At 39.5% G+C, this 115,343-nt stretch carries 106 protein-coding genes, 1 tRNA gene and 1 riboswitch (1 of these 108 running past the window's edge); of the genes, 65 read left to right on the plus strand and 42 right to left on the minus strand.

The features are described 5' to 3' along the window. Positions 1-93 precede the first annotated feature (93 nt). The 7 genes from DD649_RS09470 to DD649_RS09500 all read right to left on the minus strand — a co-directional run bounded on the left by DD649_RS09470 (position 94) and on the right by DD649_RS09500 (position 5,910). Positions 94-744, minus strand: coding sequence for a DUF4310 family protein (locus DD649_RS09470; protein ID WP_294106581.1), 651 nt, complete (start codon positions 742-744; stop codon positions 94-96). A 2-nt stretch (positions 745-746) separates the two neighbouring features. Then, positions 747-1,538 carry a DUF4311 domain-containing protein gene (locus DD649_RS09475; RefSeq protein WP_294106583.1) on the minus strand — a complete coding sequence of 264 codons (792 nt, stop codon included), beginning with the start codon at positions 1,536-1,538 and terminating at the stop codon, positions 747-749. Between the two features lie 26 nt (positions 1,539-1,564). Beyond that, a complete protein-coding gene (locus DD649_RS09480) occupies positions 1,565-1,861 on the minus strand; it encodes a DUF4312 family protein (RefSeq protein ID WP_294106586.1) in 297 nt (98 codons plus the stop codon). Next, positions 1,861-2,226: an SFCGS family glycine-rich protein gene (locus DD649_RS09485; RefSeq protein WP_294106588.1), complete on the minus strand. Its 366-nt coding sequence runs from the start codon at positions 2,224-2,226 to the stop codon at positions 1,861-1,863. The genes DD649_RS09480 and DD649_RS09485 overlap by 1 nt, the downstream gene beginning before the upstream one ends. Before the next feature lie 18 nt (positions 2,227-2,244). Continuing rightward, on the minus strand, positions 2,245-2,583 hold the full coding sequence (locus DD649_RS09490; protein WP_294106590.1) for a transcriptional antiterminator: 339 nt from the start codon (positions 2,581-2,583) through the stop codon (positions 2,245-2,247). Positions 2,584-3,067: 484 nt separating this feature from the next. Next, entirely contained in the window at positions 3,068-5,005 is a 1,938-nt protein-coding gene (locus tag DD649_RS09495; protein ID WP_294106591.1) for a PRD domain-containing protein, read from the minus strand. Between the two features lie 203 nt (positions 5,006-5,208). Then, positions 5,209-5,910, minus strand: a complete 702-nt coding sequence (locus DD649_RS09500) for a pirin family protein (RefSeq protein ID WP_294106593.1) — start codon at positions 5,908-5,910, stop codon at positions 5,209-5,211. A gap of 122 nt (positions 5,911-6,032) precedes the next feature. Here DD649_RS09500 and DD649_RS09505 point away from each other — a divergent pair, with 122 nt between their 5' ends. The 7 genes from DD649_RS09505 (at position 6,033) to DD649_RS09535 (ending at position 17,528) form a co-directional block, all read left to right on the plus strand. Beyond that, positions 6,033-6,923, plus strand: a complete 891-nt coding sequence (locus DD649_RS09505) for a LysR family transcriptional regulator (protein ID WP_294106595.1) — start codon at positions 6,033-6,035, stop codon at positions 6,921-6,923. A gap of 205 nt (positions 6,924-7,128) precedes the next feature. Further along, positions 7,129-8,124, plus strand: a complete 996-nt coding sequence (locus DD649_RS09510; RefSeq protein WP_294106597.1) for a substrate-binding domain-containing protein — start codon at positions 7,129-7,131, stop codon at positions 8,122-8,124. Positions 8,125-8,240: 116 nt separating this feature from the next. Then, positions 8,241-10,364: an alpha-galactosidase gene (locus DD649_RS09515; RefSeq protein ID WP_294106599.1), complete on the plus strand. Its 2,124-nt coding sequence runs from the start codon at positions 8,241-8,243 to the stop codon at positions 10,362-10,364. A gap of 43 nt (positions 10,365-10,407) precedes the next feature. After that, entirely contained in the window at positions 10,408-11,673 is a 1,266-nt protein-coding gene (locus DD649_RS09520; RefSeq protein ID WP_294106601.1) for an MFS transporter, read from the plus strand. Between the two features lie 230 nt (positions 11,674-11,903). Further along, on the plus strand, positions 11,904-12,986 hold the full coding sequence (locus DD649_RS09525; RefSeq protein WP_294106603.1) for a LacI family DNA-binding transcriptional regulator: 1,083 nt from the start codon (positions 11,904-11,906) through the stop codon (positions 12,984-12,986). 169 nt (positions 12,987-13,155) lie between these two features. Continuing rightward, the gene (locus tag DD649_RS09530; protein ID WP_336430305.1) at positions 13,156-16,254 is read left to right on the plus strand and encodes a beta-galactosidase; all 3,099 of its coding nucleotides are present in this window, start codon (positions 13,156-13,158) and stop codon (positions 16,252-16,254) included. Positions 16,255-16,283: 29 nt separating this feature from the next. Further along, the gene (locus DD649_RS09535) at positions 16,284-17,528 is read left to right on the plus strand and encodes an MFS transporter (RefSeq protein ID WP_294106606.1); all 1,245 of its coding nucleotides are present in this window, start codon (positions 16,284-16,286) and stop codon (positions 17,526-17,528) included. A 95-nt stretch (positions 17,529-17,623) separates the two neighbouring features. On the opposite strand, the gene DD649_RS09540 is transcribed toward DD649_RS09535, so the two are convergent. The 5 genes from DD649_RS09540 to DD649_RS09560 all read right to left on the minus strand — a co-directional run bounded on the left by DD649_RS09540 (position 17,624) and on the right by DD649_RS09560 (position 20,207). Next, entirely contained in the window at positions 17,624-18,019 is a 396-nt protein-coding gene (locus DD649_RS09540) for a DoxX family protein (RefSeq protein ID WP_294106610.1), read from the minus strand. A gap of 242 nt (positions 18,020-18,261) precedes the next feature. After that, complete coding sequence (locus DD649_RS09545) at positions 18,262-18,561, minus strand: YqjK-like family protein (protein ID WP_294106612.1); 300 nt, start codon at positions 18,559-18,561, stop codon at positions 18,262-18,264. Then, entirely contained in the window at positions 18,548-18,964 is a 417-nt protein-coding gene (locus tag DD649_RS09550; RefSeq protein ID WP_294106614.1) for a phage holin family protein, read from the minus strand. Before DD649_RS09550 ends, DD649_RS09545 begins: the two co-directional genes overlap by 14 nt. 12 nt (positions 18,965-18,976) lie before the next feature. Next, positions 18,977-19,282 carry a YqjD family protein gene (locus tag DD649_RS09555; protein WP_294106616.1) on the minus strand — a complete coding sequence of 102 codons (306 nt, stop codon included), beginning with the start codon at positions 19,280-19,282 and terminating at the stop codon, positions 18,977-18,979. 256 nt (positions 19,283-19,538) lie between these two features. Then, entirely contained in the window at positions 19,539-20,207 is a 669-nt protein-coding gene (locus DD649_RS09560) for a DedA family protein (protein WP_294106619.1), read from the minus strand. 616 nt (positions 20,208-20,823) lie between these two features. Between DD649_RS09560 and DD649_RS09565 the strand changes: the two genes are divergently transcribed. Continuing rightward, positions 20,824-21,783, plus strand: a complete 960-nt coding sequence (locus DD649_RS09565; RefSeq protein WP_294106621.1) for a TerC family protein — start codon at positions 20,824-20,826, stop codon at positions 21,781-21,783. 465 nt (positions 21,784-22,248) lie between these two features. Beyond that, complete coding sequence (gene sstT, locus DD649_RS09570; RefSeq protein ID WP_294106623.1) at positions 22,249-23,502, plus strand: serine/threonine transporter SstT; 1,254 nt, start codon at positions 22,249-22,251, stop codon at positions 23,500-23,502. A 114-nt stretch (positions 23,503-23,616) separates the two neighbouring features. On the opposite strand, the gene DD649_RS09575 is transcribed toward sstT, so the two are convergent. The 3 genes from DD649_RS09575 to DD649_RS09585 form a co-directional block, all read right to left on the minus strand. Further along, the gene (locus DD649_RS09575; protein ID WP_294106625.1) at positions 23,617-24,066 is read right to left on the minus strand and encodes a GNAT family N-acetyltransferase; all 450 of its coding nucleotides are present in this window, start codon (positions 24,064-24,066) and stop codon (positions 23,617-23,619) included. A 65-nt stretch (positions 24,067-24,131) separates the two neighbouring features. Further along, entirely contained in the window at positions 24,132-24,845 is a 714-nt protein-coding gene (locus tag DD649_RS09580) for a GNAT family N-acetyltransferase (RefSeq protein WP_294106627.1), read from the minus strand. Next, entirely contained in the window at positions 24,838-25,920 is a 1,083-nt protein-coding gene (locus DD649_RS09585) for a serine hydrolase domain-containing protein (protein ID WP_294106629.1), read from the minus strand. The genes DD649_RS09580 and DD649_RS09585 overlap by 8 nt, the downstream gene beginning before the upstream one ends. A gap of 1,421 nt (positions 25,921-27,341) precedes the next feature. On the opposite strand from DD649_RS09585, the gene DD649_RS09590 reads away from it, so the two are divergent. The 9 genes from DD649_RS09590 (at position 27,342) to DD649_RS09630 (ending at position 36,686) form a co-directional block, all read left to right on the plus strand. Further along, a complete protein-coding gene (locus DD649_RS09590; protein ID WP_294106631.1) occupies positions 27,342-27,695 on the plus strand; it encodes a helix-turn-helix transcriptional regulator in 354 nt (117 codons plus the stop codon). Between the two features lie 372 nt (positions 27,696-28,067). Further along, a complete protein-coding gene (locus DD649_RS09595; protein WP_294106632.1) occupies positions 28,068-28,787 on the plus strand; it encodes a molecular chaperone in 720 nt (239 codons plus the stop codon). 67 nt (positions 28,788-28,854) lie between these two features. After that, positions 28,855-31,425 carry a fimbria/pilus outer membrane usher protein gene (locus tag DD649_RS09600; RefSeq protein WP_294106634.1) on the plus strand — a complete coding sequence of 857 codons (2,571 nt, stop codon included), beginning with the start codon at positions 28,855-28,857 and terminating at the stop codon, positions 31,423-31,425. Beyond that, positions 31,416-32,591 (plus strand): hypothetical protein, encoded by a 1,176-nt coding sequence (locus DD649_RS09605; RefSeq protein ID WP_294106636.1) that lies wholly within the window; start codon positions 31,416-31,418, stop codon positions 32,589-32,591. The genes DD649_RS09600 and DD649_RS09605 overlap by 10 nt, the downstream gene beginning before the upstream one ends. Before the next feature lie 10 nt (positions 32,592-32,601). After that, positions 32,602-33,492: a hypothetical protein gene (locus DD649_RS09610; protein ID WP_294106638.1), complete on the plus strand. Its 891-nt coding sequence runs from the start codon at positions 32,602-32,604 to the stop codon at positions 33,490-33,492. A gap of 86 nt (positions 33,493-33,578) precedes the next feature. Beyond that, positions 33,579-34,328, plus strand: coding sequence for a hypothetical protein (locus DD649_RS09615; RefSeq protein WP_294106640.1), 750 nt, complete (start codon positions 33,579-33,581; stop codon positions 34,326-34,328). A 76-nt stretch (positions 34,329-34,404) separates the two neighbouring features. Next, a complete protein-coding gene (locus tag DD649_RS09620) occupies positions 34,405-34,797 on the plus strand; it encodes a hypothetical protein (protein ID WP_294106642.1) in 393 nt (130 codons plus the stop codon). Positions 34,798-34,820: 23 nt separating this feature from the next. Continuing rightward, a complete protein-coding gene (locus tag DD649_RS09625; protein WP_294106644.1) occupies positions 34,821-35,771 on the plus strand; it encodes a hypothetical protein in 951 nt (316 codons plus the stop codon). A 195-nt stretch (positions 35,772-35,966) separates the two neighbouring features. Then, positions 35,967-36,686: a hypothetical protein gene (locus DD649_RS09630; RefSeq protein WP_294106645.1), complete on the plus strand. Its 720-nt coding sequence runs from the start codon at positions 35,967-35,969 to the stop codon at positions 36,684-36,686. A gap of 260 nt (positions 36,687-36,946) precedes the next feature. Here DD649_RS09630 and DD649_RS09635 read toward each other — a convergent pair whose 3' ends face one another. Beyond that, positions 36,947-38,968, minus strand: a complete 2,022-nt coding sequence (locus tag DD649_RS09635) for an NADPH-dependent 2,4-dienoyl-CoA reductase (RefSeq protein WP_294106646.1) — start codon at positions 38,966-38,968, stop codon at positions 36,947-36,949. Positions 38,969-39,215: 247 nt separating this feature from the next. On the opposite strand from DD649_RS09635, the gene DD649_RS09640 reads away from it, so the two are divergent. Then, on the plus strand, positions 39,216-39,812 hold the full coding sequence (locus tag DD649_RS09640) for a GNAT family protein (protein ID WP_294106648.1): 597 nt from the start codon (positions 39,216-39,218) through the stop codon (positions 39,810-39,812). A gap of 60 nt (positions 39,813-39,872) precedes the next feature. Here the strand turns inward: DD649_RS09640 and DD649_RS09645 are convergent, their stop codons facing one another. Next, positions 39,873-40,943 (minus strand): dihydrodipicolinate reductase, encoded by a 1,071-nt coding sequence (locus tag DD649_RS09645; RefSeq protein WP_294106650.1) that lies wholly within the window; start codon positions 40,941-40,943, stop codon positions 39,873-39,875. A 493-nt stretch (positions 40,944-41,436) separates the two neighbouring features. Here DD649_RS09645 and DD649_RS09650 point away from each other — a divergent pair. From DD649_RS09650 to DD649_RS09660, 3 genes are all read left to right on the plus strand, one after another. Then, a tRNA-Ile gene (locus DD649_RS09650) sits at positions 41,437-41,513 on the plus strand. 602 nt (positions 41,514-42,115) lie between these two features. Further along, a complete protein-coding gene (locus DD649_RS09655; protein ID WP_294106652.1) occupies positions 42,116-42,925 on the plus strand; it encodes a winged helix-turn-helix domain-containing protein in 810 nt (269 codons plus the stop codon). Next, positions 42,912-43,385, plus strand: a complete 474-nt coding sequence (locus DD649_RS09660) for a hypothetical protein (RefSeq protein ID WP_336430336.1) — start codon at positions 42,912-42,914, stop codon at positions 43,383-43,385. Before DD649_RS09655 ends, DD649_RS09660 begins: the two co-directional genes overlap by 14 nt. Positions 43,386-43,719: 334 nt before the next feature. On the opposite strand, the gene DD649_RS09665 is transcribed toward DD649_RS09660, so the two are convergent. From DD649_RS09665 to DD649_RS09705, 9 genes are all read right to left on the minus strand, one after another. Then, a complete protein-coding gene (locus tag DD649_RS09665) occupies positions 43,720-44,826 on the minus strand; it encodes an adhesin (RefSeq protein ID WP_294106656.1) in 1,107 nt (368 codons plus the stop codon). An 11-nt stretch (positions 44,827-44,837) separates the two neighbouring features. After that, positions 44,838-45,374, minus strand: coding sequence for a fimbrial protein (locus DD649_RS09670; protein WP_336430340.1), 537 nt, complete (start codon positions 45,372-45,374; stop codon positions 44,838-44,840). After that, on the minus strand, positions 45,371-45,904 hold the full coding sequence (locus tag DD649_RS09675; RefSeq protein WP_336430343.1) for a fimbrial protein: 534 nt from the start codon (positions 45,902-45,904) through the stop codon (positions 45,371-45,373). Before DD649_RS09675 ends, DD649_RS09670 begins: the two co-directional genes overlap by 4 nt. Then, positions 45,897-46,316: a fimbrial protein gene (locus tag DD649_RS09680; protein ID WP_294106658.1), complete on the minus strand. Its 420-nt coding sequence runs from the start codon at positions 46,314-46,316 to the stop codon at positions 45,897-45,899. The genes DD649_RS09675 and DD649_RS09680 overlap by 8 nt, the downstream gene beginning before the upstream one ends. A 36-nt stretch (positions 46,317-46,352) precedes the next feature. Then, positions 46,353-47,090 carry a fimbria/pilus periplasmic chaperone gene (locus tag DD649_RS09685; protein WP_294106660.1) on the minus strand — a complete coding sequence of 246 codons (738 nt, stop codon included), beginning with the start codon at positions 47,088-47,090 and terminating at the stop codon, positions 46,353-46,355. A 77-nt stretch (positions 47,091-47,167) separates the two neighbouring features. After that, on the minus strand, positions 47,168-49,678 hold the full coding sequence (locus DD649_RS09690; RefSeq protein WP_294106662.1) for a fimbria/pilus outer membrane usher protein: 2,511 nt from the start codon (positions 49,676-49,678) through the stop codon (positions 47,168-47,170). A gap of 74 nt (positions 49,679-49,752) precedes the next feature. Then, positions 49,753-50,283 (minus strand): fimbrial protein, encoded by a 531-nt coding sequence (locus tag DD649_RS09695; RefSeq protein WP_294106960.1) that lies wholly within the window; start codon positions 50,281-50,283, stop codon positions 49,753-49,755. A gap of 112 nt (positions 50,284-50,395) precedes the next feature. Further along, a complete protein-coding gene (locus DD649_RS09700) occupies positions 50,396-50,947 on the minus strand; it encodes a fimbrial protein (protein ID WP_294106664.1) in 552 nt (183 codons plus the stop codon). Between the two features lie 157 nt (positions 50,948-51,104). After that, complete coding sequence (locus tag DD649_RS09705) at positions 51,105-51,431, minus strand: helix-turn-helix transcriptional regulator (RefSeq protein ID WP_294106666.1); 327 nt, start codon at positions 51,429-51,431, stop codon at positions 51,105-51,107. 1,035 nt (positions 51,432-52,466) lie between these two features. On the opposite strand from DD649_RS09705, the gene DD649_RS09710 reads away from it, so the two are divergent. The 6 genes from DD649_RS09710 to DD649_RS09735 all read left to right on the plus strand — a co-directional run bounded on the left by DD649_RS09710 (position 52,467) and on the right by DD649_RS09735 (position 59,438). Beyond that, positions 52,467-52,691, plus strand: a complete 225-nt coding sequence (locus tag DD649_RS09710; RefSeq protein ID WP_294106668.1) for an acylphosphatase — start codon at positions 52,467-52,469, stop codon at positions 52,689-52,691. 1,287 nt (positions 52,692-53,978) lie between these two features. Continuing rightward, positions 53,979-54,530, plus strand: coding sequence for a fimbrial protein (locus DD649_RS09715; RefSeq protein ID WP_294106670.1), 552 nt, complete (start codon positions 53,979-53,981; stop codon positions 54,528-54,530). A 57-nt stretch (positions 54,531-54,587) separates the two neighbouring features. Beyond that, a complete protein-coding gene (locus DD649_RS09720) occupies positions 54,588-55,277 on the plus strand; it encodes a molecular chaperone (protein ID WP_294106671.1) in 690 nt (229 codons plus the stop codon). A gap of 33 nt (positions 55,278-55,310) precedes the next feature. Further along, on the plus strand, positions 55,311-57,821 hold the full coding sequence (locus DD649_RS09725; RefSeq protein ID WP_294106673.1) for a fimbria/pilus outer membrane usher protein: 2,511 nt from the start codon (positions 55,311-55,313) through the stop codon (positions 57,819-57,821). A 67-nt stretch (positions 57,822-57,888) separates the two neighbouring features. Continuing rightward, entirely contained in the window at positions 57,889-58,875 is a 987-nt protein-coding gene (locus tag DD649_RS09730) for a fimbrial protein (RefSeq protein WP_336430357.1), read from the plus strand. Between the two features lie 17 nt (positions 58,876-58,892). Continuing rightward, the gene (locus tag DD649_RS09735) at positions 58,893-59,438 is read left to right on the plus strand and encodes a fimbrial protein (RefSeq protein WP_336430359.1); all 546 of its coding nucleotides are present in this window, start codon (positions 58,893-58,895) and stop codon (positions 59,436-59,438) included. Between the two features lie 144 nt (positions 59,439-59,582). Here DD649_RS09735 and DD649_RS09740 read toward each other — a convergent pair whose 3' ends face one another. Together DD649_RS09740 and DD649_RS09745 are read right to left on the minus strand one after the other, a co-directional pair. Further along, positions 59,583-59,852 carry a substrate-binding domain-containing protein gene (locus DD649_RS09740; protein WP_294106679.1) on the minus strand — a complete coding sequence of 90 codons (270 nt, stop codon included), beginning with the start codon at positions 59,850-59,852 and terminating at the stop codon, positions 59,583-59,585. A 53-nt stretch (positions 59,853-59,905) separates the two neighbouring features. Further along, positions 59,906-60,067 (minus strand): hypothetical protein, encoded by a 162-nt coding sequence (locus DD649_RS09745; RefSeq protein WP_294106680.1) that lies wholly within the window; start codon positions 60,065-60,067, stop codon positions 59,906-59,908. Between the two features lie 214 nt (positions 60,068-60,281). Here DD649_RS09745 and hypF point away from each other — a divergent pair, with 214 nt between their 5' ends. From hypF to DD649_RS09865, 24 genes are all read left to right on the plus strand, one after another. After that, positions 60,282-62,561, plus strand: coding sequence for a carbamoyltransferase HypF (hypF, locus tag DD649_RS09750; protein WP_294106682.1), 2,280 nt, complete (start codon positions 60,282-60,284; stop codon positions 62,559-62,561). A 488-nt stretch (positions 62,562-63,049) separates the two neighbouring features. Next, a complete protein-coding gene (gene hybO, locus DD649_RS09755; RefSeq protein WP_294106684.1) occupies positions 63,050-64,168 on the plus strand; it encodes a hydrogenase 2 small subunit in 1,119 nt (372 codons plus the stop codon). Between the two features lie 2 nt (positions 64,169-64,170). After that, complete coding sequence (hybA, locus tag DD649_RS09760; RefSeq protein ID WP_294106686.1) at positions 64,171-65,160, plus strand: hydrogenase 2 operon protein HybA; 990 nt, start codon at positions 64,171-64,173, stop codon at positions 65,158-65,160. Further along, complete coding sequence (gene hybB / locus DD649_RS09765) at positions 65,144-66,331, plus strand: Ni/Fe-hydrogenase cytochrome b subunit (RefSeq protein ID WP_336430366.1); 1,188 nt, start codon at positions 65,144-65,146, stop codon at positions 66,329-66,331. The genes hybA and hybB overlap by 17 nt, the downstream gene beginning before the upstream one ends. Continuing rightward, positions 66,328-68,031: a hydrogenase 2 large subunit gene (hybC, locus tag DD649_RS09770; protein ID WP_294106689.1), complete on the plus strand. Its 1,704-nt coding sequence runs from the start codon at positions 66,328-66,330 to the stop codon at positions 68,029-68,031. Before hybB ends, hybC begins: the two co-directional genes overlap by 4 nt. Then, a complete protein-coding gene (locus DD649_RS09775) occupies positions 68,031-68,525 on the plus strand; it encodes a HyaD/HybD family hydrogenase maturation endopeptidase (protein WP_336430369.1) in 495 nt (164 codons plus the stop codon). The genes hybC and DD649_RS09775 overlap by 1 nt, the downstream gene beginning before the upstream one ends. Next, positions 68,518-69,024 carry a hydrogenase-2 assembly chaperone gene (gene hybE, locus DD649_RS09780; protein WP_336430372.1) on the plus strand — a complete coding sequence of 169 codons (507 nt, stop codon included), beginning with the start codon at positions 68,518-68,520 and terminating at the stop codon, positions 69,022-69,024. Before DD649_RS09775 ends, hybE begins: the two co-directional genes overlap by 8 nt. Then, positions 69,017-69,358: a hydrogenase maturation nickel metallochaperone HypA gene (gene hypA / locus DD649_RS09785; protein WP_294106693.1), complete on the plus strand. Its 342-nt coding sequence runs from the start codon at positions 69,017-69,019 to the stop codon at positions 69,356-69,358. Before hybE ends, hypA begins: the two co-directional genes overlap by 8 nt. 126 nt (positions 69,359-69,484) lie before the next feature. Then, complete coding sequence (gene hypB / locus DD649_RS09790) at positions 69,485-70,567, plus strand: hydrogenase nickel incorporation protein HypB (protein ID WP_294106695.1); 1,083 nt, start codon at positions 69,485-69,487, stop codon at positions 70,565-70,567. Next, positions 70,558-70,854, plus strand: coding sequence for a hydrogenase maturation factor HybG (gene hybG, locus DD649_RS09795; RefSeq protein WP_336430538.1), 297 nt, complete (start codon positions 70,558-70,560; stop codon positions 70,852-70,854). Before hypB ends, hybG begins: the two co-directional genes overlap by 10 nt. Continuing rightward, positions 70,838-71,953 (plus strand): hydrogenase formation protein HypD, encoded by a 1,116-nt coding sequence (gene hypD / locus DD649_RS09800; RefSeq protein ID WP_294106697.1) that lies wholly within the window; start codon positions 70,838-70,840, stop codon positions 71,951-71,953. Before hybG ends, hypD begins: the two co-directional genes overlap by 17 nt. Positions 71,954-71,964: 11 nt before the next feature. Continuing rightward, positions 71,965-72,990 (plus strand): hydrogenase expression/formation protein HypE, encoded by a 1,026-nt coding sequence (gene hypE, locus DD649_RS09805; RefSeq protein WP_294106962.1) that lies wholly within the window; start codon positions 71,965-71,967, stop codon positions 72,988-72,990. A gap of 39 nt (positions 72,991-73,029) precedes the next feature. Beyond that, complete coding sequence (locus DD649_RS09810; RefSeq protein ID WP_294106699.1) at positions 73,030-74,616, plus strand: ABC transporter substrate-binding protein; 1,587 nt, start codon at positions 73,030-73,032, stop codon at positions 74,614-74,616. After that, complete coding sequence (locus tag DD649_RS09815) at positions 74,616-75,584, plus strand: ABC transporter permease (protein ID WP_336430376.1); 969 nt, start codon at positions 74,616-74,618, stop codon at positions 75,582-75,584. The genes DD649_RS09810 and DD649_RS09815 overlap by 1 nt, the downstream gene beginning before the upstream one ends. Next, positions 75,581-76,393, plus strand: a complete 813-nt coding sequence (locus DD649_RS09820) for an ABC transporter permease (RefSeq protein WP_336430380.1) — start codon at positions 75,581-75,583, stop codon at positions 76,391-76,393. Before DD649_RS09815 ends, DD649_RS09820 begins: the two co-directional genes overlap by 4 nt. Further along, complete coding sequence (locus tag DD649_RS09825; RefSeq protein ID WP_294106701.1) at positions 76,387-77,163, plus strand: ATP-binding cassette domain-containing protein; 777 nt, start codon at positions 76,387-76,389, stop codon at positions 77,161-77,163. Before DD649_RS09820 ends, DD649_RS09825 begins: the two co-directional genes overlap by 7 nt. A 14-nt stretch (positions 77,164-77,177) precedes the next feature. Beyond that, the gene (locus tag DD649_RS09830; protein ID WP_294106963.1) at positions 77,178-77,768 is read left to right on the plus strand and encodes an ATP-binding cassette domain-containing protein; all 591 of its coding nucleotides are present in this window, start codon (positions 77,178-77,180) and stop codon (positions 77,766-77,768) included. Positions 77,769-77,974: 206 nt separating this feature from the next. Further along, positions 77,975-78,196 (plus strand): HEAT repeat domain-containing protein, encoded by a 222-nt coding sequence (locus DD649_RS09835; RefSeq protein ID WP_294106703.1) that lies wholly within the window; start codon positions 77,975-77,977, stop codon positions 78,194-78,196. Positions 78,197-78,378: 182 nt separating this feature from the next. Continuing rightward, on the plus strand, positions 78,379-78,678 hold the full coding sequence (locus tag DD649_RS09840) for an HdeA/HdeB family chaperone (protein WP_294106705.1): 300 nt from the start codon (positions 78,379-78,381) through the stop codon (positions 78,676-78,678). Positions 78,679-79,220: 542 nt separating this feature from the next. Beyond that, positions 79,221-79,880, plus strand: a complete 660-nt coding sequence (locus DD649_RS09845) for a helix-turn-helix transcriptional regulator (RefSeq protein WP_294106707.1) — start codon at positions 79,221-79,223, stop codon at positions 79,878-79,880. Positions 79,881-79,891: 11 nt separating this feature from the next. After that, complete coding sequence (locus DD649_RS09850) at positions 79,892-80,959, plus strand: alanine racemase (protein ID WP_294106709.1); 1,068 nt, start codon at positions 79,892-79,894, stop codon at positions 80,957-80,959. Between the two features lie 15 nt (positions 80,960-80,974). Next, positions 80,975-82,135 (plus strand): M20 family metallopeptidase, encoded by a 1,161-nt coding sequence (locus tag DD649_RS09855; RefSeq protein ID WP_294106711.1) that lies wholly within the window; start codon positions 80,975-80,977, stop codon positions 82,133-82,135. A gap of 9 nt (positions 82,136-82,144) precedes the next feature. Continuing rightward, on the plus strand, positions 82,145-82,609 hold the full coding sequence (locus tag DD649_RS09860) for a RidA family protein (RefSeq protein ID WP_294106712.1): 465 nt from the start codon (positions 82,145-82,147) through the stop codon (positions 82,607-82,609). A gap of 84 nt (positions 82,610-82,693) precedes the next feature. Continuing rightward, positions 82,694-83,989 (plus strand): MFS transporter, encoded by a 1,296-nt coding sequence (locus tag DD649_RS09865; RefSeq protein WP_294106714.1) that lies wholly within the window; start codon positions 82,694-82,696, stop codon positions 83,987-83,989. Between the two features lie 50 nt (positions 83,990-84,039). Here DD649_RS09865 and DD649_RS09870 read toward each other — a convergent pair whose 3' ends face one another. Next, positions 84,040-84,936 carry a LysR family transcriptional regulator gene (locus DD649_RS09870; RefSeq protein WP_294106716.1) on the minus strand — a complete coding sequence of 299 codons (897 nt, stop codon included), beginning with the start codon at positions 84,934-84,936 and terminating at the stop codon, positions 84,040-84,042. Positions 84,937-85,033: 97 nt separating this feature from the next. On the opposite strand from DD649_RS09870, the gene DD649_RS09875 reads away from it, so the two are divergent. The 3 genes from DD649_RS09875 to DD649_RS09885 all read left to right on the plus strand — a co-directional run bounded on the left by DD649_RS09875 (position 85,034) and on the right by DD649_RS09885 (position 88,379). After that, complete coding sequence (locus DD649_RS09875) at positions 85,034-86,371, plus strand: MFS transporter (RefSeq protein WP_336430408.1); 1,338 nt, start codon at positions 85,034-85,036, stop codon at positions 86,369-86,371. Next, positions 86,368-86,766 carry a hypothetical protein gene (locus tag DD649_RS09880; protein ID WP_336430413.1) on the plus strand — a complete coding sequence of 133 codons (399 nt, stop codon included), beginning with the start codon at positions 86,368-86,370 and terminating at the stop codon, positions 86,764-86,766. The genes DD649_RS09875 and DD649_RS09880 overlap by 4 nt, the downstream gene beginning before the upstream one ends. A 152-nt stretch (positions 86,767-86,918) precedes the next feature. Continuing rightward, the gene (locus tag DD649_RS09885) at positions 86,919-88,379 is read left to right on the plus strand and encodes an MFS transporter (protein WP_294106721.1); all 1,461 of its coding nucleotides are present in this window, start codon (positions 86,919-86,921) and stop codon (positions 88,377-88,379) included. Between the two features lie 88 nt (positions 88,380-88,467). Here DD649_RS09885 and rpoD read toward each other — a convergent pair whose 3' ends face one another. From rpoD to rpsU, 4 genes are all read right to left on the minus strand, one after another. Beyond that, positions 88,468-90,315: an RNA polymerase sigma factor RpoD gene (gene rpoD, locus DD649_RS09890; RefSeq protein ID WP_294106723.1), complete on the minus strand. Its 1,848-nt coding sequence runs from the start codon at positions 90,313-90,315 to the stop codon at positions 88,468-88,470. Further along, the gene (locus tag DD649_RS09895; protein WP_294106725.1) at positions 90,266-90,433 is read right to left on the minus strand and encodes a hypothetical protein; all 168 of its coding nucleotides are present in this window, start codon (positions 90,431-90,433) and stop codon (positions 90,266-90,268) included. The genes rpoD and DD649_RS09895 overlap by 50 nt, the downstream gene beginning before the upstream one ends. 64 nt (positions 90,434-90,497) lie before the next feature. Further along, positions 90,498-92,243 (minus strand): DNA primase, encoded by a 1,746-nt coding sequence (gene dnaG, locus DD649_RS09900; protein ID WP_294106727.1) that lies wholly within the window; start codon positions 92,241-92,243, stop codon positions 90,498-90,500. Positions 92,244-92,365: 122 nt separating this feature from the next. Further along, positions 92,366-92,581 carry a 30S ribosomal protein S21 gene (gene rpsU / locus DD649_RS09905; RefSeq protein WP_001144069.1) on the minus strand — a complete coding sequence of 72 codons (216 nt, stop codon included), beginning with the start codon at positions 92,579-92,581 and terminating at the stop codon, positions 92,366-92,368. Positions 92,582-92,911: 330 nt separating this feature from the next. Here rpsU and tsaD point away from each other — a divergent pair, with 330 nt between their 5' ends. After that, the gene (gene tsaD / locus DD649_RS09910; RefSeq protein ID WP_294106741.1) at positions 92,912-93,931 is read left to right on the plus strand and encodes a tRNA (adenosine(37)-N6)-threonylcarbamoyltransferase complex transferase subunit TsaD; all 1,020 of its coding nucleotides are present in this window, start codon (positions 92,912-92,914) and stop codon (positions 93,929-93,931) included. Positions 93,932-94,014: 83 nt separating this feature from the next. On the opposite strand, the gene DD649_RS09915 is transcribed toward tsaD, so the two are convergent. Continuing rightward, complete coding sequence (locus DD649_RS09915; protein WP_294106743.1) at positions 94,015-95,547, minus strand: PAS domain-containing methyl-accepting chemotaxis protein; 1,533 nt, start codon at positions 95,545-95,547, stop codon at positions 94,015-94,017. Positions 95,548-95,962: 415 nt separating this feature from the next. Beyond that, positions 95,963-96,619 (minus strand): glycerol-3-phosphate 1-O-acyltransferase PlsY, encoded by a 657-nt coding sequence (gene plsY, locus DD649_RS09920; protein WP_294106745.1) that lies wholly within the window; start codon positions 96,617-96,619, stop codon positions 95,963-95,965. 107 nt (positions 96,620-96,726) lie between these two features. Here plsY and folB point away from each other — a divergent pair, with 107 nt between their 5' ends. Next, complete coding sequence (folB, locus tag DD649_RS09925; protein ID WP_294106748.1) at positions 96,727-97,086, plus strand: bifunctional dihydroneopterin aldolase/7,8-dihydroneopterin epimerase; 360 nt, start codon at positions 96,727-96,729, stop codon at positions 97,084-97,086. A gap of 40 nt (positions 97,087-97,126) precedes the next feature. On the opposite strand, the gene DD649_RS09930 is transcribed toward folB, so the two are convergent. Beyond that, entirely contained in the window at positions 97,127-98,371 is a 1,245-nt protein-coding gene (locus DD649_RS09930) for a multifunctional CCA addition/repair protein (protein ID WP_294106752.1), read from the minus strand. A 4-nt stretch (positions 98,372-98,375) separates the two neighbouring features. Continuing rightward, entirely contained in the window at positions 98,376-98,993 is a 618-nt protein-coding gene (locus DD649_RS09935) for a TIGR04211 family SH3 domain-containing protein (RefSeq protein WP_294106754.1), read from the minus strand. A gap of 272 nt (positions 98,994-99,265) precedes the next feature. On the opposite strand from DD649_RS09935, the gene DD649_RS09940 reads away from it, so the two are divergent. The 3 genes from DD649_RS09940 to hldE all read left to right on the plus strand — a co-directional run bounded on the left by DD649_RS09940 (position 99,266) and on the right by hldE (position 104,629). Then, positions 99,266-100,228 (plus strand): CYTH domain-containing protein, encoded by a 963-nt coding sequence (locus tag DD649_RS09940; protein ID WP_294106756.1) that lies wholly within the window; start codon positions 99,266-99,268, stop codon positions 100,226-100,228. 12 nt (positions 100,229-100,240) lie between these two features. Then, a complete protein-coding gene (glnE, locus tag DD649_RS09945; RefSeq protein WP_336430445.1) occupies positions 100,241-103,093 on the plus strand; it encodes a bifunctional [glutamate--ammonia ligase]-adenylyl-L-tyrosine phosphorylase/[glutamate--ammonia-ligase] adenylyltransferase in 2,853 nt (950 codons plus the stop codon). A 108-nt stretch (positions 103,094-103,201) separates the two neighbouring features. Continuing rightward, the gene (gene hldE / locus DD649_RS09950) at positions 103,202-104,629 is read left to right on the plus strand and encodes a bifunctional D-glycero-beta-D-manno-heptose-7-phosphate kinase/D-glycero-beta-D-manno-heptose 1-phosphate adenylyltransferase HldE (protein WP_294106760.1); all 1,428 of its coding nucleotides are present in this window, start codon (positions 103,202-103,204) and stop codon (positions 104,627-104,629) included. A 189-nt stretch (positions 104,630-104,818) separates the two neighbouring features. Here hldE and DD649_RS09955 read toward each other — a convergent pair whose 3' ends face one another. Both DD649_RS09955 and DD649_RS09960 read right to left on the minus strand, forming a co-directional pair. Next, entirely contained in the window at positions 104,819-106,222 is a 1,404-nt protein-coding gene (locus DD649_RS09955) for a cytochrome-c peroxidase (RefSeq protein ID WP_294106762.1), read from the minus strand. 478 nt (positions 106,223-106,700) lie between these two features. Next, a complete protein-coding gene (locus DD649_RS09960) occupies positions 106,701-106,970 on the minus strand; it encodes an accessory factor UbiK family protein (RefSeq protein WP_294106764.1) in 270 nt (89 codons plus the stop codon). Between the two features lie 227 nt (positions 106,971-107,197). Further along, a riboswitch (FMN riboswitch) is annotated at positions 107,198-107,348 on the plus strand. 156 nt (positions 107,349-107,504) lie between these two features. On the opposite strand from DD649_RS09960, the gene ribB reads away from it, so the two are divergent. Next, on the plus strand, positions 107,505-108,158 hold the full coding sequence (gene ribB, locus DD649_RS09965; protein ID WP_294106766.1) for a 3,4-dihydroxy-2-butanone-4-phosphate synthase: 654 nt from the start codon (positions 107,505-107,507) through the stop codon (positions 108,156-108,158). Between the two features lie 165 nt (positions 108,159-108,323). Further along, on the plus strand, positions 108,324-109,127 hold the full coding sequence (ygiD, locus tag DD649_RS09970; protein ID WP_294106768.1) for a 4,5-DOPA dioxygenase extradiol: 804 nt from the start codon (positions 108,324-108,326) through the stop codon (positions 109,125-109,127). A gap of 437 nt (positions 109,128-109,564) precedes the next feature. Here ygiD and DD649_RS09975 read toward each other — a convergent pair whose 3' ends face one another. The 3 genes from DD649_RS09975 to tolC all read right to left on the minus strand — a co-directional run bounded on the left by DD649_RS09975 (position 109,565) and on the right by tolC (position 113,222). Next, a complete protein-coding gene (locus DD649_RS09975) occupies positions 109,565-110,725 on the minus strand; it encodes a glutathionylspermidine synthase family protein (RefSeq protein WP_294106770.1) in 1,161 nt (386 codons plus the stop codon). 6 nt (positions 110,726-110,731) lie between these two features. Beyond that, on the minus strand, positions 110,732-111,433 hold the full coding sequence (locus DD649_RS09980; RefSeq protein WP_336430461.1) for a DUF1190 family protein: 702 nt from the start codon (positions 111,431-111,433) through the stop codon (positions 110,732-110,734). Between the two features lie 403 nt (positions 111,434-111,836). Continuing rightward, entirely contained in the window at positions 111,837-113,222 is a 1,386-nt protein-coding gene (gene tolC / locus DD649_RS09985; RefSeq protein ID WP_294106774.1) for an outer membrane channel protein TolC, read from the minus strand. Positions 113,223-113,552: 330 nt separating this feature from the next. On the opposite strand from tolC, the gene nudF reads away from it, so the two are divergent. From nudF to yqiA, 3 genes are all read left to right on the plus strand, one after another. Beyond that, positions 113,553-114,191: an ADP-ribose diphosphatase gene (nudF, locus tag DD649_RS09990; protein WP_294106776.1), complete on the plus strand. Its 639-nt coding sequence runs from the start codon at positions 113,553-113,555 to the stop codon at positions 114,189-114,191. Between the two features lie 251 nt (positions 114,192-114,442). After that, positions 114,443-115,282 carry a 3',5'-cyclic-AMP phosphodiesterase gene (gene cpdA, locus DD649_RS09995; RefSeq protein WP_294106777.1) on the plus strand — a complete coding sequence of 280 codons (840 nt, stop codon included), beginning with the start codon at positions 114,443-114,445 and terminating at the stop codon, positions 115,280-115,282. A gap of 7 nt (positions 115,283-115,289) precedes the next feature. After that, positions 115,290-115,343: the beginning of an esterase YqiA gene (gene yqiA / locus DD649_RS10000; RefSeq protein ID WP_294106779.1), read on the plus strand. Its footprint extends 528 nt past the window's final position; the window shows 54 of its 582 coding nt (coding positions 1-54); its start codon is at positions 115,290-115,292; the stop codon falls past the right edge of the window.

Raw genomic sequence — 115,343 nt, forward strand, 5'->3', positions numbered from 1 at the left:
CACTTTGAATTATTTAGAGTCTGTTCTAAGTAACGTAAGCCGTTTTCTCGAATCACATGCATTGCACATGATTCGAGAATGTTTGAGTGCTACTTAGGCAACGAGTGGGAAGAAATATCCAAACAACATCGCACCTAAAATTGCACCACCAGCAACGGGTTTTTGCCATATATAGAAAATTAATGCGCCAATCAAAGAGCCAATACCGATTGGGATAGATGCCGCCATTGCTGCAAGGATAATTAAAGGACCTAAGAAACGTCCTGATGTATTACCCGCTCCCATCATGACATCAGCACCAAAAGTTGAGTTGGCTTGAGCAATGGTAAATTTACGTGCAAATACAATTATTAAGCCTATTAAGACACCAAGCACTAAACCTGTAATTAAAGCGAGCCAAAAGTTAGTGACTAAAATATCCCAACCTGCTGCAAGGAATAGTGCTGGAACGCCGAGGCCAATACCGGTTTGTAGCGCACCGCCAATATCTAAGATACCGACAAGCGACCCTTCGATAATTCGAGCGAAAAGAAAGCTCGCACCAAACGCGGCCACTGCACCGTAAACACCCGTATCGAGTCCTGCACGTAACATGGCAACGAATGCCACTTCGTTAAATGCGCCGAACCCGTAGACTACATACATGTGTGTACCCGCAAAGATCCCGGAAGATAACAACCCAACAAAAATAGGGAAGGACCATTCTGCGTACCAAAAATCTTGTCTATTAATTTCAGTTGTCATGATTATTTCCCGCTCAGCAGTCCGTGGATGTATTCAAGCCACACAGGTTTATCTAAATTAAATGATGTGATCATCTTCAGGTCGAATTCACGGAAGAATCCACTGAGAACGAATAGCAGTACAACGGCTATCATCATGGTACGAGTGATACGATTCCAGCCATTATCATCAACACCTTTACCGATTAGGATACCTAAGACTAAACCTGGGATTGCGTTACCCATGATGAGTTGTGCACAACCACCGAAAAGTGTTGCCCAGAAACCAGAGCGACGACCGGCATCCATGGCTGCTAACCAGAAGATAACTGGCATGACAGTATTTACGAGCAAGTTAGCTGCTGGGACTAAAACATTAATTGCTGTTGTTTGCAGTGCGGCAGGTACCGCAGATGCGGTTGTATTTAAGAACGCGACGACAAATGCACCGATAATACCGCAGGCAATTGCCATTTTTTTCGGATTATGTAGTGTTTCTGCTACGTTACGATTTTTAGTAAGTAGTGCAGCCGCACCCCAGTTAGGAATGATACGGTGGTCAACATCTTGTGTGAACGCACCTGCTGCAACAGATGATGCCCATGCGTTAAAGAAAAACCCTAAGCCGAAAGAGAAGTGTGACGCAGGGTCACCTTCACAGGCGTTTAATTCGCCTAATGTACGGAATGCCCCCATCCCTTGTATGGTTGGTGCGTGGAACATACGCGCCGCGCCTGCGCCTAAACCAAAGCCGCAGAGGCCACCGATAATGAGGGACATGCCCAATATTTCTAAAAAAGATGCAGTTTCACTCATGGAATTAACTCCAGACCTGATTGCTATTATTGTTCTGTAAATGGTATTTCGTTGACAGAAAGTAAGGTAACATCCAGCGAAACGTCGAGCACAACACGAAAATGTTCGCGTTTACGTGGCAAAAAGATAAAAAGAAATTTTTCTGTCCGCGATTTCGAGTGAGCACTAATCACTTCAACATCCTTCGGTTCAATCCGTAGAATGATATCAGTGCTATTTTTTAGTACGGTTTTTTGAATTGAATTTAAGGCGTCAGCTATTGCTTTTTGTTTGCTGTCGCCTTGCCCTGTGACCCGTACAACCGTTTCGATAGATTTTTTCATTAAACGTTGCCGTATTTTTTATTAAATGCTTTTACAAGACGCTCGCCTAACTCTTCTTTATCCATAAAACCGAAACCGAGTACATTGCAACCATCTGCAATGGCGGTTTCACCTTCTTCAATAGAGCGCATTCCATAACGTGCTTTATAACCATATTTAGTTTGAGCTGTAATTGCGCCTGCACCGCCGCTACCACAAAAAGAAATACCAAGGTCAGCTTGCTCTGCATTCATGACATCACCGAGTTTCATATCAGCGGCAACACCGGGAACAACAATGGCTTTTCCGCCAGCAGTTTCTACGCCAACCGCGACTTTTTGTCCTTTGCCTAAACGATCTCCAATAACAATAACAATTTGTTTCATAATCATATTCCCTAAAAATTAATCATTAGAACGGATAACTTCGAAGTGAACAGAGAGCAAATATGCCTCTTCTGGTGCCAGCCCTGGCAGCGTGTTGACAACCTTTTTAGCTAACTCAATAGAATATTTAGATATTTCATCAAATAGACTGATATCGACTTCCGGTAAAGCTTCTTTGGTTTTTGCTCTATCCACCATGGCGCGAAGATGAGACTCCAACATTTGTTGTTGCACATCCGTGGTATAGCACTCTTCCTGATTGAGCCAGTCAGTAATCACTGCCAGCAGTTTTTGTGTCACCTCATCGACATTGAGGTTATCTTCTAACATTTTGAAAACGACAACTGATCCACTCATAACTATTTAAAATCCAAAGTAATGTTGCTAGTTGAACTACTCTGTTCCTTGATGACTAATACCTTAATCGGTTCTGCTGTGTTTTTGCAGGTAGTAAATTTCCACTTTGAAGTGGAAATAAGTTGGAAGTGTATATAAGTGGAATATGTCTATTTTATGGTCAAATTGGAAATTAAATGGAAAAATTATCTTTTTATGAATAATTAAAAAAAGATATCTTATTTATATAACAGTAATAAGTTATTTAAATTCAAATTGTTACGTTTTTCAAAATATCGTTGGAAAGTGGAGGAATTAATTTCACATAAAGTGGAAATGATAAATGGGAAGTGGCTGTTTTTTAGTAGTAGTCGTTTCCACTTGAGTGGTTTTAGCGTTAAACGGTGAAGATTAGGCTAAAAACTAAATGATGGAGTTGTGGTTACGATCACGTAAAAGACGGCAACTGCTCGATTTCCATTTGGAAGTGGAAGTTGCCGATAAATTAGAGGATACGCGCCAAACTATCTTTGGCAATTACTTGAAATTCATTGAAATTTTTGACTGTAACTAAGCGGCGAGTGGTTTTTTCTTTGACGAAGGTGACGAATAAATCATAAATTGCCATGGCTTCTTCATAGTCAGATTTACTGATAGCAAGTAGAAAAATGACATAAGCATTTTCTTTAGTTTCTTTGTTCCATTCAATGCCTTTGGGTACCACAATCGTCACAACTACGGTTTTATTCGCGAGCAGCCCTAAAGAGTGGGGAAGCGCAATGCCTTCACCTAGCAATGTAGAGACAATGGACTCACGTTCTTGTAATGAAGGATAAAAATCGGCGGTCACATAGCCATCTTGTTGTAATTTCTGGCAAACAGTTTGAAATAAGGTTTCTTGGTTGATCTTTTCATTGATTACCATGAAATAACGTTCATCAAAGAAATGTTCGATAATATAGGGACGAGTTTGATCAACCATTGCCAAGCGACCAACTTGTTCTAATTGATAAGGGGTCGGGAAAGGTGCGATCTTGATGACGGGTTTATTTTTTTCAGAAATACGAACGGTAGTAATAACAAAATCTTCTTCAATTTCGCTAAGAGATTCATATTCTTGCAGTGTAAGGCTGCGACTAAATTTTAGTTGCGGAAATTCACGTATAATTTTTGATTCCACGACACGAAATGTCGAATTACCTGAATCAGTGACAACTAAAACTTCTGTTTGGCGAATAGAACCTGCACCATAATTTCGCTCAAGACTCACACCAATATGTACTGCTAAATATCCCAGTTCATCTTCACTAATTGGATGTGGCAACAATTTTTTACTGGCACTGGTGAGGGCGCTGAGGGTCACATCATAGGCAAAGGGATAATATTGTTTTATATCAGATAACAGTGGATTAGGTGTCGAAATATGATACTGCAATCGCGTGATTAGTGCGGCTAAATGTGTATTCAGATCTTTTTTTAGTTTTTCATCATTGCGTAAGTCGTAGTTATACAGGTCATTAATGTAACTTAAAATATATTCAGATAACTCACTGTGGCTACCATTTTTTAGTAACGCGGTATCATGGTGACTAATGCGTTGGGCAATGATTTGATCGTGCAAATAACTGAGCTCAGGGCTAGAAAGATCGCTACCTAAAAAATAGATTAATCCCTTAGATATTTCATCACAGGATTTGCGGATCACATCCTCACTTTCATTATTTTTGACGATCGTGGTTAGCTCATGACCACGAGTAATGCGCAAAATAGTCACTGCACAATTGAAAACAAGGTAAAGATGCCCTTCGTTGCTCAGACGAATATCAAATCGATTCATACTGTTATGCAGCACTTTATCAATGTAGGTTAAATCCAGATTGTCTAAGCACTCAGGGTAAAAAGTCGATAAATCATGATTGATTTGTTGAGCGAATCGTCGCAAAAGTGTTTCTGTTATGCAGGCTCGAATTGCCCATTCACTGCCATTGAGCCGAATTCCTTGATGCGGAATACTTTCTAAGATGATTTGGTATCTTTGCAAGTGCTCTCTAACGGCACCCATATCTTGTTGCAGTGTTCCGCGGCTGATGAACCATTCTTCGGCAATATCATCGAGTTTAACGGGAAGCGATAACATCAAAAGTTTTAACAATAGTGCGTCAATACGCTCTTTGCTGGTGCGAGGAATACCATTTTCTTCTTCATTTTGTTTGGTAAAACTCTCAAACAGCGTCTCGTCATCAATCTTCAAACGATAACCATGACCACGCTCATAAACAATATGCGCACTGTAGCTTTGAATTAATTCATTGATTTCATTTATATCTGAGCGGATGGTTCGTGTTGATACCGAAAAATGCTTTGCCAGCTCATCTTGAGGCACAACCTCATTGAGGATCCGAGCAAAAATTTGATTGTGTCGTTGTTGAGTGAATAGAGCCACGAAAATACCTTTTAATTCCAATAAAAATTGATCCTCAAAGATCAACAGCCTCTAGGACTCTACCACAAGCTTATCAATATATAGGGTATGTAAATGCTTAAATTTGCGAATTTGTTCGCAAATTTAAGGGATTTCATGATTAAAATTGTATTTAATGGATTAAGGCTTTGTACATCTTTCATAAACTAAGCTGATTTTTTTTATTATTCACCAATATCAATCAATAAGCCGCGAAATGCTTTTTTGGCGCTAATCACTAATTTGGTATCTTGTTGAATAAAAACACCATCATTACAATTCATGCTAATGTCGCTTCCATCATGCGAGTGAATGTTTGCATCACCATGAATAGACTGCAAATAGGCATTTTTACCTCTGAGAACGACCGTAGTTGCGTCAGCTGAGTCTATGCAGATTTGGCTGATCCAAACTTGTTGACGTAATTGAATGCTGTCATTTTCGCCATCAGGGGAAGCGATTAATTGATTCTTTTTGTCTGTCAGCGCAATCTTTTGGTGTGGGCGGTATTCTTGTTGTGGGCAAGCATTTAGCCACAGTTGTAAGCGTGTTAGTGGTGTTTGTGGGCAGACATTTTCTTCCGTATAACTTAGATCTGGTCGTGGTGAAAGTCGGACGCATTCACCTTCATCAGCACGAATGACATTACCTAAGTTATCTCGATATTCAGCATGGCCTTGAAGTATGATATTTAAAATATCAACATGTGGATAAGTTCGGGCTTGAAATGAGTTATGTGGCGCGATAATTTCTTGATTAAGCACTCGAAGTGTTTTGAAGCCCATAAAATCAGGATCAAAATAGTGCCCAAAAGAGAAGGCGTAGCGAGCTTGTAGCCAACCATAGTCTGCTTTTCCGCAATGATTAACGGGTCTTAGTGTCATCATAATGGTTAACCCTCATTCAAATAAATACACCGATAGTATCCTGATATCATAAATAGCTGGACGTTGAATTGTTAGCCAGTTAATCTGTTTCCCTTATTCAAATTTCCTGAAAGAGATACATCATGAGCAAAGAGAGAGCATTAACGCTTGAATCATTAAGGGTGATGGATGCAATCGATCGTCGTGGAAGCTTTGCAGCCGCCGCAGAAGAGTTAGGTCGAGTCCCTTCTGCGTTAAGCTATACCATGCAAAAGTTAGAAGAAGAACTTGATGTGATTTTATTCGATCGTTCAGGACATAGAACCAAATTTACCAATGTTGGCAGAATGTTGTTGGACAGAGGTAGGATATTATTGGAAGCTGCTGATAAACTCACTTCAGATGCCGAAGCTTTAGCAAAGGGGTGGGAAACGCATCTCACGATTGTTTGTGAAGCATTAGTACCTGCTTATTCATTATTTCCATTGGTTGAAAAATTGGCAGCAAAATCAGAGACTCAACTCTCTTTGATTACTGAGGTACTTGCTGGTGCTTGGGAGCGTCTTGAAAACGGTAAGGCGGATATTGTTATCGCGCCAGATATGCATTTTCGTACCTCATCAGAAATTAATTCTAAATCGCTCTACAGCATTCAACATATTTATGTGGCTAGCCCATCCCATCCGATTCATCAAGAAGCAGAGCCGTTATCCGATGCGACGCGTGTTAAATATCGCGGTATTGCAATGGCAGATACTGCCCGTGAACGTCCGGTGATCACCGTACAATTGCTGGATAAGCAACAAAGGCTGACGGTTTCATCGATTGAAGATAAGCGTGCCGCGCTACTTGCTGGGCTTGGGGTGGCAACCATGCCATATCCAATGGTTGAACAGGATATTCGTGAAGGTCGTTTAAGAGTTGTGGGGGCAGAATATACCCACGAAACGAATATTATTATGGCGTGGCGACGCGATAATATGGGTGAGGCTAAATCTTGGTGCCTGCGCGAGATCCCGAAGTTATTTAGGTAACTTATTGATATTTATTATTATAATAATTTATTCACTGTGGTTAATTTTTTCTCTTAAAATTGATATTTTTAACTCACTTGAGCTATCACTTCAAAATAATTCAAGTTGTTGTTGCTAAGTTATGAATTTAGAGGCCGCCTAGCGGCTGTGGTGTGAAACAAGAGAAAGCTGACTACCAACATCCTTGTTAAAGTTCGGAAAATATATGTCATTGAAAGCCATTGCTAAAGAACTTGGGATTTCGGTAACAACCGTCAGCCGTGCATTAAACGGTTATGACGACGTATCGCAGGAGACACGACTTCGCGTGGAGGCGGAAGCAAAACGTAGAGATTACCGCCCCAATACATTTGCCCGTCGTTTGAAAATGGGAAAGATAGACGCTGTTGGCTTGGTTTTTCCAGTCAATGTCGCGCCTTTGGCGAGTAATGTGTTTCTCGATATGGTTGGGGAGCTTAGTCACGAATTGGCGCGGTATGAAATTGATTTATTGTTGATCGCGGATGATGAAGATGCGGACAATCATGGCTATATACGGATGGTACAAAGTCGTCGGGTTGATGCGTTAATTGTCGCACACACGTTGGATGACGATCCTCGTTTGAAGCAATTACTCTGCTCTGGTTTTCCTTTTTTGGCACTTGGTCGTAGTCAATTATCACAGCCTTATGCTTGGTTTGATTTTGATAACTATGCGGGCACCTATGAGGCTACCCGCTATTTAATTCATGAAGGGCATCAACGTATTGCGCTATTGGGGGAAAATAACCACCAAGCATTTATCACGCAGCGACGTAATGGTTATTTGGATGCTTTGCAGGAAGCCGGTCTGTCTGATAGCTTGTTGCGCCGCGTGCCACCAACTCGACGAGGTGGTTTTCAGGCGACACTGGAATTGTTACGCTTACCTGAACCTCCCACCGCTATTCTCACTGATTGCAACATTCATGGTGATGGTGCAGCGATGGCGCTTAGCCAACTTGGCCGTTTGACGGGAGAAAATGCTGTCTCGCTGGTGGTTTATGATGGATTACCACAAGACAGTATCATCGAGATACCCGTGGCATCAGTGATCCAATCTACCCGCCAGGGTGTTGGCTACCAGATTGCTGATATGGTACGGCGACTCATTGCTGGGGATGATTTAACATCTTTGCAGGTACTCTGGCAGCCTGAATTCTCACCAATCAAAACGGGTTAATGACCTTTTTCTAATCATGATAGTTTTTTAAGCAGATCACAGATCCGAAACGTTTTGGTTGTTATCCGAAACGTTTCGGATCAATAGTAAGGCATTCCCTATTATGGAGATGTCTTATGTCTGATTTTATTTTACGCTTACAAAGTGCAGTGACCGATGTGGTGATCAAAACCCATCCATTTGCAGAAATCATTTATTGGGGACCTCATCTAAGTCACTTTTCCCCGCAAGATGCGGCTTGCTTAACTCGTCCGGTTGCTAATGGTCGTCTGGATGTTGATTCTCCCGTCACCCTGATGGCTGAATTGGGGCATGGTTTGTTTGGTGCGCCAGGAATTGAAGGTCATCGTCAGGGATTGGATGCTTCACCGATATTTACGACAATTAAGGTGGAGCAGAATGAACAAAATTTAACCATTTTTAGTGAGGATAAACACGCGGGCTTACGCTTGTGTAGTGAAATTCAACTCGATAGCAGTGGGGTACTGAATGTTCGCCATGGCTTAACTAATTTACGTGAACAGCCTTGGCAGGTAGATCGCTTTGCCGTGACGTTACCTGTCGCCGAGCGAGCGCGAGAAGTCATGGCTTTTCATGGCCGTTGGATCCGTGAATTTCAGCCTCATCGCCTGATCCTTGAACACGATAGTTTTGTGTTAGAGAACCGTCGTGGGAGAACATCCCATGAACATTTTCCCGCAATGATCACCGGTAGTCAGACTTTTAGCGAGATGCAAGGTGAAGTGTGGGGCGTACATTTGGGGTGGAGTGGCAACCATCGTCTGCGTGCTGAAGTGAAAACTGATGGGCGACGTTATCTTCAAGCGGAGGCGCTTTATCTGCCGGGGGAAACAGCGTTGGCGGAAGGTGAAACATTATGGACACCAAATCTCTACGGGAGCTATTCGGCACAAGGGCTGAACGGCATGAGTCAGCAGTTTCATCGTTACCTACGCGAGCAAATCATTCATTTTCCCGACAATAAGCCACGCCCTGTACATCTCAATACTTGGGAAGGTATCTATTTTGATCACGACCCACAATACATTATGCGGATGGCGGATGAAGCGGCACAACTGGGTGTTGAGCGTTTTATTATTGATGATGGTTGGTTTAAAGGACGAAATGACGATTGGGCAGCACTTGGTGACTGGTATCTCGATGAAAAAAAATATCCTAATGGTCTGATGCCTGTTATTGAACACGTTAAGTCGCTTGGAATGGAATTTGGTATTTGGGTTGAGCCAGAAATGATTAACCCAGACTCAGATTTATATCGTTCACATCCTGATTGGGTATTGGCAATACCCGGTTATGAGACATTAACTGGACGTCATCAGTATGTCCTTAATCTGAATATTCCACAGGTTTTCGATTATTTGCTGGAGCGAATGAGTTGGCTTCTAGGTGAACATTTAGTGGATTACGTGAAGTGGGATATGAACCGTGAATTGGTTCAGCCGGGATATAACGGTAAAGCTGCGGCAGATGCACAAACTCGTCAGTTTTATCGCTTACTGGATACGCTAGTAGCACGTTTCCCTCATATTGAGTTTGAATCTTGCGCCTCGGGTGGTGGGCGGATTGACTATGAAGTATTGAAGCGTAGCCATCGCTTTTGGGCTTCTGATAATAATGATGCTTTGGAGCGCAATATTATCCAGCGCGGTATGAGTTATTTTTTCCCGCCGGAGGTAATGGGATCGCATATTGGTAATCGCTATTGTCACGCCACTTTTCGTCAGCACAGTATCACATTTCGCGGCTTAACTGCGTTGTTTGGTCATATGGGCTTAGAGATCGATCCTGTGAGCGCCGACCAACAGGAACGAGAGGGTTATCGAAAATACACCGCACTGCATAAGCAATGGCGAGATGTTATTCACCACGGTGTGCAGTGGCGAGTGGATATGCCGGATGCGACGACTCTCGCTCATGGTGTGGTTAGTCAGGACAAATGTCAGGCAATATTCCTCGTCAGCCAACTGGCGATGCCAGATTATAGCTTGATGGCACCGCTGCGAATATCTGGTTTGGAGCCAAGCGCTCGTTATCAGCTGACACTGCTTGATCATCCGAACATTCAAACCACTGGCGAAGGTGGGCATACCATGCGTAAGTTGCCGGAATGGATGACGACGTCACAAACGGTGAGTGGTGAGTGGTTACAACAGGCAGGGCTGAGTTTGCCCATTCTCGATCCTGAAAGTGCCATTTTGATTGGTCTGCAACGGGTGTAATTATATTGGGCTGCGTAAAGTGGCCCTGAATAAGGAAGATAAAATGTCCATTAGCGCCAGCAATTATAAACGAAATCCCAATTTTTGGATTTTTGGGATGTTCTTTTTTCTCTACTTTTTCATAATGGCTACTTGCTTTCCATTCCTACCGATTTGGTTGTCGGATGTTATCGGTCTGAATAAAACGGAAACGGGTATTGTTTTTTCGAGTCTGTCTCTTTTCGCTATTTGTTTTCAGCCAGTATTGGGTTTAGTTTCTGATAAGTTGGGACTGAAAAAGCACCTTATGTGGATCGTGACTATTTTGTTGGTGCTGATTGCACCCTTTTTCCTTTATGTTTTTGCACCTTTATTAAAAACGAATATCTGGCTAGGTGCCTTGAGTGGTGGGGCTTATATTGGTTTTGTTTTTTCTGCTGGTGCGGGAGCAATGGAAGCCTATATTGAACGAATTAGCCGTAACTCTGGATTTGAGTACGGTAAAGCACGGACTTTTGGCTGCCTCGGTTGGGCGTTATGTGCGACAACGGCGGGTATGCTTTTTAGCATTAATCCCGAATGGGTGTTTTGGATGGGATCGGCTGCCGCATTGTTGCTAGTGGTTCTTGTGGCAATTGCTAAACCGCAAACTAATCAAACCGCTCAGGTGATGGACTCTTTAGGTGCTAACCGTTCTGCTGTGGATTTTAAGAGCGCTATAAGGTTATTTCGTCAGCGTAAAATGTGGATGTTTATTTTGTATGTGGTCGGTGTAGCTTGTGTATATGACGTATTCGATCAACAGTTCGCGACTTTCTTTAAATCTTTTTTCACTACACCAGAAGCAGGGACTCGTGCTTTTGGTTTTGCGACAACTGCGGGAGAAATTTGTAATGCCATTATTATGTTTTGTTCGCCATGGATTATTAACCGTATTGGCGCTAAAAATACCTTGTTGATTGCGGGTATGGTGATGTCGGCTAGAATTATTGGTTCCTCTTTTGCGACGACAGCGGCTGAAGTTATTGCACTAAAAATGCTGCACGCGTTGGAAGTCCCGTTTCTTTTAGTGGGGGCTTTTAAATATATCACAGGTGTTTTTGATACCCGTTTGTCAGCAACGATTTATCTCGTTGGCTTTCAATTTTCAAAGCAAGTGTCTGCCATTTTCCTCTCTGCTTTTGCGGGTAATATGTATGACAGAATTGGTTTCCAAAATACTTATATGATCCTTGGCGGAATTGCACTGAGTATTACATTAATTTCGGCACTAACATTGTCAGGAAAATCGGCTGTGGAGAATAAGGATAATAAGGCTCTAGCGATGTAATTAAGGTGAAAGTATTTATTGTTCATTGAGTTGCTTTATCTGTTTGCCTTGTTTCAGTGATTGTCCTGTATATGATGATGTTATCGAATTTTAACCAAAGACGAGGGGTTGAGGGGATCGTAACAAATATCTCAAGGGACGAATTGGATTGCATTACAACAACCTCTTTCTACATTGTGGGGATTTTAAGATATACTTGGCTAAAATCTGACTTAGGAGAAATTAGAGAAATGTCGCAGAAATTGACCACGCTAAATGATGTAGCTGCACTAGCCGGTGTTTCTTACCAGACGGTTTCGCGTGTGATCAATAATTCTTCTGCGGTGGCGGAGAAAACACGGCTAAATGTATTTTCAGCGATGGAAACACTTAACTACATTCCAAATCAGGTCGCTCAAAAATTAGCCGGTAAACAAATATATACGCTGGGTCTCGCAACTACCGATCTTGCACTTCATGCACCGTCCAAAATTGCTTCTGCGATTAAAAAACAAGCTAATGAATTAGGCTATAGTGTGGTTATTTCAATGACTCAAGAGCTTGAGACCGCTGCTGTAAAAAAAGCGGTTAATGAATTATTAGCTCAGCGAGTTGATGGCATTATTATTAATATTCCTCTAAATAATGAGCAAGCAATTGAAATTAATGAATTATGTTGCAATACATTTGTTGTCTTTCTTGATATTGACCCTGTAAGCCCATTACGTTCTATCATGACTAATTCGTTTGAAGGTGGAGTGCAAGGTGCTCGTCACTTAGTTGAGTTAGGGCATAAATCGATAGCGCTAATTCAAGGCCCTGAATCCTCAATTTCTTCCCAACTTAGGTTGCAAGGTTGGATGAAAGTTTTAAATGCAGAAGATATTCAACCATTCTCGTTATTGCGAGGAGATTGGAGTGCCGAGTCAGGTTACCAGCTTGGCTGCCGATTAGTGGCTTATCCAAAAAAGCCTAGTGCTATTTTAGTTGCTAATGATCAAATGGCACTTGGTGTTTTACGTGCGTTACATGAGTCAGGAATTGATGTCCCCAATCAAATTTCGCTTATTGGCTATGATGATACTGACGATAGCGCTTATTTTTACCCACCCTTAACTACTATTAGGCAAGATTTTGATTTATTAGGCCGTAAAGCTGCTGAGTTTATGATCAATTTATTAGCGAAAAGTAATATTGCGCCAATCCAATCGGTTTTACCTACGGAGTTGGTTATTCGACAAACAACCTCTATATTCCAGCTCAACCATGAGTTGAATTCCTATAAACTAGCACAGCAATTACGTAATATTGCTAATAAATTAACCAATGCTTAAGCTGAACCTGCTCGCGCTAAAATTTTAACCATATCACTTAAATCACAATAAACTGTTCTCAAACTGTGAGCGGTTACCTTATTTTTAGATTATTGGCTTTACAATTTCAGTGTCTGTGACAATTTAATTAATAATGTGAGCGTATAACATTATTAATATAGAGGTCATCATGACAGTACAATATTTTCAACATCTCAGTTTGGCGCAAATACTTGCTCGTCGTGATTGGGAGAATCCTGCCACTATCGAGTTCAATCGGTTAGCTTCCCATACGCAGCTTCATAGCTGGCGAGAGCATGATGAGGCTAGAAAAGATAAGCCATCAAAAAGTATTAACTTATTGAATGGTATTTGGAAGTTTAGTTATTTTACTACCCCTGAAGCAGTGCCCGCAGAGTGGGTTAATCATGATTTGGCTGATGCCGATAATATTCATGTTCCTTCAAACTGGCAATTAATGGGATATGACAATCCAATTTATACTAACGTGACTTATCCGATACCAGTGACTCCACCTTTTGTCCCTATTGAAAATCCCACAGGATGTTATTCGCTCACATTTGATTTGGATGAAAGTGCTTTGCAACAGGGATATCAACATATTGTTTTTGATGGCGTTAACTCAGCCTTTTACCTTTGGTGTAACGGATGTTGGGTCGGTTATTCCCAAGATAGCCGTTTACCCGCAGAGTTCGATTTAAGTCAATATTTGAAAGTAGGTGAAAACCGCGTGGCGGTTATGGTATTGCGTTGGTGTGATGGTACTTATCTTGAAGATCAGGATATGTGGCGCATGAGCGGTATTTTCCGTGATGTTACTTTGCAACACAGAAGCTCGAGTTATATTTCTGACTATGGTGTACAGACTCATCTTAGTGACCGATTCACGATGGGAGAGGTCGTCGTGACTACATTTGTAAAGAGCGCTGTAGCCACTTTAGCGTCATTACAAGTACGAGCTGAGCTTTGGTATCAGGACACGCTGATAACGTCACAGCAATCCTATTTAGGTAGCGATACGGTTGATGAGCGGGGATGTTATGACGACCGCGTCACACTATCTTTGACGGTGAATAACCCACTGTTATGGAGCGCCGAAGTTCCTGAGCTTTATCGTTTAGTTCTCACTCTATTGGATAATAATAATCAGGCGATTGAATACGAAGCTTGTGATGTGGGAATGCGTAGTGTAACTATTTCTGATGGATTATTGCGTGTGAATGGCCAACCTTTATTAATTCGTGGAACTAATCGACATGAGCATCATCCTGAAAATGGCCAAGTCATGGATGAAGCGACAATGCGCAAAGATATTTTGTTGATGAAGCAGAATAATTTTAATGCGGTTCGTTGTTCTCATTACCCGAATAATGCGCTGTGGTACAAACTTTGCGATCGTTTTGGCTTGTATGTCGTCGATGAAGCAAATATTGAAACCCACGGTATGACGCCAATGAATCGTATTTCTGATGATCCTCAGTGGTTAAATGCCATGATGGCTAGAATAACGCGTTTGGTTATGAACCATCGCAATCACTCTTCAATTATTATTTGGTCATTAGGAAATGAATCGGGTTATGGCAGTAACCATAATGCGATGTATCAGTGGGTAAAACAGTATGACCCGAGCCGCCCTGTCCAGTATGAGGGAGGGGGGGCGAATACGCCGGCTACTGATATTATTTGTCCAATGTATTCTCGCGTAGAACAAGACCAACCATTTCCTGTGGTTCCTAAATGGGCGATTAAAAAATGGATTGGCATGCCTAATGAATCAAGACCATTGATATTGTGTGAATATGCGCATGCCATGGGAAATAGTTTGGGTGGTTTTGCGGATTATTGGGCTGCATTTCGTCAGTATCCTCGCTTACAGGGCGGTTTTGTTTGGGATTGGGTTGATCAAGCACTCACCAAATATGATGATGACGTTAGCTATTATGCTTACGGTGGTGATTTTAATGATACGCCTAATGACCGCCAATTTTGTTTAAATGGCTTAGTTTTCCCAGATAGAACTCCCCATCCTGCATTACATGAAGCCAAACATGCTCAGCAATTTTTCAATTTTGAGCTGAAAAGCAAAAATCCAGTCGAACTTAAAATTAGTAGTGATTTCCTTTTCCGTCATACAGATAACGAATTATTACGCTGGCGCTTTGAATGGAATGGCGAAACTGTGAATTTGGGGGAAATAGTGCTTGATATGGCTCCGCAGAGTGAGCAAATCATTACAATTGGCGAATATCCGCAAATCAGTGGTGTGGGAGAACTATGGCTAACGGTTGAGGTTGTTCAGCCACGAGCAACAGCGTGGTCGCAGGCGAACTTAAAAACTGCATGGCAACAATGGCCGCTATTATCCCAGTTAGCAACACTTCCGACAATCAAGTCCGTGCAATCGGCGTTGATTGAAGAACAAGATGATAATGTCAGCATTATGATTGATAACTCTCGCTGGGTATTTAATCGCCGTACCGCAGAGCTGGTTCAATGGTGGAAAAATGAGCGTGCTGGGCTGCTATCACCGCTTAGTGATAATTTTACTCGTGCGCCGCTTGATAATGATATTGGTATTAGTGAAGTTGACCGTATCGATCCTAATGCATGGGTGGAACGCTGGAAGCGTGAAGGACACTACCAACTGACAGCATCAGTTGGTCATTTTTGTGTTGATCATTTGAGTGATGGTGTTTTGGTGCGTACGACGCATCATTATAAAGCATTTGGTCATTGTCTGTTTATTAGCCATAAAAACTATAGATTAACGGCTAATGACAATATGTCTATTGATATCAGCGTTGATATTGCCGCAGGGCACACACAACCGGCGAGAATAGGCCTTACGTGCTGTTTGGCATCGACACCAGTTTCTGTTTCATGGTTGGGTAAAGGGCCATTTGAAAACTATCCAGATAGAAAAAGTGCCGCATTATTTGGCTCATGGACACTTCCCCTTGAAGAGTTGCATACCGATTATATTTTCCCTTCAGAGAATGGCTTGCGTTGCGATACTCGTCAATTATCAATTGGTGAACATCAATTCTTTGGACAATTCCATTTTGGTGTTAGTCAGTATAGCCAACGGCAGCTAACGGAAACATCACACCGACATTTGTTACAACCTGAACAAGGATGTTGGATTAACTTAGATGGCTGGCATATGGGAATTGGTGGCGATGATTCATGGAGCCCGAGTGTTAGCCCACAATACTTGTTATCAGAAAGTCACTATCAATATTGTATTGATTGGCATCATCAGGGCTGATTCGTCGCTACCTAAAAGGACTCTATATTATGTATTATTTAAAAAATAAGAATTTCTGGTTATTTGGTAGCTTCTTCTTTTTCTACTTTTTTATTATGGGGGCTTATTTCCCATTTTTCCCCATTTGGTTAGCGGATGTTAATCAGGTGACGAAAGCGGAAACAGGCATAATTTTTGCCAGTATTTCTTTGTGCTCGCTAATTTTTCAGCCCGTATTTGGCGTGATGTCAGATAAATTGGGTTTGAAGAAAAATTTAATGTGGATCATTACCGGCATGTTGGTGATGTTTGGCCCATTTTTCATTTATGTCTTCGGTCCATTACTCAAAATTAATATCTATTTAGCTTCAGTTGTTGGCGGAATTTATTTAGGGTTTATCTATAACGGCGGAGCCCCCGTTATAGAAGCTTATATTGAAAAAGTTAGCCGTAGGAGCTCTTTTGAGTTTGGTCGAGCTCGGTTATTTGGTTGTATTGGCTGGGCTATTTGCGCCTCGATAGCCGGTATCATGATGACGATTAATGACCAATTTGTTTTTTGGATGGGGTCAGTTTGTGCCATTTTGCTGGCCATATTACTTTATTTTGCTAAGCCTGAAGCAAATAGCAGTGCTCAGGTGGCTGATGAACTGGGTGCAAATAAAAAGCCAGTTACCTTAAAACTCATCTTCTTATTATTTAAAGATCCAAAACTATGGTTTCTCAGTCTGTTTGTCATCGGTGTTTCTTGTACCTATGATGTTTTTGATCAGCAGTTTGCGAGTTTTTTCGTCGGTTTTTTTGATAATCGAAATCAAGGTATTCGTGTATTTGGTTATGTCACAACTTTAGGTGAATTATTAAATGCGACTATTATGTTTTTTGCGCCCGCAATCATTAATCGTATCGGGGCAAAAAATGGTTTGCTAATCGCAGGTATGATTATGGCAATCCGTATATTAGGGTCAGCAATTGCCTCATCTGCTGTTGAAGTGGTTATTCTCAAAACGTTACATATGTTTGAAGTGCCATTCTTGATTGTGGGTTGCTTTAAATATATTACGACAGTATTCGAGGTTCGGTTTTCAGCGACTATCTACTTAGTTTGTTTTTGTTTCTTTAAACAGTTGTCAATTATGGTTATGTCTGTTTTTACGGGGCGGTTATATGAAAGTGTTGGCTTTCAAGGAACCTATCTCATTTTAGGGTGTATTGCTTTGACCTTCACGATTATTTCCTATTTTACACTGACATCACCCGCGAAGGCGAGGTACGCTAAATCGCCGAGTAGTTAAATAGCATGTAAAAAAAAACACCTCCCGAGGGAGGTGTGAATAAAAACAAATGAATACAAATCAATAAGGTAATTATGAGGGTACTGATTCTTTGGTTACCATTTCTTACCAAGTAAGAAATCGAGACTAAATTTACCTGGGCCTGTCACTGCTAATAACAGATAACCGCCCGCGATAGTAAAGTTTTTCATGAACATGGTACTGTTTGCGCCCACACTAAAATCTGCGTGGAATAATAAAGCAGTCAACACCGTGAAACCGGCAGTGAACAGAGCCGTTGTACGGGTTAATAAACCTAAAAGAACGGCAATACCACCACCGAGTTCAAGCAAAATAGTGAGCGGCAGTAAAAAGCCAGGCACGCCCATCGCTTGCATATAAGCTTGTGTGCCTGCATAGGCATCACCTAATTTACCGTAACCTGCCACAATAAACAGAATTGGCATCATAATACGAGCAAGTAATATCGCACTACTTTCTAAATTTTTCATCGAAACTCTCCAGACAAAACAAGTTTTAAATATAAGTTAATTGCGATATAAGTCGCGTTATACGGTAATTTTCAGCACAAAAAGGTGAGAATTATTTGATGAAGCTATAATAGCGAATGGGTTATTCAATAAAAAGCAAAGGTTATTAACAATGAAGTACAAAAAAATTGAATGAGATGAGACGTAAAAAAAGCCTTTTTTAAAAGGCTTTTTATAACTAATTGAATTAAAACGATTAAATTTTATTTATTACTTGCTTTTATAGCACCTTGTACTGTTCTGACAAGGCTCCATGTTGCGATTGCTTTTTTTCCTAATGAAAAAAATTGTTTTGGGCGTTTGAGGGTATAAATAGAAATAAGCCCAGTGACAGCAATAAATATAGGCTTAAAGGTGACTATCGTTTGCCAAGCGCGATCATAAGGAGCGGTAGCCTGTAACCAATCACGCGAACTTATCGCTAGGTCAAGTCGCTGTTGCTCTATTTCCTTCACTAATCGTTGCTTTCTTTGTGCTAATAACTGATTTTTACTTTTGCTCATCATCTGCTCCTGTTAATGCCTTGGAGTCATGACTTAGTTGTTCACGTGTGGAGCCTAGTAGCGTTGATTGCTTGGCTTTTTTTAGCGTCCATATGGCAAAAATAATAGCGAGTAGAATGAGGCTACCCGTGGTAATAGCGAGAGCTTGATAACGGTAAATGGGGTCAACAGACCAGAAAATAAGGCCAATAAGGCACATTAGACCAAATGCCGTAAAAAGAAGAGTGATCCCAACCAATAACATTAATTGGATAAGGTTAACTTTTTCTTCTTCTAATTCGACAGCGATGAGCTGAATGCGAGTTTCGACCATTTTAACGCCGATACTCGCAATTCTTTGTAGTGAGTCAAGGACCCCTTTACCGGGGCCCTGACGTTGCGGTTGTTGTTCCGTTTGTTTCATAACAATTCGTTATTAACGTTTAGCGAGAAGAACGCCAAGAACAACACCGACTGCTGCACCAATACCAATACCCGTCCATGGATTTTCACGGACATAGTTATCAGCACGGCCCGCAATCTCTTTCGTCTGTTCAGTGATGCGTTCGCTCGCTTGGCTAAGCTTTGCTCTTGATGAATAGAGCGCATCCTGTGCTTTGGATTTTAGGCTTTCAATTTCTTCTTTCGATTTGTTTCCAGTGTCGTTTAACATTGCTTCGAGAGAGTCGGCCAGCGATCTTAGTTCAACGCGTAGATCTTCAGATGAATGATTTGATGACATATTAGAACCTCCTATCAATAGAAAAAATATCTTAACTCCATTAACAATAGTCATTTTTTTGCTAAGTGCAATGGGGTATATCCTGATTTCATGTTTAAAATCTAAAAAAATAAAAAAATTTACAATTAGAAAATAAAGTATGTAATCAAATAGTTAAATATAGGGAGTGGGAGAAGTGATAGTAGGCTAAATAAGACAAGGTAAAAGTATGTAAAATAAAGGTGTGGGAGCGTTAAAATCGGCCCCCACAAGAGAATTAGCCAGCTTTCTTACCGGAAAGTTTTTTCTTAACCACAACAGCAATACTGCCGACAAGGCCAATAATCAACAGTCCAACAGGGATCAACATCAGTACATTCATTATGCGATGTTCATATTGTAAGAAAATTGGACTTTTGCCGAATCCATAACCGATTGCGGTTAAAATCAATACCCATAATAAGCCACTGAGCCAGTTGAATATTTGAAAACGACCATTTTTCAATCCTGCGAGGCCAGCAATAGTTGGCAGCAAGGTTCTAACGAACGCTAAAAAACGACCTATTAGGAGAGCGGCAAGACCATGGCGGTGGAATAAACTATAGGCGCGCTGGTGGTAGTGTTCGGGGAGGTGTGAGAGCCAACCTTTAACCAATTTTGTATTTCCAAGCCATCGCCCCTGTATATAACCGACCCAACAGCCTAAACTTGCGCCTGCGGTTAATATTACAATAGTTAGCGGGTAGCTCAACGTACCTTTAGCAATCAAAACACCAACTAAAATCAATAAGCTATCTCCGGGTAAAAATGCGGCCGGAAGAACTCCATTTTCAAGAAAGAGAATAGAGAACAGCATAAAATAAATAGCCCATACTAAAGACGGGTTAGATAGAGTGACATAATCTTGGTGCCAAAGGGCAAAAAAAAGTTCTTTAACTAATTCCATTAATGTTTCCTAAACGGCAATAACAGCAACAAACTTGTTGTTGGGCAGGGAGAAATGGATTAAGTGGATACCTGAGTGAAACTCGCGTTTCCGCAGGCTGTTAGTTTTAAAGCACGCCCACTTTAACAAAACAGAAAATAACTAAACAGTAAATTTTAAGCTTATTTTTAGTATTCATTTAAGTTTCGGGTGTTTTTTACAATTTCTCTCTCTTTTTTGGTTAAACGTAAAGTACCTAAAAAATACGTTTAGAGCTATAGTTTGTCCGAAAAAGTCGGAAAAAATCACTTAATTTGCTATTTATCGATCCAAATATTTTTTGAATTGTTACTTTGTACTTATTGCATTTTAAGACTATTTACATTATCTTCACTGGCAGCAAAGGGGAGTAACTTCTTTCTTGTCGGTTTATCGTCATTACGGTGCACACATTGCGCCCGGTAGCCGAGCACCACATTCTAACCATCAGGTTATTTGTGTTGTAAGTGAGACCTTGCCAGAAGGCGAGGTTTGCACATTGTTTACAACCAAAAGATAACTTCTTGAGGTTAAAGCATTTTAAGCGGCTGATGTCTTCTGGATATCAGCCGTTTTTTTTGTATTAAAGGGAAAGGAAATGAACTCTGTAGGTAACCCAATATTATGGGGTAGTTTTGCGGTCATTATTTTAGCTATGCTGCTTGTTGATCTTTTTTGGCAAGGAAAGCATAAAGGTCAAGCGATGTCGATGAAACAGGCAGCTAGCTGGAGTATTGTCTGGGTTACGTTATCGCTTATTTTTGCGGGTGGTTTGTGGTGGTATTTCAATGACACTGTTGGTCGTGAGTTTGCAGATAGCCAAACCATGGCTTTCCTCACCGGTTATTTATTAGAAAAAGCATTGGCAGTTGATAACGTATTTGTTTGGTTAATGCTCTTTAGTTATTTTGCTATTCCTGCGACTTTACAACGACGTGTACTGGTTTACGGTGTGTTAGGTGCGATTGTCCTGCGTACTATTATGATTTTTGCAGGCAGTTGGTTGGTCATGCAATTTAGTTGGATTTTATATATCTTCGGGCTATTTTTACTCTTTACTGGGCTTAAAATGGCGTTTTCAAAAGAAGATGATTCACCCATTAATGACAAGCCGTTAGTCCGATGGGTTCGTTCACACTTGCGTATGACTGACGAACTTCATGGTGAAAAGTTTTTTATTAAACAAAACGGCGTATTAATTGCGACGCCATTAATTTTAGTTTTGATATTGGTTGAAATCAGTGATGTTATTTTTGCTGTAGACAGCATACCGGCTATTTTTGCCGTCACAACTGATCCATTCATTGTTTTAACCTCTAACTTATTTGCCATTTTAGGTTTACGTGCAATGTACTTCTTGCTGGCTGGCGTTGCAGAGAAATTCACGATGTTGAAGTATGGTTTAGCGGTAATTTTAAGCTTTATCGGTGTGAAAATGTTGTTGATGGATATTTATCATATTCCAACGGCAATCTCTTTAGGCACGATTGCTGCAATTTTAGTACTGACATTGGTTATCAATACCATTGTGAATAAACGCAACGAATCTAATCGTTAATAAAATTGTTTTTAAGATTAAGCACCCTAACGGTAACGTAGGGTGCTTTTTTTGTTTTAACTCGCTGAAAAATATCATTCATTTTCTATTACGTCATTCTACTATAAGAAACAAAACTCTATTGCGATCACAGTTGTGTAAAATATTTGTTAAACAAATTAAATCATTGTGTATATTTTGGATAATAGCCTTTTCAGGCGATTATTATTCCTTATACTGGCGCAGAGGCAGTTGATGTTTCATGCTTATTTTTGTAACGATTTATTCGCTATGGAAAGCCATAAATCTAATGAATAATGAATTTATATCCATTAAAGCAATGCTTACTCAGCTCTTCTGAGTCAATAAGCATTACTGTACGGATTAATTGAAATGTGTTGAATTCAAACAAAAATTGACCATGAATATTAACTTCTTAGCAAACACATCTAATTCATAATAAAAGATAAATAATATAGGTCTACTATGGAAACAAACAAAGCAGGGTTATGGCGAGTAATTACTCATGGCAGTTTGGTTAAACAAATTCTTGTTGCCCTTATTGCTGGTATGTTACTGGCATGGTTGTGGCCATCAGCGGCTAAGAACGTTGCGCTGTTGGGCGATTTATTTGTAAGTGCATTAAAAGCTGTTGCACCAATATTAGTTTGGGTATTAGTGATGTCTTCAATTGCTAATCACCGACAAGGTCAAAAAACGAATATTCGTCCAATTTTAGTGCTTTATATTTTAGGTACTTTTTTTGCGGCTGTTGTGGCGGTTATTGGCTCATTCCTTTTCCCATCGAGCTTAGTGTTAGCGGTTGGTGATACACAGTTAAATCCCCCAGGAAATATTGCTGAGGTATTGAAAGGATTATTAGTCAATGTGTTTGCTAACCCCGTTGATGCACTAATTAAAGGTAACTATATTGGGATTTTGGCATGGGCAGTTGGGCTTGGTATTGCTTTACGTCATGCAAATGAAACGACTAAGAACGTGATCCATGACTTATCGAACGCAGTTACGCAATTGGTTCGCGTTGTGATAAGGCTTGCCCCTTTAGGTATTTTTGGTCTCGTTTCTTCTACAATAGCGATAACCGGTTTTGAAACCTTAAAAGGTTACTTCCACGTTCTTGCTGTTCTCATTGGTTGTATGTTGGTAGTAGCATTCATTGTTAACCCGCTGATTGTCTATTGGAAAATGAGACGCAACCCGTTCCCATTAGTATTTGCTTGTTTACGTGAAAGTGGTGTGACAGCATTCTTTACTCGAAGCTCTGCGGCTAATATTCCTGTAAATATGGGCATGTGTCGCCGTATGAATTTGCATGAAGATACTTATTCTGTCTCTATTCCGCTTGGCGCAACCATTAATATGGCGGGTGCAGCGGTGACCATTACTGTGCTGACATTGGCTGCCGTAAATACTCTTAATATTCCTGTTGATATCCCAACTGCATTGTTATTAAGTGTAGTCGCTGCGGTTTGTGCTTGTGGCGCGTCGGGTGTAGCGGGTGGGTCATTACTGCTTATTCCATTGGCGTGTAATATGTTTGGAATTTCCAACGAAATTGCCATGCAAGTAGTCGCAGTAGGTGTAATGATTGGCGTACTGCAAGATTCAGCAGAAACAGCGCTGAATTCATCAACGGATGTCTTATTCACTGCGGCAGTCTGTTTGGCGGAAGATGAGCGTTTGGCTGATTCAGAAGCCCAGTTATCTCATCGTGATTAATATTGCTAATTGATATTACAAATAAATATCTTGAATTAATAAACCCGCCTTTAAAAGCGGGTTTTGTGTAATTTATGGGTACTCTCATCATTTTCAATAGGGGTTTATATTGAGCTATAAAACTAAATGATAAATATTTTCGGTATCCACAATTTTTCCTGTGAATTCAAAACCAAATGACTGATATAAATTTTTTGCTACTATATTTTTTTCATCAAGCCCTAGTGTGACTGATTTAATTCCTTCTGAACTAAAAAAATTTAGTATCGCATTAAATGATTTTTTCCCTAAACCTCTTCCAATAAATTTATAATCAAGCATATATCTACAAAGCATAACTTCTTTTAGATTGTTAATATCTGTTTTATACATAAAAAAGCCGATTAAAGTATCGTTATAATATAATGACTTAGGGTGAAAGTTTGGGAAGTAACTCGCTTCTGCAATTGATGTTGCATTACAACAGATATAGTCTTCTAGTACAGTGGCAACGCCATCTGAATTAGATGTTAATTCACACACATCAAACAAATTGCCTTGGTTGATGCCATTTATATTAATCATATAATTACTATTCTTAATAGAGTCGTTGATTCGTTTCAATGAAATATTCAATGTTTGTTGTTTTTTTAGTCGTTGGTCCGAAGAATTACATCCCATTTAATATAAGACATTAAATTTAAAGAATTTGCTAATGCTAAGGATGCATTATTATCTAACTGACATCTATACTGTGGCTGGTACCCTTTTTCTAATGCTATCTGACAAATCGCGAGTACTAATTCGCGAGCATAGCCTTTTCCACGTTGCTCAGATAAGGTTAAAACACCTAAGTCAGCGATACTTGCCTCTTCATCCCAAGGATACATACTTGCGACTGCTACTAATTGCCCATTAGAAAATAGACCATAGACCAGCCAATGTTCAAGCTCGACAGAAGCGCCGTCTAAGTCTTCTTCACTGGAGGCTTCACAAAAAGATTGAAATATTTTTGTATCAGCATCTGTTAATGCACGAATGTAATAGGGAACTTTTTTGAGTCGTAGTGCTGATAGTGCCTCTTGGCTAAAATAAAAAAACTGATCTGCTCCATACCATCGGTCAGCTAGGTGTTTTCGCAATGGTTCTGCGGTTTCTTGGGTTAACTCTGTGTTAATAGATAATTCAGCGTATAACTGCGGGTGTAATGAAAGCCAATACTTATTTTGATCTTGAATCGCCACAGCTAAATAATCTTCATCTAAATGAGGGTTCACATACACAGCAAAATCATGTTGATTTAAATAACATTTACCGGAAATTTTCTCTTTTAGCCAATATGTAGCCACATTATTATTAATCATTGTGGATATAGAGTTCCTTATATTGAGTCAAAATTATGTCGGTAATATCATAAGCGATCTTTTGTGTATCTAAATTTTCAATATTACCTAAGACGGCAACACTCAAGCCTAAGGAAGGTATGCGTAAAAAATAGGTAGCATAGCCAGCCCATCCCCCTGAATGTTCAAAATGTGAGATACCGAAGTGTTGTGAGATAATGATTCCATAGGCATATTGCTCGTGGTTTTTAATGGTTTTGCCTGTGATATGTTTAGGGGGTAATGCTTGAAGCATCTTTTCGACAAGCGCTTTACCACCAACTTTTCCACTGGCAAAGTTTTCACCCCATTTCATTAAATCTGAGGCAGTAGAATGAACTGCACCATCACCCGTTTGAGTCCATAAGCTCTCATATAATTGATAGCTGAATTTACTATCTTTACGATAACCTCGAGCAATCATAGTTTGAACTGGATACGATTCTACGATGAAGGAGTTATCCATTTTTAAAGGGCTAAATATGTGTTCTTGGGCAAAATCTTTATAGCTTTGGCCACTGACTCGTTCAATAATAATGGACAATAAAAAATAGCCAGTATTGCTATAATCAAACTGAGTCCCTACTTGATAAAGGGGAACGGGGTAGGCAACTAAATCAGCTAAACTCTCTTCTGGCCCTAACGGATCTGAATAATCAATCTGCTTGGCTAAGGCTAATTCTATATAATCGACCATTCCACCAATATGATAAATTAAGTCTTGAATGGTAATATCATTAGCATATTCAGGAAGTTCGGGTAAATATTTTGTGATTGGGTCGTGTAAAGCAAGCTTGTTACCTTGTTCTAACAGCAAGATAGAGAAAGCGGTGAATTGCTTTGATATAGAAGCTAGATTAAAAATACTATCAATTGTTAGTCTTTTTTTCTCTTCAAGATCAGCGAATCCAAGACTACCTGAATAAGATTCTCCCTGATCAAATTTTGCCATATAAGTAAAACCCGGCCCATCTGTTATAAGTTGTTGTTCCCATTCAGAAAATTTTTGCTTTGTATCGTTATATTTCATATGCCCTATATTTGAATCAATATTCAATTTATTTTTCCTCATTATTTCATTCTCAAAAGCATCGGACATAATAAATTAAGAGAATCGACAATCTAAATTAGAGGCAACACAAATCATTTTGTACTATCTTCAAAATCTACTCGAACGATTAAATCCGCTACAGGCTGCAATGATACAACTTCAAGTTAACTTTAAGTCAAGTTGAAAATGTAGAAACAGATGAGGTTTCATATTATTGGCTCTATTCATCATATAGGCACTGCACTAATCGAAGCTTTAGTTTTCAAGTTAATGCCTTCGTAGGTACAGATTCTTCATTGATGCAGCCAATGACTACTTTGCTATCAGACTAGTAGCATCCACTTTGTGTTCAAGGTTAATAGTAACTTTGAATATTTCTAGTTGGTGGCAAAAATAACGGATGGTTTCGTGGAATTTTTCTTTGCCTAGAGTTGATTTTGTTACAACGGTTTATGTGTGTGTTACAACGTTGCTTGGCTATATAGCATGATAGAAGCACTTTTGATGGCTACAGATATACTTTATTTTATTGTTTCAATTAGCTAAGCAATTGGTTTTCGAATTCATCGAATAAGATTGTTGAGTTTGAGATGTTAATGCTTATGAGTAATGTAAAAAGAAAGGTAACTGGGCTTATGAAGATAAAAAATCATAAACTGCAATGTAATATGACTTTATTCTTAATGATTTATTACATTATACAATGGTGTTAATCGTTAATTATCAGAATTTCTATCATATGGTTTTTTATGTCAATCTTCATTTAAATGAAAGCTTGGATAGGAAAATATAGTTTATTTTTACTCAATTTAATGATGAAGGGATCTTCTATTTGAATTTTTTTATGTTCTTTAATTTTAATGTGTTTTTTTGAGATTATTCTTATGCTATATAATCATGTTTTTTTTTGTTATTTATTCGTTTGAGATCACATTTATTTATTCTAAACTCGGTTTTTATATTGAATTATTTTAACTTTACATCAGCGTTTTTTCATTTAATTTACATTATTAATGTAATAATTAAACGATTTTTCTTTTATTTTGGTTTTTTTTATTAATTTTAAAGTATAAAAAAATAACCTTATTTTATTTATCCAAAGATATTAGAGTAAAATATTTAGAATAAAAATTTGTGGCTATCCTTTTACTGCTAATCAATATTAATAACACTGCATTATTGCAGCATAAAGCATTAGTTTTAACTCATTTAATGAGTAATTCGTATCTGATTGTAATTTAAGGAATAATTCAAATATACGCTTATTTGGTGTGTTTTTGATCGTAATTAACGATCAGTTGACAATTTTTGATAGGTTTAATCTATCAAGAATGACTTATTATGATGCAATAAACGATTTTACTAACAAGACACCAAAAGCTAAATTGTGCTTCAAGGAATAATCCTTAACTTAAATAGAGGTGAATATGAAAAAGGCCACCTTATTAAATTCAAGTGACCATGATTTTGACAGTATGGTAGGAGATTACCTTAGGGCAACACGTGTTAATAAAGGGTTAACAGGAAAGGAGTTAGGAACTGTGATGCATATGAGCCAACAACAAATCTCACGTTATGAGCGTGGAAGAAATAAAGTATCGTTGGATTTTATTTTTAATTATGTCACGGTTTTAGGTTTACCAATGTCGCATTTTTTTAATTATATTGACGTTAAGTTACAGTCGTCAGAAATACAGTCAGCTATTGACAATAAATATTGCACTTCATTTAATCCTTTTGAAGCTTATTTGGCTGATATTGAATACTTAAGTATTCGGTAATGAATCTGAGTTACTTATTATATGAATAATAGGCTATTTTAAAAGTCCACATAAAAAATATAGAGTTTTATTTGTTTTTTACATTATTGATGATAAGTATTTTTACGTTATGGCACAGTTTTTACTTTGATATAAATAGTTCATATTTTAAATGAATATATAAAACATGCTCAATTATTTTTATCGGAGTAAAGGAAAGAGCATATGCTCAATGTGCTTATTGTCGTTAACACGGGTTTCCATATTTATTCGATTTTAATAAACAGAATGAAATGTAACTTTGCGGATTTTATTGCGACGGTATCGCCTATTTCCTTGGCCGTACTTACATTTTATTTTTGGCGATATTAGACAAAAGAGAGAACACTCATCATGCACAGGATTTTCGGGTTTTTATTACTGATATTGTCTGCATCCGTATTAGCGGAAGGCAGTATCTCACAAGGCGGTATTTATTTAGGTACAACCCGAGTAGTGTTTAATTCGAATGAGAAAGCTGCTGTATTTACTGCGAATAATTCGTCTGCAACAGATACATGGTTAATTCGTTCTTGGGCTTCACCGTATGAAAAAACGGGCAAAGAAGTGACAGAAGATGATGCAGTGGAAAGCTTTGTTATCACGCCACCCTTGTACCGTCTAGATCCAAATTCATCTGTGCAATTACGAGTGAATCGGGCGGGGGGAGCATTACCTGAAGACCGAGAGTCAGTTTTTTATATCAATGTTCTAGCAATACCGCCAAAGCCGAAAGATGCCAAAGGCAGTGTTATTCAATTCGCACTGAATACGCAAATTAAATTATTTTACCGACCGCAGTCTCTAAGTGATGAGCGTGCGTTGGTGGAAGCATATGGTGGTGTGAATGTTAAATTGAATGGCAATACCCTAATGCTGAGTAACCCATCGCCGTACTACTTGACACTGACCAATATTATTTTAAATGACACAACCACCCTGACTCCTGCAGATCCAATGATACCGCCATTTGGCAGTATTGCGGTTGAGTCAACGGTAAAGAGTGGCACTGTCTCTTATCAAACTATCAATGATTTTGGTGGTAAGACAAACAAGGTTAGTAAAGCCTTTTAATGATGGTGGGCTAGTTGCTTTGATGTGGTAAGCCCCTGAACTCTGAACACAACCTAAGAGAATAATAATGAAATGGCGAATTTTAATCCATCAGGGAAAGATAAGCTTATCGTGTGCATTGGCGTTTGGGGGATTTATTGTTCAGGGTGTTGCAGAAGAGGCATTAGATTTTGACATTGGTTTTTTACAGTTCTCAGACAAAGCTGAATCAACATCTTTCAATTTAGATTATTTTGCCAAATCTGGCGGAATGTTTCCAGGCGAATACGATGTCACCGTATATGTCAATGATAAGAAAGTTGACCAACGTCCAGTAAGTTTTGTCGCTAGCGAAAGAGATCCAGGTGTATTACAAGCGGTTATTACTCCGCAATTACTGGAGGCGTGGGGCATTGAGTCAGATAAAACTCTGCATGCTTTACCTGTTGAAACAGTACCTACTGCTCAAGACAAGGGCGCTAGGGGTACAGAAGATGAAATGGGCCTTCGAGGAGGAATATCCGAATGGGTTCCTGAATCTAAAGAGGTTTTTAATTATCAAGATGGTTCATTAAAAATCACCGTTCCACAGGCTTACATTACGCCACCAGGATGGCTTCGCACACCGCCATCAACATGGGAACAGGGGGTTCCTGCGTTAATGGTTAACTACGATTATTCTGGTTCTAGCATGAACAATAACTCGGATGGAACTTATCGTTTTGATTTTTTAAATTTGAGTGGTTTGTTGAATATTATGGGGTGGCGAGTTCGGAATGATATGAATTATGCCACCAGTTCAACAGGGCATTCTAAATGGAACGTACTAAATACGTATTTGCAACACGATTATAGTTTTTGGCAAGGCGGGCAACTTACGGTGGGACAGACGTCTACCGACGGTAATATTCTAGAAAGCATCCCATTCGAAGGGGTGATGTTGCAGTCTGATGACTCTATGTTAAATCCGGATTTAGGCGGCTTTGCTCCAGTCGTTAGTGGTATTGCGAATAGTAATGCGGTGGTATCGGTGTATCAAGGGAATTCGTTGATATTTCAACAAAATGTCCCACCAGGGCCTTTTGAATTCAAAGACTTAACTCGTAACTATAACGGGGATATGGATATTGAGATCCGAGAGTCGGACGGTACCATTCGCCGCTATACCCAAGCCAGTGCACAAGTACCGATTTTGGTGCGTCAAGGTCGAACATATTACAACTTAGCGACGGGGCGTTACCACGTGGAAAGTCTGAATAGTAACAGTATGAGTAAGGACTTTGCGCTAGGGTCGTTAGCTTGGGGAGCAACGAATAGTACGACGCTCTATAGTGGCAGTATTTTGAGTAAAGATTATGCAACATTGTCTTTAGGTGTAGGGCAATACCTGCCAGTTATTGGAGCAATATCGGCGGATGTAATCTATTCCGATGCACGTTTTCCTGGGAATTACGGTACCAAGAGGGGACAAGCATACCGATTATCCTATTCACGAGCTTTTGACGAGACATCAGTTAACTTGATGGCATACCGCTATGCAACCAGTGATTATTACACTTTCAGTGAAGCATTGAGGGTTGACCCTCGAGTTTTTACTGCGGGGGATGAGGATAATCGAAAACATCAACGCTCTCGCCTTCAAATGTCACTCTCTCAAGGTTTAGGCGATTATGGGTCTGCATCTTTATCGGGTAGCCGGGACGATTACTGGAACCAGTCCGGTTACAGTGAAAATTGGTCAGTAAGTTACAGTAAAAGTATTAATCAAGTGTCTATTTCTCTCGCTGGTGGCATCAATCGTTCCCCTGGTAGCGGTACAGATAAAACGTTTTCATTGACGATGTCTACCTCCTTTGGGGATTGGTTAGGCTCAAGTAACACATCAGTGAATTACGCAATGTATGGCTATAACAATCGTGTACAACACAACGTGGGGCTGAACGGTAGTTTCTTTGATGACAGCCGCTTAAATTATTCAGTATCAGAAGGGTGGGATAACCAGGATCAAGGTGCAAATACCAATACGAGCCTGGGGTATAACGCCGCTTATGGAAACATGAATGTAGGTTATGGTCGCCAACGTGATGCATGGCAGACCAATTACGGTATCAGTGGGGGAGTGATTGTGCATCCTGACGGTGTGACATTATCACAACCATTATCATTTGAAAGTGCCATGGCATTAGTGGAAATTCCGGGAGCATCAGGTGTGGGTATGTCTCACGGTAATATTCAAACTGATTGGTTTGGGAATGCCGTTGTACCGAATCTTATCCCCTACGCTCGTAACGAAGTGTCCATTAATGTGGCGAGTTTACCTGAGAACGTGGAAATTCGTAATAACAATGCAGTGCTTATTCCTTCGAAAGGCGCACTAGTAAAAGTGCCATTTGATGCTGAAGTGGGCCGTCGCGTGTTATTGAAATTATTACATCAGGGGAAGCCGTTACCATTTGGTACGGTTGTGACTGTGAATACCAAAGGAACTACTCGTACTGGGATTGTTGCTGAGAAAGGCAAAGTGTACTTGTCGGGTCTTGCTAACAGTGGCGTCTTACAGGCCAAGTGGGGCAAGTATGATGACGAGGGGTGTGAAGGGGAATTCACATTACCGGAAGAAGACGGAACATTTACGGAGGAGACGGTGCAATGTCAATAGTGAATTCATTACTTAAATCTACACCGAAAATATCGCGTTTACTGTTGACATTATTGATGACAAGCACGGCATCCATGGCGATATCAACAGTCAGTCTAGCAGACACTATTAATCGTAATTTTACTGTGTCCTTTGGTACACAGACGATTAGTGCTCCGGTACGAGTGAGCAGTGTTCATCCTATTGTCTCGAAGATGGTGAGTTTACCTGCGGTTAACTGTGGTTCATGCCGAGGCAATATCAATGACTACACCTATAGCGTGGAGTGGGTTTCTGACCAAGCTTATTTGGATGTTGAACGTACAAATTTGATAGCCAGTAATGGTGGTGGCGGTTCACAAGTCTGGGTATTTCGTCCATCAGCTTACACTACGGGAGCGGTGCGTAATATTGAAACTATGATACGCCATAAAGGCAGTATAGGGGGAACAAACTGCGATCCCTTGAGCTTATCGAATGATTTTTACCAGTGCAAGCTGACGAATAAAAACGGTAATGCATTTCCTGCAATAGAGCTGGAGGTGGGGTTACTGATTATCGGAAATGATGTTCAGCCGGGTGATATTTCTACGCTTGATCGTGAGTTATTGAGCCGCGTGGTGACCTTTAAAAAAGGTGATGTCGAAATTGCTAAATATAAAGACGTAGTGAAAGTGATGGGAAATACCACGTTGGCATCTTGCAATGTTAACTCAGGATCTTTGATATTTAATTTACCTGCGCGCAGCATCAATGTAGTGGGAGATCACAACCTGTATGACGTGAAGAGCCAGGCACCTTCTGATGCGGTTCGACGTGAGCTGCGACTGACTTGTGTGGGAAATACTGAGCTGAATATTCAATTCACGCCAATGACAGGTACAACCGATGGCGACAAAATTTTACAAGCCAAAAAATCTGATGGTACGAATAGTTCAGTAGGCTTCCAGTTGTGGTTTAACTCGAGTGAGTGGCCGGGAACAGGGAATGACAAATTGGTGAAATGGGATAGCCAAGTGACGAGTCTGTTGCCACAAGCTACGTTGTCTACGCCAAGACCAGCATCCGCCCCAGATATTATTGTGAACTTTAAGGCGAGCTACGCTATTAAGCCAGGAACTAATCTGAGTGCGAGCGATGCTGGAGCCATTGTGGCTAAGGGCATGTATACCCTTAGCTACCAATAAGGGGAGGAGTATGACGATGATATCGGCTGGTATACGGAAGTTATTTTCTTGGGTTTCAGTATGTGTGATAGGCAGTTTTCCGCAAAGCCAAGCGACAGATTTAGGGGGCGTATCCTACCAAAGCGGCGATATGGTGATGAAGGGGTATTTATATGTGCCTTCGTGCCAATTAAACACAATGACAATGAATGGTAGTGCGGTAACCGCCAACGGCGGAGGTTACAAGATGGAGTTCACTGAGATATCAGGGGTTCGTTGGGCGAAAGCAGCTAGTAATGAAGTCATGCAAGCGGAGCGTGTGAATTTGGTGATTGAGAACTGCTCGCTGTCTCAACTTAATATTAATTTGATGGCAGATAACATCTCAACAACGGGTGCGGAAAGTGGTTATGCAGGGCTTATGACATATCTAGGTGATATGGCTGCACCAGTAGTGCCAGGAGCACCGGTATCGCCATGGCAAACTGAAGAAAATACCAGCAGCCAATCATGGTTGTATTACACCGTTGGACTTAGTGATGCCCGAGTGAATGGTGAAGAAACTTCGTATTTGCCGTTGAAAAAACTATCGACAGGTATGCAGTGCAACACGGCAAATTATTGTGTTGTGAAGCTGGATGGGACGTCATATAGCTTCAGTAATGAATGGAAACAGAAGCATGTATTGGATGCTAGTCAGGTTTGGCATGGTGAATGGACACCAGCGGAATCAACATTGGATGAGTTAATCAATACGGCAGAGACAGAAAGTGGGTATTTGCCCTCTAATTTTGTTTCGAAGGCTTCGATAATATTGCCGCTCACTGTGCGATTGCATCATGGAGACAGTACGGCAAATAAGGACAATGTTCCACTTGGTGATTATAAATCAAAGCTGACTATCACAGTGAGTATTGATTAGGTTAGCGAGTCGAGCAGTGGTAGATCCCCGATCGTATTGATATGAGAGGGAAATGGTTGTTTTTTATTTCTTTAAAGGAAATGTATATGAAAAATGTAAAATTAAGTTTGATTGCAATGGCACTAGCCGGTCTATCTACTCACGCATTAGCAGTTGCTCCGGCACCAGGTTCAACAGCGAAAGCACAAATTGATTTAGAAGTAGTTCCGACAAAAGTTACGTGCGAAATGAATATTTCAAACGGAACGACGGCAGGTAATTTCTTCCGTTGGACACCTGGTCTAGCGGTAGGCGCTGCGGGCTCGGTAATCACTGATAATTCGACTTCATTAAAACGCTCTATGAATATCGATTTTACCAACCCAACAGTACCGGGTGGTCCAGAAGCTGTAGTGGCTTGTGACACGGCTGGTAATGGGTTAGATCTGTTATTTACAGCACATGCTACAGATACAGCCGCATTAACTACACCATACCAAGGGAAAATCGAGCGTATAGATGGCACGCGTTGGTTCAACTATGCAGTTGCAGTGAATAAAACTGCCTTTACAGCCGCAGTAGAAGCCGCATCAGGTGCAGGTAAAGCAACAGTAGCTTACCCAACATCAGCAGGCTTAATCGGCGATTCTGATGCGATAGATTTACAAGGTACTGCGGGTGATATCAAGATTTCTAAGGCAGCAGGTAACGTAGATCCAGATTTCAAATTGGGCCAATACCCAATTGAAATTTATTTACAATCATCTTATACGAATGCCAGCTTCCCTGAAGTGGCGGCAACTGCGGCAGACAACATATATAGAGGTAATTTCACTATCCAGGCTACCTATCAGTAAACCTGAGAACCAGAAGAGGGGGGGAGAGCTCCCTCTTTTTGATTATTTTAGGACACTCGCTTGGTAGGGGCTGGATATGCGAATAAGACTATTACGTTCGGCTGCGGTTTGGTTAGTACCGTCAGCGGTGTTTATTACCACACTGTCGGTGCCTATTTATGCTATACCACCGGCTCCTCACCAAAATACGATAAGAGTCGGTGTTTCAGTACTCCCGACGGTAGCAACCTACCCGACGACTTTACGCCCAGGCTCTGCTGTTGTTATCAACATCATGCCCTTTTATATCATTCAAATGGGGTCTAGTTGGCAGAGCGTAGTAGATGCATATCTTATATTTCCAGATCGTGCTCGTATTGGGATGACCAGAGTCGCAGGTACAGAGGTACATAGCCTGCCTACAATATTCCATATTGGTACCGATTGTTCCGATGCTTCTACTCGTGTTTGTACGGTAACTTACAACTAACTTTAAAATAGGAGATATCTACAATGTACTTTTCTCCCTGTAAACCATTGACTGGGGTTTGTATCGCGACGTCATTGGCATTCTATGGTATTCCCAACGGGGCAGGTGCTGTTGGAATGGATGTTTCTGCTCGTATTGTGGAGTCAACGTGTAGCATTAATGTATCTTCGGGTACAAGCGGTGCTGTTGATCTGGGTGATTGGAACTACGTCGCAGCGGGAGGTGTGTGGCAATTACTGCCAGTCGGCAGCGGTGTAGGCACCGGAACCGCGAACAGTATGATCACTGTGGATCCCAGTTGTGGAGCCAGTGGTATGGCAGGATTAATGATAAGATTCCCTGGTACAGGCGCACCAAGGTCTGTGCAAATGGAAAGTGCAGTAGGGATGACGGAGGCTAGTGGACCGGTATTTGTATTAACATCTGAGGACGGTCAGTCAACATTTCCTGTCTGGGCGGCTATCTCAGCAAAATCGGTGCACTCAGAGGGCTCTTCAGGTTTATATGGAATGTTGTGTAGCGTAAGTACAAAGATGAATGGGGTTTCTGCTAATTCTAAGTTACGTTGGATCAATTCGGACGGTGGGTGGATGTTTGGCGTCGTAGTGAATGGCTATACTTATGTTGCTACCGGCCAAGGTGGGATTTCTAATGGAGACTGGTGGAAGTTCACTCCAACATCGAAGAGCTCATTTGTCACCGGTTTTGATGAACAAGGAAAATCTTTGGCATCATATCCAAATGTATCTGGATATACACTAGCAATGGGGCAAGCATTCGGGTGCCGGTCTGGTGCATTTGGCCAGAATACAATGGCTATTAAACCAGTGAGTGGCCAATTGGCACGAAATACAAGTTATAACCTCCGGTTCTCGGGGCCGCGAAGCATTCCCACTGATGCTTGGCCAACTCCTCCACCAGCACCCGGCACACAGTATCGGGGGGTTGTAACGTTGACTATGACCTATCTGTAGGCTGTATTGGTGAGGCTAGCGTATTCGAGAGCGATGATTAAGTCTGAGTTCCGGACTGATAATAATTGTATTGTGATGGCGTGTAAAAAACGAATATAACCTGTTGAATTACAAAAAATAAACTTCAGTGTTATGCATTTATATATCAATCCGAGATAGACAAATTAACGTACTATAATCGTGAGTGGGGGGAGCATGAGTAATAATCGAAGGGCAAAACATCCCATTATTATTGCGGGGGGAGGATTACTGATAATTGCTTGTTCATTTCCTGCGCAAAGCACACAGGTGAGTGCTCGTATTAAAGCGGTGACTTGTGTGATGTCGTTGTCGCTAGATTCTAGGGGGACTGATATTTCGTGGAATGTGGGGATAACGACACGCCCGAATAATACTGTCTCTGTTGCTGGAAGCGCTGGAATATTGAAGAGAAAAGTAGTGTTAGGGTTCAGCGACCCCGGTTTTGTGCAGATTGACCCTATAACAGGGAAAAATTTTGATTGTACTAAAGCTACTGGTGGAATGCGTTTTCTATTTGAAGCTAAAGATAAACCAGATGTTGGCGATTTTCGAGCAGGCACTATTCCGGATGTGAACACAGGAGCTCGTTATTTTGAGTATTTTGTGACATATAATGCCAGTGAGCTCAAAGCCGCCACTGGAGGTGTTTCAACAACCCTTGCATTGCCTTTTTCTGCTGGACAATTCAGAGGTGAAGACGTGATGCCTTTAACCGGAAATCCGCTGACGGATGCATTAAAGCTCAATTTCACCGGGGGGGAGGGAACGTTAGGGAAATACCCTTTTTATGTATGGTTAGTGAATGATTATCAAAATCCAGTCACCGCTCCGACGATTCAAACACCGATTAATAAGTACACAAGTAGTATAACAATTACCGCGACATATTTATAATATGTGATGTTACTAAAATAATTGTCAAGGCTATATTACAGAAGGATGTAAAGGCGGATTTCTTGAATAATACGCATCTATACAGACTCATTTATTATTCTGTTTTGTGAACATTACTGCGTTAATTTATAGTGGACTAGATTTAATTATGGTTGATAGCATGATTGCTTCTAAAATGAATCTTTAGAAGCAATCAAATATAGAATACATTGTGTTTGATGATGGCGCAGCGACGGGCTATATCCATTCATTTCACCATGTTAGAGCTGATAAGCTATTTGCATGCCTTGTTCTATTGCTCTGCGTGCATCAAGCTCAGCTGCGACATCTGCACCACCAATCACATATGCGTTGATACCGCGCTGAGCAAGCTGATCTTTTAATGGTCGATAAGGTTCTTGCCCTGTACAAAGAATGACATTATCAACGGATAGGCACTGTATTTTATCTTGATGGCGAATATGTAAACCTTCATCATCAACTCGCATATATTCAACGGCATTCAGCATTTGAACGCCGCGTTTCATTAATGATAGACGATGAACCCATCCTGTTGTTTTTCCAAGACCTGCGCCAACTTTGGTATTTTTACGCTGTAATAAATAAAGGTGGCGAGCTGAGCTCTCGCGTTCTTTTTTGGGGGGAAATATACCGCCAGTGGCACTAATATTGGTATCAATATTCCACTCTTGATTAAATAGTTGAGTATCTAAACTGCTACTTTGTCCTTTTTGAGTCAGCAATTCGGCGATATCAAAGCCAATTCCACCTGCACCTATAATTGCCACATTGTTGCCAACGGGGTGTTGTTTAGCGAGAACATCAATATAGGTCATGACTTTAGGGTGCTCGATGCCGTCAAGTTTGATGGCGCGAGGCATAACACCAGTCGCAATAATGACTTCATCAAAACCCAGTAGGCTCGCAGCATTCACTTCGTGTTCAAGGTGGACATCAACTTTGAGTATTTCTAGCTGGCGGCAAAAATAACGGATAGTTTCGTGAAACTCTTCTTTGCCTGGAATTTGTTTGGCAAGATTAAATTGCCCACCAATTTGGTTAGATTTTTCAAATAGCGTGACTTTGTGCCCACGTTTAGCTGCATAAATAGCGCAAGAAAGACCCGCAGGGCCCGCACCGACAATGGCAACGGATTTGGCTAGGTTTGCTTTTTCATTCGGATAGTCAATTTCTCTAACCGCTTGTGGATTCACTAGGCAACTGGCGAGTTTTCCATTAAATATTTGGTCGAGGCAAGCTTGGTTACAGCCAATACAGGTATTAATTTCATCTGCTCTATTTTCTGCTGCTTTGCGTACAAAAGCTTCATCAGCTAGAAAAGGGCGTGCCATTGAGACCATATCGGCTTGGCCATCAGCAATAATTTGCTCGGCAACGAAAGGGTCGTTAATGCGATTGGTGGTAATTAATGGGATGGACACTTTACCCATTAGTTTTTCAGTCACCCAGCTAAATGCACTGCGAGGTACTTGGGTCGCAATAGTCGGCACTCGTGCTTCATGCCAACCAATACCGGTATTGATCATACTAGCGCCCGCTTTTTCTATTTGTTTAGCAAGATATTCAATCTCTTCCCAAGTTGATCCTCCTTCTACTAAATCCAGCATAGAAAGACGATAAATAATGATGAAATTTTCACCAACTGCTTGGCGAATTTGCGTTACGATTTCTAAAGGTAAGCGTATTCGATTGGTATAACTCCCACCCCATTCATCCGTTCTATGATTAGTGCGCTCAGTGATAAATTGGTTAATGAAGTATCCCTCAGAACCCATAATTTCAACACCATCATAGCCTGCTTGTTTAGCGAGTTTAGCCGTGGTGACAAAATCACAAATAGTTTGGGTTATTTCATCACTAGAAAGTGCTTTAGGCACAAAATGGTTAATTTCAGCCTGAATAGCACTTGGTGCAACTAAGGAGGGATGTAAACCATAACGACCAGCATGTAAGATCTGTAGCACTATCTTACCGTCTGCTTGATGTACGGCTTGGGTTATTTCTTGATGAAATGGGAGCTGCATTTCATCATTCAAAATAGCACTATGGGCGGTGAGTGCGCCTTCTTTATTAGGGGCAATTCCCCCAGTGATGATGAGGCTAACACCATTTTCAGCACGTAAGCGGTAAAAATGGGCAAGCCGCTCACTACCTTGAGGATGTTCTTCAAGCCCCGTGTGCATAGAGCCCATTAGAATCCGATTCTTCAGTACCGTATGCCCCAAATTTAGTGGGGTAAATAAATGTTTAAAATTGCTCATAATTGCTCCCATTAGGGGCTCTAGTAACAGGTCAGATGAGTTAACTTTAGCCTAATAGGGTGATGAATTAAGAATAATGTTAATAATTTGTGATTTTTATCATATGTTTTGTTGAAAATACTCGATTAAGTCTAAATACTGGTATGCGTTTCAAATTAATGTCATCAAAACAGTTTAAAACTAATGAAAAACGTAATAAGCCATTAGATTTCAACACAAATCACATTTTTTCATTCAGGAATATACCATGAAAGAGATTTGCCAAGCAGTAATCTTAGAAGGCGAGCATGTCCGGCTGGAATTGTTATCTCATCAATATGATCGTGCATTTGCAGAAATGATCCAAAGAGATGGCCTACATAAATTATGGTATACCTCGGTGCCTGAACCTGAAAATATTGCTATTGATGTTGATAGTCGTCTTGAGCGTTTTCATAATAAAGAGATGCTACCTCTAGTTGTTATTGATAAAAGAACGGGAAAAGCGGTTGGAATGACCGGTTTTTTTCGTATCGAAAAGGGCATCAGACGAGTTGAGATTGGCGGAACATGGTATGGCGTTGAAGTGCAGCGCTCACCGATTAATACAGAGGCAAAATACTTGTTATTACAATATGCCTTTGAAGAGTTAGATTGTGTTGCAGTTGAATTTCGGACTAACTTTTTAAATCACCAAAGTCGTACAGCGATTGAGCGCTTAGGGGCAAAATTGGATGGTATATTAAGGCGGCATGCTTTTACACGTACTGGAGAGCTGAGAGATACTTGTATTTATAGCATCATCGACTCTGAATGGGCGGCAGTGAAGCGTCATCTCACATGGCAAATGGCAAAACCACGTTAATCGCTATGTTAGTCATCATATTCAAATAAAATAGCCCACTAAATTGTGGGCTAAATAAGTTTATAAATATTCGTGCATCGGTTTAGTCATATAGACGTTATTCGGCATTTTCTCTGTTGTTGTATAGCCTGAAGGGCTATTAATCAGCGCAGGTATACGGTTCACCAAATTTGCACAGGTAAGCTCTACTGTAGCTGGATTATTCACTTCAATGGAAGTATCTGGCTCACCAATGAGCTGCCAGCTATTTTTATCACATTCATCAGCCGTTAAAATTTTTCCTATACATTCAGTTTCAAGGGTGACGCCCTCTGCTGTTTCAGTAATTACGACGGCAGACAAGCCAAGAACATCACCTTTTTTTACTGTCATTTTTAAGGTGTCAGAATAGATATCTTGTAGCGCAATTTGTGGAATACAACGTTGGGTTTGGTTAGTAATAGTGAGACTAAGGCGACTACATAGCCAACCATTTTGTGTCCACATATAAGGTGGGGCATACTCTCCACTCTCAATTTTTTGAGAGATAACCGCATAAGGTAAGTCGTTGTAGTTACCAATTTGTGCATTAAAATCATCCACGCTCAGACCTGCACCGTGGCCTATTGCTAATGCGATACCATAATCTTCGACGTTATAGCAGCTAGATCCTTTGATTTTAACTAGTTTATGCATTGATCCTGCTAAGGTGTCGATTAAGACTCCCCAAAACATATCAGGATAGCCACTACCAGCTAGTGTACAGTTATTTTGTTTTGCTAATTTATCGAGTTTTTGGGTGATTTCAGGAGATGAGTTCCAAGGATATAGGGCTTCTTCACCTGTTGAGATAGCATTGACACCATGGCGTGCAAATAAAGAAAACGCTTCTTCTAAATCGGCCATTGTACTGAGTGTTGCAATAATACCGACATCGGGCTTTAACGTTGCAAGTGCTTTATCTACCTCTTGTAATGATTGTATTTTAACACCCGTTGGCGCTGTTCCTGCGATTTCGCCAATATCTTTGCCTATAACGGCTTCATTGATATCAAAAGCTGCCACCACTTCAGCACCATGTTCTTGTAGGTAACGAATAAGGAATTTCCCCATTTTTCCACAACCATATTGAACCGCACGTATTTTTTTCATGGTATGTTATCCTCGATGTAAATTGCTTATAAATTATATAACTAGGCACCTTTATACTTCAATTTTCATAGGTGTCATTATTGTTTAATTATCAAAGCTGCATAGTTTCCTGTGATTTTTGGTGTAACCAATATGCCCTTTGAATTAATTAGGTATCAATTCGATGTATTCATAGTTACACGAGTGCTTATTGCATTCAGCAGCCTAGGTCACAGGTTGACCTAGGTACTTTGAACTATCTTTGTATGCTGTGATCTGCAATGTGAATAGTTGCAGATAAGTTAGTGATGAATATAAAAGCGTGAGCGGCTGAGTATTATGGGCAAATATGATGAGTTTTAGTAAAGGAAGATAATTTAGTTAAAAACTATAGTTGTGACCAATGGTATCGTATTGAATTATAAGTCTAGCCATGATTTTGCACACAAAATCGCCATACAGTTCTGAAACACTAGACCTAGGATAAAACTGCACGTATAATCGCTCCCACTTTGGCCCCTTAGCTCAGTTGGTTAGAGCAGTCGACTCATAATCGATTGGTCGCTGGTTCAAGTCCAGCAGGGGCCACCAAATTTATCAAGGCGTTAGGTGATTTTCACCTAACGCCTTTTTGTTTTTACCTGATTTTTGGTCAGGTGCCGTTTTGAAGTGGGGCGGGGGAGATTCGAATTTTTATTTTTGCTATTTGGATTAATAATATTATTAGTCATTTAGAGATAAAATTTTAAGATTCATAGCTTCAAAAGCATTAAGCCATAATTCAAAATTTTCCATTTTAGTCTTTCTTAACTTTAACGAGCTTTGCATACGCTGTTTAGGAGTGAGTTATAGAAAAAGGGAAACATCAATATAGCAGACGATTTTAATTTAAAATATTTCATTATTAATGATATAAGTAAATTTCGAGTGGGTCGGTTAAAAATTTATTTTATTATATAAATGAAAAGTGTCTATTAATCTTTACATCACCAGACTTTTTAATATGATTAATTTAGTTCTTTTTATTTTACTTAAGTCGACTCATGAAAATAGCCCTTTATGGTTAGCAGGGTAAAGCATTAAAAATTCTTCAAACTGAATATGATACTTCACAGCTCTTTATTTATTCGCTATAATTGAAAGTTAAGGTAGCAACCTTTAGTTTCTTAATTCGTAAGTATAATGAGCATTCTATGATATATCTTATCAATAACGATATTGAATTCCTTTATGATGAAGGTCTATTAACATCGCGTAGTTTAAGTAAAAATATAAAACTATTAGCGCCATCAACTAAGATATTAAAGTATCTTCTTGATAAGAAAGGCGCTTTGGTTACTCAACAGGAATTATTTAAAATAGGCTGGGGAGAGAAAGAAAAATATGTTACTAGTAACGCATTTTATCAAAACATTCTTTTAATTAGAAAGGCATTTGAGGATTTAGAATTAAATGAGGACTTTATTAAAACAGTACCTAAAAAAGGGTATTTAATAAATATTAATGTTCAGATTGAATACGTCGAATTAACTAATTTAGAGACTGCTGATGTAAATCATGAAGTATCAGAAAAAGAAAAAACAATCGATTTTCATGAGCAGGTAAAACCAAGAGAATTACCAGGTAAAATATCTAACTATAAGAAATATAGCTATATTTTCCCATTGGTTATTAGTTTAATGGTCATAATTTTTTATTTCTTCGTCGTCAAAATTACTGATAATAAAAAGGAGTTGTATAACTATAATCGGTGTGGAATGCTTGATGGTAGAGAAATATATTGTAATCTGGATAATTATTATGATGGCTATCATATGAATTTGATAAATAACGAAATTTCTAATTTAGATAAAAAATACAAGGTGATTTACTTGAAAAGTTATAAATATATAAATGATTTTTCTTTCCTGGTTTGCACAAATGAGTTTAGTCGTTTTCGTTTATCGCCTAATAATTGTGTTTCTTATTATATGAAAGGAGGTAGCCATAATGAAAAAGAATAAGGTTTCTTATTTAATTTTGTTTTTGTCTGTATTCACAGTTTCTAGTTTTATTGTGAAAGATAAGATTAATAATGATTTATCGGAAATAAGTTGTAAGGCAAGACTAAATATTAAATCTTTAGATAACGATATAACTGCTCATGTGATGATTCATTTGGCTTTAAACGAAAGTGATGGGTGGATTAGTATCAAAGGAGATATAATCGATGGAGAAAAAATAACTAATATACGAAGAAAAATCTTTTTCAATCACACCCGGTCTATTAATCTATTTAATGTTAAATCGAATAGTATTATTATTAATAGATTAGATGACTCTAGTAATGAGGTGTTAGAGAAAATATTACCATCAGTATATATTTATGAAAATTTAAAGGCGGATTTTTCTATTTACCCGCAAGGTGATAATGGATATTTTGTTTCCTCAACTGATCAGCATGGAGTTTATTGCGCTCCATGAGTCTAGTCTTGTTACCATATAAAGCCTATTTTTTTTAAGAGTAAACAATAAAATATATCTATATCTATATCTATATCTATATCTATATCTATATCTATATCTATATCTATTTTTTTTGCTAATTTTTGATTTTTTATTTTGTGAAAGGTATCAATATGAAAATATTTTTTATATTGATAGTTTAAGGTGATTTTTAGCGTTAAATTAGGTTGCGTTGGATAGTTATCTAATTGATGTTTTTTTTAAAATTAATTATCCACAGCAACCATGCCTATAGTATAAAAAATATAATAATTTTTTTGGTGAAATATGAATTTATTATATTATTTTTAAATTAGTCATACGTTGCAATAAGCCATGCTGAGCCATTATAGTCCCCTTCGCGGGCATTATTGCCTTGAATATGGCTACTAAGGGTGATCGTTTTAAAGTCTTTAATATTAATTTTAATATCAGTACCTGATTGGCCTGTCGATTCATCAATTATTTTTAAATCACTGTATATTTTCTCATTTGCGTTGAGATTATTCGTCATGGGTAAACGCTTTTGAGCATCATTATCTTTTGCATAATCTAATCTTAAACGGACACCAGTTGATGCCGCAAAATGACAGTTATAAGTAACTTCTTCTGTCACTCGGCTATCATAATTTATGTTGCTAAGTTGTCCATGCCTTAGATTTATAGTATTACTACCTACTGTTTCACAAGATGATTTCACTGTTATTTGAGACGCAGCTAAACGCATAGGAACAGAGACTTCATCCAGTGGCCAGCTTGAATATGGAGGCGCTTGCCCATCAGAGGTAAAGGCTCGAACATAGCCACCAAGAACGACGGCTGGGATTAAAACTTTATCATCAATAATAACATCATGGAGATAAAAGCGTACTGTAAATGGAAATTGCGCGGTAAAATAAGCAACAGGCTCTACCGTTCCAGGATTAGCTAATGAGCATGTCGGTGCTGGAATATTTGTCCAATAATACATTTTTCGTTCAACTGTCATGACGACATTGCTATTAATTCGATAACCAATCAACCCTTCAATTTTTGTTCCCTCAAAAGGTGTGGTTATCCACAAACGATGAAAAGCATTCTCTTTGCCGATATCTGTTGACGTATTTCCCCATGTTTTTCCTGCGCAATAAACCCAACCTGTCACTTTAACACCAGGGCCATTACCGTTAACGACAATAGGTTGACCTACCTTATAGTAAGTTTTGCCATTATCTGAGCCTAGTATGGGGGTGGGATTAATTAAGCTATCATTAGATAAATTAATTAAGAAGCCATCACTTGGGTTATATATTTTAGCCGCATAGTCAGCTTGAGCTTGGGCACTTAGCAGTATTAACCCAATAAAATAGCGGGTGAATAAAATGAAAGTGTCGAAGGTGAATTTTTTTTTCTGTTTAAAATTTATGATGTTAAATATCATTATTATTCCTACTAATAGTAAGTTACTGCAATAGTGACTGAAGATGTAAATTTACCTAATTGTAATTGGGTAATGGGGATTGAATTAACAAGCTGTGCCTGAAGATCCATACGATACAAAGCACTATTAATACGTTCAGGGTAAATACGTTGTGTTTGATTCATTTCTAATGAGCGAGTTGTGCTACCGGTTATTTCATTAAATTTGATACCCAAGCCATCGATATTTGTCGCGAGAATTTTTTTTCCATTATAAAGCAAGGTATTAGTTCCCTTTGGGTTTAATATAATGGCTAGATTTTTGCTAAAATCACAGCCCGTAATATAGACTGGAAAGTTTCTGGTGCTTATTGATGTATTCAACTCTTCTGGATTTAATGTATTAAAATTAATTTTGAGCGGTGAGCTATTATTTTCACTGCGAATATTGCAAGCAGGACTGATCATGGTTGCGGACACGTTAATGAGCACATCACTATGACAAAATAGAGATACGAATGATGTGCATAACCCGAGGAGTAGCTTTATTTTATTGAGTATTTTCATCATTCATAGTCCACTTTAAACGTCACGATCCCTGAAAAATCACCAATTTTTGCTTCCCCCGTCGCCGGCTTTCGAACAAACACCCCAAAGCCTATTTGTTGGGTATTTTCAACAACCGAAACTGTATCTACGGTTGTGGGTTTATTCCAAATAATAGGTTTCTCATCGTTATCGATGACACCTAAAAGAATATTACTGTCACCTTGTGTCACGACGAACTCATGACCACTGACATTGACCAGCTGATTACTTTCCCATGTGATCTTAATCTGTTTTTGTAAATCAGTGCTGCTACATTTCTCAATGGAAATAGAAAATGGTGTAACTGCACTGGTCTTATGTTCATTGATAAACTTAGAATTCAAATTATAAAGAGGGATTTTCTGATTAAGCGATTCCGATGAAACTTGGCAGGCAGTTCTGATCAGTTCACCACTAAATTCAACATTAAGACTATTCGCACTTAACGTTGTTGGTATTTCATAAAAAAAGGATAGTAATCCGAGCAAGAGCCCCGTTATCGGCTTATTCATAGCTCACCTCTAATCGGTGTACTATGTTATTTCGCATCAACAATGGAGTTCGAATACTATTATTACCATTAGCTAATTGGGCCGTGAAATGAGGATAAAAATACTCTTGTTGAATATTATAAAATTGTAATCGCACAGGCGTCTTTACCGTTGTATTTTCTAAGTTCACTTGACTAAATAGACTGCCAGCGCCACATTCTGTTAATATTACAATACTCTTATTATGGGTTTTTAAATTACAAGGTGCGTCGTTAAACACCGTGGTATTCACCTGTATCCATCCCTGATGTAACATTTCATAATCCGATTGTTTTACGGGCGTATTTGCAACAGGATTTTTAGCCATGGTATACGTATTAAAAGTGCACCCCACGATGAGCAGTAACAACCAAATCATATTGCGTTTTTTCATTTCCTTTTCCTAAAATTTTCGATTAGCTCAATAGCGCTATTTCTCGTTCATCACCGTACAAGTCTCGCCTTGGCAGCGAAATGATAGTGTCGGCTTTCCACCATAATCATTAATGTAGGTTAGGTAAGGCGTTGATAATGAAGGTGATGGAATGTCTTGAGTTGATTTCGGTGGCACCATTACCACCTCAAAGGTACTTTGTTCTGACAGTGTTTTGCTGTTTCCCAGTCCAATTACCGTGAGGTTAAATGGCGTCATATTATTAAGACGATAACCTTTAGTCGTTTTTGTCAATGTCACTTTATGTGCCCATTTCGTTTCTGATTCGGATAAAATACTGGCAGGGCGATAGAATAATTTAACGCGTGATTGCAATGCAATTTGCAATGTGTTGCCATCTGTTGATTTAGGTGGTACTTCGCGTAAATTGAAATAAAAAACAGATTCTCTGTCTTGAGGTAATTGACTAAATTCTGGCGTAGTACTTAACCTTACAAGACTTTTGCTGTTTGGTTCAATACGCTGCAATGGGGGGGTGGCTAGAATAGCCCCTTTGGTTAATTTGTTACCTTGTAAGTCTTCAATCCAACTTTGGGCTAAATACGCTTCTTCTGGGTTATCATTACTAATAGTGATATTGATTGATTTTTCTGTGCCTGGAAAAATAATACGTGTTCTATCTAACGTGACGGCGCTGTGTGCGCTGATTGATATTAGCGTTGCTATAGAAAGTAATGTTGCTAATAGCCCATGGCGTAAACGTAAATTAAACATAATTGACCTCTTAAAACGTTTTAAGTATTTTTAAATAGTGATGACTCTCGTTGAGTCGATAAAATGTAATAGGGTAGTTATCGCTGTGTATTGAATGGTAAACATGGCAACAGCAACATGTCGGATATCGTATTCAATTTCGCAGGTAACATTAATTCGCATTGAGGCTCTCCACCCCAATAAACCGAAAGTTTTTCTTGAGGAGAAAGCCCAACCATCCAGGTCACACCTTCTTCACCCACGATCCCCAGCTCTCGGTTCGTGGCATTACGTACACTGGCACCAAAAGGCGGGTTCTTACCATTCGGTAACGATAGAATGGCAAATAATTTTTCACCTTTCATGACTGATAAACTGCGATAACCAATGGCGCCTTTCGTCAGCGTGATGTCGGTAGTTGAATCCAACGTTTCTAAGTTTTCCGGCAACTGACTGGTGTTAATCGAGGCGATAGATTTACGATAACTGCTAATATTCGGGATCACCGCTAATCCAAATCGGTTAGTTTTGATTGTGCCGTTATCTAATGGTACGCCCCCGATACCCGGCGTCTCAATTACTAATCGCGTATCTCCGTTTGCACTTCGATGCAAAGCGATACCTTCTTTTGTTGCTGTTATCCCACTATTCAGTGAGGCGCCAATACTGCGATATTGTTGTGGTACATAGCTCGCATTGGCTGAAATGCTGGCTTGAGACAGATCTTGCGAATAATAACCACTGATACTCGATTGACTTTCCATATTTTGACCGTGGTTATATCCCACATTCAGACTATAATTATCCCGATCGTTATACCCGCTATAACCTATCGTATGGTTATATTGATTACTTCCTCCTGAGCGAGAATAGGCTTCGGATAATGTCAGGCTATGACCGCTGTATAATGGGATCGTGATATATAAGTTAATTGCATCATCTTGATAGCCATTTTCCCGCAGTGTTCTTGTCGCGGATAAGGATAAGTTCGTATTTTGCTGTGATAATCCTGGAATACTGATACTTGTATTTGCATATAAACCATATTGTGTTTGAGGTTTATTTTGCCAATAGGTACTGTATTGATAATTCAATGAAAGATTAAAATCATTGAAATACTTATTTAAATAAATTTGATAATTTTCTTTGGGGGCTCGACTTACATAACCGGTGCGATTTTCATCAACAAACTGGGTTAATGTTCGATAGTCTTTATCTGCAAAGCGATAACCTGCGAATGTAATATCGGTGCGTAAATCATCGAAAGATTTCGCATAATTCAATCGATATGAACGTCCTTGTAAATTATCATTTTTAAAACGCGCAAGAGACTGAGTGATATCTAACGAAAGGGCACCAAAAGCAAAAAGATCTCGCCCTATACCAACAGCAACAGTTTGATAATCAGCATTAAACTGTGAACCACCATAAAGTGACCATGCATTCGATAATCCATAAGAAAATTCACCACTGATAACTGGTTTCCCCGTTAAATTGTGTCCGTTATAACGTGTTTTACCTGCAACCAACTTGTAAATGATCCGGCCTGGACGGGTTAAATAAGGTAATGAGGCTGTATTTAAGCTGAATTTTTTTTCTTCACCATTTTCTTCGCGAACAGTGACATCTAGTATTCCACGAACACCACTCTCTAGTGTCTGAATACGAAAGGGTCCCGGCGGAACGGTGGTTTCTAAAATAACCCTATCTTTACTGCGCACAATCACGGTCGCATTAGTATTTGCTACACCGATAATTTCTGGCGCATAACCGACTAATTTGGGTGGCAACATACGGTCATCATTTTCTAATGAAATACCGCTGTACTGCCAAGACTCAAATACATCGGAATAGAAATAATTTTCGCCAATCGTCAAAATAGACGCGAGATTTTTTAATGATGTATAGAGATATAAGCGGTTAAAATTAAAATCATGAGATTTTATTGAATTATGACCACCCTGCTGCTTTTGATAAGTGGTACTATAATCACCACGTAAACGCCAAGCGCCGAGATTAATCCCTGACGTTCCGTTACTTGATAGATAAATTCGTTTATTACCGCCGGTTTCTTCCGTTATTGAGATATTGGCGTTGTAATCAACAAATGTGCCATTAATGCCTTCTTCCCATAGAGTAGGCTGCGTCCAATTAGGATCGCGATATTCCATCCACAACTGTGGGATAGTCAATTTAAGTGATAATGTTGACAGCTCAACTTTTGCTTGAGCACCTTCTAAGGCTGATAAATCTAAACACTCGCCATCATGTACAATCGACACTTTTTCCTGAGCTGATCCCTTTAAGCCAATAAGATTAAGCAGGTCAGCAGGAATACACGTTAATTGCAAAGGCGTTTGAGTATCATTTTCAGGTGTAAAAACAGTAATATCACGAGGTGCGCCTAAGCGCTGCCCGTTAACAAATACGGTTAGGCTATAATTGCCAGGAGGAACATACCCCGCCACCGAAAATTGGCTCATATCAATATTTTGTATGTCTTCTGTGTCTAATACATCGGTATTAAATTCTGAGGCATAAGCTGTCCATGCGGAAAAGCTAAGCGCTAGCAAAATAGCTTGCCTAACAATGCTGTGTTTAAAGCTCATCCCTTATCCCTTTCTTATTGCGGCAAAACCACGTTCTCAACATTTTTTCTATCGAGAAAATTCATTGGTATTTTTTATTGATAATCGATAAAAAAGCTTACTAGCCCTTGATAATCGCCTGCCTGTATCGGCATTCCGGTTAATTCTAACTGCATAAAGTAACGTAAAAATAAGGTATCGCCCGCACTGTCACTGCGTAATCCACTGTTAAATAAAGAATAATTCTTTCCGGGTGTCAGTGTTTTTTTTTCGCTATCGAGTACTGAAACACCTAATCCTTGAGAAGGGCCTTGTAAGGCAAATGCATCTATATTTTCGGTGCTTTTACCATCAAAACGGATGGTCCATGTTTTACTGTCGATATTGGAATACACACTGCCGCAATCACGCAGTTCAATCTCGAATGGATGCGTATGTTGTTCGCGTTGGGCTTTTGTTGATAATCGATTTAATGCAAGGGGCGTAAAATTCACGGTTTGATAACGATTATTCATCACAATTGAGCAGGGCGCAGCTATCACACTACCGGCGAGTTGAGTTATTCCTTCATGTTTCATTCCTACTTTTTTTGCCGCAAATGCTGTTTCAAAATTGCTAAAGGACATAAAAATCAGACTGATGACGCGGATACGTTGATAGATAGTCACATTTTTACCTTGTGGGCATTAATTAACCGCCAGTAAAACTGGCAGCTAATTAAGCGATTAACTAAGCGGTTTACTGATAAGTAATACGGAAGTTTGAAATGGCGCTAAACTTGCCTTCAGTAATACCTTTAGCTGCATCAATTGCTTTTGCTAATGCTTTAAAAGTTAATGTGTTATCGCCAGTTTGGTTTGCAATACGTGATAACACATCTTGCGCTTTACCAAACTCAAACCCATCAATTGCAATACCTAAGTTATTCACATTACCGGCTGAGGTTGCTAACAAAGTATTGTTTTTATCTGCGTAGTTTTGGCCCGTAAAAACTAATTCCATTGACTTAACAGGTACAGGTTTTCCTTCCGTATCAGTGACGAAATTATTAAAATCACAGCCTGTAAATACGATGTCGAAATTAGCTTCTGCCGCGTTACCACTTTCCAATGCTTTGCGAGATAATTGACCAAAATCAACAGATTGCTTTAATGATGATTGCTCAATATTACATGGTGTATTTACAACAGACCCTGTGAACGTCACTGTCCCTGAGTTATTCGCCATTGAACTCAATGGCGCTACAGACGCCATAAATACAGTTGCGATTGCTAATTTAGATAATTTCATTTTATTTCCTTAATGTTTAATAGTTTAATTATTTTTTGAAAAAATAGAATTAATCTTTGATAAAAGATATTTATTAGTTTTTCACTTACCTAATTTAAATGAATATAGGTAAAGTTATAATTGGTTTAAAACCAATTATAACTTTATCTATTTCATTTTATTTTGAAATTATGGCATTACGTATTTCTTCGAAAAGACAATGAGGCCTAACTTCTAATAATGTCATTAAATAAATAAGTCTTGGGATATCTATTATGTTGTTGCCTCTCTCATATCTAGAGATTTGCTGTTGGCTTACTTTTAATTTAATTGCCAAATCTTTTCCTGACATGCCATTTTTTACTCTGTTTTCTCGAATTATTTTTCCTATAGCTTTATATACTCTAGCTTTATAAATGGATGGGTCATCGTAGTCAATAGAATTTGATGTGCTTGTCTTTATATCATATAGACATAAGTCTATTATTTTAAAATTATCTATCATGATTTTTATTGCCTTTTTTATTTTGATTTTATTGCTTTCTGGATTTTCTAGATTTTTTTTAGGTTAGTTAAATAAAAAATCAATCACTCCTAAAAGTTGTGAATAATAATAGTCAGTTTTTATTTTTTTAAAACCAAAAAAAAACTAAAGAAAATAATTTGTAATTATATTGATTAAAATCAAATGGTTACTGCCATTTTACAACTGAGTGTTGTATTTTTTTTGGTGTTATTTTGTATTTTTAATATAAATTAATTCATAAAGTGATCATCAAGAAAAGATTTTTAATTTATTCAAGTTGATATTTTGTTGTATTTTATTTGAACTGGATAAGTTTTTTTGAGTATATTAACTTTATGAAGTTTACTGATGGCTAATAATTTACCTTTGATGCTATATCGAAATCACGATATTAGGGTTATTTTTGAGCAGCTAATTGTGTAGGAAACAAATTCATCTTTTTGATTTATCTTTATCTATTAATTTAACATTAAAAATTCTTAAGTAATTATGTCTATTTGCTTGATTTTTTTTTATTTTTAACGTTAAAATTGACACGTTAATTGAAAATAAATTAATGATTACATGAATAGAATTATGAAGAGAGAAATGAAAAGTAACTAACAATTTAGGTTGTTATCTTTAATTATGGAGTGAAAGTGAATGGTACTAGGTTAAGATTTATTATTGGCTTTTCTATTCTATATTTTATGATGTACAGTTAGTTAGTGAGGTTTTTTAGGGTTATAGAATAATTCGATAAACTAAAAATACTTGTTTTTTGTGATACATGTAACCGTATTTGTGATGTCATGTAGATGAAGTGATGTATTTTTGTGTAGCTTCAAGTAACGCTTATTTAGGTCTTTTATTCTGTATTTCAAAAGACCATTGAAGTAAATATAAAAAATAAATCGATACCAAGTTAGAGGTTGGAGAGAAATTTAATTATCTCTCTCTTTTCTGATCTCAAGAGTGGGTAATACCTTTGATTGATGCCTAAAATAATAACTTAGGTATTAAGAGGGGGGTAGGGTGAAAAGCGAGATACACATTAGGGTTAAAGGCAAAATACAGGGGGTTGGGTTTCGACCTTATGTATGGCAACTTGCGCATCAATGCCATTTTAATGGAGATGCATGCAATGATGGCGAAGGGGTGTTGGTTCACTTACTTGCTAGCGCTGATATTGCTGAATTTACACAATTGTTAAATCAGCGCATTAAGCCACTTTTAACGAAGTGGCTTTTTTGTATCTAAAAGCCAATGGCGACAAAACAGAATAGAGTTTTTATATTAAGTTTGTTTCTTAGGAAAACCTAATGGATTTCTCAGATAAGTTAACTATATTTAGTATCATATAGTTAGGCCATGTTTCTATGATAATAAAGGTAAAAGCGTAAAAATATCCAAAGAAGTTCTTAACTATTAAGAAAGCGAAATTGGCATGAATTTGGTGGTCTGATATATATACACCCATATCTAGGTATTGAATCCTTTGGTCACTATAGTGTTATTTAGGGGGCGATGATTAAGTGCCAATGTGGGGCTTAGTCAAATTGTAAATTTTATTTTAAGAGAAAATAAAATTATGGATAGGGATTGAATTTTAACTCAAATTAAAAGAGAGCATAAAAAGCTAGTGTTAGAAATATAAAGATAATATAGAGAGAATCTGATGATACTTTGATTGGTTGCTATATTTTAGGCATAAAGACAATGCAAGGAACCCCAAGTAAGTATTATTACTAAGCCTTAATATTTTAGTTTAAGTTAAATTATCTTTTTTAGATATTCTATTATTATTTATTATGCCTACATAATTATTGAATTTTTAAAACTATACTTTTTACTATTAAAACTTAAATTATTTATATTTTATGTGGCAGTGCTGTGTCAGTATGATATCCATGGATATGGCAACTTTCACTTTGCATTGTTTTTGTTTTGTAGTTGATTGATATTAAATGCAAAAAATGGAATTTAAGCATATGATGGCTTTCGGTATCCAAATGAAACCTTCGCACATCCCACAAGGTTCTCATCCTGTAATTTATGATGTAAAGACCAATAGTTATATTATTTACCATAATAATAATAGGGCTATTATGCTTAAGAGTTTATTAAGCCACTTATTATTTAATTTTTTTACTTACCCCTTATTTTTTCTTGAGTTATTTTTAGGAGAGCATACTAACTATCTTTATATGACTAAATTAAGTTTTCAGAAATGGATTTTAAACCTATTTTTTTGATTAAAAGCAATACTTATTACTATAATAATTGAATGAATATTGTATATACTTTTAGTATGAAATATTTATTACCCGTTGCTTTTTTATCTATTGTTTGTAATGTCCGTTAATTTATTCGGATTTTTCTTAACTTCATGATTGACTAATATCATACTTTATTTACTTATATAGATAGAGCTTCATCATATATTGCTAAATAAAAACTAACTACTACTATTACACAGTACACATTCATTGTACTCAATAATCGAGTATTAATATTTCATGTAAAACAAATATTAGAGAGACGGCTATGTCATTAATAAAATGTAAATTATTTTGTATACCTGCAGCAGTATCACTGCTGATGTTATCCGCCTCGGGTTTTTCCGCCGATGGGACTATTAATTTTACTGGTGAGTTTATTGCGACAACGTGTGACATCCAAATTGATAATGGTTCGAATAATAGCGAAATTAATTTGGGGATCCATAACATAAAAGCACTGGCAAATGTTGGGGATTTGACCGCCAGCAAAATGGTTAATATTTCATTAACGGATTGCCCTGTGCAAAATAAAGATATCAATTTGGAATTTGTGGCCGCCAATACCACATCGGATGGTCTTACCTATAAGGTAACTGGCACTAACCCGATTTCGACTTCTGATATTGGTATCGCTTTATTTAAAGAAGATGCTCATGCATCACAAATCGTTCCTGCATCAACAATGGTTCCCGTAACGTTAACTAATGATGTAGGCAGCGCTAAGATTTATGCCTCTTTTAAACGTATTCAGAACAGTGGTCCTCTGCTGGCAGACAAAATCACCGCAACAGCAACATTTAATATAAATTATTTATAAGGTTTGAGCTGAGCTCTCTATCAAATGGGACTCAGCTATTATTATACAAGGTGTAGTATGTTAAATAGAATAAAAATTATCTTACTGATGTTAATTATTTTGGGTGTTGTACAGGTTGCACAGGCTAGTGCGGTTCTTGAGTCTACCCGTGTTATTTATAACGCAAATAAAAAAGATGCGACGCTAACCGTTAACAATCCTGATGATCAACCTTATTTGATTCAGTCCTGGGTCGGCAATGAAAATTCTGACGCACCTGAAAATAATCCTCTTTTTATTACCACACCACCACTTTTTCGCCTGGATGCAAAACAATCTAATACATTACGAATTATTTATATGGAAGACAGAGGAAGCTTACCGAAAGATAAACAGTCTGTTTTTTGGTTGAATGTGAAAGCAATTCCTTCTTCCAATCCGAGTGCGAAAGATACATTGTCAATATCTATCAATACTCGTATTAAGTTATTTTATACTCCTGATGGTTTATCGCAGGATGCGTTTGATATGGCATTCAAAAAGCTGACATTTTCTATTTCTGGAAATCAACTGACAGTGAAAAACCCGACACCTTATTATGTGACCTTGGCAAAATTGGCTGTAGGCAGTCATGAAATTGATAAACCAGGGATGATTGCACCTGAAAGCCTAATTAATTTTATTATCCCAGATAATACGACGACTAGGAAAATAAGCTGGAGTGCAATTAACAGTTATGGTGGTGTAACTGAAAATCTAGTCAATTAATTTGATTTGGTTTAATAAGGCAGGGTTATAATAATGCAATACAGTAAAAATAAAATATATTTATATTGTATCATTTCGGTCATGTCACCCACTATTTCGGCTAAATATGTTTTAGCTGCTGACTACTTTGATCCTCAGGCATTGAGCTACGGAGAGGGGCAACCTGTTGCCAATATTGAAGATCTTGAAGTCTTTTCTCATCCTAGCGGTCAGCGCCCTGGTAATTATATTATTGATATTTACATCAATGGACAACCCGTGGAGCGTGCCTCCGTTTCCTTTATGTTGAATAAATCTGATAACTCAATTTATCCAGTATTTCAGAAAAAACAACTTACTGAGTGGGGCGTGGATTTAACAAAGGAAACTGGAGCTGTTTCACTACCGGATGATGAAGCTGTTGTAATCAATCGTATTATTCCTAATGCGGATAGTAAATTTAATTTCTCGCTTCAACAGTTGGATATTAGTATTCCTCAGATTTATATAAATAAAAATGCACGGGGTAGTATCAGCCCCGAGTTATGGGATCAAGGGATCCCTACTGCCATGCTGAATTACAATTTTACCGGCTCAGAAGCACAGCAAGATTATGATAAGAAAGAACATACTAGTGATCAGTTTCTTAACCTGCGCAGTGGAGTTAATTTATTTGGATGGCGGTTACGAAATTATTCCACATACAATCGAAATAACTATGATAGAAAATGGAATAGTATTCAAACTTATATGAGTCATCAGATTATATCGGTTAAATCACAATTTTCTGTCGGCGAAGTGAACAGCTCTGGTAATATTTTCGATAGTTTTGCTTATACAGGTATTTTATTAGAATCTGATGAGGGAATGCTGCCTGATAGTCTGAAAGGATTTGCTCCTGTTGTTCGAGGCATTGCTAATAGCAATGCACAAGTGACTATCCGACAAAATAATAATGTTATTTATCAAACATATGTTCCACCAGGCGCATTTGAAATTAATGATTTATATCCGACGTCTTACAGTGGAAATTTGGATGTGACAGTCGAAGAGGCTAACGGCAATAAACGGACATTTGTAGTGCCATTTTCTTCGTTGGCTGTTATGCAGCGAGAGGGTAGTCTGAAATACTCCGTCAGTAGCGGTAAATATAATCTAAGAAATAATACGAATACTCATCGCCCAGAGTTTATTCAGACAACTGCAATGTACGGTTTGCCATATGATATTACGATTTATGGTGGGCAACTTTTTTCGAAGAAGTATAATTCAGTCTCGGCTGGTCTTGGGCTCAGTTTAGGAGAGATAGGCGCGGTTTCAGCTGACGTGACTCATGCCGTTACTCGCTATAAAGATCAGAAAGATAAAAATAGTGGTCAGTCCTATCGTTTTCAATATTCTAAGAGTATGACGGAAAGCGGAACATTGCTGACGCTGGCTGGTTACCGTTATTCAACTAAAGAGTTTTATACCTTTAGTGAAGCAAATAACAATAATCAGATTCAGTACAATAGACGCTCCCGTTTACAAGCAAACTTAAACCAATCTTTGGATAATTTTGGCAGTCTTTATTTTAGTGCTTATCAGCAGGATTACTGGGGACGTTCTGGAACTGAGAGCAATTTCAGTGTGGGCTATAACATAAGTGTCAGCAACATCTCTTATAGCTTGAATTATAACTATAATAAAATGCCATACTCGCAAACAGATCATCAACTGGCATTTAGCGTGAATATTCCGCTATCTAACTGGTATCCAGACAGCAACAGTTATCTGACCTCAAATATGAGTTTTTCTCGTGAAGGACGAAATAACTTTCAGGCAGGTTTCAGCGGAAATGCGCTCGAAAATAATCAGTTAAATTATAACGTCAGTCAAAGTTATGCCACCAAAGGTCAGGGAGCTAGCGGAAATGCGGATATCGCTTACCGAGGTGCTTATGGCAATATTAATGCCGGTTACGGTTATTCCTCACATTATCAGCGAATTAATTATGGTCTTCAGGGTGGGGTAGTTGCTCATCCATACGGTATCACATTATCCCAACCATTTGGTGAAACACTGGCTGTGGTCAGAGCTCCAGGTGCAGATAATATCAAAGTGAAAAACCTGACTGGCGTGTCAACTGATTGGCGTGGCTATGCTGTAATTCCATACATATCACCATATTCACGTAATGATATTGCGTTGAATGTCGACACTCTGAATGATGAAATAGAAATAATAGGGAATAGCAAAACAGTTATTCCAACAAAGGGTGCTGTTGTATTGGCCGACTTTGATATTAGAAAAGGTGTCAGAGTATTAATCACATTGAACAATAAGGAACAAAAAATTCCGTTTGGTTCGATGGCAGTTTTACTTACTGATAATACTGGTACTTATTCCAATATTACTGGGATTGTTGGGGATAATGGGATTGTGTATATGAGTGGTATGCCAGAATCTGGGGAATTACAGGTGAAGTGGGGTACAGATGGCAATCAGCAGTGCCGTGCTAAGTATGTGCTCCCTGAGATACAAAACAATAAACCAGTTAAACAGATAAATGCAGAATGCCTGTAATACCATTATGGAGAAAATAATGAAAACGAATATCTCAGTTCTGTTTATATCTATGTGCTATTCCTCCGTGTCTTCAGCCGCAGCTTATGATTTATTGCTTGATATTCAACCGATTGTTTACTCTGCACCCGAGAACTCAGTAAATATCGGAGGTTCACTCACAGGAAGGTGGGATATACAAAAAAATCAGTCTATGTTTTGTTCATACAATCCTGGAATAGATTTAGAGACAATATCTGCAGTTCAGGCAGCTAGTGGATATAACACTATTTTTGAATCGGTATCATATGATGTTTTTAATACGACTCAGACCGGAATTGGCTGGATTATGGGGGGGAAAGATGGCGGAGCATCCGGAAGTTGGACACCGCTTTTGGCATCTGGGGAAACGCAAGTATTCCCTTTCCCTGGCGGCCTTCCTAGTTACCCACAACCAGGGGCTAATATCCGACTTGCTTATATTCGGCTTCCAGGAGTACTCAATGCAGGTAAATTTACACTACCGGCACAGGATATAGCCAAAGTGAAATGTTATAATAATAAAACCCTGATAGAAACGGCAACTATTCGTACTGCTGCGGTGGTAATGACCATTAATGCCCGCTCCTGTCGTATACAGACGGGTGATCAGACACTACAGATGGGAACATTAACACGTCAAGATTTTTCCGGACTGGCGATTGGACAAAATATTGAACCTGGTAATACAGCAACGTTAAATTTAAGCTGCGATAAAGATGTTATCCCGTTTGTTACTATCAGCGATAATAATAATACCGCCAATGAAAGTAACGTTATTTCATTATCATCTCCTACTGCAACGACCACAGCAAAAGGTGTGGCCTATCAGGTTTTTTATAATAATCAACGTCAGTCTTTAGGTCCCAAAAGCGCAGATAAAGGAACTCTAAACCAGTTTCCAGTTGGGCAGGTAACGACGGCTGATAATCAAGCAGTGCCAATCGCTTTACAATTTAAATATTTGAAGACGGATGAGACGGTGGCGCCGGGTGATGTAAATGCCTCTGTCACGCTGACGTTTTCATATCAATAAAACAGTAGGAGAAGAGGATGAATAATAAAAAGTTATCTACATTATTTTTTATAATATTCACGGCTTCTCTGGTAAACAACCCAGTGAGTGCCGATAGTTCAGTTAGGATTAATTTACAAGGTAATATTAAAGAAGGAACCTGCAAAATAAGTAGTTATACAAATAAAATTGCACTGACAGGTGAAGGTGAACAGTATAACAGTCGTCTGGTTTTTCCATATACTGGTAGTACAACAGCACCAGTTCCTTTTTCCATTGAACTAAAAGATTGTGATCCAAACCTAAATGTATCTATCCGTTTTGATGGGCAAGTCGTTATTGGGAATAATGATATTTTGATGTTGACACAAGATGCATCGGTATCAAAAGGTGCGGGAATTCAGATTCTGGATCAAAATGAAAATCCAGTGATTATTGGGCAGAAAGTACTCATGACAACGTATGTAGAAAAGGATGAAACTTATCTTTTTCCTTTTTTTGCTCGTTATATACGTTACAGCAATGAGTTTGTTACTGAGGGTAGTGCTAACGGTAAGGTAGATTTTACATTTACCTATGAATGATACTAAATCAATCTCAACGGTAGAGAATTGATATACATTGTTATTTTATGGGTAAGATAAAGATTGATAATAATAAAGTTATTAATAAAAATATAAAGCATGAAGCTATTTCTGTAAGTCGTACTTACACCGATAATAAGTTTATTAATTTTTATTTTTATCGAAAATTTGAGTAGTTAGCCCCATAAATCCATGCGCCAAAAATATATTTTCTGCTACGGGTTGGGTTAGGTATGCCATAAATGCATTGGCTGATTTATTTAATAATGACATCGTATAAATGGCGGTAACATTAAAATCAGCAGGTATATCGATTACCGACAAACCTTGTTCTTGTTCAATCCGCTTTTTATAATGTTGATAGCCAATAAAAATATCTGCTTTACCAGTCGTTACAATCCATTTAGATGCCATATTACCTACGGGTATTTTGATATTATCATTGCCGTGACCACCGACTAAATGCCTTATTCTATGGCGTATGTTGTCGGCAATATTAGGATGTCTGGCACAGTGATTTGGCGACCTAATTGGTCGGTAAATTCGCGGTCAGCATGTGCGGATATAGCACAAGAAAGCAGTAATAGTGCCAATAAGTTTTGTGTTGTTTGTTTAAAATTTGTTTTCATTAGAATACCCTATAGCATAATATAAAATATTATATAACACTATAGGGCTGAATATATGATATTGAATCATAAAATAGGTTTTATCATCTCAATATTTATTTGCTGAGTCTTTTCTGAACTTTACTGCCTATCTCCCCCTTTTTTGATCTCGATAGCGGGTAATACCTTTGATTAGCGCCTAAAATAATAACTTAGGTATTAAGAGGGTGCACGAGTGAAAAACGGGATACAAATTAGGATTAAAGGCAAAGTACAGGGGGTTGGGTTTCGGCCTTATGTGTGGCAGCTTGCGCATCAGTGTCATCTCAATGGGGATGTGTGCAATGATGGGGAAGGCGTACTGGTACGGTTACTTGCTAGTGCTGATATTGCCGAGTTTACGCAATTGCTATATCAATATTGCCCACCGTTAGCTCATATTGAAAGTATTCAACCGCAACCTTTTGAATGGACTGAACTCCCTGACAAATTTTCGATTCGACATAGCGGCGCGGGTCGAATGGATACACAAGTGATCCCCGATGCGGCTACTTGTGAGTCTTGTCGACGTGAATTATTTGAGTCTGAAAACCGCCGATTTGGTTATCCATTTACCAATTGTACTCATTGTGGCCCTCGTTTTACTATTATCCGTCAGATGCCTTATGATAGGCCCAATACCGCCATGGCTGATTTTCCTCTGTGCCCTGAGTGTTTACAAGAGTATGAATCACCTGCTGACAGGCGCTTTCATGCACAACCAAATGCCTGCCCTGTTTGTGGTCCTGAAATTCAGCTTTGTGATAAAACAGGCCATATTCTCGCTATTAAAAATAATGCATTAGAGCAGGCAGCAGCACAGTTGTTGCAAGGGAATATTGCTGCAATAAAAGGGCTGGGTGGCTTTCATCTAGCTTGTGATGCCACGAATGATCTGGCGATAAAACAATTACGTTTGCGTAAACATCGGCCAACGAAGCCATTTGCCGTGATGATCCCATCATTGGCATGGTTGGCAAAACAAGGTATTGATGTTAGTGATGGGTTACGCGCTCTATTGCAAAGTGCGGCATCGCCAATTGTTTTGATTAAACATCGTTTTGAAGGTGTTTTGAATGATGATATTGCACCCGGGCTGCAAGAGCTTGGTATTATGTTGCCCGCGAACCCACTACAACATTTATTGATGGCAGCAGTAGATCGCCCACTTGTTATGACTTCAGGAAATGCATCGGGAAAACCACCGGTATTAACCAATGAAGAGGCATTAGCAGATTTAGTCAATATTGCGGATGTGTGGCTAATGCATAATCGTGACATTGTGCAGCGTGCTGATGATTCACTGGTTCGCTATCATGATGGACAGGCTGAAATGATGCGCCGCGCGCGGGGCTATGTGCCAGATGCGATTGATTTACCCGCAGGTTTTGAACATTCGCCTTCAATACTAGGATTAGGAGCTGATCTCAAAAATACTTTTTGCTTGTTACGAGATAAAAGTGCAGTGCTGAGTCAACACTTCGGTGATTTGGATGATATCGATATTTATCAACAATATCAGCGAACAATAAAATTATTTGAATCAATTTATCGCTTTACGCCGTCAATAATTGTTGGTGATATGCACCCGAATTATGTTAGTCATCGGTACGCAAAACAATTATCCGAACAGCTTCAAATACCGTTTATTCAAGTACAACATCATCATGCCCATATCGCGGCGGCTATGGTTGAACATGGTATTCCCTTAGATGAAAAGCCTGTTATCGGTTTAGCCTTAGATGGATTAGGTTATGGCGATGATAATCGCCTCTGGGGTGGTGAATGTTTGTTGGTTGATTATAAAAGTAGTCAATGGCTAGGTGGCTTACCGCCAGTCGCTATGCCCGGTGGTTCTCTGGCATCTCGTCAGCCTTGGCGTAATTTATTGGCACATTTACAGCGTTTTGTTCCTGACTGGCAAAATGAAAATATTGCTACTGTGTTATCGCCTCACCCATGGGTCGCATTACAAAAAGCTATTGAGCGTGGAATCAATGCACCGACTGCATCGTCAGCGGGACGGTTATTTGATGCTGTTGCGGCAACATTAGGTATTTGTACCAAAGAAATCAGTTGGGAGGGGGAGGCAGCTTGCCAACTTGAAGCATTGGCTTCTCATTGCCAACGGAATCATCACCCAGTGACTTTGCCTTTAATCGGTCAATATCTTGATTTAGCAACATTTTGGCATCAGTGGATTAATTATCAAGCGCCTGCGATAGACAAAGCGCATGCATTTCATGTGGGATTAGCCGAAGGTTTTGCAAGTTTGGCGAAACAAGCTGCTCATCAGCATGGTATTAAACGTGTCGTTCTATCTGGAGGCGTAATGCATAATCAATTATTCAGAAATTTATTAATTGAAAAACTTCAGCCACTGGAAGTGATGTATGCGCGTCAATTACCAATGGGAGATGGTGGATTAGCATTAGGACAGGTTGCAATTGTGGCGGCAATATTAAAAAATAAATAGAGGAATGAATATAACTAATATTAGCGTAAATTAGTGGATTAAAAAATTGCATTTATATGTATAGACAAGATGGAGTGATAATAATCAAATGAATAACTCTTGTTTCATTTTTTTTTGATATTGATTCTTATTTACTTTGTATTTATTGAATTAAAGGTTGCAGGTGAATTAATACGCTAATTTAGCTTAATTATAATTTCAAAATTGATCGAGTTAATTTATTTACTTGATAAGTAAGCATTTATAATGATTTATTTTTGCGATGAATAACCCAATACTGAATAATAAATTCTATTTTGTTAATTTAATATCTATTAGATAGTACATTGATGCTGAATCGATTTTATTAGCAAAACATATAAAAAATAACGCCTATCTTATTTCCTGTTGATAAAGATCAAGTGATTAATAATAGAGAGGACTAGGATCTCTTCTTATATTTATACATCAGGCAATGTCGAATAAGTTACCTATAATAGGAAAAAAGAATGGCTGGAGATAACTCTATTTTTTCTCCTCATGGCATTAATCGCCGTGATTTTATGAAATTATGTACAGCGCTAGCAGCAACAATGGGATTAAGTAGCAAGGCTGCTGCCCAAATCGCTGAATCAGTGGGTAATCCTGAGCGTCCACCGGTTATTTGGATTGGTGCTCAAGAATGTACTGGCTGTACAGAATCATTATTATGTGCAACTCACCCAACTCTCGAAAATTTAATTCTTGATACCATTTCGCTTGAATACCATGAGGTATTATCGGCGGCTTTTGGTGAGCAAGTTGAACAAAATAAACATAACGCAGTTGAGAAATACAAAGGTAAATACGTACTGGTTGTTGATGGTTCTATCCCATTAAAAGATAACGGTATTTATTGTATGGTAGCAGGTAAGCCAATTGTTGAGCATATTCGTGAAGTCGCAGAACATGCAGGTGCAATTATTGCAATTGGTTCTTGTGCTTCATGGGGCGGCGTTGCTGCCGCAGGTAGTAATCCAACCGGTGCGGTAGGTTTAAGTGAAGTATTAAAAGATAAAACTGTGATTAACATTCCTGGATGCCCACCGAATCCACATAATTTCCTCGCCACCGTCGCGCATTTGATTACCTATAATCGTCCGCCAAAATTGGATAGTAAAAATCGTCCAATGTTTGCCTATGGACGTTTGATTCATGAGCATTGTGAGCGCCGTCCACACTTTGATGCAGGCCGTTTTGCTAAAGAATTTGGTGATGATGGGCACCGTGAAGGCTGGTGTTTGTATCACTTAGGTTGTAAAGGACCCGAAACTTACGGTAACTGTTCAACCTTGCAATTTTGCGATGTTGGTGGTGTTTGGCCAGTAGCAATTGGGCATCCATGTTACGGCTGTAATGAGGAAAATGTCGGTTTCCATAAAGCGATTCACCAGCTTGCCAATGTTGAAAACCCAACCCCGCGTGTTGATAAACCCGATGTGAATATTCGTGAAGGTGGCAATGTGTCAGCGACCGCAGTGGGCTTAATTGGTGGTGTTGTAGGATTAGTTGCGGGTGTTAGTGTGATGGCTGTACGTGAATTAGGGCGTCAAAAACGTCATAACGATACAGACTCACGGGGGGAATAACCGTGAATAGACGAAATTTCCTTAAAATATCGGCAGGGGGAGCGCTGTTGGCTGGCAGCACTTCAGCCTATTGCGCTGGAGCAGAAAACAGGCCACCAATACCTAATTCCCTCGGTATGTTATACGACTCGACTTTGTGTGTCGGTTGTCAGGCTTGCGTGACTAAATGTCAGGAAATTAACAATCCTGTACCGAACCCTGTTGGGGAAAAAACGTGGTCTAACAACGATAAATTAACACCTTATACCAATAATATTATTCAGGTATGGAGCAGTGGAACAGGGGTTAATAAAGATCAGGAAAAAGACGGATATGCCTACATTAAAAAACAATGTATGCATTGCGTTGACCCTAACTGTGTTTCTGTCTGTCCAGTTTCAGCGCTCAAAAAAGATCCTAAAACTGGTATCGTTCATTATGATGCCAGTATTTGTACGGGTTGTCGCTACTGCATGGTGGGCTGTCCGTTCAATATTCCAAAATATGCTTATGACGATAAATTTGGTGCTATTCACAAATGTGAATTGTGTAACCAAAAAGGTGTAGAACGTTTAGATAAAGGCGGTTTGCCGGGCTGTGTTGAAGTTTGTCCAACTGGCGCGGTAATTTTTGGTACTCGCGAAGAACTTCTCGCTGAGGCGCAAAAACGTTTGACGCTAAAAGCGGGTGAGCAATATGGCTATCCACGCCAAACGCTTAATAGTAATGACCCGAATGTCATGGCTGTGCCTAAATATGAATCTCATATTTATGGTGAATATGAAGCGGGCGGTACACAAGTTATGGTGTTATCTGGCGTGCCATATCAACATCTTGGATTGCCTGAGTTGGAGCAATTATCCACAGGGGCACGGTCTGAGCATGTCCAACATACGTTGTACAAAGGGATGGTTCTGCCATTGGCAGCATTAGCCGGTTTAAGTTTCTTGGTGCATCGCAATACTAAGAAAAAAGATAATGAAGAGGACGATCATCATGACGACGCATCATAAAGAACAGCCTCTTGGCGGGCGTTTAGTCAGTTGGCCTGTGATTGTCTTTGGGCCATTTATTTTATTGTGTGTCTTTTTCATCATTAAACGGCTGGTTTTTGGACTGGGCTCTGTGTCAGATTTGAACGGTGGATACCCTTGGGGGATCTGGATTGCGTTTGACTTGTTGATCGGAACTGGTTTTGCCTGTGGCGGTTGGGCGTTAGCTTGGGCGGTGTATGTGTGCAACAAAGGTGAATATCACCCGCTAGTGCGCCCCGCATTACTGGCTAGTTTATTTGGTTACTCCCTTGGTGGTTTATCGATTGCGATTGACGTTGGTCGTTATTGGAATCTACCTTATTTTTATATTCCGGGATTCTTTAATACTAATTCAGTGCTATTTGAAACTGCGGTATGTATGACTATCTACATCGGTATCATGGCATTGGAATTTGCGCCTGCACTGTGTGAACGATTTGGTTGGAAAGTATCATTAAAACGCCTCAATAAAGTGATGTTTATTATTATTGCGTTTGGTGCTTTGCTACCGATGATGCACCAATCCTCGATGGGTTCATTAATGATTGCGGCAGGTTATAAAGTTCATCCTATTTGGCAAAGTTATGAAATGTTGCCGCTATTGTCATTGTTGACTGCGTTCATCATGGGCTTCTCAATACTTATTTTTGAAGGTTCTTTGATGCAAGCTGCACTGAAAGGGCAAGGGGCTGATGAGCGTCCATTGTTTGTCCGCTTAACGCGGATCCTTCAAGTGTTTTTGGTGCTGTTTTTGGCTTGTCGTTTTGGCGAGCTGATTTATCACCAAAAAATTCATTACATTATGGCATTTGATTTTTATTCAATGATGTTTTGGATTGAAATCGCATTGCTGGTCTTTCCGTTAATTATTTTCCGTTTACCTGCATTACGTAATGATTCCAGATGGCTGTATATCAGCGGTCTTAGCATGATGATCGGTGCGGCAATGTGGCGAATGAGCTATTCATTAGTGGCGTTCAACCCAGGTGGCGGTTATGAGTACTTTCCAACCGCAGCGGAACTATTAATTTCAATTGGTTTTGTGGCTATCGAGATATGCGCCTATATCTTGTTAATACGTCTATTACCAATTATCCCTGCATTAAAAAAATCTAATTTGAATCCTTCTCAGGCCCGAGGTAAAGCATGAGCCAACGTATAACAATTGATCCGGTCACTCGTATCGAAGGTCACTTACGCATTGATTGCGAAATTGAAGATGGAAAAGTCACCAAAGCTTGGGCTTCTGGCACCATGTGGCGCGGAATGGAAGAGATCGTTAAAGGGAAAGATCCTCGCGATGCTTGGATGATTATGCAGCGCATTTGTGGCGTGTGTACCACGGTGCACGGTATTGTTTCAGTGCGTACCATTGAAAACGCACTTAATCTTGATGTGCCTGTGAATGCGCAGTATATCCGTAACATGATCCTAGCGGCACATACGATTCAAGATCATATTGTACATTTCTATCAATTATCAGCGTTAGATTGGGTGGATATTACATCGGCGCTTAAAGCCGACCCTAATAAAGCGGCTGATATATTAAAAGGTGTATCAACTTGGTCGCTTAATAGCCCTGAAGAATTCACGCGTGTACAAGAAAAGATCAAAAGCTTAGTCGCAAGTGGCCAATTAGGTATTTTTGCCAATGGTTACTGGGGACACCCAGCGATGAAACTATCACCGGAAGTGAATTTAATCGCTGTAGCTCACTATTTACAAGCTTTAGAATGCCAACGCGATGCAAACCGTATCGTTGCATTGTTAGGTGGAAAAACGCCACACATTCAAAACTTGGCGGTAGGTGGGGTGGCGAACCCAATCAATCTTGATGGTATTGGGGTATTAAACCTTGAGCGTTTGATGTATGTGAAATCCTTTATTGACCGTTTAGGCGATTTCATCGAGCAAGTTTATAAGATTGACGCTGCGGTAATTGCATCGGGTTATCCTGAATGGCTTGAAGTCGGACAAGGCGCGAAAAACTACATGTGTATGCCTGAATTACCGATGGATGGTAAAAATGGCAGCTTCTTATTACCGGGTGGCTATTTAGAAAATAGTGATTTTAGTACTTATCGTCCGATTACTAGCCACATGGATGAGTATCTGATTAACGGTATTAAAGAAAGTGGTAAGCACGCTTGGTATAAAGAAGATGAGCCGTTAGCACCGTGGGAAGGAAAGACTAATCCAGATTACACCGGATGGGATGAAGACGGTAAATACTCGTGGGTAAAAGCGCCGACATTTTATGATAAAACGGTAGAAGTGGGGCCATTAGCCGACCTGTTATGTAAATTGGCAGCGAAGCATGAGCCGACAGAAAAACATTTTAATGATGTGGTTAATCTGTATAAAACGCTCACGGGCAATAGCATTGAAATCGACCAACTTCATTCAACCCTTGGCCGTATTATTGGTCGTAGTGTGCGTTGTTGTGTTTTAAACGATACGTTATCAATTCAGTGGCAAGCGCTGGTGGATAATATTGGTAAAGGTGATTTCACGACTTTCGTTAAGCCTGTTTTCCCTGAAAATATGACTATCAAAGGCGTCGGTTTTGGTGAAGTTCCGCGCGGCTTGTTGTCTCATTGGGTGGTGATTAAAGACGGTGTCATTGAGAACTACCAAGCGGTTGTTCCTTCAACATGGAATTCTGGCCCACGTAATTTTAATGATGAACCGGGTCCTTATGAACAAGCGCTAGTCGGTACGCCGATTGCCGATCCATCAAAACCACTTGAAGTGGTGCGTACTATCCATTCATTCGACCCATGTATGTCTTGTGCAGTACATATTGTTGATACTGAAGGGTCTGAAGTGACTAAGGTTAAGGTGCTGTAATGCGTATTTTAGTCCTTGGTGTGGGTAATATTTTGCTCAGTGATGAAGGGATCGGTGTTCGGATCGTTGAAGCACTTGAGCAGCGTTACCATTTACCTGAATGTGTTGAAGTTTTAGATGGCGGAACGGCAGGCATGGAGCTCATTGGGCCCATGGCTGATCGTGACCATCTGATTATCGCCGATGTGGTGCTGTCTAGTCAGAAACCCGGCAGTATTTTAGTGTTGCGGGACGCCGAAGTTCCCGCACTCTTTACCCGTAAGATTTCGCCTCATCAGCTTGGTTTATCTGATGTGTTATCCGCATTACATCTCACTGATGAATTTCCACAAAAATTATCGTTAGTCGGCATTGTGCCTGACTCGTTGGAGCCACGTATTGGTTTGACTGCAATTGGTCAAGCTGCGCTGGAACCTGCATTACAGAAAGTGATTGAGATACTACGCAGTGAAGGTCTAGACATTGTAGCGAAAGAAGAGCGTTTACATGCCTGATGAAATTAGCAGTAATGAAATCAAGGGTTATGAAAATAACCCTCAGGAACTCGTTCAAGCAGCATTTGAGCGAGTCTCGAAGCAGTCTATGCATGATCTTTCATTTCTTCATCCTACAATGGGGATCTATGCGAGTGAATTTGCTTTATTTGAAAATCAATGGGTTGGCGTTGTCATAACCCCTTGGATGCTTAGTGCTATGATTTTGCCGGGGCCAAACCAATATTGGCCTCACCGTGCTATAGGTGAAAAATTAGGGTTAATACTACCCTATGGAGAAATGACCTATACGGTGGGTGAATTAGAAGGCCTCACGCAATACCTTGCTTGTTCATTGATGTCACCGTTGGATAGAACTTTAAGTGCAGAGCAAGGGCTTCATCTTGTGGATGATTGTCGCCGTATCTTGCTGTCATTACCGATAGTTGACTCCAATATTCCAACCTCACCAGCACGTAGAGACTTATTTACCCGCCATATGAGAAATAGTGATGCATGAAGTTTCTCTGTGCCAAAGCACCCTTGAGATTATTGAGCAACAAGCCAAACAACATGGCGTGAGCAAGGTCACGGGGGTGTGGCTAGAAATTGGAACGCTTTCTTGTGTCGAAGAAAGTTCGTTTCGTTTCTGTTTTGATATCGCGTGTCGCGGTACGGTTGCACAGGGAAGTCAGTTACATATTATTTATCGACCCGCGCAAGCTTGGTGTTGGGATTGCTGTGAAAGTGTTGAAGTTAGTGAGCATCATTCTGTTTGTCCTAAATGCCAAGGTCTAAACCTTAAAGTGGAAGGTGGAGACAGTTTAAAAATCAAAGAGCTCGAAGTGGAGTAGTTCAACGCCAATGGCATTTCAGGTTTATCTTAGTGAAACTATCTAGCCTAATTTTGAGGTTAATCAACCCTTTTTTTTGATATTGGACTACTCTAATTTTAGAAAACGTAGTTGGGAGCGAATCTTATGTGCAGTACTTGTGGATGTGCAACAGGCGAGCGTCGAATAGAAGGTGATGAGCATAATCATCATCACGATCACCACCACGATCATCACGAACACAGTCATGACCATGATCATCATGAACATAGCCATGACCACCACCATCACGGTCATCATGACCATAATCATGAAAACCATAATCACAACCATGACCATGAAAAAGAGGGTCAAACCGTGATTATTCATCACCACTATTATCATCAAGGTGATGTCCATAACCATTATCATCAGTATGAACCGACTTCAATTGATGAAAAAGCAAAGAAACAAAAACATAAGCACAAACATAAACATGTTTATGAAAATGTAGAAAAAACATTTATACCCGCAGGTGAACATCATGATCTCGATTATGGTCACGGTGAAGCCGGAACTCATGCCCCTGGTATGAGCCAAAAACGCATGCTGCAAATTGAAATGGATGTGTTAGGCAAAAATAACCACCTTGCAGAGCATAATCGTGAAGCATTCGTCGAAAAAAATATTTTAGCGCTAAATCTAGTTTCGAGTCCCGGTTCAGGGAAAACCACCTTGCTAACTGAAACGCTGTTACGTTTACGTGACAAAATCAATTGTGCGGTTGTTGAGGGAGACCAACAAACCACTAATGATGCGCAGCGTATTCGTGAAACGGGTGTGCCCGCTATCCAAGTCAATACCGGTAAAGGTTGCCATTTAGACGCACAAATGGTGCACGATGCGGCGGCTCGCTTAAATCTAGAAGATAACAGTCTTTTATTTATTGAAAATGTGGGTAATTTAGTTTGTCCTGCCAGTTTCGACTTAGGTGAACGTCATAAAGTTGCTGTGTTATCTGTCACCGAAGGGGAAGATAAGCCGCTTAAATATCCGCATATGTTCGCTGCCGCAAATATCATGATTTTAAATAAAATCGATTTACTGCCTTACCTGCATTTTGATGTTGATGCTTGTATCGCTAATGCAAAACGAGTAAACCCTGATATTCAAGTGATCAAACTCTCAGCCACAACGGGAGAAGGCATGGATGCATGGCTGGCTTGGTTGGAGCAACAGCTATGTGCTTAGGTATTCCAGGAAAAGTTGTTGCAGTAGGTGAAGATATTCATCAATTGGCACAAGTTGACGTTTGTGGTGTTAAACGTGAAGTGAATATCGGGTTAATCTGCGAGGGTGATACTGCTGATTTATTGGGGCAGTGGGTATTGGTGCATGTAGGGTTTGCGATGAGCGTGATCAATGAAGAAGAAGCGCAATCCACACTAGATGCCTTAAGGGCCATGAGTCAGTTAGAGCATGAAGTCGATGATTTTAGTGGGCTAAACGCTGGAGCCGCAGATGCAGTATGTCGATGAGTTTCGTGATCCGGCCTTAGCTAAAGTACTACTGAATCATATCAATCAGCGTGTTGCACAAATACCACGTGCGAAACAACGCCCATTACAGCTAATGGAAGTGTGTGGCGGTCATACCCATGCCATTTTTAAATTTGGCATTGACCAACTATTACCCCCTGAGATTGAATTTGTGCATGGACCGGGCTGTCCGGTCTGTGTACTGCCGATGGGGCGTATTGATGGTTGTATCGATATTGCTAAGCACCCTGAAGTCATCTTTTGTACCTATGGGGATGCGATGCGTGTTCCCGGAAAAAATGGCTCATTATTGGATGCTAAACGTCTAGGGGCTGATGTCCGAATTGTCTATTCTCCACTAGATGCGCTATCTCTTGCGGAAAAAAATCCTAATCGAGAAGTGGTTTTCTTTGGACTCGGTTTTGAAACCACAATGCCGAGTACGGCACTTACATTGCAGCAAGCTCGCCGTCGTAACCTCAAAAATTTCTCCGTATTTTGCCAACATATTACTATTATTCCCACCCTGCGTAGTTTGTTAGAGCAGCCAGATGTGCGTATTGATGGTTTTCTGGCGCCGGGGCACGTCAGCATGGTAATTGGCTCCCATCCTTATGCGTTTATTACCGAAGAGTTTCATAAACCACTAGTGGTGACAGGTTTCGAGCCGTTAGATATCTTGCAAGCTCTTGCCATGTTGGTGGATCAAATTGCAGATGGTCGATGTGTGGTTGAAAATCAATATAAACGTATTGTGACTGAAGACGGTAATCACCTTGCATTGGAAGCTTTGGCCGATGTTTTTGAATTGAAAGCATCCAGCGAATGGCGTGGGTTGGGCGAAATCGCCGGTTCCGGTGTGCAATTAACCGCGGATTATCAATCTTTTGATGCAGAGAGTCGTTTTCACGTTCAGCCGTACCAAGTCGCTGATGATCCACAAGCGCGTTGTGGTGATGTATTAACTGGGCGATGTAAACCTATCGATTGTGCTTTATTTGGTAAACGCTGTACGCCACAGACTGCATTCGGCGCCTTAATGGTCTCTTCTGAAGGCGCTTGTGCGGCGTATTATCAATATCGTCGGGAGCCACAATAATGAACCATAAAATGAACTTTACTGCCAATGATGTAGTGACCATGGCTCATGGAAGCGGTGGTCAGGCGATGCAGCAATTAATTGAACAACTATTTTTACAGGCTTTCGCTAACCGTGCTTTGAATGAGCGGGAAGATCAGGCGCGTTTATCTCTACCTGAATTAAGTGCCCTTGGCGATCGCCTCGCATTTAGTACTGACAGTTATGTTATCGATCCTATTTTTTTCCCGGGTGGAAATATTGGTAAATTAGCTGTATGCGGTACGGTGAATGACGTCGCGGTCAGTGGTGCTATCCCAAAATACCTCTCTTGTGGCTTTATCTTAGAAGAGGGATTTCCGTTATCTGATTTGCATACCATTGTGGAATCAATGGCGGCAACGGCGGCGGCGGCGGGTGTTGAAATTGTCACTGGCGATACAAAAGTGGTTCAGCGCGGCGCAGCAGATAAAGTTTTTATCAATACCGCAGGGATCGGTGTGATCCCGACAAATATTCACTGGGGCACGCAGCAAATTCAGCCGGGAGATAGTGTGATTGTCAGTGGGACTTTAGGGGATCATGGGGCAACCATTTTGAATTTACGGGAACAGTTGGGACTTGAAGCTGAACTCAGTAGCGATTGTGCCGTATTGACTCCGTTAATTGAACCTCTACGTGCTATTGAGGGGGTGAAGGCGTTACGGGATGCAACGCGTGGCGGTGTTACCGCAATTTTACATGAATTTGCTGATGCTAGTGGTTGCGGTATCTCGATAACAGAAGCGGATTTACCCGTTTCTTCTGCGGTTCGTGGTGTATGCGAATTATTAGGTTTAGAACCGCTTAATTTTGCGAATGAAGGCAAATTAGTGATTGTGGTGAAACCTGAAGTTGAAAAACAAGTGTTAGCCGCATTACAGCAACATCCGCTTGGCGTAAATGCAGCGGTTATTGGCAGAGTCACTGAGAACAAACAAGTCAAATTAGTGGGTATCTTTGGGGCATCAAGGCTGTTGGATTTACCGCATAGCGAACCATTACCTCGTATTTGCTAGATACTCAAACAAGCACTAAAACGGACTATAGAAGGATTTATGATAAAAAAACTGATTGTTGCGATGCAGGCGGCCTGCTTTTTAGGACTTTCATTACAAGCTCAGGCTGCCGATCTACAAAATAGCCAAACTTTACGCTTAGCGATAGGCGCAGAACCGACAGAAGGTTTTGACCCAATGTTGGGCTGGAGTCATGGCAGTTATTTACTTCTTCATAGTCCGCTATTAAAGCAAAATGCAGATTTGTCTTGGCATAGCTATATGCTAGAAAGCTATAAACATAATGATGATGGTAAAGAGTGGATTTTAACCTTGAAAGACGGCTTAAAATTCTCTGATGGTTCGCCGCTTGGCGCAAAAGATGTTGTTTTTACTTACAACAATGCGGCAGCAAGTGGCGGTAAAGTGGATATGGGTAATTTCGCAAAAGCGGAAGTGATTGACTCTCTTACGGTAAAAATGACTCTATCATCCCCACAAAGTACCTTTATCAATGTATTGGGTTCGTTAGGTATTGTTTCAGCTGATAAATATGATGCAAAAACCTATGCGCACAATCCTATCGGTGCGGGACCATATCGTTTAGTGGCATTTCAGCCAGGCCAACAGCTAATTGTAGAACGTAACCCATATTATGCAGGGCCAAAAAATAGTTTCGACAAAATGGTATTTGTTTTTCTTGATGAAGACGCAGCATTTTCTGCAGCACTCAGCGGTCAACTGGATATCGTGCGTATTCCTGCTGTGGCGGCAACCAGCGTAGGTCAAGTTGCCAATATGAAGCTAACAGAGCGCTACAGTGTTGAAAATCGGGGGATTTCTTTCCCAATTCCGCCTGCGGGGGAAAAAGATGCACAAGGTAACGCTATCGGTAACGATATTACTTCAGATGTCGCGATTCGTAAGGCAATTAACTATGCACTTGACCGTAAGCTATTAGCTAAATCAGTATTAGAAGGCTTTGCTATTCCTGCTTATACTGGGGTTGAGGGGCTTCCATGGAATAACCCTCAATCGAGCTTTAAAGATGGTGATCTTGAAAAAGCCAAAGCAATTTTGGAAGACGCTGGCTGGAAAATGAATAAAGATGGCCTGAGAGAGAAAAATGGCAAAGTGGCAAAACTGACCCTATGGTATGCCAGCGGTGACACTACACGTCGAGATTTAGCTCAAGCTATTCGCGCTAGTTTAAAACCTATCGGTATTGAGATGGATTTAAAATCAGGTAGTTGGGAAACGGTAGAGCGCTATATGCATTCAAATCCAACCTTGTTTGGTTGGGGCAGCCTTGATCCAATGGAATTAGTCCATAACTACAGCAGTAAAGCGGCGGGTGTAGGTTTCTACAATGCAGGCTATTATAAAAATCCAGCTGTCGACAAATTAATAGAAGAAGCGCTTCGTCAACCAGACCAAACCGCAGCGATACCTTTGTGGCAAAAAGTAGATTGGGACGGTAAAACCGGTACTGGTATTCAAGGTGATGCGGCATGGGCTTGGCTCATGAATGTTCAGCATATTTATTTACAGAATAATTGTGTTGAACTTGGCAAGAGTGCGCCAGAAATTCACGGTTCTTGGTCTGTATTAAATAATGTTGATGAATGGGCTTGGACCTGTCAGTAATGCGGTCAGCAATTGGGCTTTTTTTTCGATTTATCTGTTTATTGACGGTAACTGCGGCAGGTATTTTTATCCTGCTGAGTTATTCGCCAATCGATCCGATCAAAGCCTATATTGGTAATGATTTAATGCATGTTCCCCCAGAGCAATATCCGCTGATTGCGGCTCGCTGGGGGCTTGATCAGCCATTATGGATGCAGTTCTGGCGTTGGTTTTCGCAAATATTACAAGGGGATATGGGATACTCCATGCTGTATAACACCCCTGTTATACAGGTAATCTCCGACAGGTTAGTGCCATCATTAACATTATTGTTCTGCGCATGGGTATTTTCAGGCGTAGTGGGGTTCGGGTTGGGGGTGATCGCCGGACGTCATTTAAATCGCTGGCCAGATAAACTCATTTCGTTATTTTGCTATTTATTAGCCTCTATCCCTGTTTTTTGGATTGGTTTACTGCTCCTATCCCTGTTTGCTGTGTCATTACAGTGGGCGCCCATTTGCTGCGCTTGGCCGATAGGTTTGGATGAGCAAACCGCAACTTTTTCCCAGAAACTGCATCACCTTGTTTTACCCGTTATAGCTTTAGGGATGCTAGGGGTGGGAACGATTGCATTGCATACACGTGCAAAAATTGCTGATGTGATGAACAGTGAGTTTATTCATTATGCGCAAGCTCAGGGAGATAAAGGCTGGGCAATGATGCGTTTTCATGTTTTAAAACATGCAATTACTCCTGCTATTTGTTTACAATTTGCCTCAGTAGGGGAATTACTCAGCGGGGCGCTTTTGGCTGAAAAAGTATTTGCTTATCCCGGTTTAGGGCAAGCCACAATTGATGCGGGATTACGAGGCGATATCCCACTTTTAATGGGGATCGTTTTACTCTGCGCTGCGGTGATTTTTTTCAGTAATACTGCCGCCGATATCATTTTGAGGAAAGTGAATAAGGGAGTGATCCGAGCATCATGACCTATAATCCTAATCGCGCGTTAATTCGATTATTTATTTCACTGTTGCTGCTTGTCATATTGGCGTTGTATGCATTCAATTTGTTACACACTGATATTGAAATGAATTTACTCGACCGCCGGCAAGCGCCTTCTTTTGCGCACTTTTTTGGTACTGATAATTTAGGGCGCGATTTATTTGATAGAACTTTTCAAGGACTGGCAACCAGTTTACAAATAGGGTTAACTGCCGCAATCTCCAGTGGTTTTATCGCACTCGTCATGGCTGCGCTATCATCATTAAATAAAACCACTGATTACCTCGTACGTGGGGTTATTGATGCTTTGCTCGCTTTACCACATTTATTGTTATTAGTTTTAATTTGCTTCACTTTAGGTGGTGGGAAAGTAGGCGTGATTTGGGCTGTAGCATTGACGCATTGGCCAAAACTGACGTTAATTTTGCGTTCGGAATTACTTCGTGTGCAGCAAACAGACTACATTATGTTATCAAAACGGATTGGAAATAGTGCTTTTTACCGTTGCCGATACCATTACTTACCCACTATTTTGCCTCAATGGATGGTAGGAACTTTATTAATGTTTCCACATGCAGTATTGCATAGTGCCGCTTTAAGTTTCCTTGGATTCGGTTTATCGCCCCATGAGCCTTCGTTAGGTATTTTGTTGTCAGATGCACTACGTTACCTCAGCACTGGCGCATGGTGGCTGGTGGTCTTCCCCGGTTTAGCTTTGATAGGTTTAGTGCTGTTATTCGATCAGTTTGCAAAGGCATCCCAACAACTGTGGTTAAGGGGGGGAGCATGTTGAGGTTTGATAATGTGACTGTTGATGTCGCACAATTTGGCTGGTTCAGCAAAAAGCGTTGGTCTCCTCTATTGAATGATATCTCATTGGATGTCTTACCCGGTGAAATGGTGGCGCTGGTGGGAGGGAGTGGTGAAGGTAAAAGTATCCTCTTACAAAGTGCTTTAGGATTACTGCCTGATAATATGCGTTGTCATGGAAATATCGAGTTGAATGGCAATGCATTAACAGAAAAAACGAAACCACTATATCGAGGTAACTCCTTGTGTTATGTGCCGCAAGGTGTCAGTGCATTAAATCCACTCATCCCTATAGGTCCTCAATTAGAGCGTGCAGCAGTGCTCAGTGGACAACATATCAAAATGCATGATGTGGCTCAGCACTTGCAACAGTATAATTTGCAAGCAAATTTAGTGAATAGCTATCCAAGTAAATTATCTGGAGGAATGGCGAAGCGTGTTTTGGCATCTAGTGCCACATTATCAAAAGCACAATATATTTTAGCGGATGAAATATCGTCTTGGTTAGATGATGAACATGCTATTTTGCTTCTTGAAAATATGAAATCACTATGCCGTGAAGGACGAGGTATTTTGTGGGTTACTCACGACTTAGCCATGGCTGTTCGTTTTGCGGATCGCATTGCTTTGCTACGCAATGGCACCTTAGAAGATATTTTAAGTAGCCAAAAATTAAAGCAAGGCGGTGGGGGAAAATGGCTGCAATCTCTATGGAATGCATTGCCTGAACATCAGTTTATGGCAATGAAATAATGAAAACGAATAACATGCTAGAGGTTCAGAATTTATGTATTGAACAAGGTGGTCACCGGCTTTGGGATAACCTTTGTATTTCATTATCGAATAATGAGCGGCTCGGTATTTCTGCCCCTAGTGGATTTGGTAAAACCACATTAGGGCGTGTTCTAGCGCAATGGCAGCCGCTTTCCCAAGGAACTATTCTATTTGAAGGTAAACCATTAGCTCAGCATGGCTATTGTCCGATACAGCTGGTTCCCCAGCATCCTGAGAAGAGCTTTAATCCTTACCGTAAAGTCGGCGATAGTTTACATGATGCATGGAAACCCGATGCACAATGGCTTGCATTATTTTCAATTAAATCTGAATGGCTAGAAAGACGTCCTAATGAGCTTTCTGGTGGTGAACTCGCACGTATTGCGCTATTAAGAGCGCTTGATCCGCGAACTAAAATATTAATTGCCGATGAAGTGACTGCGCAATTAGATTCACACTTGCAGCAGGATATTTGGCAGCAATTAATTAAATTATCCCAAGAGCGACCCCTTGCGATGATTATTTTTAGCCACAATAAAGCTTTACTCGAAAAAGTCTGTACGTCAGTAATAACAACTAATTAGAGTAATCAAAGGGTTGTAACATTATTCTATACCCAAACTAAGTATGCACTTAAAATAATCAGGTGTGGTGAATGTTTCAAATGTTAGACCTTTTAAGTGTAAGTTAATTATAAACACCCTGTTTATATATCATAATATACATAAATGTTACCCTTAATATAATATAATATTGTGTCTTTACTAGATTGATATTAATAAGTGATTATATGCAAGAAGAAATAATTAAAACGCTACTTGAATTGACATTTCGGGGTAATGACGATGTGAAGATCGAAGCAATATCAGCGTTAGGTGATTATGAGGCAACGCTAGAGCAACAAGATGCAGTGAGTCGATTGATTGAATTATGTAAAGATCCGAACAGAGAAGTAGCTGTATCTTCAATTAAATCATTAAGTAAACTATCATCGTATTTTATTAAAAAATAATACCTATTTAAATTGTTTTTTATTATTGGGAGTTAATGACTTTATTTGAATATCTTAAAGTGAGTTAAACTGTTTTGCTTTATTTTAATCATCAAAAAAAGAGTATATTAAACTTAATAATATTGTGATAAAAATAAACAGCCAGATAATTATTTATTATTGATTCACACAAGAGGTTTTCAATGAAGAAAATTTTTATTTCTAGTATTTTGGCTGCGACCGCAGCATTCTCTTTTAGTGCTATGGCCGCTGACACGAGTAGTGTCACACCTGAAAAGATGACCTGTCAGGAATTTATTAATTTGAACCCACAAAGTTGGGCACCTGTAGCACTCTGGGTCACTAATCAGGAAACGCAGTTTAAAGGCGGTGATTATGTCGCATTAACTGAACAAAGTATCACAGAAGCCCCTCAGATTGTGGCATTCTGTAAGAAAAAGCCTGAAGGCACATTACAAGATTATTTAGCGTCAAAAAAATAAGTAAGCATTATTTTTAAAGTAAATTTAATAGATGTTTGCTTTTGTTTAGTACAAAAGCAAACACTAGATAGTAGGGCATAATACAAAGACTGATTATTTATGATAAGAATTTTTGTTTTACTTTATTGGCTCTTGAGAGTCTGTAACTTAAATTTTTCCAGTTAGTTTGCTATATTTTTTGTTCTTCCTCAAAATCTTTATCCTTTCCAATCAATGTACTTTTAGCTGCTTTTTCAAAATAGTGAAAAAACAGTTTTAATCCTTTAGTTCAAATTCTATATGCTCAGGCGTTAGCTAACAAAAAGTTTGGTTATTAACTATTCGCTTCTTTAATTTCACAATAAAGTAATTTCCTTAAAAACTCTTTCATCATCATATAATTAGCATTTATACTGAAAATGCTAGATTTCATTGTTTTTAAGTAAAGCAGAATTTTTGTTAGCTATAATTAAGATATAGATCACAAAATGGTCAAGTCTTGATTGAGCTCCTATAATAATCTAACTAATATTCAGTTAGTCTAAAAAAAAGTTTGGTATCATATGAAGATTATTCAGGACAATTTTGAAATGTTTTTGGCTGTAATGAAAGGTGTTGCAGGCCAATTTGGTGAGAGTTGTGAGGTGGTGTTGCATGACCACAGTAAAGGGCTCGAAAGTAGTATTGTTGCCATTATTAATGGCCATGTGACAAAACGTAAAGTGGGTGACCCTAGCAGTAATTTAGGTCTTGAAGTTTTGCGTGGTACTGATGTTGATGGGGATAAATATAATTATTTTACCCAAACTAAAGATGGCAAAATGTTACGCTCAACATCGATTTACTTGCGTAACGATGAAGGAAAAGTAGTAGGTGCTTTATGTATTAATCAAGATATTTCTGAGTTTATTGCTGCAGAAAAGGCAATTCAAGGGATTACTCAGCGAAATAGCATTGAGCAAGACACAGTAAAAGAAGTTTTCGTAACTGATGTAAATGAAATTTTGGATCATCTTATTCAAGAATGTATTCAAGTGATAAAAGTTCCCGTCATTAACATGACTAAAAAAGATAAAATGGATGCTATTAAATTTTTTGATATCAGAGGTGCTTTTTTAATAAAAAAATCGGGTGAGAAAATTTGTGAATTTTTGAATATATCTAAATATACCCTTTACACATATTTAGCTGAATTAAAGGGGGAAGACAATGATAATGAATAAAAGAGGAATTTATGCCAATAACACCTTATGTTGCTTTAGATTTACAGCAACTAGAAAAAAATGTCCGAGGAATGACAAATAAATTAACACTACAAGGTATTGAACATTGGCCTCATGTTAAAACACATAAATCTATTGAATTAGCAAAGTTTGAAATTGAATGTGGCGCAAAAGGCATTACTTGTGCCACATTACAGGAAGCGACTGTAATGGCTAAAGGGGGAATTAATAATATTCTTTTGGCGTATCCAATGGTCGGAGTAGAAAAATGCCAGCAATTTGTACAGTTAGCTAAATTAGCCAATATAAGAACAATAGTTGATAGCTTACAAGGAGCGGAACAACTATCTAACGCTGCAACGAACGAAAACCTTATTATTGATATTTATATTGCCATTGACTACGGTGCTCATCGTGAAGGTATTCAGCTGGAAGATTTAGAGAGTTTTGCATTAAAAATTAAAAAATATACGGGCTTGAATATTATTGGTGTATTTACTTATGCAGGTACAATTTATCAATATACAACAGAACCAGAAATACGTAAAGCCGCTAAAGCAGAAGCTGATTTATTATTATTATGTGCACAAAGACTGAGAGCAATAGGTATTGATATACAAAGAACATCTGGAGGTTCAACATTATCATCTTTTTATGCTGAAGAATTAAAAGGCATAACAGAGTCTCGAGCAGGTAATTTTATTTTTGGTGATATGAATGCAATATATGCGGGTATTTATACTCCCAAAGATTGTGCTTTAACGATTAGAACATCAGTTGTGAGTATTCCTATTAAAGGATATGCAACAGTAGATGCAGGAACGAAAACATTAACATCAGATCAATCTGCTGAAGCTGGATATGGCTACATTGTTGAGGAACCTAATATTAAGCTTGTTAAGCTTAATGAAGAGCATGGATATCTTCGTTACGATCCAGAGACAATAGAATTAAAAATTGGAGATGTATTAAATATTATTCCAAATCATAGCTGTGTAATTCCAAATTTAACTAATAAAATTTATGCATTAAATAATAACGAATTAGATCATATTATAATACCAAACGCACGATATTAATTATCGGAGAGTAAAATGTATCAATTAAACAATAAGCAACAAAATGAGTTGCTAGAGCTTCTTTGTGCTTTAATTAGAAACAAATCTGAAAACCCACCAGGTGAAGAACAACAAGTTGCTGAGTTTATTTATACTTACTTTAAGCGGGAAAATATAGAGGTTGAACTCCAAGAGGTTGCACCAGGTCGACCGAATGTTATTGCGCATTTAAAGGGAACAGGTAAAGGAAAGCATCTTTTATTTAATGGCCATATTGATGTAGTTCCTTGTGGTTGTGGCTGGAGTAGTGAGCCGTTTGACCCCGTAATTAAAGACGGCAAAGTGTTTGGTCGTGGAGCTGCTGATATGAAGTCAGGGGTAGCAGCAATGATGTATGCTGCTACGTTATTAACGCGTAATAAAGATCAATTTTCGGGTGAATTAACATTAATTTTTAATGTTGATGAAGAACGAATTAATCTCGGCATGCTGCACTATATTAAAGATGGAATTACAGCCGACTATGCAATAATTGGTGAGCCAACCTCACTCGATGTGTGTATTGCTCATAAAGGTGTCAGTCGTTATAACTTAAGTACAAAAGGTACTGCAGGGCATGCGGCTAAAACACGTTATCCAGATAGCGCCATTGCTAAAATGGCTAAAATATTACCAGCATTGGAACATCATCGCTATTTAGTTGAAGAGATTGAACATCCATTATTAGGTAATGCTTCAATGATTATTACTACAATTAAAGGGGGAACTGCTCCAAATATTGTTCCACAACATTGCGATATAGAGATTGATAGGAGGTTAATACCTGGCGAAAATCAGCAGGAAATAGAACAAAAAATTCACCAAGCAATTGCTGATTATAATGAGCAAGAATTAATTGAATACGAACTCGATAATTATTTATTTATACCTGCATCTGATATTTCAAAAGATCATGAATTAACAGTATTAGCCCTTGATGCAGTAAGTCGATTTACAAAACGAGATGCGCAACCACAAATATTTGAAGCTACTTGTGAAGCACCATTTTTTTCGGTAACGAGTAATATCCCAACATTGATTATGGGGCCGGGTGGTTTGGCTCAGGCTCATATTAAAGATGAATTTGTTGAAATTAAAGAGTTATATCTTGCAGCTGAAATATATTATGACTTAGCAAAAGATATATTAAATAAATAGGATGTGTTAATGATTATTGAACAAAAATTAAAAGAAAAAGGGATTATATTAGCAATGCCAGGGAAACCTAAGTTTTCTTATGTTTCAATTAAACAATGTGGTGATTTAATTTATACATCAGGCCACGATTGTAAAAAAAATGGGAATTTAATTTATAAAGGTTCGTTAGGAAAAGAGCTCACACTAGAACAAGGGCATGAAGCCGCCAAACAATGCATTATTAATATATTCTCCTCACTGAAAGATTATTTAGGTAATTTAGATAGAATTGATGAATGTATTAAGTTACTTGGCTTTGTTCAAAGTACGACTGAATTCAAAGATCAACCCTATGTGATGAATGGAGCATCTGATTTTTTAATCGAAATATTAGGTGAAAAAGGAAAGCATGCGCGTTCAGCAATAGGAACCAATACTTTACCTTTTGATACACCAGTTGAAATTGAACTCATAATAAAAATTAAACCTGAATAATAAAAGAAAATATATTAAAAATATAAATCTGCGGAATGTTATTAAATTCCGCAGGGTCCGATTACGTCTTAAAGGTACTTAACTATGTCACTACACGCGAGTAAAAGATTAAAGCGTTGGCAATTTATTGCGCTGACATTCTTATTGATAGCAGGCATTATTAACTTTCTTGATAGAGCCTCACTTTCAATAGCTAATTCTACTATTAGTAAAGAACTTGGTTTTAGTGCAACCCAAATGGGGTTATTGTTATCCGTTTTCTCTTTCGGTTATGCGCTTTGTCAATTACCGATAGGTATGGTCATGGAGCGTTTTGGGGTTAAAAAAATCTATGGCTTTGGTTTATTTTTATGGTCACTTGCGCAGACAGTGACGGGCTTTTTATCTTCATTTACCCACTTGGTTATTGCTCGCGTAGTTTTAGGAGTTGGTGAAGCACCACATTTACCAACAGGCGTAAAAGTCGTTAATGATTGGTACAATATTCGTGAACGTGGATTACCAATGGGTATTGTAAACATGTCCTCAACGCTGGCACAAGCATTAGCACCTCCATTGCTTATTGCTTTGATGCTTGCATTTGGTTGGCGTACCATGTTTATTATTATTGGTATTAGTGGGATTATCCTTTCTATTCTTTGGTTTATTTTTTATCGTAATCGTGAACAATTAGATTTAACTGAAGAAGAGCTGAATTATTTAAATGATGGTGCTCCGCCGTCATCAACAAATAAAGTGACATTTAAAGAATGGGCATCCTTATTTAAGCAGCGTTCTTTATGGGGCATGATTATTGGTTTTAATGGTGTTGGTTATATGGTTTGGTTATATCTAACATGGCTACCTGCTTATCTTGAAAACTCTCGAGGATTGAGTCTAGAAAAAACAGGTTGGGTGGCGGCTATTCCTTTCTTGTTCGGTGCATTAGGAATGTTAGTTAACGGTGTTGTAGCTGACTGGGTTGTTAAGCGCGGTGCCGATAAAATGAAAAGTCGTAAATGGATGATTTGTTTAGGGCTCCTTTTTGCAGCAATGTTTACATTGCCGGCAGCATATACTGAAAGTACTGCGTCAGCTGTTGCTTGTATTAGTTTAGCATTATTCTCAATCCACTTTGCAGGTACCTCGGCTTGGGGATTGATTTTAGTATCAGTACCTTCACGTTTGATTACCTCGGTGAGTGGTATTCAGAATTTTGGCGGATTCATTGGTGGATCTTTTGCTCCTATTATTACAGGTATGATTGTTGATAAAACGCATTCATTTACATTGGCACTAGTTGTTTGTGCTGTTGTCGCATTTCTAGCATCACTGGTTTATTTTTTCTTTGTTAATGAGCCAATTAAAGATCCAGCAGAAATGAAGTTGCAATCTATTTAGTGGTATAGCTCTATATTTTTTAAAACAGCCATCTTGTTTAGGTGGCTGTTTTATTTAATGGCAAGATGGCTAACCAAAAAATCAATAAATGCACGTGTTTTAGCGGGTAATGCGACGGTATTTGGATAAAGCAATTGAATATTTTGTGAAGGCAAGTGGAGTTCAGGGAATAAATGAGTCAGCCGTTTATGCTTAATATCTTCCCCAATTAACCAAGCGGGGCAAATTGCAACACCTAAAGAAGACAATACCATTTGATGAATAACGGCAGCAGAATTAGATTCATACTGACTTTTAATTATGGGTAAAGGGATTTTTTCACCTCTATTATTTTGTAAAAAGTATTGTGTATCTTGCCAATTTAATAAGCTGTGAGTGATCCACGGAATATCAGCTAAATCAGTAATGCTGTTGATTGAATGTTTTTCAATAAATTGAGGTGTTGCAACGAGATAAATAGAATAATCGCCAATTTTACGCGTTTTTAGGGATGAGTTTTTTAAATTACCAAGCCTTATTGCTAAATCTAGTTTTTCGGTAACTAAATCATCAAGGGATGAATTAAATGAATATTGTAGACGTAACTTAGGATAAAGACGGCAAAATTGCGGAAGTAATGGCAAGATAAATCGTTGCCCAAATTCATTGGTTGATGAAAAGCGTAATAAACCAGTCACACTAGTGCCTAAATTTTGGCTTCTTTCAAAAGCTTCATCAATTTGTAGCTGAATACGTTTGAAATCATCGTAAAAGTATTTTCCTACCTCTGTCAGTGCAATATTACGAGTATTGCGCGTCAATAAACTCACATTAAGCTCTGTTTCTAACTGTTTAATATCAATACTGACCATTGAACGGCTCAAACCTAATATATCAGCTGCTTTGGTAAATGACCCCGAATCTACGACCTGTAGAAAACTCATTATCTGCTTGAGATTTTTTTGCATAATCTGTTCAATTGTTTGCTTATATTAAACAATGATTTTACTTCTCTTGCATCGACAAAGAAAGGGCTAAACCCTATTCTTTGCGCCGGAGGTAGTTATGTCTTATCGATATAAAATCGCAACAGTGTTTCTGATCGGCTTCTTTATTGATTGTATTAATATTTTTATGTCAGCTATTGCACTGCCTGACATTGCTGGGGCGTTTTCAACTAGCCAGTCAATGGTTGCTTGGGTATCAAATGCGTATATTTTGGGTTTAGTGCTGATTATGCCGATAAGCTTATGGTTAGCGGGTCGGCTCGGTAATCAAAAACTAATGTGTTACTCAATGCTGCTATTTTCTATCAGTGTTTGGCTTTGCGGTATGAGTGATTCTATATATAGTTTGATTTTCTGGCGTTTTATTCAAGGAATGGCGGGGGGATTATTAATACCTGTTGGACAGGCATTAGTTTTTGCATTATTCCCAGGAAATGAGCGTCATCGTATTTCCACTATGATTATGACAGTCGCACTAATAGCACCAGCTTTTTCACCTGCACTTGGTGGGATTATTATTGATTCATTATCGTGGCGTTGGGTTTTTTATTCTAATTTGCCTTTTTCATTATTAGCGGCTTCTTTAGCGTGGGGATGGATTAAAAATAGCGAACGACAAGAAAGAGAAAAACCAGATATGTTTGGTTTGCTGATCGTCAGCTTAAGTTTATTAAGTTTGTTATTATCATTTTCTTTTTATAATGACTACCACAGTCTTATTTTGGCGTTGAGTAGTTTTGTTTTTTCGGGTGCTATGCTGTTTTTTTATATTCAATATGCCAAAAAATGCCAAGCGCCTATTCTTAATCTTCAATTGTTAAAAAATTATAATTTGCGAAATGCCTTTATTGTTTATTACGCCGTGCCCGGTATTTTTACTGGGGTAAATTTGCTGAATATTTTTAATCTACAGATAAATCTTGGTTTTAATGCCGGCGAGACAGGGTTATTCATGTTGATATACGCTGCTGGAGCGCTGGTATCGATGATAAGTGGTGGATATCTTTACCATCGTATGGGAAAGAAAAGCCTATTTGTTATTGGTATTCTTTTACACAGTGTCGGTATATTTCTTTTATTTCTAGTGTCGAGTTCCACAGATTTAAGCACCCTTATTCTTGCCTATTTATTAATGGGAATGGGTGGAGGGATCAGTGCAAATACCGCTCAAATAAGCTCATTAATCGATTTTGCTGATAAAGATTTATTACAAGGCAGTGTTCTTTGGAATATTAACCGACAAGTCGCATTCAGTGTGGGCACAGTGGTCTTGATATCCATTTTTAGTCTTTCTTCTGCATCAACAGACTCAATGCGCTATCAATACACCTTTTTTATCGCGTCGATACTCGGCCTATTATCATTAATTTCAGTTTTAAGAGGAAAAAAACAATGAACGCTAAAATGAATAAAGCACTACAAAGTGTGATTGACTTACATATTTTGATTGAAGATGTTTTCACCGGAAATAATAAAGAAGAAAGCTTAAATCAGCTTTTAGAGAGCTTCGATAATGATTTTAAGATGGTCACTATAAGCGGTATGCGTATTGGATTGACTGAAGTCACCGCATTATTTAGCCAAAATAGAGGAGGAAAGCCAACACTAAAAATCACGCTACAAAATATCACTCCTCTATATGAGCTTGAAAACTATTGCTGGATTCAATATCAGGAGCAGCAACAAACTGACAATACCAATACCCTTCGCACATCGGTTGTCTGTATTAAGGTTGAATCTGAACGATGTGATTGGGTTTATTTACATGAAACACCAGTTTTAAATAAATAAGCTAAAGAATATCTATCAATAGACAATAAACGGCTTTTATGAGCCGTTTTTATTTTCCTGATAAAATAAATGATATTTATTCTCATTTGTGATTGACCATCGGTCGGTCGAGTATTATTATGCCATTCATCTACTAAGATGGACAACATAATATGAAACGTATTTTTTTGATCTTTGCAGTTTGTCTGGGGACTTTTATGGCGACCTTAGATATCAGCATTGTGAATGTCGCTTTACCTGCAATAGGGCAAGATTTGAATGCGAATATGTCATTATTGCAATGGATTATTGATTCGTATGCATTGTGTTTATCAGCGCTGATTTTATCTGTGGGTCCTATTAGCGATCGCTATGGGAGAAAAAAAGTGTGGTTAATTGGTGTTGCCATTTTTACACTCGGTTCTGCAATATGCGCATTTTCAACTACGTCATCTACGCTTATTGGTGGGCGGATAATTCAAGGTATTGCGGCGGCAGCATTAATTCCGGGGGCATTATCGATTATCACTCAGGCTTTCACCAATGATATAGAAAGGATAAAAATTATTGGTATTTGGTCAGCTGTGAGTGCGCTGTCATTAATTATAGGGCCGATACTCGGTGGCTTTTTAGTCGATACCTTGGATTGGACAACTCTATTTTTGATTAATATACCGATAGGATGTATTACATTGCTTGTAGGTTTGTTAGGTATTAAGGAAAGTAGTGATCCTGATAAAGCCGCTTTTGATCCGATAGGTCAAATACTTAGCATCTTTGCACTGGGGGGGATCACTTTTGCTTTAATTGAAGCTGGAGATAAAGGCTGGGGAAATTATTTAACATTAAGTGGTTTAACGCTTGGTGTCATTGCATCACTATGTTTCATTTTTATTGAAGGAAAAGTGGCTAAGCCACTGTTACCCATATTTTTATTTAAGCAGAATACCTTTTTCTTTCAATACAATATGGCTTCATTTTCACTAGGTTTTGCGACTTACAGCAATGTTTTTTTTATTGCACTTTTCTTACAAAAAGGACAGGGTTGGGGAGCGTTGGAAGCGGGCCTTAGAATGGCACCAGAGTTTATTGCCATGGCACTTTTTTCATTTTCCTTTGGTAAGCTATCGAAATTTTTTAGTGTCAGAAATTTGATGATGATGGGCTTTGTTTTAATAGCAATAGCGTCAATGATGTTAACTCAGGTTAATTTTGATACGCCTTATATTCCTATAGCTCTAATGCTCTTTATCTTGGGGGCGGGAATGGGTATGGCAACACCAGCGATTAGCTCGCTTGTAATGGCTAGCGTAGAAAAAGCTTACTCAGGCATTGCTTCTGCGGTGATGAATGCGCTCAGGCAGACAGGGATGACACTTGGTATTGCATTACTTGGTACATTGATGACTCATCGTGCGGTGGATAGGCTACTGAACGACAATCAATTAGCGGCCGTATTTACAGAGAAAGAGCTTGAGCAAATGATTAATGGCGTACCAATCACTTCATCTATATTAATTGAAAATACCATTCGTAGTGCTTTTACCTCGGGTTTTAATGTGGCGATGTTGGGGGGGACAGTGGTGATTTTGGCGAGCTTAAGTTTAATGATAAGGCGCAAAATAGTTCAATAATACAGTTAGTCATTATGATTTAGTGTGGTAAATAAAAAAACACCTGCCGAAGCAGGTGTTTATATCAACGAGCAAATTTGCGAATTAATTATTCGTCAAGGAAGCTACGCAGAACTTCTGAGCGGCTTGGGTGACGCAATTTACGCAATGCTTTCGCTTCAATCTGACGGATACGTTCACGGGTAACGTCGAACTGTTTACCCACTTCCTCAAGGGTGTGGTCAGTGTTCATATCGATACCAAAACGCATACGTAGCACTTTCGCTTCACGAGCAGTTAAACCTGCTAATACTTCATGAGTCGCTGAACGTAAGCTTTCTGACGTAGCAGAGTCTAAAGGTAATTCTAAAGTCGTATCTTCAATGAAATCGCCTAAGTGTGAATCTTCATCATCACCAATTGGTGTTTCCATGGAGATAGGTTCTTTAGCAATTTTCAGCACTTTACGAATTTTATCTTCAGGCATTAACATGCGCTCAGCCAGTTCCTCTGGCGATGGCTCACGGCCCATTTCTTGCAGCATTTGGCGAGAGATACGGTTCAATTTATTGATAGTTTCAATCATATGAACCGGAATACGAATTGTGCGAGCCTGATCCGCAATGGAGCGAGTGATAGCCTGACGTATCCACCAAGTTGCATAAGTTGAGAACTTATAACCACGGCGGTATTCAAATTTATCAACCGCTTTCATCAAGCCGATATTACCTTCTTGAATCAAGTCAAGGAACTGTAAGCCACGGTTGGTGTATTTTTTCGCAATCGAAATAACCAGACGTAAGTTTGCTTCAACCATCTCTTTTTTCGCACGGCGCGCTTTCGCTTCACCGATAGACATGCGACGGTTGATATCTTTGACTTGTTCAATCGTTAGACCCGTTTCTTCTTCAACTTGGCGTAGTCTCTGTAAGCAACGTAAAATTTCTTCTTCAACTTCTAGCAGTTTTTCGGACCACGGCTTGTTCATTGCTTTGGCAGCAGTCAACCAAGTCTCGCTGGTTTCATTACCACTAAATAACGTGATGAAATTTTTCTTAGGCATTTTGCATTGTTCAACACAGAATTTCATGATGGTACGTTCTTGCAAACGCACTCTATCCATCATTTCACGCATATTGTTGACCAAATAGTCAAACTGCTTAGGTACTAAACGGAACTCTTTGAAAACATCAGACAACTCTTGAATAGCTGCGGCTGTTTTTGCATCACTACGGCCATATTGCTTGATATGTTGACGTGTTTTTTCATATTGAATACGAAGATCAGAGAACTTTTGACGAGCTAATTCAGGATCGATGCTGTTATCATCTTCGCTATCTTCCTCATCTTCCTCGTCTTCATCTTCATTATCATCTTTGTCAAGCTCTTCTTTTGGTAATTCAGAGCCAACATGTGTTGCGGTCGGAGCGAAATCCTCTTCAGCATTTGGGTCGACAAAGCCTGTAATCAAATCTGATAAACGGCTTTCTCCTGCCTCAACACGGTCGTATTGTTCAAGTAGATAAGTGATGGCCTCAGGGTATTCAGCGACAGAACACTGAACCTGATTGATACCATCTTCAATACGTTTTGCGATGTCGATTTCACCTTCACGGGTGAGGAGTTCGACAGTACCCATTTCACGCATATACATGCGTACAGGGTCAGTTGTACGGCCAATTTCACTTTCAACACTGGACAACACTTGTGCAGCAGCTTCTGCTGCATCTTCATCAGTATCGGAAGTATTTTCAGCCAAAATTAAATCATCAGCATCAGGTGCTTCTTCCATGACCTGGATGCCCATGTCATTAATCATCTGGATGATATCTTCAATTTGATCTGAATCGACGATATCTTCCGGCAGATGGTCGTTGACCTCAGCATAGGTTAAATAACCTTGCTCTTTACCCTTGGTTACGAGTAACTTTAGCTGCGACTGCGGGTTTTGCTCCATAAGACGGTATCCACACTTCTGAGTATTTAGATTGGTGTCGGTCGGCGAAACTATCGGCCAACAAGAACATACAAAGGGAATTTTTATTGTTTGCTACGCCCTTTATATTTCGTAGCATTTAAGGCATCAGCCTTGTTTTATGCGGCACTTAAGCCGTTTAGTATACTAATTCTGGGTTATATTTACGTTTTCATTCGAGAAAGCGTTATCAAGCTGACTTCTTTACGCTCTTCCGAGGTCAGTTTTTGTGTTCGTTCTTTTGCTATTAGATAGTTGAAACGTTCATCGAGTGCGCTATTAAATAGATGGTTTAGCGCATCTATAAATGTATTTTCCGCTATCTCCTCTATCTCTATATCGTTCCAAGTTGCTAGTTTTTCAAGCTGTGATGCATATTTATTATCGCGATAGCGCTCTAGCAGTTGCCCTGTGGTCATTCCGGGGTTGGAACGGCAAACATCAACCAATTCCTGAAATAGTGAAAGCCCCGGCATTTGTATATGGGCTATTCCCTCTAATGAGGGAACAAGTTCCGAAAGGTTCGGATTTTGTACCAACAGTGCGATTAATATTCGCATTGTCGTTGGTTTTAATGTTGGCGCCTGATAGTTTGGTTGCTCAGTAGTCTCTCTATCAATCATAGCAAGAACTTGAGAAATATCCGGTATACCAATAAAATTTCCTAATTCTTGGGCCATATAAAGGCGCAGAGTTTCACCTGGTATCTGCTTTATCAATGGGATAGCAAGTTTACTAAATTTTGCTCTCCCTTCAGGTATGGTTAAATCAACCTGAGGAACCAGTGAATCAAATAAGAACGTTGATAAGGTATGGGCATTTTGCATTCGTTGCTCAAAAGCCTCTTTACCTTCTTTACGTACCAATGTATCAGGGTCTTCGCCATCAGGTAAAAACATAAAACGTAGTTGGCGACCATCACTTAGATAAGGAAGTGCCGTTTCAAGGGCGCGCCATGCAGCTTCTCTTCCTGCTCGGTCTCCGTCATAACAGCAAATTACAGTGTCCGTTGAGCGATATAATAATTGGATATGTTCTGACGTTGTTGAAGTGCCTAGTGAGGCGACCGCATAGCTGATGTCATACTGAGCAAGTGCCACAACGTCCATATAGCCTTCGACGACAAGTAACTTTGTTAGTTCATTACTATTTTTTGTTGCTTCATATAGACCAAATAATTGGCGGCCTTTATGAAATATGTCAGTTTCTGGTGAGTTTAAGTATTTAGGTAATGCGTCACCTAATACACGACCACCAAAAGCGATAACACGACCACGTCTATCCCTGATTGGGAACATGACTCGTTCTCTAAAACGATCATATGTGCGGCCTTTATCATTAGTCACTAACATGCCAGCAGCATCAAGTTGCTGACGGCTTTCGGGATTAACTGCAAATTTTTTGAGCAAATTATCCCAGCCCGGAGGGGCAAAACCTATGGAAAAATGCGCAATAATATCTGCACTTAAACCACGTTGGCTTAAATAATCTTTGGCTTTATTTGCCGTTGGATGATTTAAGGCAGCGCAGTAAAACTGATTAATTTTCTCCATCAACTGATAAAGATTTTGTCGTTGATGTAGTTCAATTTGGCTTGCTCCTGTTCCTGTTTCGTATGGAACATCAAGACCGTGTGATGATGACAACTCTTCTATTGCTTCGACAAAATCAAGTTTGTCGTAATTCATTAAGAAATCGATGGCATTACCATGAGCACCACAACCAAAACAATAATAAAATTGTCTTTCACCATTAACAGTAAATGATGGTGTTTTTTCATTGTGGAACGGACAGCAAGCGTGATGGTTTTTACCCTGTTTTTTTAACGGGACTTTTGCATCGATTAAATCAATGATATCTATTCTTGCTAACAAGTCATTGATAAATGAACGCGGAATTCGTCCAGCCATAAGCCTCTTTTTCGCCTGTTGATGAACGATAATAAGCCGCGCTTCCTTTCGGAAAGCACGGCCTTTAACTGCTTACTAATACTGCCTGTAATGGTTGCGATTAGTATCGCGACCGAGAGATACTAATACAGGCGAGTACGGCGTGCGTTTTCGCGAGCCAGTTTCTTAGCATGACGCTTAACTGCAGATGCTTTAGCGCGTTTACGCTCAGTCGTTGGTTTTTCATAGAATTCACGACGACGAACTTCTGCTAAAACTCCTGCTTTTTCACAAGAACGTTTGAAACGACGTAGTGCAACGTCGAATGGCTCGTTTTCACGTACTTTAATTACCGGCATGTGCCTCTCACCTCAATAGAAATCGGTTTGTTGCTGGTATTGGTTCACCAGCCTTCATTTAAAATGGTGCGGAATTTTACTTCAATGAGTACGGGTTTGTAAAGTGCCGTATAAAATTGAATCACGCAAGATTATCTGTTTTTCTGCTGTTTCGTTGAAAAAACAAGCAAAACCAAATAATAATGAGAATTAGCCACACGAAATTTTTATTACAGGGTGTTGATTATAGACTATACAACAGGGAAAGTCAGCCTTTATGCCAACATTAATTACACGATAGTCCAAATTTAATGATAAACTCGAACAGATGTAATATACAAGGGTAGTGTCATGCGCGTTTTAGGTATTGAAACTTCTTGCGATGAAACCGGGATCGCAATCTATGATGATAAACTAGGTCTGTTAGCTAATCAATTATACAGCCAAATTAAAGTCCACGCAGACTACGGTGGTGTTGTTCCTGAATTGGCTTCTCGCGATCATATTCGTAAAACAGTGCCGTTAATCCAAGCTGCACTTAAAGAAGCGAATTTAACGCGTGCTGATATCGATGCGGTGGCTTATACCGCAGGTCCTGGACTTGTCGGTGCATTGATGGTTGGCGCAACTGTTGGGCGTTCTTTAGCATTTGCATGGAATGTGCCTGCGGTGGCAGTTCATCATATGGAAGGTCATTTATTGGCGCCAATGCTTGAAGATAAAACGCCAGAATTTCCTTTTGTTGCACTACTCGTTTCAGGTGGTCATACCCAGCTTATTAGTGTGACTGGAATTGGTGAATATGAGTTACTGGGCGAATCGATTGATGATGCTGCCGGTGAAGCTTTTGATAAAACGGCCAAACTTCTTGGATTAGATTATCCTGGCGGGCCAGTGTTGTCGCGTATGGCGCAACAAGGTGTAGAAGGGCGATTTGTATTCCCACGACCAATGACAGACAGACCAGGTCTTGATTTTAGTTTTTCAGGATTAAAAACATTTGCCGCAAATACCATTCGTAATAATGCCGATGACCCGCAAACACGCGCTGATATTGCGAGAGCATTTGAAGACGCTGTCGTTGATACATTAGCAATTAAATGTAAGCGTGCACTTGAACAAACAGGATTCAAGCGTTTGGTTATGGCTGGCGGCGTAAGTGCAAATCGTGCTTTACGTGCAAAAATGGAAACTGTACTTAAACAACGTGGAGGCGAAGTTTTCTATGCACGCCCTGAGTTTTGTACTGATAATGGCGCAATGATTGCATTGGCCGGTTTGATCCGTCTTAAAGGCGGTTCAACGACAGGACTTGCGGTGACCGTGCGCCCACGTTGGCCTCTCGCTGAACTTCCTCCTCTCGAAAAATAAGACGTAATTCATTTTTGAATAAAAGAGCTGAAATCAGCTCTTTTTTAATGACAAATTTTTAGTTACAAAAATTGAATGTGTGATTAATGTAAAATCGTCACTGCATCTTCAAGGCGAATAGCACGATTTTTGACCATATTGGATGTCTGAGTACTTTGCTCTACTAACATCGTACTTTGCTGAGTAATGGATTCCAACTCACTAACGGCTTGTGTAATGTCTGATAATCCTACGGCTTGTTCAGAAGTCGCATGACTAATATGGGTAATTAGCTGGGTAACATTTTGCACTTGATTCACAATATCTTTCATTGTGCTGCCTGCGGTATTGACTTGTACCTTTCCTGAGTTAACTTTCTTTTCGCAATCGGTAATCAGTTCTCGAATATCGTTAACCGCACTAGCACTTCGGCTGGCAAGGCTGCGAACTTCTTTGGCGACGACAGCAAAGCCTCTCCCTTGTTCTCCGGCTCGTGCGGCCTCTACAGCAGCATTAAGAGCCAGTATATTGGTTTGAAAAGCAATATCTTTAATCACATCCGTAATCGAGTTTATTTTACTGGTGCTATGTACAATATCATCCATGGTATTGACGACTTCTTCCATGATAGCGCCACCGTTGAGGGCGGTTTCACTGGTTTGATTTGAAAGCTTATCTACCTGAGTTGTGTTATCAGCATTCATTTTAACGGATACCGTCATTTGATTCATGGTGGCGACCGTTTGCTGCATATAACCTACCGTTTTTAGTGTATGGCTATCGAGTTTACCGCAATCATTGACAATGGATTCGCTGCCTTTACGTACATTATCGACCTGTTCAGAAACATCATTGATTAGCCAACGACAAATTAAGCCAAGTTGACCAATTGCACGTAAAAGTAGGCCTATTTCATCTACACGATTCATATGGTCAATACTATTGCGTTCACCTTTTGCCACATTGAGTGCTTGTGCTGTGATATTTTCGATAGGTTTTGCGATTGTTCGTTCAAGAGCCAAACTACCGATTATTAGCGTCAAGAATGTACAAATGCTCGAGGTGATTAAGGGCATCTCGCGCATCCCAATGGCTGCTGCCATCGAAATCCACACAATAAACAATAAAGCCATTAACAAGCGAATTCGCCAACGAGTGGATATGGTTGAACAATGAAATAATCTATTTTTGGCCAGTACAATACCTTTGTAGATTTTTTTACTGCATCTATTGTCACACATGGCTGCATAAAGCGGTTCTACGGCGGCGATTTCTTGGCGAGTAGCGCGGATTCGAATTGACATATAGCCTGTAATTACACCCTGCCTTTCCATGGGAATGATGTTTGCTCTTACCCAATAATGGTCACCATTTTTACGTCTGTTTTTGACGATGCCAGTCCATGGTTCTCCTTTTTTTAAAGTTGACCACATATCAGCAAATGCTTCTTTTGGCATATCAGGATGGCGAATAATATTGTGAGGTTTATGGAGTAATTCGTTTAATTCATAACCACTAACTTGAACAAAGAAATCATTGGCATGGACTATGTTTCCTTGTAAGTCACTTGTCGTCATTAATGTTATATCTTCATCTAAGATATGTTCGTTTTGAGTGATATAAAGAGTTCTGCTCATGTTATTACCATTATGTTATACCCACCATTTTTGAAGTAACAGAGTGTCGGTTCTCGCTAAAGGGCGTCCTTTGGACTTCATGGTCAGAGATTGACGTAAAATTCATCAGGAATATTCATTTTTCGACTATCTGTAACTCGAATTATTTAGGGTATGGTTTTATTTTGCTTCTATATAGTCGACAGCTTGTAAATATTCATTAGTAATAAATTTGCAATTATTTAACTTTTTCTTAAAAATGTGCGCTACCTATGATAAATAGGTGCGATAGCACGATCTGCTGTTCATACAGTTTTAAGGGTAGATATATCACTTTTGTTCTTCATGACTTTTTGTAGAGAGGAAAAAGGATGGGAGAATAACATGGGCAATAGGCGTTAAAAATTAGGCTGAAAGCTCAGCCCAATTCCGAGAATTAATCGTCTTGTTCCTGATCTTTGACTTCTTGAGCAATTTCTTTGTTTGTTTTTTGCTTTTTATTTTTCAATTTTTGCCAAATACGACTTTCTTGTCCGCGCCATAAACGCTGTATATTGGCGTGGTGACGTACGAGAACTAAACAAGAAAGCATCGCCACAGGGAAGGTGAACTCTGGTTTGAACCACCAAACATAGAAAGGGGCTAGCAGTGCGCTTACGATAGCTCCCAGTGATGAATAACCGCTAAGAAGAACCGTTAGTAGCCAAGTCCCCGCAATCAAGCCTGAGAGATCCCAGCCAATGGCAGCGATTGAGCCGAATGCTGTTGCAACGCCCTTACCACCTTTAAAATGAAAGAAAACCGGATAAATATGGCCTAGGCAGGCTGCAATTGCGACAAAGCCAAGATAGAATGGTTGCACATTTAAATAGTAAGCTAGCCAAACAGGTATCATCCCTTTTAACACGTCGCAAATAAGTACTGCGGCAGCGGCAGCTTTACCACCGACACGTAATACGTTAGTTGCACCAGGATTTCCTGAGCCGTGTTGACTCGGATCAGGTAGTCTTGCTAAACGGCAGATCAGTATCGCACTGGAAACTGATCCACAAAGGTAGGCGAAGATTATCATGCCAAGCGCGGTTGCACTCATAGCTAACTCCAAAACGGTTAAGGCCATATATTCACTTCAGTCTTGGATAATACGCATATTTTTCCAGAAGTGGTATCAATTCAGCATAGAAACGAGAAAATGACGTGATGGATATCGTATTTATTGAACAATTATCAATCATTACCACCATTGGTGTATATGACTGGGAACAAGATATTGAACAAAAGCTAGTGCTCGATATCGAAATGGGATGGGATAATAAACGCGCGTCAATGAGCGATAATGTAGAATACTGTCTAGATTATGCGCAAGTTAGCAATGCGATAATTAATCATGTTGGGAAAAATAAATTCGGACTAGTAGAACGAGTTGCTGAAGAAGTTGCTCAACTTTTGCTTAATCAATTTCAATGTCCTTGGGTTCGAATTAAAGTCGCCAAACCGGGTGCTGTCGCTCGGGCACTTCAAGTTGGGGTTATAATCGAAAGAGGCACGAAAACGGCTTAAAAAATGACTGGCGGCATTCTACCGCCAGTATCGCCAAGCGCTATAGCTTCATTTTTAATATTTGCTGCTGTTGCTGCCAGTTTGCAACTTTTTCAATTCGCTGACGCGTTAATTCATCTCTAATCTGCGGACCTTGGAAACCTTGCTCAACAATCGGTTTTACATTGACACTTTGTGCAACGTTAAAGGCTTGGCGTAGAAACTCAGCTTGTGGGTAAGCTTGTTGCTCAAGGCCTTTTCTTCCTCGAGCATCGGCCTCACTGATGATACTTAATTGCAACACGCGTTCAGGTTTTCGCCAACTATCTAAGCCATCAAACAACTGAATTAAGTTAACCGCGCTCAGCTTATCGATAACATGGACTTTATCATGATAGCGCGCGCTAAGGCGGGCAAGATCACGCGCATTGGTGGGCACTTTTAACCTTTCGCAAAGTTGCTCGATTAGCGGGATACCTGCTTCACCGTGATTTGGATGGCTCGGCCAGATATTTTTAGGCGTTAGCGCTTTACCCACGTCATGGCATAGCGCGGCAAAACGGATATCGATATCTTGAGATAAACTTGCCACTATTTTCATCACCATTAGTGTATGAATTCCTGTGTCAATCTCAGGATGCCATTTTTCCGGTGCAGGAACACCAAACAGGTTATCTATTTCAGGAAAAAGGACCGCAAGAGCACCACATTGACGTAAAACATCAAAGTACACTTGAGGTGAGTTCGACATTAATGCCTTTTGTGTTTCTGTCCAGACTCGTTCAGCAGTTAAGTACGATAACTCACCTGAAATAGTGATCGATTGCATTAACGCCATAGTTTCTGGCGCAATGCTAAACCCTTGTTCTTGGTAACGTGCTGCAAAGCGAGCGACGCGTAATACACGTAATGGATCTTCAGCAAAAGCCGCTGAAACGTGGCGTAGTAGACGATTGTTTAAATCATCAACGCCATGATAGGGATCAACAAGTTCACCTGAGTCGTCTTGCGCAATCGCATTAATTGTCAGATCTCGACGTAATAAATCATCTTCAATAGTGACATCCGGTGCGCTATAGCAACTAAATCCGGTATAACCTGTGCCAATTTTCCGCTCTGTTCTTGCTAACGCATACTCTTCATGCGTTTTTGGGTGCAAAAAAACAGGAAAATCTTTTCCGACTTGCTGAAATCCTTGCGCTAACATAGCTTCAGGTGTGGTGCCTACCACCACATAATCTCTATCTGAAATAGGCAACCCAAGTAGTTGGTCTCGTACTGCACCACCAACGAGATAAACTTTCATTATCTTAATTCATCCAACGGTCATGACGTTTTTTACGACGTGGAATAATATGAGGTAAAATCAAACCAAAAATAAGGCCAACACCTGCAACGCCACCGCCATACATAAACCACTGTAAGATCAGTTCGCGACGACGGTCATCAAGGTTAACTTCGACAATTTCGAGCTTTTTGCCTGCTTTAATTAACTCGTTTTTTAATTTTTCATTTTCAGCTTTTAACTGTTTAACGATGCTATCGTTATCGGCAACGCTTTGCTGCATATTGGCAGTACGCGTATTCCAAGTATTATCGATATTATCTAATTGTTGACGAAGTTTTTGATTTTCAGCTTCAAGTTCTGGAATACGTATTTTCATACTCGGCGTATTATTTAATTGCTCAATAGGAAGCCAAACTGTTCTCCCTTTTTCATCTTTGACTTGAGCAAATTTGTCATCTGTTGAGATAAGTTCAACAGGTTCTCCAGCATTGAGCGTACCAACAATGCGATATTTAGTCCCTGGGCCACTATGGACATAAGTTGATAACTCATCTGATACATAACGCTTTTCTGCTGCGTGAGCGCTAACTGATAGGCCTAGCCCCATGATTGAAATTAATAATAATGGAATTTTTCGCATGGTGTTTAGTATCTTTTTTTAGGTGAATGGATTTTATATTATTCAAATACTAATGAGTTAAGTGTGCGTGTGCAAATGCTTAACACTAAATGTTTGTAAAGAATGAGAACTATCTTAACTCACTAAATAAGACATTTTTTAGTACGGATATCAATATAACCCTCTACAAGAAGGTGAAAGTGTAGAATTTTTGGTTTCTGTGCAGTTTGTTTTCTCAGGCAACTCTGATTGGGGTAATATGAAGGCAGTGAAATTGTCAAATAAGGAAATATATGAGCCATATAGAAGTTGAACTCAAACTAGATGCAAAGAGTTCTGCTATTGATGCTGTTCGCCAGTGTGTATCGGCACTTTCTCATCAGCATATCGAACCCAGTAAATTGACAAATATTTATTTTGATACGAAAGAAAGGCAATTACGTCAATGGGATATGGGGCTGCGAATTCGTGGCTATGATGGACACTATGAAATGACTATTAAGACAGCCGGTCAGGCTATTAGTGGGTTACATCAGCGTCCTGAATATAATATTGATATAGATTCCCCTGAACTTGATCTGGCCGCTTTTCCGGCTGAGATCTGGCCAGAAGACACAGATATTCAAGCGTTACAAACACAACTAGAGATTTTATTTAGCACTAATTTTGTACGTGAAAAGTGGTTAACTACTTTTGAAGACAGTGAAATTGAAATTGTTTTTGACCAAGGCACTATATCTGCCGGTTCGAAAGATCTTCCTATACAAGAGTTTGAACTAGAACTGAAAAAAGGTTTTGTCGCCGATGTGCTTAATTTAGCTAAAAAGTTGGCAGATATTGATGGCCTGCATCTTTCTTCAATCAGTAAGGCGGCTCGTGGTTATTCGCTGCTTTCTCCCGAAGTTGCGCCATTAACTCCGCCTGACGCAGTGTTTGATTATGAACAGCAACCATTAGAACAGTCATTAACACGCATGCAGTTGCTGTGCCAACAGCATGAAACTTATTGGTTAGCGGATGGTAATCATGCAAGGCAAGGGTTAGAAGAGTTTTTACGTTTTGTTCAGGCTTTTTTAATTCATTATCAAAATTCAGCTCCGCACTTTATTCATGACACTCCCCTTGAGCAACTGCGCTTAAATGTGGCTGATGAAAGTATGAGTGCCGATACCTTTTGCTATAGTAGTCCTTGGCTAAAATGTAAATTAGCATTTATACAATGGTTGATCGCCTTAACTTATTCAGATGTTCCATAAGGTATTGATGAAATGCATCCTTTTCCTCAGTTGCTGCAAAATAATAGTCAACGTATTTTAAGTCAGTTAACAGAACAAGCGAGCGAGTTACTGCCGCTCAGTGAGCAAGAACTTCACTTTTTATCGTTTAGTGATTTTGCGCTTAAACAGGTACTGGCTCATTCACGTTTTTTGCTACAAATTCGTGTTCAACCACCTCAAGCAGATGAGTGGCAACATTATGCCGATTGGTTGAAAGAGGATGTATTATCTGTTTCGAATGAAGAACATCTAATGCAGGTATTACGCACTTTTCGTCATCAAGTATTGGTGCGTATTGCCTGGATGCAAACATTAGAAACATGTTCACAAAAAGAGACAATTCAACAGCTTAGTGAACTCGCCGAAGCTTTAATCGTCGCGGCTAGAGACTGGTTGTATCACGAGTGCTGCCAATCGTGGGGTACACCTTGTGATAGTGAAGGTTATCCGCAAATTTTACTCGTTCTTGGAATGGGTAAACTGGGTGGGCGAGAGCTTAATTTTTCATCTGACATTGATTTAATCTTTGCTTATCCAGAAAATGGAGTGACGCGAGGAGGGCGTAAAGAACTTGATAATGCACAGTTTTTTACGCGATTAGGTCAAAAACTTATTCGTGTGTTAGATCAAGTGACTGCTCAGGGCTTTGTTTATCGAGTCGATATGCGCTTGCGTCCGTTTGGTGATAGCGGGCCACTGGTGTTCAGCTTTTCTGCACTTGAAGATTACTACCAAGAGCAGGGGAGAGACTGGGAACGTTATGCGATGGTTAAAGCACGCATTATGGGGCCTGATAGCCTGCATTATGCGGATAGCTTACGTAAGTTATTACGCCCTTTTGTTTACCGTCGATATATTGATTTCAGTGTTATTCAATCTTTGCGTAATATGAAAAATATGATTGAACGGGAAGTCAGACGCCGTGGTTTAGTGAATAATATTAAATTAGGCGCAGGTGGTATCCGTGAAGTTGAATTTATTTCTCAAGTATTTCAGTTGATACGGGGTGGCCGAGAACCTGTTTTACAATCCCAATCTTTATTTGCTACATTACAAGCTATTCGTGATTTAACTCTTTTACCCGATGAACAGGTAGTTATCTTAGAAGATAGCTACATTTTCTTGCGTCGTGTTGAAAATTTGCTGCAAAGTATTGACGATCAACAAACACAAACCTTACCAGACGATAATTTGAATCAAACTCGAATTGCGTGGGGAATGGGTTTTACCGATTGGCACGCATTTTATCAAGCTTTGACGCAAAAAATGGCCGCAGTGCATCATATTTTTACTGAGCAAATCGGTCAAGATGATGAAGCCGACGATACCAATACTTGTGATGAAATTTATATCACCCTTTGGCAAAGTGAATTATCTAAAGAAGAACTTGCAACATATTTGCCGTCAGCAGATGAAGAGATTGCACAAAAAATTATTCATGCCATTTTGATGTTTCGTCATGATTTGAATAAACGCACAATAGGCCCGAGAGGTCGTGATGTGCTTGATGAATTAATGCCAAAATTGCTCGCCAAAGTGGGTGAGAGAGATGATGCAGGGCAGGTCATTGAGCGGATGACTCCATTGCTACTCAGTATTGTTAGTAGAACTACTTACCTTGAACTGATGCTTGAGTTTGATGAGGTGCTAACTCATGTGATCCGCTTATGTGCGGCTTCACCAATGATAGCCGAACAATTGGCTCAGCATCCATTATTACTCGATGAACTTCTTGATCCTCAATCTTTATATCAACCTTTACCTTTAACATCTTATCGTGATGAATTGCGTCAATATTTAATGCGTGTGCCAGAAGATGATGAAGAACAGCAGCTCGAGGCATTACGCCAATTTAAGCAGGCTCAACTTTTGCGCATTGCAGCAGAAGATATTTCTGGCGTTTTACCTGTGATGAAAGTAAGCGATCATCTGACTTATTTGGCAGAAGCTATTATTGATGCTGTTGTGCATCAAGCATGGCAGAAAATGGCAAAACGCTATGGCGAACCAGCTCATTTATTGCAACAAGATGAAAAACAATATGGTTTTGCGGTATTAGGTTATGGAAAACTTGGGGGATGGGAGCTGGGTTATAGTTCTGATCTTGATTTAGTTTTCATTTTTGATTGCCCAATAAACGTCGTGACTAACGGGGAACGCTCTATCGATGCATGGCAGTTTTATTTACGTGTCGCGCAACGAATAATTCATCTTTTTAGTACTAGAACGACTTCGGGTGTTTTATATGAGGTTGATGCACGTTTAAGACCTTCTGGCGAGTCAGGTATGTTGGTGAGTACTATCCAATCTTTTGGCGAATATCAACAAAATGAAGCATGGACGTGGGAGCATCAAGCTTTGATCCGTGCGCGGATGGTATTTGGGGATACGCCGCTACAGCAAAAATTTAATCAAATTCGTCATGAAACACTTTGTACCGTGCGTGACCCCGATGTATTACGCCAACAAGTGCGTGATATGCGCTTGAAAATGCATCAGCATTTAGGCAGCCATGAACAGAGTTTATTTGATTTAAAAGCAGACCCAGGCGGCATTACGGATATTGAGTTTATCGCGCAATATTTGGTATTACGTTTTGCATCAAAGAAGGATGTCTTAACGAAGTGGTCAGATAATGTACGTATTTTTGAGTTAATGGCGAAAAATGATTTGATACCTCAAAATGAAGCGGATGCATTAACGCATGCCTATGTCACCCTACGTGATGAGCTTCACCATTTATCGTTGCAATCGCTTCCTAGTCGTGTAGATATTGGCCGTTTTTCAAATGAAAGAAAATTAGTGCTTGAGAGTTGGGCTCGCTATTTAGGGCCAATATCTTGAGGTATGACGGGTTAATATCCTAAACAATTTGAATTGTAGCTGATATTATCCAATATGCTAATATTGGCGCTATTCATTATCAGATTTCTTTTAAAACTGGAGTACGGGATGAAAGTAACACTTCCTGATTATAAACAAGCAGGTGTACTAGTTGTTGGTGATGTCATGTTAGACCGTTATTGGCATGGGCCGACTAATCGGATCTCACCAGAAGCTCCTGTTCCGGTTGTTAAAGTGACAATGGTTGAAGAGCGTCCTGGCGGCGCGGCAAACGTAGCGATGAATATTGCTTCATTAGGTGCAAATTCACGCCTTGTTGGGTTGACTGGCATCGATGATGCGGCGAAAGCACTAACTGAGACCCTAAACACAGTCAAAGTTCGTTGTGACTTTGTAGCTATTCCTACTCATCCAACCATTACTAAATTGCGTGTTTTATCGCGTAACCAACAATTAATTCGATTGGATTTTGAAGAAGGTTTTGAAAACGTAGACGCTCAGCCAATGTTAGAGCGCATTGAACAAGCGTTACCGCATATTGGCGCGCTAGTGCTTTCTGATTATGCGAAAGGCGCACTAACGCAAGTTGAAAAAATGATAGCGTTAGCGAATAAAGCGGGTGTGCCTGTCTTGATTGATCCGAAAGGAAATAATTTTGAGCGCTACCGCGGTGCCACATTATTGACGCCTAATATGACTGAGTTCGAGGCAATTGTGGGTCGCTGTAAAGATAATCAAGATGTGGAAGAAAAAGGCATGCAATTGCTTGAATCTTTAGATTTGACTGCATTGTTAATTACTCGCTCTGAACAAGGCATGAGTCTAATTCGCCGTGACGAAGCGCCTTTACACCTGCCAACAGAAGCACAAGAAGTTTTTGATGTAACTGGTGCTGGCGATACGGTTATTGGCGTATTAGCGGCATCAATCGCTTCAGGCCGCCCATTGCATGAGGCCTGCGCATTAGCCAATGCGGCAGCGGGTGTTGTGGTGGGTAAACTCGGTACTTCAACGGTTTCACCTATTGAGCTTGAAAATGCCATCAGAGGTCGAGCGGATAACGGTTTTGGTGTGATGGATGAAAATCAATTAAAGCTCGCGGTTGCAAATGCAAGGCAGCGTGGTGAGCGCGTAGTTATGACAAATGGCTGCTTTGATATTCTTCACGCTGGTCATGTTTCTTATTTAGCCAATGCCCGTAAGCTCGGTGATAGGTTAATTGTGGCGGTTAACAGTGATGCTTCAACCCGTCGTTTGAAAGGTGAAACGCGTCCGGTTAACCCATTAGAGCAGCGTATGATTGTGCTTGGTGCTCTCGGTGCCGTCGATTGGGTTGTACCGTTTGAAGAAGATACCCCACAACGTTTAATTGCTGAAATTTTGCCTGATATTTTAGTCAAAGGTGGTGATTACCGCCCAGAAGATATCGCGGGTAGTGTAGAGGTTTGGGCTGCAGGTGGTGAGGTTATGGTACTTAATTTTGAAGATGGTATTTCCACCACAAATATTATTAAAAACATCATGAAAACAAGCTAATTAATTTGGATTAATGATGGTTGTTAATAGAGCTTAATCTTGGTGTGATGCCAAAATTGGGCTTTATTTTGCGTGTAACCAAAATTACGCCATGGAAAAGACGATGATAAAAATGACTAATGACAATTTAAAAAATAGCACCACGCTGATGGCTTGTGGTGCTATACATTATTTAATGAGTATCAAAGGCTAGTGTGCTTTACTTTGTTGCACATACGGGGTGTATACACCCGTTAGGCTCTCAAGGAAGGACACAATGTCATCGACATCTTTTTGAGGCAGTTCAGTACCAACTTGATAACGTAGCATTAATTTGACTGCTTCATCCATTGTGGCGACATCACCACGGTGAAAGTAAGGTGCTGTTAAGGCAATATTACGCAAAGTAGGGACTTTTTGGCGAAGCTTGTCCCGCTCATCTGAGGTCACATTCATACGACCAATATCTGCCGGGTGTAATTCACCAAATTCAAAGTCTTTTTTCAGACCGAGAGGTTCAAAAGAGCGACCGCCAAGGATCACGCCACCATGGCATGTTGCACATTTATTTTCCTTAAATAGCTGATAACCTTGTTTTTGTTGAGCAGTTAACGCATTTTCATCACCCCGTAGCCAGTTATCAAATGGGGAGTTCGGCGTAATTAATGTTTTTTCAAATTCAGCAATCGCATCAGTGATGGTATCTCCCGTAAATCCTTCAGGATAAACGATATTAAAATCTTGTTTTAAAACGGTATCTTTATCTAATTTACTTATGATTTCATCCCAAGATTTAGATGCCATCTCAATTGGATTTAATGGTGGGCCACCAGCTTGTACTTGTAAGGTAGGTGCTCTTCCATCCCAAAATTGTTCAACATTAAATGTGGAGTTAAAGACGGTTGGTGCATTGATTGGTCCTACTGCGCCACCAACACCAATGGATGTTTTACGACCATCAACTCCTCCTGCATTCAATGCATGGCAGTGCGCGCAGGATATTGTGCTGTCTCCTGATAAGCGTGAGTCATGATAAAGACGAAAGCCAAGAGCAACTTTTTGTTCGTCTACTTCGATTGATTGTGGAATGGGCTGAATGGGTTCATTAAGGTGCTCTTTTGCCGTATCCGCACTTGCATAATACTGTTTGCGCTGGTTTGCTATCCAGCTAAGTAAATTAGCGCGTTCCTCATCACTTACACTGCTTGCCCAGTGAAGAGCGACATAGCGAGTAGGGGGCATTGTATGATTTTGCATAACCCATTCAATTTTATTTAGCTCACTTTGTGGAACCGCTGTCCCAGATATTAGTGCTGCGCGAGCAGTTTCAAGATTAAAGGATTTATAGCCAAGTTGAATATCATAATCCATTAATTGCTTAGCGATTGGGAACGATGCATAGGCGGGTAATTCAGTTGACGGGGTATGGCAGTAATCACATCCTTTTTCATTAAAAAAATTTAGGATTTGAGTATTTTCCGCTAGCGTTGAAGCGGGAATGTCGTTATTAAGCTTTCGTTGATTATCATGATACCAGACATAGCCCGATAATCCGAAATAACCAAATAAAAGCAAAAATACGATGGCAACCGTAATACGAGTAAGTTTTTTCATTACACTATCCTTGAGATATTGCGGTTAATTATTTTTAATTAATTTATAGACAACACCCTATAATGGATAAATTAATATAATTAGATTTGATTTTTATCAAAGATAGCCATTGGTTTAATCGATTGATAAAATAGCTTTTACCTATTGATTAAAAAATTAATATTGTGAATACAGATTATAAGGATTAAATAGATAATAAAGAGATATTTTAAATTACAGCTAACAAATTGATTATTATTTGTTTTTTGGTGTTTTTATTATCTGAGGCTTAATGGGGATTACGGCACGAAATGTAATCTCAATATAGACGTTATTTTTTAAGATAATTAAAAAGAGAAAAAATATTTTTCTTTATATTTTATAAACCATCAAATACATATGAATATAGCTTAAATAGTTTTATAGCTAAATATCTATTTGAATTTTTCAAATAAAGTGACTCATTAATTGAAATCACTTTACCCGTCAATTAATGAGCTTACTTTTCTTCGGTCACGTTATCGTCATTAAAACGTGCTTCCAGTGCACTAACGCGCTGTTCCATTTGCATGAGTTTTTCACGAGTACGCAATAAAACTTGAGTCTGAATATCGAATTCTTCTCTACTGACTAAATCAAGTTTGCCAAGTTGTGATTGTAATAGTGAGCGTAGTTTTTTATCAAAGTCTTCACCTAAATCACGGACACCTTGTGGTAAAGCGCCTTGGATTTGACGTGCAACTTGTTCAAGTTTTTTCGGATCGAGCATTCGCGGGTCCTTAAATTTTTAGTAAAAAGGTTTTCAGTAGTTTAATACTTGCAGGGCAATCAATAAACCTCTTTATTCCCTTTACGCATCATAGTTCTGGTTGAGGTAGTGTTGGTTTCGCTCATTATCGACTAAGTCATTCATTTTTATTGACGAAAAATGTGAGTAGTTCTCCAATATTGATTTTCATCGTTGCACAGTCGAAATATTGGCGCTATATTAATTGCGTTTATCTCAGGGCGGGGTGTAAGTCCCCACCGGCGGTAACATGCATCGAGCATGAAGCCCGCGAGCGCTTTATCATTTTGGTGGTAAAGGTCAGCAGATCCAGTGTAAATCTGGAGCCGACGGTTATAGTCCGGATGGGAGAGAATTAACTGTATCTGCATGTTTGTGCTATTTAGCACAATATTGTTCTGCATACCTGAATTTATAAATGGCGATGGCTCATTTATCTATTCATCATTTCTCGTACTCCTAAGACTGCCCTGATTCTGGTAACTAAATAATTTACATTTTTAAGAGGTTTTTACCATGAATCAGACGCTACTTTCAGAATTCGGTAACCCGAACGAACGTGTTGAAAATGCTATAGAAGCACTACGCCAAGGTAAGGGTATTCTTGTTCTTGATGATGAAGATCGTGAGAACGAAGGCGACCTTATTTTTGCTGCCGAAACAATGACGACGGAACAAATGGCATTTACTATTCGCTATAGCAGCGGGATTGTTTGCTTATGTATTACCGAAGAACGTCGCAAACAACTTGATATCCCTATGATGGTGGAAAATAACACTAGCCAAAACCAAACTGCATTTACTGTCACGATTGAAGCTGCGAAAGGGGTTACAACGGGCGTTTCTGCGGCGGATCGTACCACGACTATCCATACCGCTATCGCAGACAATGCAGTGCCGGCAGATATTAACCGCCCTGGACACGTATTTCCATTACGTGGACGTGAAGGTGGTGTGTTGGCGCGCCGCGGTCATACGGAAGCATCAATTGATTTGGCAACAATGGCAGGTTTCAAACCGGCGGGTGTCTTGTGTGAATTGACGAATGAAGATGGTTCAATGGCTCGCACACCTGAAGTTGTTGCTTTCGGAAGAGAGCACGGTTTAACGGTTGTGACGATTGAAGATCTCGTTAATTACCGTGAGCAACTAGCTAAAAAAGCAGGATAAGTTAGTCAATTAATACGTTAAGCATATAGTGCTAGGCCACGAAGTTGCACACCTTTGTGGCCTTTTCAATTTTTTTGATGATCATACTCATAATTACCCCACTGTGTTTCACGCTAAAAAGCGTATGCTGATAATAGAATCACTTTTGAGTGGAGTTTAATTATCATGTCAATCAATACCTCTGAACACACAAATAGAATGCCTGCTGTTTTTATTGGTCACGGTAGCCCAATGAATGCGGTTGCAGATAATCCATACACCAAAGCATGGGAAGAATTGGGCAAAACGTTACCAAGACCAAACGCTATTTTGGTGATTTCGGCGCACTGGTATACCAATGGAACTGCTATTACGGCAATGCAAAAACCTAAAACAATTCATGATTTTGGTGGCTTTCCTGATGAGCTCTATCAAATTCAGTATCCTGCGCCAGGCTCTCCTGAACTGGCTAAGCGAGTAGCAGAGATATTAGCTCCACAAGATATTTTTTTAGATAAAACTGAATGGGGTTTAGATCATGGAACGTGGGAAATTTTAGTCCGTATGTATCCGCAAGCGGACATCCCAGTTGTGCAATTGAGTATTGATGGCTCGAAGCCCGCAGCGTGGCACCATGAGTTAGGTCAAAAGCTCTCAAGTCTAAGAGATGAAGGCGTGCTAATTATGGGGAGTGGTAATGTGGTGCATAATTTAAGAGCGATGAATTGGCAAAATTCAGCTGCCGAACCTTATCCTTGGGCACTTACATTTGAACGGTTTGTTTATGATAATTTGAATAGCCATGAAAAACCACATCCATTGAGCAAAGCTTTAGATCGTGAAGATGGTAAGTTGTCTAATCCATCGCCAGAGCATTTTTTACCGATTCTACCAATCTTAGGGACTTGGGATGGCAGTGAGCCTATTTCAGTTCCTATCGAGGGGGTGGTTTCGGGGTCGTTGAGTATGATGTCTGTTGTCATCGGCTAATTCTTTGTTTATATAGTTCCCGTCATACTTCGAGCTACAGGGGTGTTGGCTACACAAAGCTACCCGAATCACATACTTATGTATGCTCATCGGGATAGCTTCGCTTGCCGCCTACCTGTAACTCGAATTATTTAGGGAACGCTTCGAACTTTTTAGATGGAAAGTCTAAAAAAACAAGAAAACTTTCTTTAAGGTAAATTCATATCGGGTTAACTCGAAACTTGAATTATTGAGAGAGTGCTCTTATCTCTTTGGATACAAAATCTAAAAAGTAAGACAAAGTTTCTTTAAGATGGATTTGCGTAGTGCTAGTTCGAAAGTTAAATGATTTAGAAGTGGCATAGCAAAATGGGCGAAATTCATATAAAAAGTGCATAAAAAAGCCCAAATACAGATCTATTCTGTTTTTTGGGCTAGGGATATTTATTGCTTGAGTCTTAGTCGATGATCGTGTGCGGGTAAAAACGCGATAAATCTTGAGTGATCAATTCTTTATCTTCACGAATACAGATCCCTGCGGCTTGATCATTCACGAGCCAGCTTCCGACTAAAGTATAACTACCTTCAAATTGAGGAAGTGGATGGAATTGCTGAATAATCATACCTTCTTCACCATATGGACCATCGGCAGCTGCAATTTCTTTGCCGTGTTCGATAATTTTGATATTCGCCCCTTCACGAGAAAAAAGTGGCTTAATGACATAACTATCGAGTTCAGGTTTACTGCCATCAGCGAAATAAGCCGCTAGCAAGTTAGGGTGATCTGGGAACATTTCCCATAGCATCGGTAATAGCGCTTTATTGGAAATAATACTCTTCCATGCAGGTTCTAACCAGCGAACGCCAGCATCTTGCAATTTGGTTGAGAAAATTTCTCTTAGCATAAATTCCCAAGGATATAACTTGAACAGGTTACTGATAACCTGATCTTGTGTATCGGAGAACTCACCTTTTTCGCCAAGACCAATTTCATCAATATATAAAAATTCAGTCGCGACGCCTGCTTCATTAGCACAATCTTGCAAGTATTGTACGGTGCCTCTGTCTTCATCCGTATCACGGCAACAAGACATATGCAGAAGACGAAAACCGTATTGATCTTTTAACTGAGTAAAGCGTTCGATCAACTGTTCTTGAATACTGTTAAATTGATCGGCGTTTTCAGGCAGTTTTCCGGCTTCAATTTGATCTTCTAACCAGATCCATTGAAAAAATGCAGATTCATACAAAGAGGTTGGCGTATCTGCATTGTTCTCAAGCAATTTAGGTGGATTTACACCGTCATAGGCGAGATCAAGTCTTGAGTACAGTGATGGTTGCTCACTTTTCCAAGAGCTACGTACGAACTCCCAGCAATGCTTAGGAATTTGAAAACGAGCAAGTAGTTCATTGCTTTCAACCACGCGCTCAACAACTTTCAAGCACATTTGATGTAACTCAGTGGTTGCATCTTCAAGCTCTTCAATTTGAGCGGTGGTGAATTGATAGTAGGCATCTTCAGACCAGTATGGTTCGCCATACATAGTGTGAAATTCAAAACCAAACTCAGACGCTTTTTCACGCCAATTAGGGCGCTCAACAATAGGGACGCGTTTCATTACTTATCAACCACCCATTGAACGGGAAGAGGTTGATTTTGAAGATGAAGAAGAACGTTGAGCCATTGCTTGCTTATTCACGCTATCACCAAACCCACCACGAGTGACTGTTGAAGTTGTTGGCGGTTTAGGTGCCATAGCTGTTTTTGGTACACTGATTGAACGGCCACCGGCAGTTGCAGAACCATAGCTTTTACCTGTTGAGTCAACAAATTTACCATTGGCTGGGCTCGCTGGGTTTTTGGAACTAAATAGTGGTTGAGATGCAGCGCCACCGCCCATCATACGACCCATCATGTAGCCCATCATTAATGGCATCCACATGCTGCCGCCACCACTTTGAGCTTGTGCAGTTTGCTCGCCATTTGTTGAGCTAGTTCCTGCGATACCTGCTTGAGCGGGGGCTTGGGTACACATTGATTCACCAAACTCAGCAATACAGTCTGCTTGAGTTGCATATTTAGGCGCGGTTTTTGCTGCTTCTTGCAAAGCATTGTTATAAGCAATTGTACATTGCTCAGCTTGTGATGGATTTGCTTGGCTACAATCTTGAGCGTTAGTATACAGAGATACTGTTTCGTCGCTTTCTTCACAGGCGGAAAGCATAAATACAGCACTGACCGCTACAGCGACAGGCGCTAAACGATATGAACGCCAAGACTTACGGAAGGCGTTTTGATTAATATTTTTGGTGCGCTTCATGGTCATGGTAATTGCCCTGAATAAAAGTAAGATGTTAATTTCCTCACTCTAGGATAGGTGAAATACGCTGAAAATTAAAGCAGAAATATAGTATAAATAGGGCGAAGTTATCATTTTTATAAATTTATGCCATTTTTTAGTGTTTAATTCTCATAACTTGGCTAATGAATTTATTATTTTTGTTTTAAATCAGTTAATTAATCAATGCTGAGTTTTGATGTGTTGAGATGATTAGCTAGTTGGGAATTGGCTGAATTTTATAAAAAGAGTGGTTGAAAACTAAGGTAACGGATCTAATATCGTTAAAACACGATTTTTACCGCATTTTTATCGTATTAGATAGTATGTGATGGATTTCAGATAAAAAATAACCCGCAAATTTAGCGGGTTATTTTTCATTAATTCAAGATTATTGAATTTTTGGTGCATCAATATTACGAATAATACTATTTGGCGCAGTTGAAATTTCTTTGCCTAAGCTTGCATTGAGACGAGCAATATCTTCTTCGTTCAATGTACCGCGAGCAAATTCAATATTCAGTTGGTTAATCATGTAGTCGTAACGTGCGTTAGATAGACTTTGTTTTGCTTGATAAAGCGCAGTCGTCGCTGTTAATACATCAACAATCGTACGGGTTCCCACTTGATAACTGGCTTCCATTGCATCTAAAGAGCTCTGAGCAGAAACAACCACCTGTTTATAGGCGTTGATGCTACTGATAGATGATGAAATGTTGTTATAAGATGAACGGACGAGCTGAATAACATTACGATAAATGCTTTCAAGTTGCTCACTTGCACCTTGGAAACCGTACTGTGCTTGTTCAACTTGTGAGCTAGTCGCGCCGCCTGAGTAAATAGGTACACTCAAGGTTAAGCCGATACTATTTTGACCGTTATAACTGTTACGTGCGCTATTAGATAAGTTGTCGTAGCCGCTACCGTGGTTATTCGTATTGGTGACACTCGTTGAAGCATCAAGACTTACCGTTGGCATATGGCCTGTTTCAGCTAAACGAATATTTTCACGCGAAACATCTTGCGCTAAACGCGCACTGAGCAAACTAAGGTTACGCTCTTCTGCTTCTTTCAAAATCACATCAACGTTATCAGGATCAGTTGTTTTAAAACGATCGATATTCAGTGATGCAAGTTGCACGTAATAAACACCACTGACTTGGCGTAATTTTTCTACCGCATTTTCTAAGTCATTACGGCCAGCAACTTCTTGAGCGATAACGCTATCATAGTTAGCACGGGCGTTTTGCACGTCAGTAATTGCTGCTAAACCGACATTAAAGCGTTGAGTTGTTTGATCTAATTGGCGATAAACAGCTTCTTTATTTGCTTCAATATAAGATAAAGCATCAATAGCTTTCAACACGTTAAAATACGCGGTTGCTGTATCTAAAATAAGTTGTTGTTGACCAGTTTGATAAGTTACATCAGAAATGCCTGCTGTTTTTTCTTGCAGGGTCAGTTGACGCCATTTAGACATATCAAAAACGGTTTGAGATAATTTTAATGATGCATTTAGACCATTACTCTCTGTATTTCTTGCATCACGATAGCCGCTACCATAGGTAGCACCAGCACCTAAGCCTAATTGCGGTAATAATGGGCTACGCGCTTCATTGATTTTCTCAAAAGCTTGGTTACGTTCTGCTAATGTTTTTCTGAGCTCAGGGTTACTTTCTTTCGATTTTTGGTAAACCTGTAGTAAATCTTCTGAATAGCTATTGGCACTGAGACCCACAAAACTCATTGCAATAAAGAGGGGAAGCAGTTTCTTCATTTGGATTCCTTGATTAAACAGCAAATTATGTTGAGCCTGTTGTCTAAATCTATCATGATGTTTGATAGTTGCTACTGATATTATAGGAGTTAATTATTACTCCTATAATATCAACAGTTTTAGAGACAATAATAAATAGGCTTATTGTTGCTCATATATATGAATAATGGCGCTCATTGTAACAGAGGATCGCTTATGATAACGGTAGCCTTTTGTGCCATTTTGTCTTAATAGTTTAAACATTACCTCATTTGAGGTTAAAAAACCTCAAAAACTGTTTTAATCCACAATTTTTCCTTAATCAGGAAATTAAGATCTCAGGAGAACATGATGGTAGATAAAACAGAATCACCTGTTAAATATGGTAAAAAAGATATTGAGATAATATCTAAGCGTAAATTATTTAATGGTTTTTTTCAAATGACTGAATATCGTTTTCGCCATCGATTATTTGAAGGTTCATGGAGTAATGAGATAACACGGGAAGTTTTCGAGCGCGGGCACGCAGGCGTTGTTTTACCCTATGACCCTAAAACTGATAGTGTTGTTTTAATTGAGCAAATTCGTTTGCCTGCCATCGAGACGAGTGAGACACCTTGGCTACTTGAAGCAGTGGCCGGTATGATTGAACTGAATGAATCAGCAGAAGATGTCATTCGCCGTGAATCTATTGAAGAAGCCGGTTTAACAATAGGGCGCGCTGAAAAAGCGCTTAGCTATCTTTCTAGTCCAGGCGGCACTACCGAGCGTATGCATGTTTATATCGGTGAGGTAGATAGTACTAAAGCTAACGGTATTCATGGCTTGAAGACTGAAAATGAAGATATTCGAGTACACGTGGTCAGCCGTGAGCAAGCTTATCAGTGGGTTGAAAATGGTACGATTGATAACGCAGCAACGGTAATCGCAATTCAGTGGTTACAGCTCAATTATCAAAAACTTTATGAAAAATGGATGAATCTGTTTTAAATAACAATTAATCTTAGGGAAGTGTGTGCTAATTGGCAGATATTTAACTAATTACTCGTCATACTTCAAATTACTCGTCATACTTCAAGCTGTAAGTTCGTTGGCCGTTTTCAGCAACACAAGTCACATACTGATGTATGCTCCTTGGGATAGCTTCATTTGCTGCCTTCTTACAACTTAAATTATTTAGAATAGTTATAGTGAATAGAATAAGTTAGGGTATAAATAATATTTAAGGAAAAGGAATACTTTTGGACAGCCAGCTTGAAGTGACTGCAAAGAACTCGAAAGTCGTGAGAATTTTACAGGTTACTGATACGCATCTTTTTGCTGATACGGAAAATACCCTTTTAGGGATTAACACTTACCGAAGTTATCAAGCGGTACTTGATGCTATTATAGAACAAAATCTACCTATTGACCTCATTGTGGCAACAGGGGACTTAGTCCAAGATCAATCTCCGAAAGCTTATCAACATTTTGCGACGGGTATTGAAAGAATATCTGCGCCTTGCGTTTGGTTACCCGGCAATCATGATTATCCACCAGCAATGGTTGAATCCCTAAGAGTGGCTGGTATATCGAGTGCAAAGCAAATTTTGATTGATAAAGAATGGCAGATTTTGATGCTTGATAGCCAACTACAAGATGTTGCACACGGTGAGTTATCCGAACAGCAATTGGAGTGGATGAAGTGTTGTTTAGATAATGAGCCAGAACGTACAACGATTATCATGTTGCATCATCACCCGCTATCTTCAGGCTGTACATGGCTTGATCAACATAGTCTTCGAAATTCACATACTTTAGCTGATTATTTAAAAAAATATTCAAATGTTAAAGCAATGCTGTGTGGGCATATTCACCAAGAGATGGATGAATATTGGCATGGTATTCGCTTGTTGGCTACGCCATCTACTTGTGTGCAGTTTAAGCCACATTGCACTAATTTTGCATTGGATACTGTTGCGCCGGGTTGGCGCTATCTTGAATTGACGGTAGATGCGCAAGGTAAAAGGCAGGTTAATACCGTTGTTCATCGTTTAGAGACAAGAGAGTTTAACCCTGACTTAAATTCAGATGGTTACTAATTAGCTTATGTCGACACTACTTTATATACATGGTTTTAATAGTTCACCTCAGTCGGTTAAG

Source organism: Providencia sp. (assembly GCF_003533305.1).
GTDB lineage: Bacteria > Pseudomonadota > Gammaproteobacteria > Enterobacterales > Enterobacteriaceae > Providencia.

What these genes read in the sequence shown, in the direction of transcription:
- DD649_RS09865 (WP_294106714.1), top strand. Translation starts at nt 82,694, where the DNA reads ATGTCACTACACGCGAGTAAAAGATTAAAGCGTTGGCAATTTATTGCG.
- DD649_RS09590 (WP_294106631.1), top strand. Translation starts at nt 27,342, where the DNA reads ATGAAAAAGGCCACCTTATTAAATTCAAGTGACCATGATTTTGACAGT.
- glnE (WP_336430445.1), top strand. Translation starts at nt 100,241, where the DNA reads ATGCATCCTTTTCCTCAGTTGCTGCAAAATAATAGTCAACGTATTTTA.
- DD649_RS09830 (WP_294106963.1), top strand. Translation starts at nt 77,178, where the DNA reads ATGCTAGAGGTTCAGAATTTATGTATTGAACAAGGTGGTCACCGGCTT.
- DD649_RS09895 (WP_294106725.1), bottom strand. Translation starts at nt 90,433, where the DNA reads ATGCTACGAAATATAAAGGGCGTAGCAAACAATAAAAATTCCCTTTGT.
- DD649_RS09515 (WP_294106599.1), top strand. Translation starts at nt 8,241, where the DNA reads ATGTCTGATTTTATTTTACGCTTACAAAGTGCAGTGACCGATGTGGTG.
- DD649_RS09815 (WP_336430376.1), top strand. Translation starts at nt 74,616, where the DNA reads ATGCGGTCAGCAATTGGGCTTTTTTTTCGATTTATCTGTTTATTGACG.
- DD649_RS09705 (WP_294106666.1), bottom strand. Translation starts at nt 51,431, where the DNA reads ATGATAGATAATTTTAAAATAATAGACTTATGTCTATATGATATAAAG.
- DD649_RS09960 (WP_294106764.1), bottom strand. Translation starts at nt 106,970, where the DNA reads ATGCTCGATCCGAAAAAACTTGAACAAGTTGCACGTCAAATCCAAGGC.
- DD649_RS09850 (WP_294106709.1), top strand. Translation starts at nt 79,892, where the DNA reads ATGCCAATAACACCTTATGTTGCTTTAGATTTACAGCAACTAGAAAAA.
- DD649_RS09600 (WP_294106634.1), top strand. Translation starts at nt 28,855, where the DNA reads ATGAAATGGCGAATTTTAATCCATCAGGGAAAGATAAGCTTATCGTGT.
- DD649_RS09635 (WP_294106646.1), bottom strand. Translation starts at nt 38,968, where the DNA reads ATGAGCAATTTTAAACATTTATTTACCCCACTAAATTTGGGGCATACG.
- DD649_RS09700 (WP_294106664.1), bottom strand. Translation starts at nt 50,947, where the DNA reads ATGAAATTATCTAAATTAGCAATCGCAACTGTATTTATGGCGTCTGTA.
- DD649_RS09490 (WP_294106590.1), bottom strand. Translation starts at nt 2,583, where the DNA reads ATGAGTGGATCAGTTGTCGTTTTCAAAATGTTAGAAGATAACCTCAAT.
- hypB (WP_294106695.1), top strand. Translation starts at nt 69,485, where the DNA reads ATGTGCAGTACTTGTGGATGTGCAACAGGCGAGCGTCGAATAGAAGGT.
- DD649_RS09555 (WP_294106616.1), bottom strand. Translation starts at nt 19,282, where the DNA reads ATGTCATCAAATCATTCATCTGAAGATCTACGCGTTGAACTAAGATCG.
- DD649_RS09625 (WP_294106644.1), top strand. Translation starts at nt 34,821, where the DNA reads ATGTACTTTTCTCCCTGTAAACCATTGACTGGGGTTTGTATCGCGACG.
- rpsU (WP_001144069.1), bottom strand. Translation starts at nt 92,581, where the DNA reads ATGCCGGTAATTAAAGTACGTGAAAACGAGCCATTCGACGTTGCACTA.
- DD649_RS09580 (WP_294106627.1), bottom strand. Translation starts at nt 24,845, where the DNA reads ATGATTAATAATAATGTGGCTACATATTGGCTAAAAGAGAAAATTTCC.
- DD649_RS09880 (WP_336430413.1), top strand. Translation starts at nt 86,368, where the DNA reads ATGAACGCTAAAATGAATAAAGCACTACAAAGTGTGATTGACTTACAT.
- DD649_RS09840 (WP_294106705.1), top strand. Translation starts at nt 78,379, where the DNA reads ATGAAGAAAATTTTTATTTCTAGTATTTTGGCTGCGACCGCAGCATTC.
- DD649_RS09740 (WP_294106679.1), bottom strand. Translation starts at nt 59,852, where the DNA reads ATGGCATCTAAATGGATTGTAACGACTGGTAAAGCAGATATTTTTATT.
- DD649_RS09675 (WP_336430343.1), bottom strand. Translation starts at nt 45,904, where the DNA reads ATGAATAAGCCGATAACGGGGCTCTTGCTCGGATTACTATCCTTTTTT.
- hldE (WP_294106760.1), top strand. Translation starts at nt 103,202, where the DNA reads ATGAAAGTAACACTTCCTGATTATAAACAAGCAGGTGTACTAGTTGTT.
- DD649_RS09500 (WP_294106593.1), bottom strand. Translation starts at nt 5,910, where the DNA reads ATGATGACACTAAGACCCGTTAATCATTGCGGAAAAGCAGACTATGGT.
- DD649_RS09525 (WP_294106603.1), top strand. Translation starts at nt 11,904, where the DNA reads ATGTCGCAGAAATTGACCACGCTAAATGATGTAGCTGCACTAGCCGGT.
- hybE (WP_336430372.1), top strand. Translation starts at nt 68,518, where the DNA reads ATGCCTGATGAAATTAGCAGTAATGAAATCAAGGGTTATGAAAATAAC.
- DD649_RS09615 (WP_294106640.1), top strand. Translation starts at nt 33,579, where the DNA reads ATGAAAAATGTAAAATTAAGTTTGATTGCAATGGCACTAGCCGGTCTA.
- DD649_RS09720 (WP_294106671.1), top strand. Translation starts at nt 54,588, where the DNA reads ATGTTAAATAGAATAAAAATTATCTTACTGATGTTAATTATTTTGGGT.
- DD649_RS09620 (WP_294106642.1), top strand. Translation starts at nt 34,405, where the DNA reads ATGCGAATAAGACTATTACGTTCGGCTGCGGTTTGGTTAGTACCGTCA.
- DD649_RS09505 (WP_294106595.1), top strand. Translation starts at nt 6,033, where the DNA reads ATGAGCAAAGAGAGAGCATTAACGCTTGAATCATTAAGGGTGATGGAT.
- ribB (WP_294106766.1), top strand. Translation starts at nt 107,505, where the DNA reads ATGAATCAGACGCTACTTTCAGAATTCGGTAACCCGAACGAACGTGTT.
- DD649_RS09520 (WP_294106601.1), top strand. Translation starts at nt 10,408, where the DNA reads ATGTCCATTAGCGCCAGCAATTATAAACGAAATCCCAATTTTTGGATT.
- DD649_RS09530 (WP_336430305.1), top strand. Translation starts at nt 13,156, where the DNA reads ATGACAGTACAATATTTTCAACATCTCAGTTTGGCGCAAATACTTGCT.
- plsY (WP_294106745.1), bottom strand. Translation starts at nt 96,619, where the DNA reads ATGAGTGCAACCGCGCTTGGCATGATAATCTTCGCCTACCTTTGTGGA.
- tolC (WP_294106774.1), bottom strand. Translation starts at nt 113,222, where the DNA reads ATGAAGAAACTGCTTCCCCTCTTTATTGCAATGAGTTTTGTGGGTCTC.
- DD649_RS09690 (WP_294106662.1), bottom strand. Translation starts at nt 49,678, where the DNA reads ATGAGCTTTAAACACAGCATTGTTAGGCAAGCTATTTTGCTAGCGCTT.
- rpoD (WP_294106723.1), bottom strand. Translation starts at nt 90,315, where the DNA reads ATGGAGCAAAACCCGCAGTCGCAGCTAAAGTTACTCGTAACCAAGGGT.
- DD649_RS09670 (WP_336430340.1), bottom strand. Translation starts at nt 45,374, where the DNA reads ATGATGAAAATACTCAATAAAATAAAGCTACTCCTCGGGTTATGCACA.
- hybC (WP_294106689.1), top strand. Translation starts at nt 66,328, where the DNA reads ATGAGCCAACGTATAACAATTGATCCGGTCACTCGTATCGAAGGTCAC.
- DD649_RS09860 (WP_294106712.1), top strand. Translation starts at nt 82,145, where the DNA reads ATGATTATTGAACAAAAATTAAAAGAAAAAGGGATTATATTAGCAATG.
- DD649_RS09695 (WP_294106960.1), bottom strand. Translation starts at nt 50,283, where the DNA reads ATGTCCTTTAGCAATTTTGAAACAGCATTTGCGGCAAAAAAAGTAGGA.
- DD649_RS09560 (WP_294106619.1), bottom strand. Translation starts at nt 20,207, where the DNA reads ATGGAATTAGTTAAAGAACTTTTTTTTGCCCTTTGGCACCAAGATTAT.
- folB (WP_294106748.1), top strand. Translation starts at nt 96,727, where the DNA reads ATGGATATCGTATTTATTGAACAATTATCAATCATTACCACCATTGGT.
- DD649_RS09640 (WP_294106648.1), top strand. Translation starts at nt 39,216, where the DNA reads ATGAAAGAGATTTGCCAAGCAGTAATCTTAGAAGGCGAGCATGTCCGG.
- DD649_RS09510 (WP_294106597.1), top strand. Translation starts at nt 7,129, where the DNA reads ATGTCATTGAAAGCCATTGCTAAAGAACTTGGGATTTCGGTAACAACC.
- DD649_RS09820 (WP_336430380.1), top strand. Translation starts at nt 75,581, where the DNA reads ATGACCTATAATCCTAATCGCGCGTTAATTCGATTATTTATTTCACTG.
- DD649_RS09645 (WP_294106650.1), bottom strand. Translation starts at nt 40,943, where the DNA reads ATGAAAAAAATACGTGCGGTTCAATATGGTTGTGGAAAAATGGGGAAA.
- sstT (WP_294106623.1), top strand. Translation starts at nt 22,249, where the DNA reads ATGGAAACAAACAAAGCAGGGTTATGGCGAGTAATTACTCATGGCAGT.
- DD649_RS09940 (WP_294106756.1), top strand. Translation starts at nt 99,266, where the DNA reads ATGAGCCATATAGAAGTTGAACTCAAACTAGATGCAAAGAGTTCTGCT.
- DD649_RS09915 (WP_294106743.1), bottom strand. Translation starts at nt 95,547, where the DNA reads ATGAGCAGAACTCTTTATATCACTCAAAACGAACATATCTTAGATGAA.
- DD649_RS09685 (WP_294106660.1), bottom strand. Translation starts at nt 47,090, where the DNA reads ATGTTTAATTTACGTTTACGCCATGGGCTATTAGCAACATTACTTTCT.
- DD649_RS09775 (WP_336430369.1), top strand. Translation starts at nt 68,031, where the DNA reads ATGCGTATTTTAGTCCTTGGTGTGGGTAATATTTTGCTCAGTGATGAA.
- DD649_RS09735 (WP_336430359.1), top strand. Translation starts at nt 58,893, where the DNA reads ATGAATAATAAAAAGTTATCTACATTATTTTTTATAATATTCACGGCT.
- DD649_RS09470 (WP_294106581.1), bottom strand. Translation starts at nt 744, where the DNA reads ATGACAACTGAAATTAATAGACAAGATTTTTGGTACGCAGAATGGTCC.
- DD649_RS09605 (WP_294106636.1), top strand. Translation starts at nt 31,416, where the DNA reads ATGTCAATAGTGAATTCATTACTTAAATCTACACCGAAAATATCGCGT.
- DD649_RS09715 (WP_294106670.1), top strand. Translation starts at nt 53,979, where the DNA reads ATGTCATTAATAAAATGTAAATTATTTTGTATACCTGCAGCAGTATCA.
- tsaD (WP_294106741.1), top strand. Translation starts at nt 92,912, where the DNA reads ATGCGCGTTTTAGGTATTGAAACTTCTTGCGATGAAACCGGGATCGCA.
- DD649_RS09870 (WP_294106716.1), bottom strand. Translation starts at nt 84,936, where the DNA reads ATGCAAAAAAATCTCAAGCAGATAATGAGTTTTCTACAGGTCGTAGAT.
- hypD (WP_294106697.1), top strand. Translation starts at nt 70,838, where the DNA reads ATGCAGTATGTCGATGAGTTTCGTGATCCGGCCTTAGCTAAAGTACTA.
- DD649_RS09660 (WP_336430336.1), top strand. Translation starts at nt 42,912, where the DNA reads ATGAAAAAGAATAAGGTTTCTTATTTAATTTTGTTTTTGTCTGTATTC.
- DD649_RS09745 (WP_294106680.1), bottom strand. Translation starts at nt 60,067, where the DNA reads ATGAAAACAAATTTTAAACAAACAACACAAAACTTATTGGCACTATTA.
- hybB (WP_336430366.1), top strand. Translation starts at nt 65,144, where the DNA reads ATGACGACGCATCATAAAGAACAGCCTCTTGGCGGGCGTTTAGTCAGT.
- DD649_RS09955 (WP_294106762.1), bottom strand. Translation starts at nt 106,222, where the DNA reads ATGAAAAAACTTACTCGTATTACGGTTGCCATCGTATTTTTGCTTTTA.
- hypE (WP_294106962.1), top strand. Translation starts at nt 71,965, where the DNA reads ATGAACTTTACTGCCAATGATGTAGTGACCATGGCTCATGGAAGCGGT.
- DD649_RS09485 (WP_294106588.1), bottom strand. Translation starts at nt 2,226, where the DNA reads ATGAAACAAATTGTTATTGTTATTGGAGATCGTTTAGGCAAAGGACAA.
- DD649_RS09825 (WP_294106701.1), top strand. Translation starts at nt 76,387, where the DNA reads ATGTTGAGGTTTGATAATGTGACTGTTGATGTCGCACAATTTGGCTGG.
- DD649_RS09725 (WP_294106673.1), top strand. Translation starts at nt 55,311, where the DNA reads ATGCAATACAGTAAAAATAAAATATATTTATATTGTATCATTTCGGTC.
- DD649_RS09610 (WP_294106638.1), top strand. Translation starts at nt 32,602, where the DNA reads ATGACGATGATATCGGCTGGTATACGGAAGTTATTTTCTTGGGTTTCA.
- DD649_RS09575 (WP_294106625.1), bottom strand. Translation starts at nt 24,066, where the DNA reads ATGATTAATATAAATGGCATCAACCAAGGCAATTTGTTTGATGTGTGT.
- DD649_RS09655 (WP_294106652.1), top strand. Translation starts at nt 42,116, where the DNA reads ATGATATATCTTATCAATAACGATATTGAATTCCTTTATGATGAAGGT.
- DD649_RS09835 (WP_294106703.1), top strand. Translation starts at nt 77,975, where the DNA reads ATGCAAGAAGAAATAATTAAAACGCTACTTGAATTGACATTTCGGGGT.
- nudF (WP_294106776.1), top strand. Translation starts at nt 113,553, where the DNA reads ATGGTAGATAAAACAGAATCACCTGTTAAATATGGTAAAAAAGATATT.
- hypA (WP_294106693.1), top strand. Translation starts at nt 69,017, where the DNA reads ATGCATGAAGTTTCTCTGTGCCAAAGCACCCTTGAGATTATTGAGCAA.
- DD649_RS09665 (WP_294106656.1), bottom strand. Translation starts at nt 44,826, where the DNA reads ATGATATTTAACATCATAAATTTTAAACAGAAAAAAAAATTCACCTTC.
- DD649_RS09550 (WP_294106614.1), bottom strand. Translation starts at nt 18,964, where the DNA reads ATGAAACAAACGGAACAACAACCGCAACGTCAGGGCCCCGGTAAAGGG.
- DD649_RS09875 (WP_336430408.1), top strand. Translation starts at nt 85,034, where the DNA reads ATGTCTTATCGATATAAAATCGCAACAGTGTTTCTGATCGGCTTCTTT.
- DD649_RS09630 (WP_294106645.1), top strand. Translation starts at nt 35,967, where the DNA reads ATGAGTAATAATCGAAGGGCAAAACATCCCATTATTATTGCGGGGGGA.
- DD649_RS09540 (WP_294106610.1), bottom strand. Translation starts at nt 18,019, where the DNA reads ATGAAAAATTTAGAAAGTAGTGCGATATTACTTGCTCGTATTATGATG.
- hybG (WP_336430538.1), top strand. Translation starts at nt 70,558, where the DNA reads ATGTGCTTAGGTATTCCAGGAAAAGTTGTTGCAGTAGGTGAAGATATT.
- DD649_RS09480 (WP_294106586.1), bottom strand. Translation starts at nt 1,861, where the DNA reads ATGAAAAAATCTATCGAAACGGTTGTACGGGTCACAGGGCAAGGCGAC.
- DD649_RS09855 (WP_294106711.1), top strand. Translation starts at nt 80,975, where the DNA reads ATGTATCAATTAAACAATAAGCAACAAAATGAGTTGCTAGAGCTTCTT.
- DD649_RS09565 (WP_294106621.1), top strand. Translation starts at nt 20,824, where the DNA reads ATGAACTCTGTAGGTAACCCAATATTATGGGGTAGTTTTGCGGTCATT.
- DD649_RS09930 (WP_294106752.1), bottom strand. Translation starts at nt 98,371, where the DNA reads ATGAAAGTTTATCTCGTTGGTGGTGCAGTACGAGACCAACTACTTGGG.
- DD649_RS09885 (WP_294106721.1), top strand. Translation starts at nt 86,919, where the DNA reads ATGAAACGTATTTTTTTGATCTTTGCAGTTTGTCTGGGGACTTTTATG.
- dnaG (WP_294106727.1), bottom strand. Translation starts at nt 92,243, where the DNA reads ATGGCTGGACGAATTCCGCGTTCATTTATCAATGACTTGTTAGCAAGA.
- DD649_RS09935 (WP_294106754.1), bottom strand. Translation starts at nt 98,993, where the DNA reads ATGCGAAAAATTCCATTATTATTAATTTCAATCATGGGGCTAGGCCTA.
- DD649_RS09975 (WP_294106770.1), bottom strand. Translation starts at nt 110,725, where the DNA reads ATGAAACGCGTCCCTATTGTTGAGCGCCCTAATTGGCGTGAAAAAGCG.
- DD649_RS09535 (WP_294106606.1), top strand. Translation starts at nt 16,284, where the DNA reads ATGTATTATTTAAAAAATAAGAATTTCTGGTTATTTGGTAGCTTCTTC.
- ygiD (WP_294106768.1), top strand. Translation starts at nt 108,324, where the DNA reads ATGTCAATCAATACCTCTGAACACACAAATAGAATGCCTGCTGTTTTT.
- DD649_RS09475 (WP_294106583.1), bottom strand. Translation starts at nt 1,538, where the DNA reads ATGAGTGAAACTGCATCTTTTTTAGAAATATTGGGCATGTCCCTCATT.
- DD649_RS09845 (WP_294106707.1), top strand. Translation starts at nt 79,221, where the DNA reads ATGAAGATTATTCAGGACAATTTTGAAATGTTTTTGGCTGTAATGAAA.
- DD649_RS09595 (WP_294106632.1), top strand. Translation starts at nt 28,068, where the DNA reads ATGCACAGGATTTTCGGGTTTTTATTACTGATATTGTCTGCATCCGTA.
- DD649_RS09545 (WP_294106612.1), bottom strand. Translation starts at nt 18,561, where the DNA reads ATGAGCAAAAGTAAAAATCAGTTATTAGCACAAAGAAAGCAACGATTA.
- DD649_RS09810 (WP_294106699.1), top strand. Translation starts at nt 73,030, where the DNA reads ATGATAAAAAAACTGATTGTTGCGATGCAGGCGGCCTGCTTTTTAGGA.
- DD649_RS09980 (WP_336430461.1), bottom strand. Translation starts at nt 111,433, where the DNA reads ATGACCATGAAGCGCACCAAAAATATTAATCAAAACGCCTTCCGTAAG.
- DD649_RS09680 (WP_294106658.1), bottom strand. Translation starts at nt 46,316, where the DNA reads ATGAAAAAACGCAATATGATTTGGTTGTTACTGCTCATCGTGGGGTGC.
- hybO (WP_294106684.1), top strand. Translation starts at nt 63,050, where the DNA reads ATGGCTGGAGATAACTCTATTTTTTCTCCTCATGGCATTAATCGCCGT.